Raw genomic sequence first — 114,312 nt, forward strand, 5'->3', positions numbered from 1 at the left:
CTCGCCACCATCGTCGCCATGCGCCTGCGCGGCAAGCACCTCCCGACCTACACCCCGCACGTTGATTGCGGCGACAACATCATCATCATCAACGCGCAGTATGCGGTTCTCACCGGCCGCAAGCGCGAGCAGAAGACCTATTACAAGCACACCGGTTACGTCGGCCACATCAAGGAGCGCACCGCGCGCCAGATCCTCGAGGGCAAGCATCCCGAGCGCGTGCTCGAGAAGGCCGTCGAGCGCATGATCCCGCGTGGTCCGCTCGGTCGGGTCCAGATGGGCAACCTCCGCGTCTATGGCGGCGCCGATCATCCGCACGAGGCCCAGACGCCCGAGAAGATCGACATCGCCAAGTTGAACCGCAAGAACACGAGGGCCGCATAACATGGCCGAATCCATTCAGTCGCTCGACCAGCTCTCGCAGCTCAAGACGGCGGCCGCGCCCGACGCGCCCAAGCACGAGAAGAAGGTCGACAAGTTCAACCGCGCCTACGCCACCGGCAAGCGCAAGGACGCGGTCGCCCGCGTCTGGATCAAGCCGGGCGCCGGCAAGGTCACGGTCAACGCGCGCGAGGTCGAGGTCTATTTCGCCCGTCCCGTGCTGCGCATGATGATCGAGCAGCCGTTCTCCGTGGCCGCGCGGTCCGGCCAGTATGACGTGATCTGCACCGTCGCCGGCGGCGGTCTGTCCGGCCAGGCCGGTGCCGTTCGTCACGGCATCTCCAAGGCGCTGACCTATTTCGAGCCGGAGCTGCGCACCGTGCTGAAGAAGGGCGGCTTCCTCACCCGCGACTCCCGCGTGGTCGAGCGCAAGAAGTACGGCAAGGCCAAGGCCCGCCGGTCCTTCCAGTTCTCGAAGCGTTAATCGCTTCGGTCGCATTCGCCGCGAAAGCGGCTTCAATGAGATGCAAAAGGGCGCTGATTTCAGCGCCCTTTTTGCTGTTCGTTTGTATGCAAATTGATGGCGTGTTTCCTGAAAACTTGGGCCCGCATGAAAACCTGAATGGAACCCGCGAGACATAGCGTCGCATTTGGAAGGGCGCGCAAATCGGCTGAGCCGATCGCGTAACTGCTATGTCTAAGAGGGGGCCGACATGATGTCGCTCGATAGCATCACGCTCTATTTGGTCGCGACCATGGTCGCCGCACTGCTCGGCGCCATGATGGTATTTTTCGGAAGGCAGGAGAACAGCCCTGCGCTGAAATGGTGGGGCACCGCGTATCTGCTCGGCGCCGCATCGGTCGCGCTCTGGACGGCGGCCGGCGACAGACTGGGGCCGCATCTTTACCTTGCGCTGAACGCGGTCGGCTTCGTCGCCTGCGGCATGGTGTGGAATGCGGCGCGCGTCTTCCACGGCCGCAAGCCGAACTGGCCGGGACTCCTGGTCGGCGCGCTCGCCTGGGCCGCTGCCGCCACACTGCTCGATCCCACCGCGTCCATGCTGCGCATGATCGTCGGCGCCGGCATCGTCTCGGTCTATGCGGCGCTGACCGCGAGCGAGCTCTGGGTCGAGCGGCGCAAGAGCCTGCAACGGCGCTGGCCGGCCTTCGTGGTTCCGGTAATGCACGGCTGTGTCTTGATGCTGCCGATCCTGCTCGGCAGTTTCCTGCGCCCGAACGATGCCGGCTTCTCCACCAGCATCTGGGTCACTGTGTTCGCGGTCGAGCTCGTGCTCTATGCCGTCGGCACCGTGTTCGTGATCTTCATGCTGGTGTCCGAGCGCACCGTCACCGCGCACCGGACCGCCGCCTCCACCGATCCCCTGACCGGCATGCTCAACCGCCGCGGCTTCTCGGAAGCCTGCGGACGCGTGATCGAGCGCGAGGCCAAGGCCGGCCGTCCCGTGACCGTGATGATCTTCGACATCGATCATTTCAAGTCGATCAACGACCGCTTCGGCCATCCCGCCGGCGACGAGATGCTGAAACTGTTCTCGACCGTCGTCGTCAGCAATCTGCGCATCAGCGACATGTCGGGTCGCATCGGCGGCGAGGAGTTCGCCGCTCTGCTGCCCTGCTCGCTGGAGGAGGGCGTGCTGGTCGCCGAGCGCGTGCGTGAGGCCTTCGAGACCTCCGGCGTCGTCGTCGACGAGGGCCCGGTCGACACCACCGTCAGCATCGGCGTCGCCGGCGGTCCGGCCGGCACCGAGCTCGAAGTGCTGCTGGCCTCGGCCGACACCGCGCTCTACCAAGCCAAGCGCGGCGGCCGAAACCGCGTCGAATCGGCGGAGGAGCTGCCACTGTCGCTGGAGAACTGGCGCCGCCAGAGCGCCGCTCGGATCGGCGTGCCCAACACGCAATCCAAGACACAACCGGCGACGGCCTAGGCAAAGGAGGCCTCGCGGTAATCCCCTGTTTACCATTCGATTCACCGAGCGCCGCGCCCAGGGGCGTTACACGCAAGGCCGCAATTACTGGCCGCTCGCGCTGTTCGCCGGTTGTGCGCTGACAGTGGCGGGCACCGTTTTGCTGTTCGCCTGAGTGATCTGCATTTTTGGACCGGGCAGGCGCCGTTTTGGCGCCTTTTTCTTTGTCGCGGGCTGCGGTAGACACGCCCATCAAACAAAATGGGTGGAAACAGATGATCACCGAGATCGCGCAAATCGACGTCAAGCCGGGCAGCGAGAAGGACTTTGAGGCCGCCGTCGCCAAGGCCAAGGCCGCTTTCGGCCGCTCCAAGGGTTTTCACGGTTTCGAGCTGCACAAGTCGATCGAGAAGCCGCAGCGCTATCGTCTGATGGTGAAGTGGGAAACGCTCGAGAGCCATACCGTCGATTTCCGCGGCTCCGAGAATTTCACCGAATGGCGCGGCCTCGTCGGCCAGTATTTCGCGGCACCCCCCGAGGTCGAGCACACCGAAACCGTGCTCACCACCTGAGGCGGCTCAGGCCGCCTCCGCCAGAGGCGGCGCTTCATACGTCTTGAAATGGTCGATCATCACCTTGGCGATGGCGACCAGCGGCAGCGCCAGCGCCAGGCCCCAGATTCCGAACACGACGCCGAGCAGGATCTGGAACGCGAACAGCGTGGCCGGCGGAATGTCCAGTGCCTGCCGCTGAAGGATCGGCGTCAGCACATAGCTCTCCATGGCGTGCACGCCCATGAAGAGGAGAAAGGCCGACAGCGCCGGAATCCATCCTGAGGCGAGGCTCGCCAGCACGACCACGACGCCGGCTATGATGGCGCCCACCGTCGGAATGAAGGCGAGCAGGCCTGCCTGAATCCCCAGGATGAACGAGCCGGGAATGCCGATGAGGACGAGCCCGATCCAGGTCACCACGCCGACCGCAAGCATCACGATGATCTGCGCGATCAGCCAGCGCTCCAACGTCTCGCCGATACCGTCGATGATCAGGGTGATGCGGGCGCGATGCCTGGCCGGCGCGAGAAACAACAGGCCGTCATGATAGACCGCGGGCTGGGCGGCGAAGGCGAGCCCCAGGAACAGCACGATGAAGATGTTGCCGACCGCGCTGATGGTGCCGAGCAGCAGCTTGAAGGTCTGGCTCACGATCGCCCCGCCGCTCGAGGCCAGCGCGCCTGCGCCCGGCAATCCGCCGTGCGAGCCCGGGGTCGGGGCGGGCGTCGGCGTCGCATCGGTGGAGGCAGCGGGTGCGGCGTTGCCGAGATCGAAGAAGCTGGTGTCGATCCCATGGTTTTCGAGGAAGGACCGGACGTTGGTGATCTGCGACTTGATTGTCTTGCTCAGCAGCGAGGCCTGCTCGGCAATGGTGGCGCCGCCGAGATAAGCAACGCCTGCGAGCATTACCGCCAGCGCGGCACAGACGATCGCGAGCCGGACCGCGTGGGGCAGGTGCACGCGGCGGCCAAGCGCGTTGGTCAGCGCGTTGAGGCCGACGCCGAGCAGCATTCCGGTGAAGATCAGGAGCAGGGTAGCTGCAAAATACCAGGTGAAGACCAGCATTGCCGCGAACAGCACGATTCCGATGCCCCCGACCGAGATCGCCCAGGCCAGATCGGTGCGGGTCCGGGGCCGTTCATCTGCGGGAATGGTCACATCGGCTCCTATGCGAAGGCGGCAGGCAGGCACTCTTTCGCGAAATCCCGCCTCGGATCAAGCCAGGCTCTGGCGCGATTGACGCGTCCTTGGCCCTGCGGGCCACGGACGCCGGCGAGAGAGGGGGCCATGCCCGTCCTCCGCCCGGCCATTTGCGCGAAAATAGCATTGCCGTCCCGCGTACCCTTCTGTTGAATTTGTTCCATCCCAGGGGCATGTTTGGAGAATCGTCTTCGGCGAAAGGTCTGAACGGGAGATGAGAAAGCCGGTCGTCGGCGTGATCGGGAACGCCCATCGCGTTGAAAATCGATTTCAGGTCCAGATGGTCGGCGAGCGTAATCTGCGCGCCGTGGCCGAGGTGTCCGGCGGCCTGCCGGTGATGTTCGCGGGCTCGCCCGATATCACCGATATCGGCGCGCTGCTCGACACTGTCGACGGCATCGTGCTCACCGGTGCTCGCGCCAATGTCCACCCAACCCGTTTCAACGTCGATCCGTGTGAGGCGCACGAGCCCTACGACATCCACCGCGACGAGGTGGCGCTGGCGCTCTCGGTCGCCTGCGTTGCCCGCGGCATCCCGCTGTTCGGCATCTGCCGGGGCCTCCAGGAGATGAACGTCGCCTTCGGCGGCTCGCTGCATCCCGAGATCCGCGAAATCCCGGGCCGTATGAACCATCGCATGCCGAGGCTCGAGAACGGCGAGATCCATCCCGATCCGACCGTGGTGTTCGCCGATCGTCACGACGTCGATCTGACGCCGGGCGGCGCGTTCGCAGACTTGCTCGGCTGTAACAAGATCAGGGTCAATTCGCTGCACGGCCAGGGCATCCTCGATCCCGGCAAGCGCGTGCTGATCGAGGGCATCGCCGAGGACGGCACCATCGAGGCAATCCGCATCGCGGAAGCCAAGGCCTTTGCGCTCGGGGTGCAATGGCACGCCGAATACGACCCGCAGCACAATCCGATCAACCGAAAACTGTTCGAGGCGTTCGGTGAGGCTATGGTGGCGAAGCAGCGCGCGGCGGCGTAGCTGCGGAGCGCGCCGAGGCCCATAACCATCGTCATCGTGAGCGCAGCGAAGCAAATCCAGTCGCTGTCGGGTGACGGCGTGAAGGCGGCCTCGATCTCTCGGGCGTAATAAACCAGTTATCAAGAAATGGTGCGCGCCGGTTTTCTCGATTCCGATTCGTTCTTTGAGAACGAAGTGGAGTCAGACACAGAACGAAAGTCGAGGACCACAAACAAAAAAGGCGCCCCGAGGGGCGCCTTTCGTGTGTCGCGGTCGTTCGGGCCGTTTAGCCCGAATAGTACATTTCGAACTCGACCGGATGCGGGGTCATTTCGAAGCGGGCGACTTCGGTCATCTTCAGCTCGATGTAAGCGTCGATGAAGTCGTCGTCGAACACGCCGCCGTTCTTGAGGAAGCCGCGGTCCTTGTCGAGGTTTTCCAGCGCCTCGCGCAAGCTGCCGCACACGGTCGGGATCTGCTTCAGCTCTTCCTTCGGCAGATCGTAGAGGTCCTTGTCCATCGCCGGACCCGGATCGATCTTGTTCTTGATGCCGTCGAGGCCGGCCATCAGCATCGCGGCGAAGCCGAGATAGGGATTGGCGAGCGGATCGGGGAAACGCACCTCGACGCGCTTGGCCTTCGGCGAAGCGGTGTAGGGGATGCGGCAGGAGGCCGAGCGGTTGCGCGCGGAATAGGCGAGCAGCACGGGAGCCTCGTAGCCCGGGACCAGACGCTTGTAGGAGTTGGTCGACGGGTTGGTGAAGGCGTTGATCGCCTTGGCGTGCTTGATGATGCCGCCGATGTAATGGAGGCAGGTCTCCGACAGGTCGGCGTATTTGTTGCCGGCGAACACCGGCTTGCCGTCCTTCCAGATCGACTGGTGCACGTGCATGCCCGAGCCGTTGTCGCCGAAGACCGGCTTCGGCATGAAGGTGGCGGTCTTGCCGTAGATGTGCGCAACCTGGTGGATGCAGTATTTGTAAATCTGCATGTGGTCGGCCATCAAGGTCAGCGTGTCGAACTTCATGCCGAGCTCGTGCTGGGCGGAAGCGACTTCGTGATGATGCTTCTCGACCTTCACGCCCATCTTGGCCATGGCGCCGAGCATCTCCGAGCGCATGTCCTGCACGGAGTCCTGCGGCGGCACCGGGAAGTAGCCGCCCTTGGTGCGGACGCGGTGGCCGAGGTTGCCGCCTTCATATTCGGTGTCGGAGTTGGTCGGCAGCTCCGAGGAGTCGAGGCGGAAGCCGGTGCTGTAGGGATTGGCGGAGAAGCGCACGTCGTCGAACACGAAGAACTCGGCTTCGGGGCCGACGAACACGGTGTCGCCGACGCCCATCGACTTCACCATCGCCTCGGCCTTCTTGGCGATGCCGCGGGGGTCGCGGTTGTAGGGCTCGCCGGTGGTCGGCTCGAGCACGTCGCAGGTGATGACCATGGTGGTCTCGGCGAAGAACGGATCGATCGTCGCGGTCACCGGATCGGGCATCAGGCACATGTCGGACTCGTTGATCGCCTTCCAGCCGGCGATTGAGGAGCCGTCGAACATCGTTCCTTCGGCGAAAATGTCTTCATCGATCATGCTGATGTCGAAGGTGACGTGCTGCCACTTGCCGCGCGGATCGGTGAAGCGCAGGTCGACGTATTTGACGTCGTTGTCCTTGATCGATTTCAGGACGTCTTTGGCGGTCTTCATGCATACCCCTTTTGGCTCTGCGGGTCGGTTTCCAAGCTTCAAGCGACCGTGTTCACGCTTCTTGAGGCGCGCGAGGCACAAACAAAATGAGGCCGCCGAAGCAGCCTATTTCTTGTCAGAATGTCGCAAAATGCGGGATAGCACCCGGCTCAGATAGCGTCCAGCCCGGATTCGCCGGTTCGGATGCGGATCGCCTCTTCGATGTTGGAGACGAAAATCTTGCCATCGCCGATGCGCCCGGTTTGCGCTGCGCGGCGGATTGCGTCGATGGCGCGCTCGACCAGATCGTCGCCGATCACGATCTCGATCTTCACCTTGGGCAGGAAGTCGACGATGTATTCTGCGCCGCGGTACAGCTCGGCGTGACCCTTCTGCCGGCCGAAGCCCTTGGCTTCGGTGACGGTGATGCCCTGAAGGCCGACTTCCTGAAGCGCTTCCTTCACCTCGTCGAGCTTGAATGGCTTGATGATGGCTTCGATCTTCTTCACTGCGCGCCTCCCGGCCTTTCGAACAAATAGCAACGTCTTCGTCAGGATGCGCTTTTCATAACGCACGATCTTGTCTTCGCTATGCCGGGATCCCTGACCAGTCCGGCAACAACGGCCGGCCACACCCTGATAAATGCCAGTGAGCACGACGAACCGAAGCGACTTCCGCGAAAGCAGGGTCTATGCCAAGTTGCAAATGCCCTGATTATTGGAGCGTTATCAGCCTTTTAACGTGCAGCTCTGATAGGTGGCGCCGACCCGCACAAAATACCGCAGACTACGGAATAGGCAAACGGTCCAATATTTGTGCAGATCATTGTTCCGTCGGATCGCCCGACGCAGAACGTGCCTCTTGAAAAGGCTTTTGGACAGGGAAGTGGCATGGAAGTTCTGACCAACGCCGAAATGCAGCGTGCCGACCAGCTCAGCATTGCGGCAGGCACCCCCGGCTTCAAGCTGATGCTCAGTGCTGGCCAGGCGGTCGCCGAGGCCGCCAACGCGCTGGTGGAGGAGGGGCCGATCCTGATCGTGGCCGGCCCCGGCAACAACGGTGGGGACGGTTTTGTCGCAGCCGCCGAGCTCGCCGCGCAAGGCCGCGAGGTCTCGGTCATCCTGATGTGCGAGCGCGACCAGCTCCAGGGCGATGCGGCCTCGGCCGCACGGGGCTGGAAACACCCGGTGCTCCCGTTCAACCCGCAGGCGATCGGGCGACCGGCGCTGATCATCGATGCGCTGTTCGGCGCGGGCCTCAGCCGTCCGGTCGACGGCGAGGCACGTGAGATGATCGAGGCGATCAACGCCAACGGTGCGCCGGTGCTCGCGGTCGATCTGCCAAGCGGCATCAACGGCACCAGCGCGGCCGTGCTGGGCGTGGCGGTGAACGCCACCGAGACCGTCACCTTCTTCCGCAAGAAGCCGGCGCATCTGCTGCTGCCGGGGCGCATGCATTGCGGCCACGTCCGCGTCGCCGACATCGGCATCGAGGCGCAGGTGCTGGACGAGATCGCGCCGCAGATTTTCGAGAACGATCCGGACTTCTGGGGCACCGCCTTTCCGGTGCCGCGCATCGACGGCCACAAATACGCGCGAGGCCATGTGCTGGCGGTCTCGGGCGATGCGGCCGCGACCGGTGCGGCGCGTCTCGCCGCGCGCGGGGCGCTCCGCGCCGGCGCGGGCCTGGTGACTCTGGCTACGCCGCGTGATGCGCTGGCGATCAATGCAGCTGCGCTCACCGCGGTGATGGTTCGCCCCGTCGATACCGCCATCGAGTTCGGCGAGCTGCTCGGTGACAAGCGCTACAACACCTGCATGATCGGCCCCGGCGCGGGGGTCGGCGAGCGCACCTGCGATCTCGTCCACACGGCGCTTAACGCGCAGCGGCGCCTGGTGCTCGACGCGGATGCGCTGACGAGCTTTGCCGCCAATCCCGAGCGCCTGTTCGAATCGATCAAGACGTCGCAGGACAAGGCGGTAGTGCTGACGCCGCACGAGGGCGAGTTCCCGCGGCTGTTCTCCGACCTCAGCAATAAACATCCGGGGCGCTCGAAGATCGAGCGCGTGCGCGCCGCCGCCGAACGCTCCGGCGCGGTCGTGCTGCTGAAGGGCGCGGACACCACGATTGCCGCGCCCGACGGCCGCGCCACCATCGCCGCCAACGCACCGCCCTGGCTCGCCACCGCGGGTGCCGGCGACGTGCTCGCCGGCATCATCGCAGGCCTCCTTGCGCAAGGCGTCCCGGCGTTCGAAGCCGCCAGCATCGCCGTCTGGATGCATGGCGAAGCGGGCAGCGAGGCGGGGCCGGGCCTGATCGCGGAGGATCTCACCGAGACGCTGCCCGCCGTGCACCGGCGGATCTATGGTGCCCTGGGGATCGAGTACTAATGCTCAGGCAGCTCGCGCTCACCGATATGGGCGCGGCGGCGCAGGTTCACCGGGCTGCATTCAACCATGCGATGCCCTGGCTCGCTGGGCTGCATACGCCGGACGAGGATCACTGGTTCTACCGCGAGCATGTGTTCGCGACGTGCCGCGTGTGGGGACGCTTCAACGGCGATGTACTGAGCGGGATCATCGCTTTCCGTGACGGCTGGATCGAGCAGCTTTACGTGCTTCCTGCTGTTCAAGGGCGGGGGACTGGCGCCGAACTTCTCGACGTCGCCAGGCATGCCAACGAACGGCTGGAGCTCTGGACCTTCCAGTGCAATGCGCGCGCAAGGCGCTTCTATGAAGCGCGCCAGTTTACGTTGATCGAGCAGACCAACGGGACCCGAAACGAGGAGAAAGAACCCGACGCTCGGTACCTCTGGATGCGTAGGCCACTTGATTTGTGAACAATTGTAGTCTAAAAACTACATGTGATTGAAAGCAGACTGAGACGTTTCGGAAGTGGCGATCACGTCTCAAGGATGAGCGTGCCAGAGCGCTGATTGCTTCGCGATTGGGTCGGTTGGCTCATGGACACGCAGGCGACGTCGAACCGGTGGGCGACGGTGTGAGCGAGCTGCGTATTCATCACGGGCCCGGATATCGCATCTATTTTCGGAAGCGGGGCAACGCGATCATCGTTTTGCTGTGCGGGGGCGACAAGAGCACGCAGGTGAAAGACATCAAGGCGGCGAAGCGCCTTGCCGAGATGTGGAGCGAATGAGATGGGCGAGAAGCTGACGACCTATGACCCGGCCGAAGACCTGCAGTCCGACGAGGCCATTGCCGTGTTCATGGAAGAGGCGTTCAAGACCGAGGATGCGGCCTATATCGCCCATGCACTTGGGGTCGTCGCCCGCGCCAAGGGGATGACGCAGATCGCCAAAGAGACTGGTCTTTCTCGCGAGCAGCTCTATCGCTCGTTCAGCACCAACGGCAATCCGACGCTGAAAACGACTATTGCGGTGATGAAGGCGCTCGGGATCGAACTCACAGCCAAGCCGCACGCCTAGTCGGAGCCCCTCACTCCACCCCGTACCAGCGCACCAGCCGCGGGGCGGCCCATTCGGTTACGACGGTTTCGATCAGCCATCGCCCGGGGGAGGCCGCAGCGAACGCGATGCGCTGAGTCTGGCCGGGTTCGATCGCGAGCGTGTCGAGCCAATAGGGCTTCCAGCCGTCGTCGAGCTTGTCGAGCAGGCGGAAATGGTGGCCGTGCAGATGGACGACGATGGCGACGGGTGCGGGGTTCTTGAGCGCCAGCACGACGGTGCGGCCGGCCTTGGTGCGAAAAGCGGGGGCGGAGGACGTCGAGAAATTTGCGGGCCGTACCCACCCGGCGTCGGCTGCCCCGAGCGCGACATCGAACCGCAGGGCGCCTTTCAGATCGAGTCGCTCGGGCAGGTCATTCGGAGGGAGCGGCTGCGGCGGCGACGGCGGCGCGCGCCGCTCAAGCTTGCCGGAGACCGTCAGGCGGCCGACCTGGCGCGCCTCCTTGCCATCATGCAGCAGGAATGGGGCCGATGTGGCCGTATCGACAAAGGCGTCGGCGCGTGCGCCGGGAGCCAGCACCAGGGCGCCGTTGCGAGCCGGGAACGGCTCAGCCGGCTGTCCGTCCAGGGCCAGCACCTGGACCTCGTGACTTTCCAATTTGATCGCCAGAACAGAACGTTGCGAGCCGTTGATAAAGCGCAGCCGCAGCCGCTCATTCGCCGAAGCTGAGAGTTCGAATGAAGTCGTTCCGTTGATTGTATAGAGCGGGGACGTGTCCTTCGGGTCCCGGCCCGGGAGAAGCGCGGTCCCATCCGGCCGCAGCCGCCATTCCTCGATCAAGAGGACCACGTCGCGATCGGCGGCGACCGCGTTGGTCTCGGTGGCGATGATCGGAAGCGGGCGCGCGGGCTGCTTCAGGCCGTCCTCGAACAGCCGGAAGTCGGCCAGCAGGGTCCCCGCATTTGGGACTGAAATGATTGATGTTTCCGTCGCATCCGGGGCCGTCGGGGCGCGACCCCGAAGCGGGTCGGCCGCGTCCGGGCCATTGAGGCCGTACCAGACTGGTGCAAGCGGGACAGGCAGGCCGTTGCGGAAGACCACCTCGCAGCGATCGCCACGTTTGAGACGGACATCCCCGAGGTGGCTTACGGCGGCCAGCTCCCAGATCGGTGTAGCCGGCTGACCCGGCCTCAGAGCCAGCGTCGCCGGCCTTGCCTGAAGGGCGAGCTGGGCGGTCGTGGCCGGGACTGCGCCGCCCGCCATCAGCCCGGCCGCAGAGGCGCCCAGTCCCGCTCCAAGCCCGGCCAAAACCTCGCGCCTCGTCGGGTCGAAAATCCGCATTCTCATGGCCGATCCCGACCACGCCGTGCTGGATAAGTCCAGCCGTCGTGCCTAGTTGAAGGCTGCCTCTATCGGGCCATTTTTTTGCTGCGAACAGGCGGGCACATGCTATAAGCCCGCCGCCCGCGGCATCGCGGCCGGTCTTGATGCAAATTTACGCGGGCGTGGCGGAACTGGTAGACGCGCTGGATTTAGGTTCCAGTGACGAAAGTTGTGGGGGTTCGAGTCCCTCCGCCCGCACCAAGCGCTTTCAGCGTTTGCACGGATTACGCGATCTGCTCCCGCGCGGATGTTTGTCCGCCGGAAGCCGGTCCGATGAACCACCGGCGTTGAGGCGTTCGCCTCGCGCTGGATCGATTAATGACAGCGTCCCGACGCATGCGCGCCGGGACCGAACGAGAAGAAGATTGGACACCATGCAGGTCACAGAAACCCTCTCGGAAGGTTTGAAGCGCGAGTTCAAGATCAGCGTTCCCGCGTCTGATCTCGACGCCAAGGCCGGTGCCAAGCTCGTCGACCTCAAGGACAAGGTTCGCATCAACGGCTTCCGTCCCGGCAAGGTGCCGGTCACGCACCTCAAGAAGGTCTATGGCCGCTCGGTGATGGCCGAGACCATCGACCAGACCATTCGTGACACCAACACGCAGCTGTTCTCCGAGCGCGGCTTCCGCCTTGCGACCGAACCCAAGATCACCATGCCGACCGAGCAGGCCGAGGTCGAGGAGCTGCTCAACGGCAAAACCGACCTGACCTATACGGTTGCGATCGAGGTGGTGCCGTCGATCGCGCTCGCCGACTTCAAGACCTTCGAGGTCGAGAAGCCCGTCGCCGAAGTCACCGACGCCGACGTCGACGAGGCGATCAAGCGCATCGCCGATTCGAACCGCGGCTATGCCGCGAAGGGCGAGGGCGCCAAGGCCGAGTCGGGCGATCGCGTCACCGTCGCCTTCAAGGGCACCATCAACGGCGAGCCCTTCGAGGGCGGCGCCGGCGAGGGCATCCAGGTGGTGATCGGATCCAACACCTTCATCCCCGGCTTCGAAGAGCAGCTCATCGGGATCGGCGCGGGCGAGACCCGCACGCTGAAGGTGGCGTTCCCCAAGAACTACATGAACGATAAGCTCGCCGGCCAGCCGGCCGAGTTCGAGACCACCGCGACGCTGATCGAGGCGCCGCAGGATCTCGCGATCGACGACGAGTTCGCCAAGACGCTCGGCCTCGAATCGCTGGACAAGCTGAAGGAAGCGGCGCGCGAGCGGCTGGTCGCCGAGTTCGCGACCGCGACGCGCCAGCGCGTCAAGCGCGCGCTGCTCGACCGCCTCGACGAGGCCCATCGCTTCGAGGCTCCGCCCTCGCTGGTCGACGAGGAGTTCAATCTGATGTGGAACTCGGTGAAGGCCGAGATGGACTCCGCCGGCAAGACCTTCGCCGACGAGGACACCACTGAAGACGCCGCCAAGGAAGAGTACCGTAAGATCGCCGACCGCCGCGTGCGGCTGGGCCTCGTGCTCTCCGAGATCGGCGAGAAGAACAAGATCTCCGTGACCGACGACGAGGTCGGCCGCGCCGTGATCGAGCGGGCGCGCTCGATGCCGGGCCGCGAGAAGGAGGTCTGGGACTATTACCGCAGCAACGCCCAAGCGTTGGCCCAGCTTCGTGCACCGATCTATGAGGACAAGGTCGTCGACTTCATCCTCGAGCTTGCCAAGGTGACTGAGAAGAAGGTCTCGCGCGACGATCTCTACAAGGACGACGAGGCGGAAAAGACCGCCGCCTGAGGGCTCCAGAAGAGCCTTTAGGAGAGCCTTTGGGATAGCCTTGCATTAAGGATGATCAGCGAAGAGGTCGAGCTAGCCAGGTGGCCGGCTGGGCCTCTTTGTACGAATCAGCTTCAACTGCCTCACGGATTAAGCCTTAATTCGCTCCGCACTTGTCAGGCGCGAATTGGGCTATATCTGTCGCTACGCCTTCTGCTTCTACCAAGTTCTTCTACCAAGTTCCTGCATCACGGGACGTCCATCGGCCTTCCGGCAGATCCAGCCCCGACTGGCAGCCGGGCCTGGCGATGTCCGCCTCTTCAAAACCCTAGGTGACTCATGCGCGATCCGGTTGAAACCTACATGAACCTCGTGCCCATGGTGGTCGAGCAGACCAACCGTGGCGAGCGCGCCTACGACATTTTCTCGCGCCTTCTGAAAGAGCGCATCATCTTCCTGACCGGGCCGGTCGAGGACGGCATGTCGACGCTGATCGTCGCGCAGCTGTTGTTCCTTGAGGCGGAAAATCCGAAGAAGGAAATCTCGATGTACATCAACTCGCCGGGCGGCGTGGTGACGTCGGGCCTCGCGATCTACGACACCATGCAGTTCATTCGTCCGCCGGTCTCGACGCTGTGCACCGGCCAGGCCGCCTCGATGGGCTCGCTGCTGCTCTGCGCCGGCGAGAAGGACATGCGCTTCTCGCTGCCGAACGCGCGCATCATGGTGCATCAACCTTCCGGCGGCTTCCAGGGCCAGGCCACCGACATCATGCTGCACGCCCAGGAAATCCTGAACCTGAAGAAGCGGCTCAACGAGATCTACGTGAAGCACACCGGCCAGACCTACAAGGCGATCGAGGACGCGCTGGAACGCGACAAGTTCCTGACCGCGAGCGACGCCAAGGAGTTCGGTTTGGTCGACAGGGTCATCGACAAGCGCGCCGAGGAAACCGCGGCGCCGAAGACTCCGTAGCACTACTGTGACGGCGAACCCTCCGGGATCGCCGGCACCGTCAGGGAGCGTTCACGTTAAGGACACGTGCGCGCGTCGCAAAACGCAGTTTTGCGCCCTGCGACAGGCAGAAAGTTCCGCTTTCGTGCCTGTTTTTCGTGGCAATCCAGCAACGCCGGGGTGATTTCGATCACTTCGCCCGTGCCAAGACCGGAAATCACGGTATTGTCACGGGTAGCCGGCGCCCCCCGATTAGCGAATTCTTGATAGTCGGGTGACAGCATGGTTCGCTACGACTGATCGGCTATGGTCGCGGAGAATCGAGTGACCGTGATTCGCACGGCATGCAACGCGTAGGGTCTTTTTTGGTACGGAATTTGCTCTATTTGAAGGACTGTACCGGCTGTCGTGCCGGAATAGGGCGATCGAGCGGACGGGATCGAACCGCGGACGGAGACATGAATGAGTAAGGTCGGCACGAGCGACTCCAAGAACACGCTGTATTGCTCGTTCTGCGGCAAGAGCCAGCACGAAGTTCGCAAACTGATCGCGGGTCCCACGGTCTTCATTTGCGACGAGTGCGTCGAGCTCTGCATGGACATCATTCGCGAGGAGAACAAATCCTCGCTGGTGAAGTCGCGCGACGGGATTCCGACGCCGAAGGAAATCTGCAAGGTGCTGGACGATTACGTAATCGGACAGAACCATGCGAAGAAGGTCCTCTCGGTCGCGGTGCACAATCACTACAAGCGCCTCAACCACCAGACCAAGCACAACGACGTCGAGCTTGCGAAGTCGAACATCCTGCTGATCGGTCCGACCGGTTCGGGCAAGACGCTGCTCGCGCAGACGCTCGCCCGCATCCTGGACGTGCCGTTCACGATGGCGGATGCGACGACGCTGACCGAAGCCGGCTATGTCGGCGAGGACGTCGAGAACATCATCCTGAAGCTGCTCCAGGCCGCCGACTACAACGTCGAGCGTGCCCAGCGCGGCATCGTCTATATCGACGAAATCGACAAGATCAGCCGCAAGTCCGACAATCCCTCGATCACGCGCGACGTGTCGGGTGAGGGCGTGCAGCAGGCACTGCTCAAGATCATGGAAGGCACGGTGGCTTCGGTCCCGCCGCAGGGCGGCCGCAAGCATCCGCAGCAGGAGTTCCTGCAGGTGGACACCACCAATATCCTGTTCATCTGCGGTGGTGCGTTCTCGGGCCTCGAAAAGATCATCTCGGCACGCGGACGGTCGACCTCGATCGGTTTCGCCGCCCAGGTGCTCGCGCCGGAAGACCGCCGCACCGGCGAAATCTTCCGTCACGTCGAGCCGGAGGATCTCCTGAAGTATGGCCTGATCCCGGAATTCGTCGGCCGTCTGCCCGTCGTGGCGACGCTGGAGGATCTGGACGAGGCTTCGCTCAAGAAGATCCTGGTCGAGCCGAAGAACGCGCTGGTGAAGCAGTACCAGCGGCTGTTCGAGATGGAGAACATCGAGCTGACCTTCGCCGACGAGGCGCTTGGCGCGGTGGCCCGCAGGGCGATCGAGCGCAAGACCGGTGCGCGCGGGCTGCGTTCGATCCTTGAGGCGATCCTGCTCGAGACCATGTTCGACCTGCCGGGCCTCGAAGGTGTGGAAGAAGTCGTGATTTCCCGCGAAGTTGTGGAAGGAACGGCGCGTCCGCTCTACATCTACGCCGATCGGTCCGATCGCGCCGTCGAGAACGCCAGCGCCTGATTTTACGGCGCTGGAACGCTCCAATCGTCTCCCCAGGTAAGGGCTGCGGAAAATATCTCCGCAGCCGGTGTTGTGTCGCTTGTTCGCGTGCGTAAGCGCCTGATGGCGCGCGTCTTTCAATGACTTGACACCCCCCGGGTCGATAGCCACCTAATGTCGGCGGCGAGCAAAAATTCTCTTCAAGATTCGCCTCAGTTCCGATCCGGCAGGCCGGTCCAACCTCAGAAGGACCGACCGGTTTTGCGGATCACCTCGGCACCTTGTGGCGGTTGCGCATGAGCATGGCGGGCTGCGTGCAAGGGGGCAAAGCAAAAGGAAAAGGCCATGACCAATCCAAAACCCAGGCCAACCATCGTTCATGGCGAAACGCACGCCTATCCCGTGCTGCCGCTGCGCGACATCGTCGTCTTCCCGCACATGATCGTTCCGCTCTTCGTCGGCCGCGAGAAGTCGATCCGCGCGCTCGAAGAGGTGATGAAGAACGACGCGCTGATCATGCTCGCGACGCAGAAGAACGCGTCCGACGATGATCCGGCACCCGATTCCATTTACGAGACCGGTACGCTTGCCAGCGTGCTCCAGCTCTTGAAGCTTCCCGACGGCACCGTGAAGGTGCTGGTCGAAGGGCTCGAGCGGGCGCGCGTGCAGAAGTACACCGATCGCGCCGACTATTACGAAGCGACCGCGATTGCGCTCGCCGACACCGATGCGAAGTCGGTCGAGGCCGAGGCCATGGCGCGCTCGGTCGTGTCCGACTTCGAGAGCTATGTAAAGCTCAACAAGAAAATCTCGGCCGAGGTCGTCGGCGTCGTGCAGGCGATCACCGATTTCGCCAAGCTCGCCGACACCGTCGCCTCGCATCTCGCCGTCAAGATCGCGGATCGCCAGGGCATCCTGGAGACGCTGTCGGTCACGCAGCGCCTGGAGAAGGTGCTGGGCCTGATGGAGAGCGAGATCTCGGTGCTCCAGGTCGAGAAGCGCATCCGCTCGCGCGTCAAGCGCCAGATGGAGAAGACCCAGCGCGAGTATTATCTCAACGAGCAGATGAAGGCGATCCAGAAGGAGCTCGGCGACGACGACGGTCGCGACGAGCTCGCCGATCTCGAAGAGAAGATCTCCAAGACCAAGCTCTCCAAGGAAGCGCGCGAGAAGGCGCAGCATGAATTGAAGAAGCTGCGCCAGATGTCGCCGATGTCCGCGGAAGCGACCGTCGTGCGCAACTATCTGGATTGGCTGCTGTCGATTCCGTGGAACAAGAAGTCCAAGGTGAAGAAGGATCTGGAAGCTGCGCAGGCGGTTCTGGATGCCGATCACTACGGGCTGGAGAAGGTCAAGGACCGCATCGTCGAGTATCTCGCCGTGCAGTCGCGTGCCAACAAGCTGACCGGCCCGATCCTGTGCCTCGTCGGCCCTCCTGGTGTCGGCAAGACCTCGCTCGGCAAGTCGATCGCGAAGGCGACGGGGCGCGAATTCGTGCGCGTGTCGCTCGGCGGCGTGCGCGACGAGGCCGAGATCCGCGGTCACCGCCGCACCTATATCGGTTCGATGCCCGGCAAGATCATCCAGTCGATGCGGAAGGCGAAGTCGTCCAATCCGCTGTTCCTGCTGGACGAGATCGACAAGATGGGCGCCGATTTCCGCGGCGATCCGTCCTCGGCTTTGCTCGAGGTCCTCGACCCCGAGCAGAACGCGACCTTCAACGACCACTATCTCGAGGTCGACTACGATCTCTCCAACGTGATGTTCATCACGACCGCGAATACGCTCAATATTCCCGGGCCGCTGATGGACCGCATGGAGATCATCCGGATCGCGGGCTACACCGAGAACGAGAAGGTCGAGATCGCGCGCAAGCACCTGATCCCGAACGCGGTGTCCAAGCACGGCCTGGACTCCAAGGAGTTCTCGATCGACGACGACGCGCTGCTGCTTCTGATCCGCCGCTACACCCGCGAAGCGGGCGTGCGCAATTTGGAGCGTGAGCTCTCCACACTCGCCCGCAAGGCGGTGAAGGAGCTGATGATCTCCAAGAAGAAGTCGGTCAAGGTCACCGAGAAGACTCTGGAAGAGCTGCTCGGCGTGCCGAAGTACCGCTACGGCGAGATCGAGAGCGAGCCGCAGGTCGGCATCGTCACCGGCCTTGCCTGGACCGATGTCGGCGGCGAGTTGCTGACGATCGAAGGCGTCATGATGCCCGGCAAGGGCAAGATGACGGTCACGGGCAATCTGCGTGACGTCATGAAGGAATCGATCTCGGCGGCGGCGTCCTACGTCCGCTCGCGCGCGATCGTCTACGGCATCGAGCCGCCGCTGTTCGACCGGCGCGACATCCACGTGCACGTGCCGGAAGGCGCGACGCCGAAGGACGGTCCGTCGGCGGGCGTGGCGATGGCCACCGCGATCATCTCGGTCATGACCGGCATCCCGGTCCGCCACGATGTCGCGATGACCGGCGAAATTACGTTGCGCGGCCGCGTGCTGCCGATCGGCGGCCTGAAGGAGAAGCTGCTGGCTGCTGCCCGCGGCGGCATCAAGACGGTGCTGATCCCCGAGGACAACGCCAAGGATCTCACGGAGATTTCCGATGCGATCAAGGGCGGCATGGAGATCATCCCGGTCTCGCGCCTCGACGACGTCGTTGCCAAGGCGCTGGTCAAGAAGCCGGTGCCGATCGTCTGGGAAGAGGACACCAAGGTGACGGTGAAGCCGGACGGCGACGAAGCCGCCGGTGGCCTGACCGCTCACTGAGATCGCAGCTCGAAAAGATGATAAAACGGCGCCTTCGGGCGCCGTTTTTGCTGTGGGGCAGCGGATGACAATGCACATCGACGGGCAATGCCATTGCGGCCAGATTACCTTTGAAGCCGAGATCGACCCCGAGACGGTGTCGGTCTGCCACTGCCGGGACTGCCAGACCCTAACGGGATCGCCGTTCCGGGTGACGGCGATCTGCACCAAGTCCGACGTCAAGCTGACGGCCGGTACGCCCAGGATCTACGGCAAGCGCGGCGACAACGGCCGGATGCGCTTCCAGCACTTCTGTGCCGACTGCGGTTCCCCGCTATTCACGAGCGGCGAGGGCGACCAGGAGGACGATTGGGGCATCCGCTGGGGCAGCATCCGCCAGCGCGACAAATTGCGGCCCGTCAGGCAGATCTGGTGTCAGTCGGCGGCAGTGTGGATCGACGCGGTGCCACTGCTGCCGGGCCGGCCGGGAGATTGAGGCCGAGGAAGTGCAGTTCCGCGCTTGCCCGTTCGGGCTCGGTGGGGATAAAGAAGCGGCGAGGGGCGGTTAGCTCAGCTGGTTAGAGCATCTCGTTTACACCGAGAGGGTCGGGAGTTCGAATCTCTCACCGCCCACCAGCCTTTGCTCGCGTCGCGAGCTTCGGCTCGGCGAGCCAGCCTCACACTTTATTGGCACGAAGCGAACGAAGGCTGCCGCGCCGAAGCCAATAGGCGCAGGCGGGCGATACCGAGCCACAGAGGCCCCAATGGAACACCCTAGCGGACACGAGCAGAACGCCGACCAGATCGCTTACTGGAACGGCCCCAGCGGACAACGCTGGGCCGATCGCCATGCGGCGCAGGAGAGCCTGCTCGGGCCCATTGCCGACGTGCTGATCGCCCGCGCCAGGCCGACGCCGGGCGAGCGCGTCCTCGACGTCGGCTGCGGCTCCGGCGCGACCACGTTCGCCTTCGCGAAGGCTGTCGCGCCTGATGGCTTCGCGCTCGGGCTCGACGTCTCCGAGCCGATGCTGTCGCAGGCGCGAGCGTTTGCGCCAAAAGGCCTGCCGCTCGATTTCGTGCTGGCGGATGCGACGGTCTATCCATTCGAGCCGGCAAGCTTCGACCTGCTGGCCTCGCGGTTTGGCGTGATGTTCTTCGCCGATCCGATTGCGTCCTTCACCAATCTCCGTCGTGCTCTGAAGCCGTCGGGACGGCTGGCGTTCGCCTGTTGGCGCGAGCCGAAGGAAAATCCCTGGATGATGGCGCCGTTGATGGCGGTCTACAAACACGTTCCCAAGATGCCGCCGGTCGGGCCGGAAGAGCCGGGCCCGTTCGCCTTCGCCTCGGAAGAGCGCGTGACGCGCATCCTGAAAGGCGCGGGCTTCGTCGACGTGGCGATGGAGCCGCACAATCTCGCGATGGATGTTGCGATCGGCGGCGGGCTCGATGCCGCGGTCGAGGGCTCGCTCCAGATCGGTCCCGCCAGCCGCGCGCTGCAGGGCCATCCTCCGGAGATGTATGCCGCGGCAAAAGCCTCGATCCGCGAAATGCTCGCGCCGTTCCTCAAGGGGCAGAGCGTGGCGTTGCAGGGCGCGATCTGGATCGTCACGGCGAAGGCGGCGTAGGCGCCGCTCTGTCCCCGTCATTGCGAGGAGCTCTTGCGACGAAGCAATCCAGACTGTGTCCGCGGAGGCAGTCTGGATTGCTTCGCTGCGCCCGCAATGACGAGTCGCGACTGGCGAATGCTACACCACATCATCGGGCGCCAAGGCGCAGCCATTGTCCGGGTGCGTCTCGACCTGAAGGGTGGTGTGGCCGATGCGGTGGGAGCTCTTCAGCATCTGCGCGGTCTCCATCAGGAATGCATCGCCGGCGGCGCCGGTGGGCATGACGAGATGGCAGGTCAGCGCTGTCTCGGTGGTCGAGATCGGCCAGACGTGGAGATCGTGGATCGCAGTTACACCGGGCCTCCCCAGCAGAAGGATCTTGATCGCGGCAATGTCGGTGCCCCTGGGCGCTGCCGCCATCGACATGTCGATGGAGCCGCGGAGCAGGCTGGTGGTGCTCCAGAGGATGGTGACGCAGATGACGAGGCTGGTGACGGGATCGAGCCAGAGCCAGCCGGTCCAGATGATCAGCGCCGCCGAGATGACGACGCCGAGCGAGACCGCGGCATCGGCCGCCATGTGCAGATAGGCGCCTTCGATATTGATGTCGTCCTTGCGTCCGCGCGCGAACAGCATGGCGGTAAAACCGTTGATGAGGATGCCGATGCCGGCGACCACCATCACGGTGATCCCGGCGACCGGCTCCGGTTCGCGCAGGCGCAAAAACGCTTCCCAGCCGATCGCGCCGGTTGCGACCAGCAGGAACACCGCGTTCGCCAGCGCCGCCAGGATGGTGGAGGCGCGCAGGCCATAGGTGAAGCGGCCGCTGGGCGCGCGCCGCGCCGCAATCGACGCGCACCAGGCCACGACCAGGCCGAGCACGTCGGAAAGATTATGGCCGGCGTCGGCGAGCAGGGCCGTAGAGTTGCCGATGTAGCCGTACACGGCCTCGGCCACGACCAGCGCGGTGTTGAGCGAAATGCCGATCGCGAACGCCTTGCCGAAACTGGCGGGTGCGTGGACGTGCGCATGGCCAGCACCATGATCGTGACCATGATCGGCACTGTGATCATGGTGATGATGACCGTGATGGTCGTGGTTGCCCACCTCTACCGCTCCCCGGAAGCTGCCAGATCAGGCGCCATTGTAGGCCTTTCGGCGCCCCCGTCACGGCGGAACAGCACGTAGAGCGCCGGCAGCACCAGCAGCGTCAGCACGGTCGAGGAGATGATGCCGCCGATCACCACGGTCGCGAGCGGCCGCTGCACCTCGGCACCGGCGCCGGTCGCAAGGGCCATCGGCACGAAGCCGAGGGACGCCACCAGCGCCGTCATCAACACCGGACGCAGGCGTGTCAGCGCGCCCTCGCGCACCGCGTCAACAACGGGGTGCCCCTCGCTGCGCAGCCGCTCGATGAAGGCGATGATCACGAGCCCGTTGAGCACGGCCACGCCCGACAGCGCGATGAAACCGACGCCAGCGCTGATGGATAGGGGAATGCCGCGCAGCAGCAGCGCCATGACGCCGCCGGTCAGCGCCAGCGGCACGCCGGAGAAAACGAGCGCCGCATCCGCCGCCGATCCCATGCCCATGAACAGCAGCAGGAACACGAGCAGCAGCGCCACCGGCACCACCAGCGTAAGCCGCTTGGTGGCGGAGACCAATTGCTCGAACTGTCCGCCCCAGCCGATCCAGTAGCCCGGCGGCAGTTTGACCTTCTCCGCGACAGCCGCCTCGGCCTCGGTGACGAAGGAGCCGAGGTCGCGCGCGCGGACATTGGCGGTGACGACGATGCGCCGCTTGCCGTTCTCGCGGCTGATCTGGTTCGGGCCGGGCGTCGCATCGACGGTTGCGACCGACGACAGCGGCACATAGCGCATCTGGGCGAGGGGGGAGCCGGGCAGTGCCGTCCGGATCGGCGCACCGATTGTTGCTTCCTCACCGGGCGGCAGAGGGATCGGGATCGCCCTGATGGCTTCGAGATTGCCGCGCAGATGTTCCGGCAGGCGCACGACGATGTCGAAGCGGCGGTCGCCCTCGAACAGCTTGCCGGCGGACTTGCCGCCGACCGCGATCTCGACGATGCCCTGCACCTCGCTGATGCTGAGCCCGTACCGGGCGAGTGCCTGGCGGTCGAGACGAACCGTGAGGATCGGCAGGCCCGAGACCTGCTCGATCTTGACGTCGCTGGCGCCGCGGATGCCGCGGATCGCAGCCTCCACCTGTTTTGCCGCGCCTTGCAGGATGTCGAGATCGTCGCCGAAGATCTTGACGCCGACGTCGCTGCGCACGCCGGAGATCAGCTCGTTGACACGGAATTGGATCGGCTGGGAGATTTCATAGGCGCTGCCGGGGATGTCGTCGGCGGCACGGTCGATGGCCTCGATCACCTCGGCTTTGGGCCTGCCGGGGTCGGGCCATTCGGCGCGCGGCTTCAGCATGATGTAGCCGTCGGTCTGTGCCGGCGACATCGGGTCGGTCGCGATCTCCGCGGTGCCGATGCGGGTGAAGAACTCCTTCACCTCCGGAATCTGCTTGATGCGTTTTTCCAGCGCCTTTTGCAGGTCCAGCGACTGGGTCAGGCTGGTGCCGGGAATCCGGATCGAGGCCAGCGCAACGTCGCCTTCGTCCAGGCTCGGAATGAACTCACCGCCCATGCGCGCGGCGGCAACGCAGCTTGCGACCACGATGATGGCGGCTATGATTGCGACGCCGAGGCGATGGTCGATCGCCAGCCGGAGCAGGGGGAGATAGGCGCGCTTCGCCAGCCGCATGAACAGGTTTTCGTGTTCCGACACCTTGCCGGTGACGAAGATGGCGACCGCGGCCGGCACGAAGGTGATGGAGAACAGCACCGCGGCGGCCAGTGCCATCAGCACCGTCAGCGCCATCGGCGTGAACATCTTGCCTTCGACGCCGGTCAGCGTCAGCACCGGCAGGTAGACCACCGCGATGATCAGCGTTCCGAACAGGCTCGGCTTGATCACCTCGCTCGACCCGCGCCGGATCGCGCACAGCCGTTCGGAGATCGTGAGCAGGCCGCCTTTCTCGCGCTGGGCCTCGGCCAGCATGCGCAGGCAGTTCTCGACGATGATCACGGCGCCGTCGACGATGATGCCGAAATCGATTGCGCCCAGGCTCATCAGGTTCGCACTGACCCTGGTCTCGACCATGCCGGTGACCGTCATGGCCATGGACAGCGGAATGACGCAGGCCACTACCAGCGCTGCGCGGATGTTGCCGAGGATCAGGAACAGCACGGCCACGACCAGGGCCGCGCCTTCCACCAAATTGTTCTCGACGGTGCGGATGGTGGCTTCGACCAGATCAGTGCGGTCGTAGACGGTCCGCGTCACGACGCCGTCGGGCAGCGATTTGGCGATCTCCTCGAGCCGGGCCGCGACACGGCGCGCCACGGTGCGGCTGTTTTCGCCGATCAACAGCATGGCGGTGCCGAGCACGGTTTCCTCGCCATCGCGCGTTGCGGCCCCCGTGCGCAAATCGCGGCCTTCGGTGACGGTCGCGATGTCCCTGATCCTGACGGGATTGCCGCCGCGCGAGCCGATGACGATGTCCCTGATTTCGCCGACATTGCCGACCTGGCCCGGCGAGCGAACCAGATACTGCTCGCCATTACGCTCGATATAGCCGGCGCCGACATTGGCATTGTTGGCGGCGAGCGCCGTCATGACGTCGCGAAAGCCGAGCCGGTAGGCCATCAGCTTGCCGGGATCGGGGAGCACGTGGAATTGCCGCTCGAAGCCGCCGATGGTGTTGACCTCGATCACCCCCGGCACGTTGCGAAGCTGCGGCTTGATGATCCAGTCCTGCACGGTGCGCAAATCGGTCAGCGAATAGTCGTGACCGCCTTGCGTCTTCGCGCCCGCCTTGGCCTCGACGGTGTACATGAAGATTTCGCCGAGCCCGGTCGAGACCGGTCCCATCGCGACCTCGACGCCGGCCGGAAGCTGGTCCTTTACCTGCTGGATCCGTTCGCCGACGAGCTGGCGGGCAAAATAGATGTCGGTGCCGTCCTTGAAGACGACCGTCACCTGGCTCAGGCCATAGCGCGACAGCGAGCGGGTGTAGTCGAGTTTCGGCAGCCCACCCATCGCGGTCTCGACGGGGAAGGTGATGCGCTGCTCGGTTTCCAGGGGCGAATAGCCGGGCGCACGGGTGTTGATCTGGACCTGGACGTTGGTGATGTCAGGAACGGCGTCGATCGGCAGGCGCTGGAAATTCCAGGCGCCGAAAGCGACGACGCCGAGTGCGAGCAAGAGGACCAGCCAGCGCTGCTGCAGCGAGACCGCGATGAGGCGCTCAATCATGCTCGGCCTCGCCCTTGCCCATCTCCGCCTTCACGACGAAGCTGTTTTCCGCGACGTAATGCTCGCCGGCCGATAGTCCGGCCCTGATCTCGACATGGCGGGAATCGGAATCGCCAAGCTCCACGGGGCGCGCCTCGATCTTGTCGCCGTCCTCGCGGACGAAAACGATGGTCCTGTTCTCCAGCGTCTGGATCGCGCTTTTGCGCACGGCGACCGCGACGTCGCGCGCGGCGAGGATCAGCCGTGCAGTGACGAACAGGCCGGGACGCAAGCGCCCGTCGGGATTTGGCAGCACCACGCGCGCCAGCGCGGTCTGGGTCTCGCTCGAGCCGATCGGGGCCATGTAGGAGATGGTGCCCTTGATCTCGCCGCGGCCGTCGTCGGGATCGATCAGCACCTCGTCGTTGAGGCGAACGCGCCGCAGATCCTGCCGGTAGATCGACAGGTCGACCCAGATGGTCGAGAGATCGGCGACGACGAAAGCCGGCTTCTGCTCGGAGGCGTATTCGCCGAGCGAGATCTGCCGCTCGATGATGGTGCCGGCAAGCGGCGCCTTGAGCTCGTAGACGGTGAGGCTCTGGTTGCTCTCGATCGCGGCGAGCAGATCGTCCTTGCCGACCTTGTCGCCGATGCGCTTCTGGATCGATTTGGCGACGCCGGGAAAGCGCGGCGTCACCTGCACCACGGCTTCCTGGTTGGCGCGCAGGATGCCGTTGAAGGCGAGCGTGTCGGTCAGCGTGACGCTCGCGGCTTCCGCCAACGTTACGCCGGCGGCTGCGAGCTTGATGTCGGAGATGCGGATCCGGTCGGCGCCGTGCTCGTCCTGCTCGACATGGTCGTTCGGCTTCTCCGGCTTCTTGTCCGTGGCGTGTTCGGCATGCTCGACCCTGGCCGGGCCGAGCAGGGAATAGCCGTAAGCGCCAAGTGCGGTGCCAAGCGCGGCGGCAACGAATGCGACGAGGATGGTGGAGGACGTCTTCATCGTGCGCTCTCCCGCGCCAGCGTGAAGGGGTTGCCGACGAGGCCTTCGATGGTCGCCACCCCCGCGTGGAAATTCTGCAGCGCCTCCTGCTCGCGCAGCCGCGCCTGGGTGACGCTGGCCTGGGCGTCGAGCACTTCGAGCAGACTGAAACGGCCCTGGCCGTAGCCTTGAGCAATGGCGTCAGACGCTTCGGTGGCCTTGGGAATGGCGCTCTCGCGCAGCACCGCAAGCTCGCGCAGCGAGCCCTGGAGCGAGTCGTAGGCGCGGCCGGCGACCACGATCAGCGTGTTGCGGTTGGCCTCGCGCTCGGCCTTGGTCTTGGCAAGGCTCTCCTGCGCCGAGAGGATATTGCCCTGGTTCTGGTCGAACACGGGGATCGGCACCGAGACGGTGAGGCGCGCCGCGTCGTCATTGGTCTCGTTGAAATGGCGCCAGCCGGCGGCGATCCGCACGTCGGGATAGGGCCGCAGCCGCGCCAGCAACAGCTCGGCATTGCGCTGGGCATAGATCGCGGTCCAGCGCACCAACTGCGGATTGGCATCGATCGCGGCGACGACCGACTGGAATGTCGGCGGCCGTCCCATGGTGTCGAGCCGTCCGGAGACCTCGCCGAATTTCGGAGCCGCGTCGCCCATCAGGACTGCAAGCTCGCGCCGGGCGCTGGCCAGCGTCGCCTTGAAGCGCTCGCGATCGGCCTTCACCAAGGCGGATGCCACTTCCGCACGGCCGGTCTCGGCCGGCGAAGAGGCACCGGCCTCGACGCGGCGGCGCAAAAGCGGCGTCAGCCGGTCAATGGCGGTGATCTGCTCGTCGAGGATCTGGATGCGCCGCTGTGCGCCGAGCACGCTAAGGAAGGCAATCGCGGTCTCCGACAGCACCTCCAGCCTGACGGCCTTGCGCTGGATCGCGGCGACCTCGATGCCGGCGACACCCGCCGCAATCCGCGCGTCGCGCTTGCCGAACAGCTCGAAGGCTTGGCTGATCTGCAGCGTGGTCTCGGCCGATCGCGTGCCGCGATAGATGCCGGACCCGAACGAATTGTCCTGTTCATAGGTCAGCTCCGGATTGAGAAGCGCACCTGCCTGGATGCGCTGGCCCGTGGCGATGCCGACATCGCGCTCCGCCGCAGTCAGCCGCGGGCTCGTGGCCAGCGCGCGCGAGAGCGCGCTCCGCATCGTCAGAGTCTGGGCGTGAGACGGCGCAAGCGCCAATCCGGCAATCAGACACGCTGCCGCGCACGCCAGGCGCGCGGCCATTCCCCTGCAAAACATGAAACCGACCTGTAAATGATGACCGAATGGGCGCGCGCGGCGCCCGACCAATCCGTTCAGGCCATATGTTTGGGAGGCGGGGAGTCGGTGTCGGGAACAATTCCGGCGAGCCGGGGTGCGCGTTGTGGGCGCGATACGGACACGAGCCCGATCGATGCGGCCGGTGGCGCCGGCTGCGCCACCGTCACCGAGAAGCAGCCATGGCAATGATGTCCGCCGATGGCCTTGTGGTCGTTGTGATCTGCGGAGCCGTCAAGGACCGCGCTGATCTCCGAGCCGCCACCGGGCGTGGTGACGTCGATGTCATGCAGGCCATGCAGCGCTCCCGCGAGCAGGTAGACAACCGCGATCAGCACAGACAGCAGCCCGCGCCAGTTGCGCGGCCGGCATGATCCTGAGGGCTGGCGGTTCGCGAGCACGATTTCACTCTGGTTGCGGTCTGCGTCCGGCCTAGCATGGGGGCGGGAACAGTGTCGACCCGCAACATTGTTGCGTCCCTGGAACAATTGCCGCAGCGGTCGCGAAGACGGCAGCTCTTCATCATTGGCGCGTGATCAGGCTGAGCTGAGCATCGGCTGCCGCTCCGCGTGCTGCTTCCGGCACATCGCTGGTGTCGCCGTCTTCGACGGTGACGACGGCGTGACAGCCCGCTTCCATGGCCCGTTCCAGCCATTTGATGGCTTCGTCGATCCACTGGTCGTGGTGCTCGGGATCGGCGATTGCCTTTTCCCGGAATGCATCTGCCTGATGAAGGCACGCGGTTCTGCGATCCACGCGGCTCTCCCAATCCAGAGGTTCCGCCCCGATCGCATCCTTGATGATCGGAGAGCCGGCGTCGTTAACATAGGACAGGAACCGCCGCCCAAAAACAAAGCCCCAGCCGGGACCGACCGGCTGGGGCTTTCGTGCTCACAAACTTCATCCTTGGGACTTGGACAGATAATCCGCATCGCGCCGGTTCGTTCCCGCAGGCTCGGTCCAATTTGGAACGTTCCTTATTCGTTGTGATTAGCGACGAGGAGACATTGAGGAGGACGGACCATGGACGGATTGATTTATCTCATCGGCTTGATCGTCGTGATCATGGCGATCCTGTCGTTCTTCGGCCTGCGTTGAGAGGGCGGTGATGACGATGGAAACTCTCATACGGGAAGACATCATGGAAGGCGGCGGCGTCGCTGCCGATGACCGGCGCACCATCCAGTGGAGCTCGGTCATCGCAGGCGCTTTGGCTGCCGGCGCTATGTCGTTCATCCTGGTCGGCTTTGGAGTCGCAGTCGGGCTAGGCGTCAGTTCAGCCTCGCCGACATGGCGCGATGCTTCGGCGGCGCTTGCGCTGCTGTCCGGCTTCTATTTGATCATCCAGGCGATTATCAGCTTCGGCTTTGGCGGCTATGTCGCCGGCCGTACAGCGCGACCAGCGCCGGCGATTGCGACGATCGAAGACGATGGCGAACGACGGGATGGCGTGCATGGGCTGATGTCCTGGGCGCTTGCCGTGCTGCTTGGTGCCGCTCTGCTCGCGATGCTCGGCGCAGCAGCGATTGACCGCTCGCCGATGCGCAGTTCGGCCAGCAATACCTCCGCCGCCGAGCCCTTGTTGAGTTACGAGCTGGATAAGCTGTTTCGCGTAGCGCGGCGGCCCCCCAACACCGACCTCAGGGAACCTCGTGCCGAAGCAGGACGCATCCTGATGACGTCATCGAGCCACAGCGGCGTCAGCACCGATGATCGGGCCTACCTCGTGCAGCAGGTGGCCGCGCTGACGGGACTCGCGGCACCCGACTCGGAACGACGGGTCGACGCCGTGATCGCGGATTCAAGAACGGCGATCAATCGGGCGCGGCGTAACTCCATCATCGTCGCCTTCTCCGTTGCGGCAGCAACCCTGATCGGCGCGGCGGTGGCCTGGGCTGCGGCGGTTGCCGGCGGTCGCCATCGCGACGGCGAACCGCTGCCGAAGTGGATGGCAAGCTCGAACCGCTTCCATCGCAATCCGCGCGCGATGCCGGTGCCGTAACGTTCAGAACATGGCCGGGAGCGATCCCGGCCATGGTGTGCTTTGACCAGAGGCGCGACGAGAGGCGCTAGGCCTTCTCCTCCCAGATCATGGCGAGGTGGACGATCGTCTGAACCGCCTTCTCCATGTCCTGCCGGCTGACCCATTCGAGCCGCGAGTGGAATGCGTGCTCGCCGGCGAAGATGTTGGGGCAGGGCAGGCCCATGAAGGACAGGCGGGAGCCGTCGGTGCCGCCGCGGATCGCGGTGCGCATCGGGCGCAGGCCGGCGCGGCGGATCGCTTCGATGGCGTATTCGAGAATGTGCGGGTGGCGATCGATCACCTGCTTCATATTGCGGTACTGCTCCCGCACTTCGAATGTGTAGGTCGAGCGCGGAAAATCCTTCATCACGTCCTTGACGATGTTCTCGAGCAGGATCTCCTTCTCCTTCAGCCCTTCCTCGGTGAAGTCGCGCACGATGAAGGAGAGCGTCGCCTGCTCCAGCGCACCCTCGATGCCGATCGGATGCAGAAAGCCCTGCTTGCCTGATGTCGTCTCGGGCGAGCAGCCTTCCCGGGGCAGGCGCTCGACGATGGCGGCGGCGATCTTGATGGCATGCTCCATCTTGCCCTTGGCGTAGCCGGGGTGGGCACTGACGCCGTTGATGGTGATGGTGGCACCGTCCGCCGAGAAGGTCTCGTCCTCGACGCTGCCCGCACTCTCGCCGTCCATGGTGTAGCCGAACTCGGCGCCCAGCTTCTTGATGTCGACATTGTCGACGCCGCGGCCGATCTCCTCGTCAGGCGTGAACAGGATCTTGATGGTGCCGTGCTTCACTTGCGGGTTGTTGATGAAGAAATGCGCGGCATCCATGATCTCGGCGACGCCGGCCTTGTTGTCGGCGCCGAGCAGCGTGGTGCCGTCGGTGGTGATGATGTCGTTGCCGATCTGGTTCTTCAGCGCCGGATGCTCGGCGAAGCGGATCACCTGGCTGGTGTCGCCTGGGAGGGTGATATCGCCGCCGCGATAGTTCTTCACCATTTGCGGTTTGACGTCCTTGCCGGTGACGTCGGGCGAGGTGTCCATGTGCGAGCAGAAGCAGATCACCGGCACCTTCTTGGGTGTGTTGCCCGGGATCGTTCCGTAGACGTAGCCGTAATCGTCGAGATGAGCGTCCTCGACGCCCATTTCCCTGAGCTCGGCGGCGAGCACACGGCCGAGATCCTTCTGTTTCTCCGTCGAGGGCGAGCTCGGGGATTCCGGATCGGACTGGGCGTCGATGGTGACGTAGCGCAGGAAGCGCTCGGTCACGGTGTGCGAAAAGGTGAGGGAGGACATTTCTGGTCAAACCGCCGAGTGAGGTGAGAGAGGCGGTATACCAGAAAACTGGGCCGCGTTGCGGCCGGAGCACGCCGATCAGGCTTAACGAAACGTGAGTGGTCAGATCGCCTCTTTCAGCTCCTTGACCGGGCGGAAGGCGACCTTTTTGCTGGCCTTGATGTGGATGGGCTCGCCCGTGGCGGGATTGCGACCGGTGCGGGCGGCGCGCTTGCGGACCTGGAGGATGCCGAGCCCGACGATGCGGACGCGGTCGCCCTTCTTCAGATGCTTGGTGATCAGGTCGACCATATCGGTCAGAACGGCCTCGGCGCGCTTCTTCGACAGGTCCTGGCTCTCCGCAATGTCGGCGGCGAGGTGCTTGAGCGTGATGGTGGCGGGCGCGGCTGCCTTCTTCGCCGAATCCTTCTTGGCCGAGTCTTTCTTAGCCATGTCTGGCCTCCTCGATTCCTGCCGGTGGTCGGGATGACGGCCCCCAAACCCCGCAAGTTCCCGGAGGGGTAGACGATTCGGGGCTGGACTGACACGTCAGGCCCGCGGGCGAGGGTCACGTTCGTGCGCGCTCTCAGCGGAAAACCGATCGTTCCGGCTGTGGATGCAACATCCTTGACTTCAACAGGTCCGGCCTTTAAGTCCCCCCTCGTTCCGCAGACATTTGCGTGTCACGCGGGAGTAGCTCAGTTGGTTAGAGCGCCGGCCTGTCACGCCGGAGGTCGCGGGTTCGAGCCCCGTCTCTCGCGCCATTTTTGGCAATCCTTTCATCCCCTTATCTTCAAATCCTGATCTCGCTTCGATCCCGGGTCACGCGCGACCCGACGCCTGCACGCTTTTTGGTCTTCGACCTCCGCAAAAATTCCTCGCCCGCGCGACGGCCGTCAGGCGCCGGATTGATCGCGCCGTCGATCGCATGGTACCGCTCAATCCGGGATTGTTCGGATCGATTTGATGCAGGCAGCCGATTTCAGCGCGACGTTGCAGAATTTGTTCGCGAAGGGCGTGCGCTACGGGACCGTCATCGATCTGGGCTGCGCCGATGGGCACTTCGTGCTCAACCATCAGTCGTGCCTCGGCGGTGCGGTGCCACTGAACGTCGATGCTAACAGGATCTACGAGGACTCCCTCAAGGCGATCAAGGAGGTGCTTGGCGGGCACTATCGCATTTGCGCCATCACCGACCACGAGGGCGAGATCGAGATCACGGAATCCGTGCATCCCTACTGGTCATCGCTGCGCCCCGCCGGCGACGTCTACTGGTCGCGGGTCAACGACCTCTCCACCAGCAAGGTGAAAGTGCCGGCGACGACGCTTGATGCGCTGGTCGAGGAGCTGTCGCTCAAGCCGCCGTTCCTGCTCAAGCTCGATGTGCAGGGCGCGGAACAGGCCGCACTGAAGGGCGCGCGGTACGTGCTCGAGAATTGCAGCGTGGTCGTCTGCGAGACTGACGTTGACGACTTCCAGGACATCAACGCGATGCTGCTGGACGCAGGTTTCTTCCTCTACGATTTGACGACGCTGCAGCGCCTGCGCGACGGAACGCTCGGCTGGTTCTACCCGGTCTATGTCAGCGGCAAGCTCGCCCATCTGAAGCCGCAGGCGTTCTGGGACGCCGGCGACAATGCTGCCGTGATCGGCGTGCAGGAGACGCGCCGCAAGATGATCCTGGAGCAGAACAGGAAGGCCCTCAACCGGCTGCGTTATGGGCAGAGCGGTGTCGGCCGCAATGATCCCTGTCCCTGTGGTTCAGGCGAGAAATTCAAGCACTGCTGCGGCAGCTATTGACCCGATCCATATCGGAGCATCACCCCATCGCCTGAATCAAAAAGGCCGCCCGAAGGCGGCCGTTCGGTATCAAACCGGACCTTTTTGGTCCTCAGCGGATCTCCGACGTCCCGGCGCTGGTGACCACGACCGGCTTGCCGGCCTTGATCACGTGGGCGGACTGGGCGGTCTGGCTGTAATCGGCATTGGTGCGGGCTGCGATTCCGAAGGCGGCCACCGTGATGCCGGCCACCAGCGCCACCACCACGATCTTCAGGTGGGTCGCACGATCAGCAGAGTGAATTGAGTGGTTCATCTGAGCCTCCCGACGGGCTTTGCCGCCGTCTATGGCTCTTCTTGTAAGGACCGTCTGTTTCCGGATGGTTTCGCGGGTTCCGCAAAATGGTTTCATGAGTACGGCCGGTTGGTTTCGCCGGGCTTGCGGCCTGCACCGGCCTCAGACGGCCGCCCGGCCGATATCGTCCCGGATCGCGCGCGCCGCCCAGACGAACAGGAGCGCCCCCAGCGTGGTCGTGACCGCCGCCGAGAGCAGGGAATAGCGCACGGCCTCGGCGCCGTAAGCGCCCTTCAGGGCATCATTGACCACGCCTACCGCGAGCGGCCCGACGCCCTGGCCGAAGCAGGTGGCGGTGAGCGCGATCAGGGCGGAGGCCAGCGCCCGCATGCTCGGCTTGGCCACCGTCTGCGCGATCGCGAAGATCGGCCCGAGATGGAAGCCGACCAGGAACGAGGTCAGCGCCAGCATGGCCACCATCGTCGCAAAGTCCTGCGTCAGCATGCACAGCGCAAACGCCGGGCCAGCAAGGCCCGAGGTGATGGCGGGCGCCCACAGCTTCCAGCGGTCGTCGCGGCGGCTGATTTGCGCCACCACGAAGCCGCCAAGCAGGGTTCCGGCCATGCCGGCGAGCCCCTTGAAAGTGCCGGCATAGGTGCCGATCTCGGCGCTCGACAGATGGTGCACGCGCGCGAGGAACGGCGGTATCCACGCCGCGGTCGCATAGTTCGTGTAAGTGGTGAGACAGAAGCCGATCAGCACGATGATGAAGCTCTGCTGCGAGGCCAGGAAGCGCAGCGTCGGCCCGAGCGGCTCAGGCACGAAATTCTCCTGCATGGCGCCGCGCTTCGGCTCGGAGATCGTCAGCCAAAGGATCAAGGCGAGCAGGATGCCGGGCAGGCCCGCGACGTAGAACGCCATCCGCCAGCCATAGTGCTGGTTGACGTAGCCACCGACGAAATAGCCGAGGAAGACGCCGAGATAGGTGCCGACGGCGTAGATGCCGAGCGCGCGCGGACGCTCGTTCTTGGCGAAAAGATCGGCGACGATCGATTGCGAGGCGGGGGAGCCAGCGGATTCGCCGATGCCGACGCCGATCCTCGCCAGCGCCAGCGAAGTGACGCTCGAAGCGGCGCCGCACAACGCCGTCATCGCACTCCAGAACGCGAACGCAGCGGCGACGATGTTGCGCCGGTTGAGCCGGTCGGCGACGCGCGCGATGGGAATGCCGAGCAGGGAATAGAACAGGGCGAAGCCGAAGCCCGCGAGCAGGCCCATCATGGTGTCGCTGAGCTGGAATTCCTTCTTGATGGGCTCGATCAGGACGTTGAAGATCGTGCGGTCGAGGAAGTTCAGCGCGTAAATGATGGTGAGCAGGCCGAGCACGTAATAGCGCCGTGCCGAGGGTTTTGCCGCGGCGGCCGTTTGCACCGACATTTGTGACGTCACATCGACCATCGCTTCCCCCAATTAGTCTTTGTTATCGTTGTCGGTCCAGCCCTGATTGGCGCTGGCATGTCAGCCTTCGCGGATGTAATTCCCCGCTTCGAATTCGACCGGAGGCGCGTTCACATCGAATGAGATTCCGATCGGATTGCGGCCTGCTTCCATCGCTTCCAGCTGCTCGCTCAGCATGCGCCGGATCATGAGGATGCCGCGGTCGCTCTGGCCGAAATGCTCCTCGGAATGGATGGTCTGCGGTCCCTGGCCGACCTGGGCTTCGTAATCGCCCGGAAATTGCTGGTGCTCTTCCTCGGTCATGTCCCACCAGAATTTGCCGTTGAACTTCGAACGCATGCGGCCGATGTCGCCGGCGCTCTTGACGCGACCGGCGACGTAGATGCGGAACGAGGTGTCATCGATCGGCAGCGTCCAGCCGAGCGACTCGACGCGGGCGAACTGCGCCACGCGAGGGTTCGGCACGACGCGCAAGGTGGGGAGCGCCGCCTCGGTGACGCGGTAAAACACACGGCCGTCATCCTGCTTGCGGATCGAGCGTACGGCGATGCCGCGCGGCGTTTTGTCGAACGTCACCTCCGGCATCGACGCCATCATGTTGGTGAATTGCGGACCCGAGAACGAGCCGTGCAGCACCGGCACGTGGTAGGGATCGACCACATTCTCGAAATGCTGGAGCCAGTTGCAGGGGATGATCGCGGGACCGCCGCCGCCGATCGAGGAATCGTCGGCCTCGACGAACTCGCCGTCGTCCATGGTCTCCAGGCATTGATAGGCCGGCAGCACCGGGCGTTTCTCGGCCGGGCCCATATAGGCGAAGATCAGCCCGTAGCGTTCCTCGACCGGATACCAGGGCTGGCGCACCTTGTCCTTGAACTGGCCGCCGTCGGGCTCGCAGGGCTGCTCCAGGCAATGACCCTCGGTGTCGAACTTCCAGCCGTGATAGCAGCAGCGGATGCCGTCCTCCTCGACCTTGCCATAATAGAGCGTGGTGCCGCGGTGGCAGCAGCGAGCGTGCAGCAAACCGGCGCGGCCGTGCTTGTCGCGGAACAGCACCAGATCCTCGCCGAGCGCGCGAACCTTCTTCGGCGTGTCGGTGGCGTCGCTGATCAGCCCGACCGGATGCCAGTAGCGGCGGAGCAGTTCGCCCATCGGCGTGCCGCGCACGACCGAGGTGAGCTCGGTGCGGGTGTGCGCCGGCTTCATCGCATAGGCCGTGCCGAGATCGCGATCCCGCTGGGTGATGCTCATACCGGTCCTCCCGCAGTTGGCCGTACCGGCCGGGCCATTTTTGATGCCTTGTGCCAAGTGAAGATTAGATAGATGACAATGTCAACGATTTCTAAATGCCTCTTAGTCGCATTCGGATCAGGCTGGGGAGGTCGCGCTACCAAGACTTGGCACGCCGCGGCTTTCTTGGCAGAGGTGGACCATGAGCCAGACATCAAGCAGGGCCGGGCGCACATCGTCCGATGCGGACGAAAGTCAGTCGCCGGCGCCGATCACCGTCATGCTATCGTCGCGGCTGATGGTGCTGGCCAATCTGCTCAAGCGCGGTGCCATCCTGCGCTACAAGCGCCTCGCCGGATTGTCATCGGTCGAGTTCGGCCTGGTCGCCTCGCTCGGCCGGCGGCCGCCGATGAGCGTGGCGCGGCTTGCGGAAGCCGTCGGCCAGGACAAGGGGCAGATCAGCCGCGCGCTTGCGGAACTCGTGTCGCGCAAGCTGATCGCGAAATCGGCCAACCCGAAAGACAGCCGCGAGGTGCTGGTCTCGCTGACCGCAACGGGCCTTGCGGCACATGATGCGATCGTCGCCGGTGCGCAGGAGCGCAATCGGCGTTTGCGCGAACATCTGAGCGAAGCCGAGTTCGCGACCTTGCTGCAGCAGGTCGATCAGCTGACGGCGATCGCCGCCCAGATGCTCGAGAGCGAGAAGATTTCGCGCTGACGTTTCGGCGATCCGGGAACATGTTGGATCGCTTCCAAGACCCTTTCCAAGACTCTTTCTAAGACTCCTTCTAAGAGGCTTTCAATTAGGGAATTCGCGCGCGCTCCCCTAAGCGTCACCGCAAGCGCATGCCGTCATTGGCCGACAGCATGTGCAATCAAAACACGCAGTTTTGGGGTTGCGCGTGAACAGTCTTGGAATGCTGCGGTCGGCCGTATTGGCGACCGCATCCGCCTGGGTTTTGCTGCCGCAGGCATCGCTTGCACAATCTCCTGCGCAGAGTGGCGCGCAGAACATTCCGTCGGTGACCGTCACCGCGCCGGAAGCGCGCCGCCGGGCGGCGCCCTCCGTCCAGCGCCGCGCGCCGCGATCATCCGAGCAGACCGCCAGCCGGAGCAGGCCGCCGCCGCGCAATGTCGGTTTCGTCGAGACGCCACGCGGGCCGGTGCACGGCTACGTCGCCGGCCGCAGCTCGTCCGGCACCAAGACCAACACGCCGATCATGGAGACGCCGCAGGCGGTGTCGGTGATTGGCGCGGAGCAGATCCGCGACCAGAAGGCGAACAAGCTCGACGAGGTCCTGCGTTATACGGCCGGAGTCCGCGCCGGGACCTTTGGCGCGGACACGCGCAACGACTGGTGGCTGATCCGCGGCTTCAAGTCCGACGATGTCGGACTGTTCCTCGACGGCATGCAGCTGTTCTACACGTCCTATGCGAGCTGGAAGCTTCAGACGCCCAACATGGAGCGCGTCGAAGTGCTGCGCGGTCCGTCGGCCGTGCTCTATGGCGGATCGAGCCCGAGCGGCATCGTCAACGTCATCAGCAAGATGCCGCCCGCGGAGCCCGTCCGTTTCATCGAGACCGGCGTCAACAATTTCGGCAATGCCTATGTCGGCTTCGATGTCGGCGGTCCGGTCGCGACGAGCCCTGAGAACGGCAAGCTGTTCTACCGCGTCGTCGGCCAGGTCCAGAACGGCCCCACGCAAGTCAATTTCACGCCGGATAACAACTACTTCATCGCGCCGTCGGTGACCTGGAAGCCGGACGCCGACACGACGTTCACGGTGCTGGCTTCAGCTTCCCGGCAGGAAACCCGTGGCATCAACTTCCTACCCTATGAGGGCACGGTGACCAACGCTCGGTTTGGCAAGATCCCGACCAGCTTTTTCGCCGGGGATCCCAGCGTCGACAAGTTCACGCGCGAGCAGGAGATGCTCGGCTATCAGGTCGAGCGCAATCTCACCGACGATTTGACGTTCCGGCAAAATGCGCGCTTTGCCCATGTCGACGTGACCTATCGCGGCTACGTCGGCAACAATTGGGCCGACATCAACACGGCCAGTCTCGGTCGCTACAATTGGTACGCGAAGAACACCGCCAACCAGGCCAATCTCGACAACCAGCTGGAGTACCGCTTCAACACCGGCGCGGTGCGGCACACCATGCTGTTCGGGGTCGATTTGAAGGGCTACCAGATCGACGACTATCAGGCATTCAACTTCAGCACCGTTCCTTCGATCAACATCTTCAATCCCGCCTATGGATTTGACATTCCGTTGACGGGCGCACCGTTCCGCAACTTCCAGATCACGCAGAAGCAGGCCGGCACCTATCTTCAGGACCAGATGAAGCTCGGCAACTTCACGCTGGTGCTGAGCGGCCGCAACGATTGGGTCGAGACGACGCAGGCTGGCCGTGATACCGGCGCCACGCTCGCCAGCCGCGACGACAGCAAGTTCAGCGGGCGCGCCGGGCTGATCTACAATTTCGACAACGGCATCGCGCCCTATGTGTCTTACGCCACGAGCTACAATCCGATCATCGGCCTCAACGCGCAAAACCAGCTGTTCCTGCCGGAGACCGGCCAGCAGGCGGAAATCGGCGTGAAGGTTGCGCCGCGGGGATTTGACGGCTATTTCACCGTCTCGGTGTTCGACCTGAAGCGCCAGAACGTGGCAACCACTGATCCTGTCGTCACGACCTTGCAGAACCAGACCGGCGAGGTGACCTCGCGCGGCATCGAGCTCGAAGCGGTGGCGAACGCCACGCGCGAGCTGAAGCTGATCGGCTCGTTCACGGCTTACCATTTGTTCAACAGCAGGGATCTGGACCCGGCGTTGGTTGGCAAGACCCCGACCAACACGCCTGAGCTCCTGGTGTCCGGCTGGGCGGACTACACCTTCAAGGACGGGCCGCTGGCGGGCTTCGGCTTCGGCGGCGGCGTTCGCTATATCGGTTCGTCGTGGGCGGATACCGCCAATACCCTCGAGGTTCCCGCGGTCGTGCTCGGCGATCTCGCGCTCCACTATGAGTGGCAGAACTGGCGCACCGCGCTGAACGTGGTCAACTTGACCGACAAGATCTACGTCGCCAGCTGCGCGGCGGCGTCCTCCTGCTTCTACGGCGACCGCCGGCGCGTCACCGCCAGCGTTTCCTACAAATGGTGAGGACAGGCCAAATGGTGGGGAAAGGCGAAAGGCGATCGTGAGAGCCTGACCGGCTCGTCACCCGGCTTCCACCACGAGATCGATGAGCTCGCGGGCCATGCCCCCCGGCCCGAAGCTCATGCGAGCGCGGCGCGCGACGACCCAGCCACGTTGCCGCCGCGCTCGCCACCCATTTTTCGCTGCGGCGAAGCGGGCGCCTCCTGCCCGACGCATTCGCCAGACGAGCCCGGGTCCGATCGTGATGCATGGCTCCCGGGTCGCTCGCCCGATAATGGGCGCGCTTGGCCTCGTTGTAATCTGGACTTTGCAGCGTCGCGGCCTAGATAGAGTGAGCCTTCCCAACCACGGACGTCACGGCCCAGCGCGTGTGGACTGATCGGGGCGCCCTTGCTGGGGCGGTCGATCTGCTCCATACCAGCCGCGGGGTGATTCCGGGATTTCCACCGTTCTGAGGGCGACAAAGGGCCTAAAAAGAGCGTGTCTTGCGCCCATTGGTGCACTGCGCTAAGGCTCAGAACAATTCCAAACTGGACGAATCCGTGGCTGTCCCGAGGCTGCGGGAAAAAGGGCTCGTCAATGAGCGGCATTCTGCAGAACTATCTTCCACTCGTCGTCTTCATAGGGGTAGCGGGCCTCATTGGCCTGGTGCTGCTGATCGCGCCGTTCATCGTGGCGTTCCAGCAGCCTGACCCGGAAAAGCTGTCGGCGTATGAGTGCGGTTTCAACGCCTTCGACGACGCCCGCATGAAGTTCGACGTCCGCTTCTATCTCGTCGCCATCCTCTTCATCATCTTCGACCTCGAGGTGGCGTTCCTGTTTCCCTGGGCGGTGGCGTTCGGCAAGCTCGGCGCGACCGGCTTCTGGTCGATGGTGGTGTTCCTTGGCGTGCTGACGGTCGGGTTCGCCTATGAATGGAAGAAAGGCGCACTCGAGTGGGATTGAACCCTGTGTCGTCCGCCGGTCCGGTTCTCGCGCCGGCCCCCAAGGGCATCCTGGACCCGTCGACCGGCAAGCCGGTCGGGGCCAATGATCCGTTCTTCCTCGAGGTCAATTCGGAACTGTCCGACAAGGGCTTCTTCGTCGCCGCGACCGACGACCTCATCACCTGGGCGCGTACCGGCTCGCTGATGTGGATGACCTTCGGGCTCGCCTGCTGCGCGGTCGAGATGATGCAGGTGTCGATGCCGCGCTACGACGTCGAGCGCTTCGGCTTCGCGCCGCGCGCCTCGCCGCGTCAGTCGGACGTGATGATCGTCGCGGGGACCCTGACCAACAAGATGGCGCCTGCGCTGCGCAAGGTCTACGACCAGATGCCCGAGCCGCGTTACGTCATCTCGATGGGCTCCTGCGCCAATGGCGGCGGCTATTATCACTATTCCTACTCGGTCGTGCGCGGTTGCGACCGTATCGTGCCGATCGACATCTACGTGCCGGGCTGCCCGCCCACGGCGGAAGCGCTGCTCTACGGCGTGCTGCTGCTGCAGAAGAAGATCCGCCGCACCGGCACCATCGAACGCTAAGGTTTTACGTCATGGACGACGCCAAGCTCGACGCCCTGGGGCAGACGATCGTTAGCGCGCTTCCGGGCGCCGCCATCGGTCATTCGGTGGCCTTCAACCAGCTCACGGTGGATGTCGAGGTCAGCAAAATCGTGGAGGTGGTCAAGTACCTCCGTGACGACCCGAACTGCCGCTTCATCAACTTCACCGACATCACGGCGGCGGATTATCCGTCGCGCGAAAAGCGCTTCGACGTGATCTATCACTTCCTGTCACCGACCCTGAACGCGCGGGTCCGGCTCAAGGCCCAGGCCGACGAGACCACGCAGGTGCCGTCGCTGATCGAAGTGTTTCCCGGCGCCGACTGGTTCGAGCGCGAGGCCTACGACCTCTACGGCGTGATCTTCGTCGGTCATCCCGACATGCGCCGCCTCCTGACCGATTACGGCTTCGAGGGTCATCCGCTGCGCAAGGATTTCCCGACCACCGGCTTCCTCGAGGTCCGCTACGACGACCAGGAGAAACGGGTGGTGTACGAGCCGGTCAGGCTCAACCAGGAATTCCGCAAGTTCGACTTTTTGTCCCCGTGGGAGGGCGCCGACTATCCAGTCCTTCCGGGCGATGAAAAAGCAGGGCCGAAGGTCTGATCATGAACGAGCAACCCGAACAGCTTCGCAACTTTACGATCAACTTCGGACCGCAGCATCCAGCTGCGCACGGTGTTCTTCGTCTTGTGCTTGAATTGGATGGTGAGGTCGTCGCCCGCGTCGACCCGCATATCGGCCTGCTCCATCGCGGCACCGAAAAGCTGATCGAGCAGAAGACCTATCTGCAGGCGATCCCTTATTTCGATCGTCTCGACTACGTCGCGCCGATGAACCAGGAGCACGCCTTCTGCATGGCTGCAGAAAAGCTGCTGGGCATCGAGGTGCCGCGCCGCGCGCAGCTGATCCGCGTGCTCTATTGCGAGATCGGCCGCATCCTGTCGCACCTGCTCAACGTCACCACGCAGGCGATGGACGTCGGCGCGCTGACCCCGCCCCTGTGGGGCTTCGAAGAGCGCGAAAAGCTGATGGTGTTCTACGAGCGCGCCTCCGGCAGTCGCATGCACGCAGCCTATTTCCGCGTCGGCGGCGTGCATCAGGACCTGCCGCAGAAGCTGGTCGACGACATCGACGCCTGGTGTGATCCGTTCCTGAAAGTGGTCGAAGATCTCGACCGGCTGCTCACCGCCAACCGCATCTTCAAGCAGCGCAACGTCGACATCGGCGTCGTCTCGCTGAAGGAAGCCTGGGAGTGGGGCTTCTCCGGCGTGATGGTGCGCGGTTCGGGCGCGGCCTGGGATCTGCGCAAGTCGCAGCCCTATGAATGCTACGCCGAGATGGATTTCGACATCCCGATCGGCAAGAACGGCGACTGCTACGACCGCTATCTGATCCGCATGGAAGAGATGCGCCAGTCCGTGCGCATCATGAAGCAGTGCATCCAGAAGCTGAACGCAGCCGACGGGAAGGGCCCCGTCGTCGTCGAGGACAACAAGGTCGCACCGCCGCGCCGTGGCGAGATGAAGCGCTCGATGGAAGCGCTGATCCACCACTTCAAGCTCTACACCGAAGGCGTCCACGTGCCGGCCGGCGAGGTCTATGCCGCGGTCGAGGCGCCCAAGGGCGAGTTCGGCGTCTTTCTGATCTCGGACGGCACCAACAAGCCCTACAAGTGCAAGATCCGCGCGCCGGGCTTTGCGCATCTGCAGGCCATGGACCACATCTGCCGCGGTCATCTGCTCGCCGACGTCTCGGCGATCCTCGGCTCGCTCGACATCGTGTTCGGAGAGGTCGATCGGTGATGGCGCAGGCGCCGATCCAGTTTGACCGCGCCTCGGGGGCCCTTGAAGGGGCCAACCTGTGGGAGCGGACGGCTGCCTTGGCGCTGGTGACGGGATCGAAGATCTCGTCGCACTTCTCGCATATGGGCTACATCGCCTGCGCCAATCTGCTGCGGAAGACGCTGCCCGAGCGCAACATCGCGATCAAGCTCAACCCCGACGCCGTGTTCGAATTTCCCTACGGCGACGGCTATTGGAGCAAGCTGCTGAACCGCTCCTACAATTATGAGGACGAGCTGGAGCTGTTGTTCGCCGACTCCATCGACGTCGATTATACGCTGCTCGATTGCGGCGCCAATTACGGCTATTGGTCGGTGCTGGTGTCGAGCAAGCCGTTCGGTTCGCACAAGGCGATCGCGATCGAGCCGTCCGGGCAGAACTATCCGAAGCTCGCCAACAACGCCCGCATCAACGGCAGCCGCTTCGAGACCATGAAATGCGCGATCGGCGCGGCCCGTGGCACCGCGCGTCTGTCAGGCACCAAGCACGAGGCCTTCAGCATTGCCGGCGATGCGTCGGCGGTCGGCGAGGACGTGCCGGTCATCGCGCTCGACAATCTGATCGACGACGGCAAGGTCGCTAGCACCGGCAAGTACCTGATCAAGCTCGACGTCGAGGGCGTCGAGATCGAGGCGATCAAGGGCGGCGCCCGGCTGCTCCAGGCCGACAGCGTCGTCATGTGCGAGGAGCACGGCAGCGACCGCTCGCACGCAGTATCGCGCTACATCCTCGAACACACCCCGCTGAAGCTGATCGTCTACGATCCCAGCACAAGGCGTATGGAGACGGTGACCGAGCTGTCGATCCTCGACCGCATCAAGGTCTCCACCCACGTCGGCTACAATGTTTTCGGCACCGCAAGCGCATTCTGGCAGGACAGGATCAATGCCCTGAATGCGAAAACCGCGCGCCGCATGCAGTGAGAGATTGAAGAGATGTCCGTTCGCCGATTAGCACCGAAGGAAGTCCAGCCCGCGAGCTTTGCGTTCACGGAAGAGAACCTCGCGTTCGCCAAGCAGCAGATCGCGAAATATCCGGCCGGGCGCCAGGCTTCGGCCGTCATCGCCATCCTCTGGCGCGTTCAGGAACAGCACGAGGGCTGGGTGTCGGAGGCCGCGATCCGCGCCGTCGCCGACATGCTCGACATGCCCTATATCCGTGTGCTCGAGGTCGCGACCTTCTACACGATGTTTCAGCTGGCCCCGGTCGGCAAGAAGGCCCACGTCCAGGTCTGCGGCACCACGCCGTGCCGCCTGCGCGGCGCCGAGGATCTGATCCACGTCTGCGAGCACCGCATCCATCACGAGCCCTTCCATCTCTCCAAGGACGGCAATTTCAGCTGGGAAGAGGTGGAGTGCCTCGGTGCCTGCGTGAATGCGCCGATGGTGCTGATCGGCAAGGACACCTATGAGGATCTGACCAAGGAAAGCTTCGGCAAGGTGCTTGACGGCTTTGCCTCGGGCAATCCGCCCAAGCCCGGTCCGCAGAACGGCCGCCAGTTCTCGGCGCCGACCGGTGGGCCGACCACGCTGAAGGAGATCACCTGATGCGTGATCTCGCCTCGCCGCGAGCTGAAGGGAGCAGTGTTGTGAAGAAGTGGGGCTTCGTCGCAATGCATTCCGCCGTGGCGGCAACATTCATTTTCCTGCTTCAGCGCTTCGCCCTGAACGCGTCGCTGGAATCCAGTCTGCTCTGGGCGCTGACCTTCGCCGTCGGCGCCGCCGGGCTTGCCTACAAGCAAGCCAACCGTTGATCGGAAAGCACTGACATGCTCGAGGACAAGGACCGCATCTTCAAGAACCTCTACGGCCTCCACGATTGGGGGCTCGAGGGCGCGCGGCGTCGCGGCGCCTGGGATGGCACGAAGAACATCATCGACAAGGGCCGTGACTGGATCATCAACGAGATGAAGGCGTCAGGGCTGCGCGGCCGCGGTGGCGCCGGCTTCCCGACCGGCCTGAAATGGTCGTTCATGCCGAAGGAATCGACCGACGGCCGGCCGAGCTATCTCGTCGTCAATGCCGACGAGTCCGAGCCCGGGACCTGCAAGGATCGCGAGATCATGCGGCACGATCCGCATCTCCTGATCGAGGGCTGCCTGATCGCGAGCTGCGCGATGAACGCGCATGCCTGCTACATCTATGTCCGCGGCGAGTTCATCCGCGAGCGCGAGCATCTCCAGGCGGCGATCGACCAGGCCTATGAGGCCAAGCTGGTCGGCAAGGACAATATCAACGGCTGGCCGTTCGACATCTATGTCGCCCACGGCGCCGGCGCCTATATCTGCGGCGAGGAAACCGCGCTGCTCGAGAGCCTCGAAGGCAAGAAGGGCCAGCCGCGGCTGAAGCCGCCGTTCCCGGCGAATGTCGGCCTGTACGGCTGCCCGACCACCGTCAACAATGTCGAGTCCATCGCGGTTGCGCCGGACATTCTGCGCCGTGGCGCGGCGTGGTTCGCCGGCATCGGCCGTCCCAACAATGTCGGCACCAAGCTGTTCTGCATCTCCGGTCATGTCGAGCGGCCCTGCAACGTCGAAGAGGCCATGGGCATTCCGTTCCGTGAGTTGATCGAGAAGCATTGCGGCGGCATCCGCGGCGGCTGGGACAACCTCAAGGCCGTGATCCCGGGCGGCTCCTCCGTGCGCATGGTGCCGGCCGAGCAGATCATCGACACGCCGATGGATTTCGACAGCCTGAGCAAGCTGCGCTCCGGTCTCGGCACCGCGGCCGTGATCGTGATGGACAAGTCGACCGACTTGATCCGCGCCATCGCCCGCATCTCCTATTTCTACAAGCACGAGAGCTGCGGCCAGTGCACGCCGTGCCGCGAGGGCACCGGCTGGATGTGGCGCGTCTTGACCCGCATGGCCGACGGTCGCGCCCACAAGCGCGAAATCGACATGCTGCTGGAAGTCACCAAACAGGTCGAAGGCCACACCATCTGCGCGCTCGGCGACGCGGCGGCGTGGCCGATCCAGGGCCTGATCGCGCATTTCCGTCATGAGATCGAAGCGCGCATCGACCAATATTCGCACAAGGCCGACATCGACGATGCCGGCGTCCGCGATCCCGTGAACATGGTCGCGGCGGAGTAGAGACAATGACCAAGCTCATCATCGACGGTAAAGAGATCGATGTCCCCGCCGAATACACGCTGCTTCAGGCGTGCGAGGCGGCCGGCGCCGAGATTCCGCGCTTCTGCTATCACGAGCGGCTGTCGATCGCCGGCAATTGCCGGATGTGCCTCGTCGAGGTGAAGGGCGGCCCGAAGCCGGTCGCGAGCTGCGCCTGGGGCGTGCGCGATTGCCGTCCGGGTCCCAAGGGCGAGCCGCCGGAAATCTCCACCCGTTCGCCGATGGTGAAGAAGGCGCGCGAAGGCGTGATGGAATTCCTTCTCATCAACCATCCGCTGGATTGCCCGATCTGCGACCAGGGCGGCGAGTGCGACCTGCAGGACCAGGCGATGGGCTATGGTGTCGACACCAGCCGCTTCGCCGAGAACAAGCGCGCCGTCGAGGACAAATATCTCGGCGCGCTGGTCAAGACCTCGATGAACCGCTGCATCCAGTGCACCCGCTGCGTCCGCTTCTCGGCGGAAGTGGCCGGCGCCCCCGAAATGGGCGCGACCGGCCGCGGCGAGGACATGGAGATCACGACCTATCTCGAGCACGCGCTGACGTCTGAGCTCCAGGGCAATCTCGTCGACATCTGCCCGGTCGGCGCGCTGACCTCGAAGCCTTATGCCTTCGCCGCGCGCCCGTGGGAGCTCGGCAAGACCCAGTCGATCGACGTGATGGACGGCGTGGGCTCTGCGATCCGCGTCGACACCCGCGGCCGCGAAGTGATGCGTATCCTGCCGCGCATCAACGAGGCCGTGAACGAGGAGTGGATCTCCGACAAGACCCGCCACGTCGTCGACGGCCTGCGCACGCAGCGCCTCGACCGGCCCTATATCCGCGAAGCCGGCAAGCTGCGCGCGGCGAGCTGGCCCGAGGCCTTTGCCGCGATCGCCGCGAAGGCGGCCCGCACCGACGGCAAGCGGATCGGCGCGATCGCAGGCGACCTCGCCGGCGTCGAAGAGATGTTTGCGCTGAAGGATTTGCTGGCCAGCTACGGCTCGGCCAATCTGGCGGTGCAGGGTGGCGATGCCTTCGATCCCGCGCTCGGCCGCGGCTCCTACATCTTCAATCCGACGCTCGCCGGCGTCGAGCAGGCCGATGCGCTGCTCATCATCGGCGCCAATCCGCGGAAAGAGGCGGCCGTGTTCAACGCCCGCATTCGCAAGCGCTGGCGCGCCGGCGGTTTCAAGGTCGGCGTGATCGGCGCCAAGACCGACCTGACCTACGATTATGACCATCTCGGCGCAGGCACCGACACGCTCGGTGAACTCGCGGCCGGCAAGCACTCCTTCATGGACGTGCTGAAGAACGCCAAGAACCCGATCATCCTGGTTGGTGCCGGCGCCGCCTCGCGCCACGACGGCGCCGCCATTCTCGCAGCCGCCGCCAAGCTCGCGCTCGACGTCGGCGCGCTCAAGGACGGCTGGATCGGCTTTGGCGTGCTGCATGAGAGTGCCTCGCGCGTCGGTGCGCTCGACATCGGCTTTGTCGCCGGTCAGGGCGGGCTGAACGCGGCGCAGATGACGACGTTCGGGACGCTCGATCTGCTGTTCCTGCTCGGCGCCGACGAGATCAAGCCGTCGGACGGCACCTTCGTCGTCTATATCGGCACCCATGGCGACCGCGGCGCCCATCGCGCCGACGTGATCCTGCCGGCAGCCGCCTATACCGAGAAGTCGGCGATCTACGTCAACACCGAAGGCCGCGTGCAGATGACCGGACGGGCCGCATTCCCGCCGGGCGAGGCTCGCGAGGACTGGGCGATTGTCCGCGCGCTGTCGGAGGCGCTCGGCAAGAAGCTCGGCTATGACTCGCTTTCGGCCCTGCGCCAAGCGATCTTCAAGGCCGTGCCGCATCTGATCCGTCTCGATCAGATCGAGGCCGGCTCGGCCGATCAGATCAAGAAGCTCGCGGGGAAGGGCGGCACAACGGAGAAGGCTCCGTTCAAGCCGCTTGTCGAGGACTTCTATTTGACCAACCCAATCGCGCGTGCGTCCGCCCTGATGGCGGAGTGTTCGCGGCTTGCCTCCGGGCAGATGCTGACCGCAGCGGAGTGAGCCGATGGAATTCTTCGAAAGCGCATTCTGGACCGGGTTCCTCTGGCCGCTGATCATCATGATCGCGGAGAGCGTCCTGGTGCTGGTCGTCCTGCTGGTGGCGATCGCCTACATCCTGCTCGCCGACCGCAAGATTTGGGCGGCGGTGCAGATCCGCCGCGGCCCGAACGTGGTCGGTCCCTGGGGCCTGCTGCAATCCTTCGCCGACCTCCTGAAGTTCGTGCTGAAGGAGCCGATCATCCCGTCCGGCGCCAACAAGGGCGTGTTTCTCCTTGCCCCCTTGGTCTCATGCGTGCTCGCGCTCGCGGCCTGGGCGGTGATCCCGACCAATCTCGGCTGGGTGATCTCCGACATCAATGTCGGCGTTCTCTTCATCTTCGCGATCTCGTCGCTGTCGATCTACGGCATCATCATGGCCGGCTGGTCGTCGAACTCGAAATATCCCTTCCTCGCGGCGCTGCGCTCGGCGGCGCAGATGGTCTCCTACGAGGTCTCGATCGGCTTCGTCATCATCACGGTGCTGCTCTGCGCCGGCACGCTGAACCTCTCGGCCGTGGTCGAGGCGCAGCATGTCCGCGGCCTCGCCAGCCTGATCGGGCTGCCGCAGCTCACCATCCTGAACTGGTACGTCTGGCCGCTGTTCCCGATGTTCGTGATCTTCTACGTCTCGGCGCTGGCTGAAACCAACCGTCCGCCGTTCGACCTCGTCGAAGCGGAATCCGAGCTCGTCGCCGGCTTCATGGTCGAGTACGGCTCGACGCCGTATCTTCTGTTCATGCTCGGCGAGTATGTCGCGATTGCCACGATGTGTGCGATGGCGACGATCCTGTTCCTCGGAGGCTGGCTGCCGCCGGTGGACCTGCCGCCCTTCAACTGGGTGCCGGGCATCATCTGGTTCTCGCTAAAGCTGTTCTTCATGTTCTTCCTGTTCGCGATGGCCAAGGCGATCGTGCCGCGCTACCGCTACGATCAACTGATGCGCCTCGGCTGGAAAGTCTTCCTGCCGCTGTCGCTGGCGATGGTGATCGTCGTGGCAGGTGTGCTGCACTTTGCCGGCATCGCGCCGAAGTGAGGGCCGTCATGGGTATCAACATCAACGCCACTGCACGCTCGCTTCTGCTGTCGGAATTCGTCTCGGCGTTCTTCCTCGCCATGCGCTATTTCTTCCAGCCGAAGCCGACGCTGAACTATCCCTTCGAGAAGGGGCCGATCTCGCCACGCTTCCGCGGCGAGCATGCGCTGCGGCGCTATCCGAACGGTGAAGAGCGCTGCATCGCCTGCAAGCTGTGCGAAGCGGTTTGCCCGGCCCAGGCCATCACCATCGAGGCCGGCCCGCGCCGCAACGACGGCACCCGCCGCACCGTGCGCTACGACATCGACATGGTGAAGTGCATCTATTGCGGCCTCTGCCAGGAAGCCTGTCCGGTCGATGCCATCGTCGAAGGTCCGAACTTCGAGTTCGCGACCGAGACCCGCGAGGAACTGTTCTATGACAAGGCCAAGCTGCTCGCCAATGGCGACCGCTGGGAACGCGAGATCGCGAAAGCGATCGAACTCGACGCGCCGTACCGGTGAGATGAGAGCATGATCCTTCCCGCGCTGTTCTTCTATCTGTTCGCCGGCGTCTGCGTCGCCTCGGCGGTGATGGTGATTGTCTCGCGCAATCCCGTGCACTCCGTGCTGTACCTGATCCTGGCCTTCGTCAACGCCTCCGGCCTGTTCGTGCTGATGGGCGCCGAATTCCTCGCGATGATCCTGATCGTCGTCTATGTCGGCGCGGTTGCGGTGCTGTTCCTGTTCGTGATCATGATGCTCGACGTCGACTTCCTCGAGCTGCGCGAAGGCTTTATCGAGTACCTCCCGGTCGGCCTCGTGATCGGCGGCATCTTCCTGTTCGAGCTGCTGCTCACGGTCGGCTTCTGGGTCATCAACCCCGGCGTCGCCAAGACGATCACGGCGGCGATCCCGACCAACGTCTCCAATACCGAGGCGCTGGGCCTGGTGCTCTATACCAAGTACATCCACTACTTCCAGCTCTCGGGCATGGTGCTGCTGGTCGCGATGATCGGCGCCATCGTGCTGACGCTGCGGCACAAGGCGAGCGTCAAGCGGCAGGACATCAACGTTCAGAACGCGCGCACGCCCGAAATAGCGATGGCGATACGCAAGGTGACGCCGGGGCAGGGGCTCCAGGATTCTGACGCGGCGGAGTGGGTGAAATGACGATCGGGCTCGGACACTATCTTGCGGTCGGCGCGATCCTGTTCACGCTCGGGATCCTCGGCATCTTCCTGAATCGCAAGAACATCATCGTCATCCTGATGTCGATCGAGCTGATCCTGCTCGCGGTCAACGTCAACCTCGTGGCGTTCTCGACCTTCCTCGGCGACATCGTCGGGCAGGTGTTCGCGCTCCTGGTGCTCACCGTCGCGGCCGCTGAAGCCGCGATCGGTCTCGCCATCCTGGTGGTCTATTTCCGCAACCGCGGCTCGATCGCGGTTGAGGACGTCAATCTGATGAAGGGCTGATCGCATGATCCGGAAAAGTGGATACCGGTTTTCCGACCAGATCATGCGGAAAGATTAAATCATGGTCCAGGCAATCGTCTTCCTGCCTCTGCTGGGCGCCATTCTGGCCGGCTTGATCGCGCTTTTCGGCGCGCATGCCCGCAACCCCTCGGGCGACACGGTGGAGCATCACGATGATCACGGCCATGGCGCACACGCCCATGCGTCCGACACGATCAATGAGGATGCGTCGGTCATCCACGAGACACATCACGAGCCCGGCGACGGCCACGACGACCACCACGTCTCCGAGCCGCCCGCGGCGGGCTCGCGCGGCGCCGAGCTGATCACCACGGCATTGCTGTTCGTGTCGGCGGCGCTGTCCTGGATGACGCTGGTCGATGTCGGCTTCATGCACCATGACATGCGCATTCCGCTGCTGCCGTGGATCCTCTCCGGCGATCTCCAGGTCTACTGGACGCTGCGGGTCGACACGCTCACCGCCGTGATGCTGGTGGTGGTGACCACCGTGTCCTCGCTCGTGCACCTCTATTCCATCGGCTACATGGACGAGGACCCGAACCGGCCGCGCTTCTTCGGCTATCTCTCGCTGTTCACCTTCGCCATGCTGATGCTGGTGACCGCGGACAATCTCGTGCAGCTGTTCTTCGGCTGGGAAGGCGTGGGTCTGGCGAGCTACCTCTTGATCGGTTTCTGGTACCAGAAGCCGTCGGCGAACGCTGCCGCCATCAAGGCCTTCGTGGTCAACCGCGTCGGCGACTTTGGTTTTGCGCTCGGCATTTTCGCGATCTTCCTGCTGGCCGGCTCGACCGATTTCGAGACCATCTTCCATGCTGCGCCCGGCCTGACCGGCAAGACCATCGACTTCCTCGGCTGGCACGCCGACGCACTGACCCTGACCTGCCTGCTGCTGTTCATGGGCGCGATGGGCAAATCGGCGCAGTTCCTGCTGCACACCTGGTTGCCGGACGCGATGGAAGGCCCGACCCCGGTGTCGGCGCTGATCCACGCCGCGACCATGGTCACCGCCGGCGTCTTCATGGTGGCGCGCCTGTCGCCGCTATTCGAGCTCGCGCCGAACGCGCAGGCCGTCGTGATGTTCTTCGGCGCCACCACGGCGTTCTTCGCGGCGACCATCGGCCTCGTCCAGAACGACATCAAGCGCATCGTCGCTTACTCGACCTGTTCGCAGCTCGGTTACATGTTCGTGGCGATGGGAGCAGGGGCCTATTCGGTCGGCATGTTCCATTTGTTCACGCACGCCTTCTTCAAGGCGCTGTTGTTCTTGGGCTCCGGCTCGGTGATTTACGCGATGCACCACGAGCAGGACATCCGCAACATGGGCGGCCTGTGGCGCAAGATCCCCTACACTTACGCGGTGATGGTGGTCGGCACACTCGCGCTCACCGGCTTCCCGCTGACCGCCGGCTATTTCTCCAAGGACGCGATCATCGAGTCCGCCTACGCCTCGCATAATCCATTCGCGATGTACGGCTTCCTGATGACGGTCATCGCGGCCGGCCTGACCTCGTTCTACTCGTGGCGCCTGATCTTCAAGACCTTCCACGGCGAGCCGCATGACGAGCATCACTACGAGGCTGCGCATGAAGCGCCGATCTGGATGCTGATTCCGATCGGTGTGCTCGCGGTCGGCTCCATCCTGGCCGGCTTCCCGTTCAAGGAGCTGTTCGCCGGTCACGGCATCGAGGAGTTCTTCCGCGAATCCGTGAAGATGAACCCGCACATCATCGAGGAGATGCACCACATCCCCGAGACCATCGCCTTCCTGCCGACGGTGATGATGGTGCTGGGCTTCCTGGTGTCGTACCTGTTCTACATCCGCCGGCCCTATCTGCCGGTCGAGCTCGCGAACACGCAGCCGATGCTGTACAAGTTCCTGCTCAACAAATGGTACTTCGACGAGCTCTACGACATCATCTTCGTCCGTCCGGCGAAGTGGATTGGCTACCAGCTCTGGAAGAAGGGCGACGGCTTCATCATCGACGGGCTCGGTCCCGACGGCGTCTCGGCCCGGGTGCTGGATGTCACCCGCAATGTCGTGAAGATCCAGACCGGTTATCTCTACCACTACGCGTTCGCCATGCTGATCGGTGCCGCCGGCCTGATCACCTGGTTCATGTTCGGCTTTGGAGGCCAGTAAATGACGACCTGGCCAATTCTATCCGTCACGACGTTCCTGCCGCTGGTCGGCGCGCTGATCGTCTATCTCAGCCGCGGCGATGACGAGGCGGCGCGGCGCAACTCGCGCTGGATCGCGCTGTGGACCACGCTGATCACCTTCGCGGTGTCGGTGATCCTGGTCATGCGGTTCGATGCGTCGAACGCCGACTTCCAGTTCGTCGAGAAGGCGAACTGGCTCGCCACCGGCATCACCTACCACATGGGCGTGGACGGCATCTCGCTGCCGCTGGTGATCCTGACCACCGCCATCATGCCGTTCTGCATCATCGCGAGCTGGAAGGCGATCACCAACCGCGTCCGCGAATACATGATGGCGTTCCTGATCCTGGAAACGCTGATGGTCGGCACCTTCTCGGCGCTCGATCTCGTGCTGTTCTACCTGTTCTTCGAAGGCGGCCTGATCCCGATGTTCCTGATCATCGGCGTCTGGGGCGGTCCGCGCCGGGTCTATGCGTCCTTCAAGTTCTTCCTCTACACGCTGCTCGGCTCGGTCCTGATGCTGCTCGCCATCATGGCGCTGTACTGGAACGGCGGCACCACCGATATCCCGACCCTGATGCACACCGCCGTGCCGCGCTCGCTGCAGACCTGGGCGTGGCTTGCTTTCTTCGCCTCGTTCGCGGTGAAGATGCCGATGTGGCCGGTGCACACCTGGCTCCCCGACGCCCACGTCGAGGCGCCGACCGCAGGCTCGGTGGTCCTGGCGGCGATTATGCTGAAGATGGGCGGCTACGGCTTCCTGCGTTTCTCGCTGCCGATGTTCCCACTGGCCTCGCATGACTTCGCGCCATTGATGTTCACCCTCTCGGCCATTGCCATCATCTACACCTCGCTGGTGGCGCTGATGCAGGAGGACATGAAGAAGCTGATTGCGTACTCCTCGGTGGCGCATATGGGCTTCGTCACCATGGGTATCTTTGCCGGCACCATGCAGGGCGTCGCCGGCGGCGTGTTCCAGATGATCTCGCACGGCATCGTCTCCGGCGCGCTGTTCCTCTGCGTCGGCATCGTCTACGACCGCATGCACACCCGCGACATCGCGGCCTATGGCGGCCTCGTCAACCGGATGCCGCTCTACGCGCTGACCTTCATGGTCTTCACCATGGCCAATGTCGGTCTGCCCGGCACCTCCGGCTTCGTCGGCGAATTCATGACGCTGCTCGGTACCTTCAAGGTCTCGATCCCGACCGCGTTCTTCGCCACCTTCGGCGTGATCCTGTCGGCCTGCTACGCGCTGTGGCTCTACCGCAAGGTGGTGTTCGGGGCGCTGGTCAAGCCGTCGCTGATGAGCATGAAGGATCTCACCTTCCGGGAGGGCCTGACGCTGTTCCCGCTGATCGCGCTGACGATCCTGTTCGGCATCTATCCGAAGCCGGTGCTCGACATGTCGGCGGCCTCGGTCCAGCAACTCGTCAACAATTACAACACCGCTGTGACGGCCGTGAAGGCCGCCGCACTGCTCCAGTGAGCGGGCAGGTCAGGATATCGCCATGAGCTTTGAGACTGCAGGTTATCAACTGGCGCCGGTGCTGCCCGAGCTCGTGCTCGCGGTCGGAGCCATGGCACTCCTGATGCTCGGCGCTTATCGCGGGCAGGAGACCACCAAGACGGTCACGACGCTTGCGGTGCTGCTCCTGATCGTGGTCGGCGTGCTCGAATACATGCTGCCCGCGGGCAAGCACGTGACCTTCGGCGGTAGCTTCATCGTCGATGATTTTGCCCGCTTCATGAAAATCCTGGCTCTGATCGGCTCGGCCGTGACGCTGGTGCTGTCGACCGAGTTCCTGTCGGATCCGTCGCGCCGCATCTTCGAATACGCGATCCTGGTGCTGCTCTCGACGCTCGGCATGATGGTGCTGATCTCGGCCGGCGATCTGATCTCGCTCTATCTCGGCCTCGAATTGATGTCGCTGGCGCTCTACGTCGTCGCGGCCTCCAACCGCGACAATGCCAAGTCGACCGAAGCCGGCCTGAAGTACTTCGTGCTCGGCGCGCTGTCGTCGGGCATGCTGCTCTACGGCTCCTCGCTGATCTATGGCTTCACCGGCACGGTCGCCTTCACAGGCATCGCCGCGGCCGCGACGATCTCGAATGTCGGCCTGGTGTTCGGTCTCGTGTTCCTGCTGGCCGGCCTCTGCTTCAAGGTCTCGGCCGTGCCGTTCCACATGTGGACGCCTGACGTTTACGAGGGCGCACCGACGCCCGTGACAGCCTTCTTCGCCTCGGCTCCGAAAGTGGCCGCGCTCGCGGTCTTCACCCGCGTTACGCTGACCGCATTCCCGGGCATCGTCTCGCAGTGGCAGCAGATCCTGGTGTTCGTGTCGATCGCCTCGATGGCGCTGGGCTCGTTCGCCGCAATCGGCCAGAGCAACATCAAGCGCCTGATGGCCTATTCCTCGATCGGCCATATGGGCTTTGCCCTGGTCGGCCTCGCCGCAGGCACGGTCGAGGGCGCGCAGGGCGTGCTGATGTACATCGTGATCTATGTCGCGATGACGCTGGGGTCCTTCGCCATCATCCTGGCAATGAAGCGCAACGGTCAGCCGGTCGAGCAGATCAGCGACTTCGCAGGTCTCTCGCGGACCAATCCGCTGCTCGCCTTCATGTTCGCGATGCTGCTGTTCTCGCTCGCCGGCATCCCGCCGCTGGCCGGCTTCTTTGCCAAATGGTACGTCTTCGTCGCCGCCATCAAGGCGAATTTGTTCACGCTCGCCGTTATCGGCGTGCTGACCAGCGTGGTCGGCGCCTACTACTATCTCAGCATCGTCAAGACGATGTATTTCGACGAGCCGGCCGGGCAGGTCGATCCGGTGCGCGTCGAAGTCAAGACGGTGCTGGCGGTTGCGGGTCTGTTCAACATCCTCTTCGCCCTGTTCGCGGGCCCGGTGGTGAGCGTCGCCTCCGCCGCGGCCAAGTCGCTGTTCTAGGATGGCATTCGCGCTCGGTCCTCGTGCGGCGTCGGCGGGCTACAAGCTCGCAGCTTTCGAACGGACCGGCTCGACCAATACCGAGGCGATCGAGCACGCGAGGGGCGGCGAACGCGGCCCGATGTGGTTCGTGACGTCGGAGCAGACCGCCGGCCGTGGCCGCCGCCAACGCGCCTGGATCGCACCGAAGGGTAACCTCGCAGCCAGCGTCCTCGAAGTGCTGGACGTCGCCCCTTCTGTCGCCGCGACGATCGGCTTTGCGGCCGGGCTGGCCGAGGAGGCCGCCCTGGAGAAGGTCAGCCTGGAGGCTGCACTGCGTCTCGGCGAGGGCCGTCCCCGCTACACCCTGAAATGGCCGAACGACGTGCTGGCCAGCGGCAAGAAGCTGGTCGGCATCGGCCTGGAGGCCGAAGCCATCGGCGACCGCCTTGCCATCGTCGTCGGCATCGGCACCAACGTCGTCGCCGCGCCCGAGGGCACGCCGACGCCGGCGGTGTCACTGGCCGCGCTCGGCGTCCAGATCAGCGCGGAGGACTTGTTCTCGGCGCTCTCGGACGCCTGGGTGGAATTCCGCGGTATCTGGGACAATGGTCGCGGCTTTGCCGAAATTCGCAAATTGTGGCTGGAGCGCGCCGCCGGCCTCGGCGAGCGGGTCGCGATCCACACGGGAGTGATGACGCTGGAAGGCATTTTTGACACGATCGACGACACCGGCTGCCTGATCGTCCGCACTGCGGAGGGCCGGCGCGTGCCGGTGGCCGCGGGCGAGGTGTTCTTCGGCACGGCCGCCTCCGTGGGAGCTGCGTGATGGCGAAGCCTGAAGAACTGGTATTTGCACCGCTCGGCGGGGTCGGCGAGATCGGCATGAATTTGTCGATCTACGGCCTCGGCAACCGCCAGCAGCGCGCTTGGCTCGCGATCGATCTCGGCGTCTCCTTCGGCGACGAGGAGCATCTGCCGGGCATCGACCTGATCATGCCCGACGTCAGCTTCCTGGAGAAGGAACGCAAGAACCTGATGGGCCTGGTGCTGACCCACGCCCATGAGGACCATTTCGGCGCCATCATCGACCTCTGGCCGAAGCTGAAATGCCCGATCTACGCGACGCAGTTCAGCGCCGCGCTGTTCGAGGCCAAGTGCGCCGCCGAGCGCAATGCGCCGAAGATCCCGGTGACGGTGGTGCCATCGGGTGGACGCGTCGATATCGGTCCGTTCAACGTCGAGTTCATCCCGGTCGCACATTCGATTCCGGAGTCGCATGCGTTGGCGATTCACACCGAAGTCGGCACGGTGCTGCACACCGGCGACTGGAAGATCGATCCGACCCCGATCATCGGCCGCCCGACCGACGAAAAGCGGCTGCGGGAGCTCGGCGATGCGGGCCTGCTCGCCCTGATCGGCGATTCCACCAACGCCGTGCGCGACGGCCGCTCGCCCTCGGAAGCCGAGGTTGCCAGATCGATCACCGAGCTCGTCAAGGCCGCCAAGGGCCGCGTCGCGGTCACGACCTTTGCCTCCAATGTCGCGCGCCTCAAGGCCGTTGCCATCGCTGCGAAGGCCGCCGACCGTGAGGTCGTCGTGGTCGGCCGCGCCATGGAACGCGTGGTGCAGGTCGCGCGCGAGACCGGCTATCTCGATGGCGTGCAGAGTTTCCGCTCCGCCGAGGTCTATGGTCATCTGCCGCAGGACAAGGTGCTGGCGCTCTGCACCGGCAGCCAGGGCGAGCCGCGAGCCGCGCTGGCGCGCATCGCCAATGACGACCATCCCGAGATCACGCTCAACCGCGGCGACAGCGTGATCTTCTCCTCGCGCACCATTCCCGGCAACGAGAAGGCGGTCGGCGCGATCATCAATGGCCTGGTCTTGCAGGGCGTGGAGGTCATCACCGACCGCGACCAGCTGGTCCATGTCTCCGGTCATCCCCGCCGCGACGAATTGCGCGACATGATCGCATGGACCCGGCCGCAGCTCCTGATCCCGGTCCACGGCGAGGCCCTGCACCTCAACGAGCACGCCAAGCTCGCGCGTGCCGCCGGCGTGCCGCGCGTGCTGGTCTGCCGCAACGGCGATCTCGTGAAGCTCGGCCCCGGTGATCCCGGCATCATTGGGCAAGTGCCTGCGGGCCGTCTCTACAAGGACGGCACGATTCTGGAGGATTCCAAGTCCCGTGCGGTGGTCGAGCGGCGCCGCATGGCGTTCTCCGGCTGCGCCTTCGTCGCCATCGCCATGACGCAGCAAGGCGAACTCGTCGACGATCCCGAGGTCGATCTGATCGGCATCCCCGAGAAGAACAAAGCGGGCGAGCCCTTCGACGACATCGTCTTCGACGCCGTGGTCTCCACCATCGAAGGTCTGCCGAAGGCGCGCCGTCGCGACGCGGATGCGCTGGCTGAGTCGGTGCGCCGCGCTGTCCGCTCCGTGATCAACGAACATTGGGGCAAAAAGCCCCCCTGTCTGGTACACGTCCTGACAGTGTAACGGGAGAGAAACATGCTGGGCCGGCTCAATCATGTCGCGATCGCGACCAAGGACGCCGTCAAGGCCGCCAGGATCTATGGCGCCGCATTCGGGGCCCAGATTTCGGAGGCCGTCGCGCTGCCCGAGCATGGCGTCACCACCGTGTTCGCGACGCTGCCCAACACCAAGATCGAGTTCATCGAGCCGCTCGGCGAGGCCTCGCCGATCGCAAAGTTCCTCGACCGCAACGCCGACGGCGGCATCCACCACGTCTGTTACGAGGTGGTCGACATCATCGCCTCGCGCGACACGCTGGTGAAGGAGGGCGCAAGGGTGCTCGGCGACGGCGTGCCGAAGATCGGCGCCCATGGCAAGCCGGTGCTGTTCCTGCACCCGAAGGACTTTTCCGGCGCGCTGGTCGAAATCGAGCAGGCATAGGCCGAAGCCATGGCCATCCAGATCTCAACGGGAATCGCGATCTACTTCGTCATCTGGTGGATCGCGCTGTTCCTGACGCTGCCGTTCGGCGTGCGCAGCCAGCACGAGGACGGCGTCGGAGTGCCGGGCAGCGACCCCGGCGCACCGATCCTGACGCGGATGAGGAGCAAGCTGATCTGGACCACCATCATCTCGGCGATCATCTACGGGATCGCCATGGTTGCTTATCACGCCGGCTATCTCTCGATCGAACGCCTGTCGAAATTGATGGGCATGCCGTTTTAAGATTTCCTGTTGTATTTGTTGAGGGACGAATGACTTTTCAGAGGATCGTCGTCGCGCTTCTGGTGCTGATCGTCGCGGGCTTCGGTGCCATCGGCTATTTCGAGTGGAAGATGGCCGTGCAGGTGCGCACCCTGAAGGCGTTCGTCGAGGGCTACGTCTTCAACGAGGCCGTGATCGCCTGCGAGCAGGCCAAGAGCTCGACGCCGTTCAAATGGAACGGCGGCAAGAGCACCGCGGTGATCGGCCTGAACTCGGTCAAGACAGACAAATACACCGTCAGCGCCAGCTACACGCTGGTGGCGGACGGCGTCTATTGTGATTACGATCCGATCAAAAGAAAGGCCGAGATCGGCTCGAGCTTCCTGGAGCGGGAGTAACGATCCGGCCCCTAGATGGGATGGGATCGTCATGACCGGAGACGGGGCAGGGGATTATCGGATTCTGCATGAGGCTGACTTGCGGGATTATCTCGCAGGCGTTCCGGACCTCGCAGGGACCCTCGGTGGCGAGCCGGCCTCCTGGTCGATCACCGAAGTCGGCGACGGCAATCTCAATCTCGTCTTCATCGTCAAGGGCGGCCGCGGCGGCGTCGCCGTCAAGCAGGCGCTGCCCTATGTCCGCCTCGTCGGCGAAAGCTGGCCACTGCCGCTGTCCCGGGCTCATTACGAATATCTCGCTTTGTCGCGGCAGGCCGAGCTCGCGCCCGGCCTCGTGCCGGCGCTGCTGCATCACAACGAGGCCTTGGCGCTGACAGTGATGGAGCTGCTCGAGCCCCACATCATCATGCGCAAGGGGATGGTTGCGGGGACTCAGTACCCGCGCTTTGTCGATGACATCACCACCTTCATGGCGCGGACCTTGTTCTTCACCTCCGACCTTGCGCTGTCGGCGGCCGAGAAGAAGCAAGGCATCGCCGCCTTCGCCGGCAACCATGCACTGTGCAAGATCACCGAGGATCTGATCTTCACCGATCCCTACCGCGTCGCCGAGCAGAACCGCTGGACCTCGCCCTATCTCGATGCGCTCGCCGCAGAGCTGCGCGACGACATGGATCTGCATGTCGCGATCTCCCGGCTGAAGCTGAAGTTCATGGCGAGCCCCGAGGCGCTGCTCCACGGCGACCTTCACACCGGCTCGATCATGGTCACGGACGGCGAGACGCGGGTGATCGACCCGGAATTCGCATTCTACGGCCCGATGGGTTTCGATGTCGGTGCCGTGCTGGCGAACCTCCTGATGGCCTATTTTGCCTCCGCCGGTCACGAACGCGTGCCGGGCGAGCGGCGTGCGTTCGAGGCCTGGGTGCTGGAGACGGTCGAGCAGGTCTGGACCGAGTTCGCGCGCAAGTTCCTCGAGCTCTGGCGCGCCGGCGCCGCAGGCGATGCCTATCCCGCCTCACTCTTCGCCGGCGAGACAGGCGCGGCGCGGCTGGAGGCCGAGCGGCAGGCCTACATGCAGCGGCTGTTCGCAGACACGGTCGGCTTCGCCGCGGCAAAAACCATCCGCCGTATCTTCGGTCTCGCCCACAATATCGACTTCGAGCTGATCGTGGATCCGCGCCGGCGCGCAATCAGCGAAGCACGCGCCGTGCGGCTGGCAAGGACGATGATGCTGGAGGCGGGGACGTTTCCGACCATCGCGGATGTCACCGCCGCAGCGCGACAATCGCGCGACTGGCAGCCGGAGTTCTAGCGGGGCTTCCTCGCAAATCGGCGGGGCCCGCGCGCGACGCTCGCATACGTCAACCCCTTCAAGGCGCTTGCGCTCGACGTGCCGCGGATGATCAACTCTCGGACCAGAGCACGGCTTGCGTTGTCGGAGGGACCATGATGTTCAGGATAGTGGCGATCGTCGCTGGTTTGGGGCTGGCACTGGCGGCTTCGGCGGAGGCCCAGACGCCGCGCAAGGGCGGAACCATCCGCATGACCGCGCCTTATGGCTCGAGTTTCACCAGCCTGGACATTCTTACCACGCAGCGCGCCCAGGACGAGATCTACGCCAAGGCGTTGCACCGGTCGCTCTACATCTGGAATTCCGCGGAAGGCAAGCCGGTTCTGGAGCTCGCCAAGGAAGATGTGATCTCGGGCGGCGGTCTCGTTCACACCTTCAAGCTGCGCGACGACGCCTATTTCCACAACGGCCGCAAGATGACGGCCGACGACGTCATCTGGACCTACAACCGCATCATGGATGGCACCAAGGCCTATCCCGGCGCGCGCTATGTCCGCGTGATCGAGGGCGCGGCGGCGGTCGAGAAGGGGCAGGCCAAGGAGATCTCCGGCCTGAAGAAGATCGACGACTTCACCATCGAGATGAAGCTGACCGAGAAAGTCGATCCGGGCTTCTACTTCTGGAACGCGATCACGTCGATCTATCCCGCCGACGAAGCCGCCAAGGAGAGTTTTCTCCAGAAGCCGATCGGTCTCGGGCCCTTCAAATTCGTCGAGCACGTGCCGGGATCGCGCATCGTCCTGGAGCGGTGGGACCGGTTCTACAAGCCCGGCAAGCCCTACGCTGACAAGATCATCGTGTCGGTCATGGGCGAGGCCGCGGCACGCGATGTCGCCTTCCGCAACAAGGAGATCGACACCTCGGTGCTGGGACCGGCGCAATATGTCGCCTACCAGAACGACGCCGACCTCAAGGGCACCGTGGTCGAGGTCGCCGAGGTCTTCACCCGTTACATGGGGATGAATCCCGCGTTCAAGCCGTTCGCCGACAAGCGGGTCCGGCAAGCGATCAACTACGCGATCGACACAGATCTGATCATCAACAAGCTGGTCAAGGGCAAGGCCTACCGCGCCACCAGCTGGCTGCCGCTGACCTCTCCGCTCTACGACAAGGCCATGAAGCCCTACGCCTTCGATCCCGCCAAGGCCAAGCAGCTGCTCGCCGACGCCGGCTATCCCTCGGGCTTCGAATTCGAATGGACTACCAGCCAGAACGAGAGCTGGGGCCTGCCGATCGTCTCGGCCGTGATCCCGATGCTGGACAGGGTGGGCATCAAGGCCAAGGTCAAGCAGGTCGAGACCGCGGTGCTGGCGGAGGTGGTTCGCAGCGGCGACTACCAGGCCTTCATCTACTCGCAGGCGACCGGACCAGATCCCCAGGCCGCCCTCAAATGCTTCCACTCGGCGACGCCGCAATCAGCCTGCAACTACATGAACTTCAAGAATCCCGAGTTCGACAAGCTGATCGACGAGGCCGGACAGTCCGATGACGCTGCAAAGCGTACCCAGCTGCTGCAAAAGGCCAACGCGCTCCTCTACGAGGAGGCGCCGGTCTGGTTCTTCAACTACAACAAGGCGGTCATGGCGGTGCAGCCGTGGCTCAAGGGAATTCAGCTGAACGCGACGGAACTCACCCATCAGAACGTCGAAGACCTCTGGGTCGACGAGACCTCGCCCGCGAAGTGACACGCGCTCTCGGGCTCCCTCCGTCGCCATGAACGGCGGAGGGAGAGAGGAAAACTGCCGATGCTCTCCTTCCTGTTCCGCCGCCTGCTGCAGACCATTCCGACCGTGCTCGCCGTGGTGGCCCTGGTGTTCGTGCTGTTCAGCGTCGTTCCGGGCAGCATCGTCTCGTCCATGAGTGACGATGCCGATCCGCAGGTCGAGCTGCGCATGAAGAAGCAGCTCGGGCTCGACGATCCCGTCTATGTCCGCTTCGGCGCCTACATCGCCAAGCTTGCGACCGGCGATTTCGGAACCTCGTTCCGGACGCGCGAGCCTGTGACGTTCATGATCGCCAAACGGATATGGCCGACGCTCCAGCTCATCTTCACCGCCATGGCGTTTTCCGTCGTGATCGGTGTTCCCCTGGGCTTCATCGCCGCGCTGAAGCCGGGGGGCATCGTCGACACGCTGGCCATGGTCGTGGCGGTATCAGGACTTTCGATCGCCAAATTCTGGCTCGGACTGGTGCTGATGTACTTGTTTGCGTTGAAGCTCGGCTGGCTGCCGAGTTTCGGCTATGGCGATGGCGGACTGAAATATCTGATCCTTCCGGCCGTGACGCTCGGCGTCTCGCCGATGGCGCTGTTCGCCCGGACCACACGCGCCGCGGTCCTCGAGATCATGACCGCGGATTTCGTCCGCACCGCGCGCTCCAAGGGCATGAGCGAGACAAGGGTCGTGAAGTGGCATGTGATGCGCAACGCGCTCGTCATCATTCTCACCACCGTCGGCCTGCAGTTCGGCGCGCTGATGGGGCAGGCGGTCGTGGTCGAGAAACTGTATTCCTGGCCGGGCATCGGCTCGCTGCTGGTCGACAGTGTCCTGCAGCGCGACATTCCGGCCGTCCAGGGCTCCATTCTTGTCGTGGTGCTGTCCTTTCTCGCCATCAATCTGCTGATCGACGTGCTCTACGGCGTGATCGATCCCAGGATCAGATACGCATGAAGCTCCGCGCCAATCTCATCATCGGTGGGGCGCTGTTCGCGCTTGCGATCCTGGTCGGCCTGCTCGCGCCCTGGCTGGCGCATACCGATCCTGTCCTGGACGCCAATCTGCTCAACGCGGAAGAGCCTCCGAGCTGGACCTGGTGGTTCGGCACCGACGACCAGGGCCGCGACATCTATTCCCGCGTCGTCTATGGCGCGCGCGTCTCGCTGACGGTCGGCATCGTCTCGCAGCTCATCAACAGCGTCATCGGCGTCGCGCTGGGCCTGAGCGCCGGCTATTGGGGCGGCTGGTGGGACGATGTCGTCAACGGCCTGACCAATCTCATGCTCGCGATTCCCTCGCTGATCTTCGCGCTGGCCATCATGGCGGTGCTGGGGCCCGGGCTGACCAGCCTGCTGATCGCACTCGGCTTGACCAACTGGTCCTTCACGTGCCGGATCGCGCGGGCCTCGGCGCTGTCGCTGAGGAGCCAGGGCTATGTGCAGGCCGCGACCGTGCTCGGCTACGGCGATCTGCGCATCATGATCACCCAGCTGCTGCCGAACATGCTGGGGCCGATCGTCGTCATCGGCACGCTCGGCATGGGCAGCGCGGTCTTGTCGGAAGCCGCGTTGTCGTTCCTCGGCCTCGGCGTGCGCCCGCCGTTTCCGAGCTGGGGCAGCATGTTGTCGGATGCCCGCGATCAGATCACGACGGCGCCGTGGCTCTCGGTGTTTCCGGGGCTTGCGATCTTCCTGACGGTGCTCGGCCTCAATCTGCTCGGCGACGGCCTGCGCGACATTCTCGATCCTCAATCGCGGAGCCGGCGCACATGACCGGCACGCCGCTGATCGAAGTCGAGGATTTGCGTATCGATCTCGACGATGGGTCGCGGCGCGTTGCGGCGGCCGAGGGCATTTCGTTCCGCATCGATCGCGGCGAGACCTTCGGCCTGGTCGGCGAATCCGGCTGCGGCAAGAGCATCACGGCGCTTGCCTTGATCGGCCTGTTGCGGCAGCCGCTGTCGATCGGCGGCGGCGTCATCCGGTTTGAGGGGCGGGAGATCCAGCACCTTTCAGCCGCTCGGCAACGGGATCTGCGCGGCAATCGCATCGCCATGATCTTCCAGGAGCCGATGACCGCGCTGAACCCGGTCTCGCCGGTGGGCCGGCAGATCGCCGAGATGTTCGTGCTGCACAAGGGCAAGAGCTGGCGGGAAGCCGACAGACTGGCGATCGAGGCGCTGGCGAGCGTGCGCGTTCCCGCGCCGGAGCGGCGCGTGAAGGACTATCCGCATCAGCTGTCCGGCGGCATGCGCCAGCGCGTGATGATCGCCATCGCGCTCGCCTGCGGTCCGGATCTCCTGATCGCCGACGAGCCGACGACGGCACTCGACGTCACCGTGCAGGCAGAGATCATCGAGCTGATGCGGAATTTGTGCGCCGAGCGGGGAACCGCCATCCTGATGATCAGCCACGATCTCGGGCTGGTCGCCAATGTCTGTCGCCGCGTGGCCGTGATGTATGCCGGCCGCATCGTCGAGGAGCGCGGCTCCGCCGATATTTTCCGGGCACCCTCGCACCCCTATACGCGAGGCCTGGTTGCCTCGCTGCCGCGGCTCGGCAGTCGCGCTGCGCTTGGCCGCAGCCGGCTGACGGAGATCGCGGGGGTGGTCCCGGCCATCACGAATTTCCCCGACGGCTGCCGGTTCAATCCGCGTTGCGCGCAGGCGACCGATATTTGCCGGACCACCGCGCCGGGCGCGGATTTGCTGGAGGCCGGCGGTCTGGTCAGGTGTCATCACCATGCATGAGCCGCAAGACGGGTTGGGTGAGACACGGCCGGACGACGATGTCATTCTCAGCGTTCGGGATCTCGCGGTCCATTTTCCGCTCGGCGGCGGCCTGCTGGGGCGCGGCCGTCGGCTGCTCCGTGCCGTCGACGGCGTCGACCTCACCCTGAAGCGCGGCGAATGCCTCGGCCTCGTCGGCGAGTCCGGCTCCGGCAAGTCGACGGTCGCATTGTCGATCCTTGGCCTCTTGACGCCGACGCGCGGCCGCATCGTGCTGGACGGACAGGTCGTGACGAACAGGCCATCCGGCGATCGCAAGGCGCTGGCCCGCATCGTGCAGATCGTGTTTCAGGATCCCTACGCCTCGCTCAATCCACGCCAGACCGTTCGCCGCACGCTGGAAGATCCCCTGCGTGTGCATGGCGTCACGGCCAAGAGCGAGATCGAGGACCGCGTCGCGAAGATGCTGCGGCATGTGGGGCTGCGGCCGGAGCAGGCCGACCGCTACCCGCATGAATTCTCGGGCGGTCAGCGCCAGCGCATCGGCATTGCGCGTGCGCTGATCCTCAATCCCAAAATCGTCATCTGCGACGAACCGGTCTCGGCGCTCGACGTCTCGATCCGCGCCCAGATCATCAATCTGCTGCTGGAATTGAAGGAGACCCTCGGTCTCTCCTACATCATGATCAGCCACGATCTCGGCGTGGTCGAACACATGAGCGACAGGGTCGCCGTAATGTATCTCGGCCGCATCGTCGAGAACGGCCACTGGCGCGAGATCTTCGAGCGGCCCGCGCACCCGTATACCCAGGCCCTGATCGCCGCCATCCCCGATCCCTTGCGCCACGCGCCGCTGGCGACGACAGGCGGCGACCTTCCCAACCCGCTCAATCCGCCGAACGGATGCGCGTTCAGTCCGCGATGTCGGTATGCGGAGGCGGCGTGTCGCCGCGAGCCCGGGCCGGGGCTGGAGACGCGTGCTGACGGACATGCGGTGCGATGCTGGCGAGCGGATGAGATTGCGAGGCAGGCGGCGTTGGTGTCGATCGAGGGCGAACATTTTTAGGAAGGAGTGCGGCGACCGAAGCGGAAAAGTTGGTGAGCCATCCGCTGCGTGGCCAGAAGCAGCAGTTGAGCTGCCCTCAAACACGAGCGACTGAACGCTATGGAAGGCACAGAAAGCGTCTCACGAATGTCAGCGCCGTCTGCGCCACCTCCCGCCAGCCGCTGTTTATGGGCAGCGAGCGGTCGCGTCGCGGAAGTTGGACGAACTCGGTAACAGGGTGCTTATTGCGCTTCTGCCGTTCGTAGGCGGCGCGGGTGACCGATGGCGGCACGGTGTGGTCGCGCTCGCCGGAGATCGTCAGCAGCGGTCCACGCCCGGCGGCCTCGACGTCGACGGGAGCCTCGGTCCAGACGGGCAGCTCCAGCATCCCGCGAAACGGAGCCGGTTCGATCGCCACCGTCGCAGCCGAAAGCCCGCGCCCGGCCAGGGTCTGCGCGATCAGCCCGCCAAACGAATGGCCGATCAGCGCCGGGCGGCGGTCCAGCGCCCCGGCGATGCGGGCGAAATGCGCCGCCACCTCGCCGATGGTTTCCGGTGCCGCGGCGCCGCCCAGCTCCGCCGGCCATCCGGGCGCCAACGGAGCATAGCCGGCGGCCTCGAACATTTCGGCCCATCGGTCCCACGAGCTGGGCTTCGACCACAGGCCATGGATGAAGATGACCGGCGGCTTCTGCGATGCGTTGGTCCGCTCGATCATCGCAGCGTCGACGGTCTCCATGATCATGATCAGTGGCCTTCGACCGCGAACAGGATCTCCGAAAAGCCGGTCACTGTTGCCGCGCGGTTCCAGTCCCGCTGCAGTTCGCAGATCAGCTGCACCCAGCTGGTGGGCTGGGCACCGGCTTGGACCAGGCGCAGCAGGCCGGCGTCGTGCGCCTCGCGGGAGGTGCCACCCACCGCGTCGATCACCGGATAGACTTCGAAACCCTCCTGTAGCGCGTCCAGCGCCGGCTGCACGAGGCATACCTCGGTCCAGAGCGCCGTCATGATCAGCTTCTTGCGGCCCGTGTTGCGGACTGCGGCGACGAAGTCCGCGTCCTCCCACGCGTTGATCGAGGTCCGGTCGATTGGCACGACATCCGGAAAAACATCCGATATCTGGTGGATGGTGGGTTGGTTGCGACCGGTGGCGACATTCACGGTAGCGATCACCGTCGGCAGGGCGAATAGCTTCGCGGTCCTGGCCACCGCGGTGATGTTGGCGACGAGGGTCCGCTTGGGCATCGATTGGATCGAGCTGACCTGAACCGGTTGGTAGTCGATGATCACCAAAGCCGCATTATGCGGGGTCAAAAGCTGGTCGGTCTTGGGATCGCGGATGGTGGGGAAGGACGTCATCGGAATTTCCTTTGGATTTGAAGTGCTCTGGAGCAGGTCAGTGGGATGCGGGCGGGGGGACGAAAGCCGTGTCGCTGGGGCCGATCCCGGTCAGACGGACGACCGCACCCTCGGCCCGTGTGAAGGCGAAGTGCGCAACGCCGCCGGGCTCGGTGTAGAGGCCGCCTGCCGTCAATGGCTTGACCGGCGCGTCGGAAACCTTGCTGCCGTAACCGAAGTACCAGGTGCCGGAGATCACCGTGGCGAAGCGGTCGTCGCGGTGGGTGTGCGATGCGATCGCGGTGTTCGGCGGCACGTGAATTTCGAGCACATACGGGCCGGCCTTGGCGGGGTCGCCCGAGAGCAGCACGGTACGGATAGCAGCAACTCCGGAGGTGCCGACGCCTGCGCCGGACTGCGGAATTGCCTGCGTCTGCTCCAGCGTCAGAGCGGTCTGACCCAGGTGCCCGTTCTCCGCGGCGACGGGCCGTTCGTTGAGGAAGGCCTCGATCGCGGCCGACGTAGCCGCGGGTTGCTCCTCCATCAGCCAGTGCCCGGAGCCTCCGATGACCCGCTCCTGCACGTCGACCGCGCCGGCCTGCATCACCGCCGCCATTGCCGGGCCGAAGGATGCACCGCCCCCGATCGCGAGAACCGGCATGAGCAGCTTGCCGTGCGCCGAGAGCCAGGCGCGGTTGTCGATCGCGTCCTGATCGAAGGCGGCGAACTGGCGGAAGCCGGCGTGCATGCGCCCCGGCGCGGCGTAAAGCTGCGCGTAGTGGGCTCGGGACGCCTCCGGGAAATTGGCCGGATTGGCCGAGAACTCGTTCCAGAACCGGTCGAGATAGATCCGCTCGCGGCCGGCCACCAGGCGCTCCATATCCGGCCCGCCGAACCGGAAGTGCCACAGCAACGGGTTCTTCAGGATTTCTTCCCACGGCCCGACGCCCGGCACCGGCGCATCCATCAGCACCAGGTTCGTCACTCGCCCGGCGTGCCGTGAGGCCAGAGCGAACGCGACCATGTTGCCGATGTCGTGCGCCACGATGTCAGCGCGCGGCGCTTGCAGCGTGTTCATCACGCCGACGATGTCTTCCGCCTGATTGACCTTCTCGAAACCGGCCTCGGCGCGGGCGGAAAGGCCCATGCCCCGCAGATCGGGCACGATCACCGTGTGATTGCGAGCAAGGTTCGTCGCGAGCGGCGCCCACATGTCTCCGGTCTCGCCATAGCCATGCAGCAGCACGACCGTCGGTCCAGACCCGCCGACCCGGACGTGGAGGGTCGTGCCATTGGTCGCGACCTCTTCGGTGTGGAAGGTATTCGGGAAATCCGTGGGCCCGTCGGCCGCTGACGCGGCGGCGGTGCCGGCCAGGATGGCGAGCGCGGCTCCGGTGAGGGCAAACCGGCGAAGCTGGTCGGGGACGTTCATGGGCGATCTCCTGTGTTGGCCTTTTTCGTAGACGCAAAGCTAGACGAGGAAGATCGTTGGGATTAGCTACTACCAAGGCCAAGCATTTTTGACTGGAGCGCAAAGGTGGCAGCAGATACCGCGGACCGTGCCCGGGAACTGGAAGTGTTCTGCGCGGTCATCGACGGCGGCAGCTTCTCGGCTGCGGGCCGCGCGTTTGGACTGACGCCGTCGGCCGTGAGCCGCACTCTGGACCGGGTCGAGCAGCGGCTCGGCGTACGCTTGCTGTTGCGGACGACGCGCGCGTTGACGCCGACCGCGGAAGGCCGCGCCTATCTCAGCGCGGCCCGCCGCATTCTCGCCGATCTCGACGAAGCCGAGCAGGCGATCTCCGACCAGGGTTCGCCGCGCGGCCGCATCCGGGTCAGCGCTGCGGTCTCCCACGGGCGTCTTTGCATCGTGCCTCTGCTTGGCGAGTTCGTGCGCCGCTATCCGAACATCGTGGTCGACATCAATCTTGGCGACGGGATCGTTGACGTCGCTGCGGGGCAGGCGGATGTGGCGGTTCGCGGCGGTCCGCTGACTGACAGCGCGCTCACGGCGCGGCGCCTCAGCGAGAACGGCCGAACCATCGTCGCCTCGCCGGACTACCTGGCGCGCTGGGGCGTGCCCGAAACGCCGGAAGACCTCTACAACCACAATTGCCTGAATTTCAGTTTTCGCCGGGCCGAGCCGGTTTGGCCGTTCCGCCGGAACGGAGTCGACTTCGCCCTGAAGGTGCGAGGCGCCATCGAGGCGAACAGTGGCGAGACACTGGGCCAGCTGGCGCTCGACGGCGTCGGCATCGCCCGTGTCGGCAATTTCAGTCTCGGGGACGCGATCGCGGAGGGGCGCCTGGTCCCGCTTCTCGAACCGTTCAATCCTGGTGACAAGGAGATCTTCCACGCCGTCTTCGTCGGCGGGCCGAACATGCCTGCTCGCGTCCGAGTATTCGTGGACTATCTTGTGGAGTGCATGGGCGGCAGTCGTGTTGAGGGAAAATCTGGTTGGCACGCGAGGCGTGGAACGGAATCGGCTTCGACCTGACGCGACGGAGGCGGTCGACGGTTTCGGCTCTCCAGAACCTATGATGTCTGGTGCTATCGATATCCGCCAACGACATGTGAAATGGCGTCGCGGCGAGGCTATCGATTGTCGGTTGAGCCTATCGTCTGACGCCGACCAGACGAGGGCGGGGATTTGCGAGCGCCTTCCCGACGGGCAGGGCACGCAGCCACGCGCGAAAACTGACGACCTCCGGGCAGTCCGCGGTGCCTTCAGGCGCAACGAGCCAATCACCCAGACCCGATCCCTCATCGACCCGGTCGCAGCGATAGCCCGGATGGTGGCCGAGGCCGCGAGCGATCAGCAGGTCGACCTTGCCTTCGACCAATTCGTGCAGGCCGGCCGGATGCAGCACCCGTAAGCCGATCTCCGCATGCGTGCTGCGAAACGCCGCGAGATCGAGGCGGCGGAGGTCGAAGCTGCCATGGATGCCCAATTGCAGCAGCACCGCACCTGCCGGCCTCAATTGTGAGGTCGCATCCGCAATGTGGCGAAAGCCTTCGGAGACCCCGGGCAGATAGGCCTGACCGGCGACGGTGAGGATGAGCTGCTTGTGCAGCCGCTCGAACAGCTGCACGCCGAGGCGCGCCTCCAGCGCCTTCACCTGCTGCCCCACGGCGGCGGGCGTCACGTGTAGCTCGTGCGCGGCCAGCTTGAAGCTGAGATGCCGGGCGGCGGCTTCGAACGCGCGGAGCGCGTTGAGTGGGGGAAGGATGTAGGTCATCGGTCTCCATTTTGACACTGATGGGCTGTGGCCTTGCAATAGATTTTCTTGCGCTGAGCCGCAGCGATGATGCTTTGCGAAGCGGTGACGGCGCCGGATACGGTCGACCTGCAATCCGGAGAAATCCTATGTCCCCAGCTCACATCGTCAGCCACAATCCCGCAACGGTCCAGGCTCCCGCCGGCGGCTACTGCATGGGACTTGAACTGACGCAGCATCGCCGCCTGTTGTTCATCAGCGGCCAGGTGCCCCAGAGATCCGACGGCACCGTCCCTGACGGTTTTGAGGCGCAGTGCGAGCAGGCCTGGCGCAATTTGATCGAGGTGCTCGCCGCCGCGGGCCTTGGCGTCGCGCATCTGGTCAAGGTCACCACGTTCCTGACCGACCGCGCTCAACTCGTGACCAACCGCTCCATTCGTCGCGCGATGCTGGGCGAACACCAGCCCGCGTTGACGGTCGTGATTGTCGAGACCGTCGACAGCAAATGGCTGCTGGAGATCGAGGCGATCGCCGCCGAGTGAAACCGGCCGACTTTGCAATGAGCCAATCATATCAGGTGTCCCATGGCTGAGATCATCCACCCCTTCTACGAGGCGCATCGCGGTGCAATGGAGGCCGCCATGCGCGAGCGGCTCGACCTGGCCGAAGCGATGTTGCGCGAGCGCGCGCAGCTTTCGGAGATCGACGGCATCAGGCGGGAGGTGATGGACGAATTCGAAATCGTGCTCACCCAGATGCCCTATGTCGGCGGCGCGGCGAGCCGCATGAGCGATTTCTTCATGCGTCTGATGGGCTTCACGGCGATCAGCCGGGTGCTGCGGCGCCACGGCGTGCCGGTGCCTGTGATCGGCGAAATCGAGCGGGAAACCTACAAGGCGCAATTGCTGACTGTGTCGGAATCGGAACGTCTCGCTTCGGGGCGTCAGTTCATGTCGCCGGAGAACCAGGCCCTGCTTCGCGAGCAGGCGGCAAGAAGCGCGACTGAAAGCCATCAGGCCGAGTTCCCGGAAGATTTCGTCTACGATTTCGTCGAGCCGGATACGGGTGACAGTTTTGAGTTCGGCATCAACTATAAGGCTTGCGGATTCTGCAAGCTCGCGGCGCGCCATGGCGACAAGGACATCCTGCCGAATATTTGCGGGCTCGATTTCGTCGCCTACGCAGCGCGAGGCATCCGCCTGGAGAGGACACAGACGCTCGCGGGCGGTGCGAGCCACTGCAATTTCCGGTTCTCGCGGCTTGGGTCGGATGAGTAGGCCGAGAGCTAGGCCGCGGTCTCATGCTCCGCGATCGAAGGTGAGGCTGGATTGCCCCTGCGGTCACGTCGTCATTGCGAGCGCAGCGAAGCAATCCAGAATCTTTCCGCGGCGGCAGTCTGGATTGCTTCGCTGCGCTCGCAATGACGGAGGTTGGGGCGCTGTCCGGAGCCGACCTGCGCACACCGCCACGATGACATCATGCTCCTGTTTTGCCCGACGAGTCAAACGCCGCCACGGTCGCTGCTACACAATTTCGGGTTTTTGTAAGTCGTTGAAGTCCCTCACAGTCTCTACTGTGCATGGGGTTGTTTTCGCGCTTTTGGTTTTGAGGGGCGGCTACTCCACCGCCTTTTCCCTCAGCCGCTGCGCATAGACATTGATCACCAGCGCTGCCAGCAGGATCAGGCCACGGATCAGGATCTTCAGGAAGCTGTCGATGTTGACGTGGTCGAGGCCGTTGTTGAGAACACCGAGAACGAACAGACCGACGATGGTGTTGCCGATGCCGCCGCGGCCGCCGAACAGGCTGGTGCCGCCGACGACCACGGCGGCGATGGAGTCGAGCAGATAGGTGTCGAACTCGTTCTGCTGCGCGCTGCCGAAATGAGCGACGCCGAGCATGCCGCCGATCCCGGAGCACACCGCCGAAATGACCATCACCGCGCCGAGGATGAGCTTGACGTTGAGGCCGGAATATTCGGCCGCCTCGCGGTTGCCGCCGACCATGTAGACGTAGCGGCCGAAGCGCGTGTAGGTCAGCACCAGATGGCCGCCAAGCAGCATGATCGCGGCGACGATGACGATCCATGGGATGCCGCCGATCGAGCCGGAGCCGAGCGTGGTAATCACGCCGGGCACCTTGTAGGCGATCTGGCCGCGCACCAGCAGCGCCGAGATGCCGGCCGCGATCTGCATCATCGCCAGCGTCATGATGAAGGAGGGAATGCCGATCACGGTCAGTCCCAGCGCATTGACGAGGCCGAGAGCTGCGCAGAGCAAAATGGCCAGCAGGATTGCCGCGGCGCCGGGCAGGGGAATGTTGGGAATGTTGACGTAGGATTCCTGGAGCGTGAAGTAGGCGACCGCGATGCCCGTGACGTTGGCGATGCTGGCGATCGAGAGGTCGATCTCGGCGCAGAGGATCACGAAGGTGAGGCCGACGGCGATGATTCCCGTGACCGACACCTGCGTCAGGATGTTGCCGAGATTGTCCAGCGTCGCGAAGGAGGGGCTGGCCAGTGCAAAGAAGCCGGACAGAAAAATCAGCGTCAGGAACGGGGCGATGTTGCGCATCTGCGAGCGCAGGAACGGCGCAAACCCGCGCGCCCGCTGCCCCGCCGCCAAAGCCGTGTCACTGCTCGCCATGATGCTTCTCCGTCATGCCGCTTCCAGCAGGCGGTCCTTGCTGACCGGCTCGTTCGTGAACTCCCGCACCAATGCGCCGCGCTTGAGCACGAGGATGCGGTCAGCCAGCGACAGCACCGTTTCCGGCTCGGTCGACAGCACGATGATCGCAAGCCCTTTGGCGCGGAGATCGCGGACGATGTTGATGACGTCGTTCTTGGCGCCGACATCCATGCCGCGGGTGGGCTCGCACAGCACCAGGAGTTTGGGCGGATAGGTCAGCCATTTCGCCAGCGCGACTTTCTGCTGATTGCCGCCGGAGAGCATGCCGAGATCGAGGCCGACCACCGGCGGTCTGATCTGGAGCTGCTCGACCTGGCGCTTTGCGATGTCGCGCTCCTGCGCCGGCTTCAGCAGCAACGCCGAGATGCGATCGAGGATGCTGATCGAGATGTTCTTGTAGACCGGCTCCTGGTGAAACAGCATCGCCCGCCGGCTCTCCGGCACCAGCGCCACGCCGGCGCGCCGCGCCGCTGCCGTGCTCGCGAAAGTCTTGGGCTTGCCCTCGACCGCGAGCGTGCCGCCGTCCGGCTTCAGCTTGCCGAACAGGATGCGGGATAATTCCTGCTGGCCACAGCCCATGAAGCCGTAGATGCCGAGCACTTCGCCGGCGCGCGCCTCGAAGGAGATGTCCTTCAGGCTGCGGGCCAGCGACAATTGGTTGACCTTCAGGACCACCGAGCTGTCGCTCGGCTGCGGCAGCATCAGATCGTCGCTGTAGCTGTGCTCGAGCGCTTCGCCGCCGCGACCGATCATGGCCTCGATCAGCGCGCCCTTGCTGGTCGCCGCACTTGCGGTCTCCGCGACCTTCCGCCCGTTGCGGAACACAGTCACCGTGTCGGACACGCGCAAGATGTCCTCGATGAAATGCGAGATGAAGACGATCGCCGTGCCTTCCTCGCGCAGGCGCCGCAGCGTCGCGAACAGTCGCTCGACCTCGGGTGGGGAGAGGGCGGAGGTCGGCTCGTCCAGGATGACGATGCGTGCGCCGGAGAACAGCACGCGGGCGATCTCGATCAGCTGCTGGAGCCCGATCGGTAAGTCACCCAGCCTGCTCATCGGATCGACATCGATGCCGAAGCGGGCGAGCTGCTCGCCGGCCTCGCGCGCCATCCGCCGCCATTGCACCAGGCCGAGCCGGTTGGTCGGCTGGTTGCCCAGAAACACGTTCTCCGCGACCGTGAGGTCGGGCGCGACCGACAGCTCCTGGTGCACCATGGCGATGCCGGCGCTGTGCGCGTCGCGGGCCGAGCGGAAATGCGTCTCCTGTCCGTCGATCAGGAAGCGGCCGGAGAATTCTGTGTGCACGCCGGCGATGATCTTCATCAGCGTGCTTTTTCCCGCGCCGTTCTCGCCGACGAGACCGTGGATCTCGCCGGGTGAGAGCGCGAAGTCAACACCACGAAGCGCCTCGACGCCGCCGAAGCTCTTCGTGATGCCCTGCAGTTCCAGGATGGGCGAACGATCCTCTCGCATGGAGACTCAGATCAGGAAATGATCCTGCATCCACTGCATCCCGGCGGCGTTGGTCTTGGTGACGACCGGTCCGTCGGTAACGACGTTCTTCGGAATGCCCTGTCCGCTCTTTTCGCCGCCGACTACGGCGGAGACGCCCGCGATAATGGCGCCGCCATGGATGCGGCAGGACGGATTGCGGACGGTGGCGAACATGCGGCCTTCGCTGACCGCCTGGATCGCCGGCGGCATCGCGTCCACGCCGCCGATCAGGATGTTGGTGCGGCCCCGCGCCTTCATGATATTGGCGGCGGCGAGCGCCATGTCGTCATTGTGGAAGAACGCCGCGTCGATCTGCGGGTACTTCGTCAGGTAGGTTTCCCAAAGACGTGCGGTCTTCGACACATCCCAGTCGGCCGGCTGCGTGTCCAGCACCTCAATGCCGGGGAATTGCTTCACGACGTTGTTGAAGCCCTTGGCGCGGCCCTGCGCGCCGGTGTGGCCGAGGGCTCCTTGCGTCATGATGATCTTGCCCTTGCCGCCCATGGCGTTGCACAGCGCCTGCGTCACGGAGGCGCCCATGAACTCGTTGTCAGGGGCGAGGAAGGAGTGGACGTTGATCTGGTCGAGCGGCGCGATCAACGTGTCCATGTCGATCACGGGCGTGCCGGCGTCGATCATCTTCTGCACCGGCTGGGTGAGGGTGCCGATGCCAAAAGCCTGGATCGCGACGAAGTCCCATTTCTGCGACGCCATGTTGTCGATCGCCGCGCGCTGCTTCACGGCATCGAGCTGGCCGTCGAACCAGGTGACTTCGACATTGAACAGCTTGCCCCAGAATTCCGCCGCCTGCTTGCCCTGCGCGCACCAGGTCGCCTGGAGGCCCGCGTTGGAGAACGCCGCCTTCAGCGGCTTCTCGCTGCGTCCGACTTCGGCTGCGAGGGCGGGGTTTATGCCCATGCTGCCGAGGATGGCAGTCGCGGCGCCGGCGGTTGCTGCCGCCTGAAGAAGATCGCGCCTCGTCGTCGAGAAATCTTTCGTCCCGGACATCGCTCGCTCCCATACAATTCTATTTTCGACGCGTCATTGATTGCGCGACCGATGTCCGAAAGTGTCTCACAAGAGTTGGCGCCACTCAATCCGCAATCAACGGCGGGATCGCCGCGAGACGCGTTGGTGCAGCGCAAAGCGTCAGGCCGGGGCGCCGGCGAACGCGTCGATCTCGATGAGCAGTCGGTCCCAGGCCTGCGCGATGTCCGACGACCATTCATCGCCGAGAAGATCGCGCAGCGTGTCCCTGACGACGGCGAAGAAGGCAGTGAACAGCTCGCGCGGCGTGCCGTAGCCATCGTGCGAGGCGACCTCGCACGCGATCAGCCGGAAATGCCCACGGCGATCACCGGCGAAGTCGAGAATCGCATCGATCGTGAGAGCCAGCATCGATCCCATCACGAGTTCGCTGCCTTGCGTGCGGAACATCGCCCGCGTTTCGGAATGCTGTTCGAACAGCCGCTGATAGACGTGTGGCGTGAGATCAGTGCAGCGCGAGGCTGCAAGTTCAAAGCTCTGTTCGATCGGATTGGGAGACAGGTTCATCGGCGCCGTGGCCATTCAGACAAAAAAAGAGCGGGGCCCTAGCCCCGCTCGAAAATTGTGTCGACCCTATTATCCCCGATTCTAAGATTTGATCTTGATTGGCGGGGCGACGCTGCATTTTGCGCGTCAGGGGCTCCTCCCGAGACTTGGACCACCAGACTTCGACCTCGCGGCCAGCCTGAGCAAGAGGATGCTAGATCAACTTTTCTCACTTGTCATCATTTTCGGCAACGAATGTTCAAAATTCGAGCAATTAACGAAATGATCGGGCATTCGAGCTCGTAAGCATATGACAAATATAAGAAATCTATGGATGGGCCAGGGTGTGCGACTGCCTCAAATGGCGGAGGTTCCCTTCCGCGGGCGGTCGGACCACAGTTTCTGGGAAATTTGCGCTGGACCAAGAGAGCGGCGGAACCGGGCTCGACTCGGCCATCCGCGCGGTGTTTAGTTAGTAGACGAACGAATGGTTCGGTGGATGCGCGGACGGCTGCAAAAATTCCTACCTCTGGTCCTGCTCGCCCTGGTGATGCAGGTGCTGGCGCCGATTGCCGCCTGTCTGGCGGCCGGCCAGGCCGTGGCCGATCCGCTTTCTGCAGCCGTCATCTGCCACAGCGCGAGCGAGCAGGGCGGCCTGAACGATCCGGCGGGTACGCCGGTCGCACATGCCGGTGCATGCGCCCTCTGTTGCCTGGCGCAGGTGGGCGCGTCGCTCGATTCGCCGCCGCACGCCGCGCTCTCCGTTCCCTTCCGCCATGCCGAGCGCGTGGTGTGGCACGCGGCGGAGGCATTCGCCGGCGCGGCCTATAAAGGCACAAACGCCCAGGCGCGCGCGCCGCCTCAATTTTCCTGACGACTCTCGTGATCGCCGCGGTTCGCCGCAGGCGATTGATGCTGTCGAATGGCCGGAGAGAAAGCCCGGCGTCAGGAATGCCTCATGTTATGTTGTCATGCCCGCCGTGGCGTGAGCGTCGTTGCCATTCAGGCCGCGCTGCTTGCATCGTCGAGCGGAGCCTTTGCCCAAAGCAGCAGCGCAGTGCTGCCGCCAATCACTGTAGAGGCGCCTCAGCAGAAGCGCGCGTCGGCGGTCCGCCCGCCACGCAATACGGCGCGATCGGCGCGCGTCACGCGAAGCCCGCGAACGACCCCATCGCCGCAGCAAACCGCGAGCGAACAGAGTGCCGGGGCTCCGGGTGCCCTGACGGTTCTGACGGCGCAACAAGCGCTGGCGGAAATTGACCATACTCCGGGCGGCGTGGCGCTCGTGTCGGCCGAGGCGTACAGGAACTCGACGCCGTCCAACACGATCAAGGATGTTCTGGATTACGTGCCCGGCGTGTACGCCCAGCCCAAATGGGGCGACGACACCCGCCTTTCGATTCGCGGGTCCGGCCTGTCGCGCAATTTTCATCTGCGCGGCGTGCAGCTCTATATGGACGGCATTCCGATCAACACCGCGGATGGTTATGGCGATTTCCAGGAGATCGATCCGAGCGCCTACAAATATGTCGAAGTCTTCAAGGGCGGCAACGCGCTTCAGTTTGGCGCCAATTCGCTGGGAGGCGCGATCAATTTCGTGACCCCGACCGGCCGCGACTCGTTTCCGAATGGTGTGTCCTTCGACGTCGGAGGATTCGGCTACAAACGACTTCAGGCGAACGCAGGAGGCGTCAACGGGCCGTGGGACGGTTTCGTTACCGCTTCCACGCAGGCCGCAGACGGATTTCGCGATCACAGTTTTGGCTCGAGCAACCGTTTGAGCGGTAATGTTGGGTATCAGTTCTCACCGGATGTCGAGACCCGGTTCTACCTCAATGCCAACGAAGTGCGGCAGCGAATCCCGGGTACCGTGACCAAGACATCCGCTTTGACCGATCCGGAAGCTGCTGCACCCGCGAATGTTGCGATGGATCAGCAGCGCAATATCGATACTGTCAGGCTCGCCAACAAAACCACCGTTCGTTTCGATGACACCAAAGTCGAATTCGGCGCCTTTGGCGTCGATCGCCATTTGATGCATCCGATTTTTCAGTGGCTGGACTACCGTTACAAGGACTATGGGGGATTCGCGAAGATCACGGATGACCGCACCATTGGCGGCTTCCGCAACAGGTTGGTCGCGGGCGTCTATGTGCTAAACGGCAGCATCGACAACCAGCAGTTCGCCAACGTTGGCGGGCAGAAGGGCGCTCTGCTTTCTTCCTCGATCGATCGGTCGGAGAATACTTCCGCCTATGTCGAAGACAGCTTCTACGTCCTTCCAAATCTTGCAGTGATCGGCGGCACGCAATTTCTGTACGCGACCCGCAATCGGCAGGATCGTTTCCTCAGCGATGGGAATCAATCGGGGGCAACGCGCTTTAATCTCTGGTCGCCGAAAAGCGGTCTGTTGTGGCAAATCGATCCGGCCTGGCAGGCCTTCGCCAATGTCTCGCGGAGTGCCGAGGTGCCGAGCTTCGGCGAAAGCGCGATTGGTCCTGGCATTCCGACGATCCCGTTCACCAGCATCCGCCCGCAGATTGCGACCACGTACGAAATCGGGACTCGCATGAAGCGACCTGATTACGCCTGGGAACTGACGGCCTACCGGGCCAACATTCGCGACGAATTGCAATGCCTCTATAGTGCTTTCGGCAATTGCAATGTGACCAATGCCGACCGCACCATCCATCAAGGCATCGAGGCCGGCGCGGGCGCAGCAATCTTTCGTGACATCTTCGTCAATGGCCCGGCGCCGGACAAGATCTGGCTGAATGTCGCCTATTCCTTCAACGACTTCCGCTTCGACAAAGATCCGACCTTCGGAAACAATCGATTGCCGGGAGCCCCAACTCACTATTTGCGCGCGGAGCTTCTCTACAAGCACCCTACCGGTTTCTATGTTGGACCCAACGTCGAATGGGTGCCACAGGCCTACTTCGTCGACAGCATGAACACGCTGACGACAGAGCCTTATGCCCTGCTGGGATTGAAAGCCGGCTTCGACAATGGCGGCCCGATGTCTGCCTACATCGAGGGGCGCAATCTCACGAACAAGACCTACATAGCCAGCGCCAGCATCATCGATCGAGCGACGGCGACGTCAGCATTGTTTGAGCCGGGCACGGGAAGAGCAGTGTATGCTGGAATGAGGTGTCGATGGTGACGTGCAAATGGCACTCGAGTCTATGTTCGGCTCCGCGGCAGGCTGGCGTTCCGAATGCCGATGCTGACGGCGGCGGAAGGTCGTCGTGGAAGAATGCAGGGCCGTTCTCGGCCCGATCAATCGAGAAAGAGGCAATCAACATGAAGAATATCGGACGAGCTCTCCTTGCAATTTCACTGTTGCTGACCGGCTATGCCGTCGCGCAGGCCGACGAGGTCAAGGCCGGCGATCTCGTCATCTCGCAGGCGTGGAGCCGAGCGACACCAGGCGGAGCCAAGGTGGCCGGCGGCTATCTGACCATCGAGAACAAGGGCACAGTGGCCGACAAGCTGGTCGGCGTTTCCGCCGATATCGCGGGGAAGGCTGAGGTCCACGAGATGGCGATGGACAATGGCGTGATGAAGATGCGTCTGCTCGACAAGGGCCTCGTGATCGAACCCGGCAAGACGGTGAAGTTCGCCCCCGGCGGCTACCACCTGATGCTCCAGGAGCTGAAGGGCCCCTTCAAGCAGGGCGACAAGGTGCCGGTGACGCTTCAGTTCGAGAAGGCCGGCAAGGTCGCCGTCTCCCTCGACGTCCAGGGCGTCGGCGCGCAGGCGCCCGGCGACAGTGGGCACATGATGAAGAAAATGCCTGATCATTCGGGAATGAAGATGTGACGAGCATGATCTGGACCGTCGGGAGACCCAACATGTCGAAGCGAACCTGGCTGATTGTTCTGAGCGTCTTTGCGGCAACGCCAGCGACCGCGCACGTCTTCCTCGAAGGCAAGCAGGCCACGGTCGGTGCTTCCTACAAGGCCGTCTTCGCCGTCCCGCACGGCTGCGCGGGCTCGCCCACGGTGAAAATCCGGGTGCAGATCCCGGAAGGCGTGATCGCGGTGAAACCGATGCCGAAGGCGGGCTGGAGTGTTGACGTGGTCGAGGGCAAATACGCCGGCGAATACGATTATCACGGCAACAGGCTCTCCTCCGGCGTCAAGGAGGTGACTTGGTCCGGCGGCAAGCTGCCGGACAAGAACTATGACGAGTTCGTCATGCACACGGCCCTGACCGACACGCTCAAGCCGAACACGATCCTATACTTCCCCGTCGTCCAGGAATGCGAGACCGGCGTCAGCCGCTGGATCGAGATTCCAGCGGAGGGGGCCGGGCATTCGCGCGAAAACAAATCGCCGGCACCTGGCGTGAAACTCCTGCCGAAACCCTGATGCGCCTGCTCGCCGCGCTCGCGACGCTGCTCCTCGTCGTCGGCTTCGCAACCGGCGTCTCGGCGCACGCGGCGCTGGTCGCGGTCGAGCCGGCGAGCGGCAGCATGCTCGCGAGCGCGCCAAAGGCGGTGGAGTTGCGCTTCAACGAGACAGTGACGCCGGGCGCGATCCGGCTGATCGACGGCGCGGGCAGGGCGCGGGATGATGTGCGCGTCAACGCATCGGGCGAGACCATCTCGGTCGCGATGCCGGCGGACCTGCCGCAGGGCACGGCCGTCGTCAGCTATCGCGTCATTTCGCAGGACGGCCATCCCGTCGCGGGATCGGTGATCTTCTCGATCGGCACGCCGACGGGGACGCAACCTCCCGCAAACGCCGATGGCGGATTGAACGTGCTGATTTGGCTGGCGCGGGTCGGTCTCTATCTTGGCCTGTTCGTCGGCGTCGGCGGCGTGTTCTTTGCGCGCTGGGTTGCGTGGTCGATGACCGGCATGACCGTTCCGCGCGTGGCGCTCGCCATAGGCCTCACGAGCGCGGTGGTGTCCATTGGCGTGTTGGGGCTGGATCTCCTCGGCCTACCGCTATCCGCTCTCGCGACGATGGCTCCCTGGAAAGTCGCATCCGGGACCAGCGCGGGCCCGGCCTCGCTCGTGGCCATCGCTGCCACGCTGTTCGCGTTGCTGGCGCTAGGCAACGCGTGGTGCGCGCGCACTCTGGCGATCATTGCCTTCGTCGGCGTCGGCTTGTCGCTGGCCATGACTGGGCACGCCGCTACGGCACCGCCCGAACTGTTGACCCGGCTGGCAATCTTTCTCCATGGTCTCGGTGTGGCCTTCTGGATTGGGGCCCTCGCGCCGCTGGTCGCCCTGTTGTCAAAGACATCGGCCGCGGCATTGCCCGTCGTGAACCGCTTTGCTCGCATCGCCGCGCTGGCCGTTGGCGTTCTGGCATTGACCGGCCTCGCGCTCGCCATCGTCCAGCTTGAGAAGCCGTCTGCTTTGGTCGAGACCCGCTATGGATTAATCCTCTCGATCAAGCTTGCGCTGGTCCTCTTGCTGCTGGCGCTTGCCGCGCTCAACCGCTTTCGCCTGACTCCGGCTCTGGCGGGGGATCACAAGGCCGCGCAGAGCCTGAAGCGCTCGATCGTGCTCGAATGCGCCATCGCGCTCGGCATCTTCGCCGTCGTCGCCGGCTGGCGCTTCACGCCGCCGCCGCGGACGATCGTTCCAGAGACGCCGCTGGCGATCCACATCCATACAGACAGGGCAATGTTCCAGGTCCTGGTCGCGCCGGGTAAGGCGGGTGTCGACGATTTCGTGCTGCAGCTCATGACCGGCGAGGGGGCGGTGCTTGAGGCCAAGGAGGTGACGCTGACGCTGAGCCTGCCCGAACGCGGCATCGAGCCGATGGAGCGGAACGCCTCGCTCGGGCCGGACCGCTACTGGCACGTGCGCAAGGTCGAACTGCCCTTTGCCGGCCGCTGGCATGTGCGGATCGACGCGCTGGTGACCGATTTCGAGAAGATCACGCTGGAGGACGAGCTCGAGGTGGCGGCGCCCTGAATCGGGCTCTTCGGCACATCACCTCGAATCTGAAGTCGACGGAAAAATGACAGGAATTCCGCTGTGTTAGCGGGTTTTCCTCATTCCCGGTCTTGTGTTTTGGCTCCCAATCCGGTTTCACTGCAAGCCATCACTGATTCCTCGAGTATTGCCATGCGGTTGTCGCGGTTCTTTCTGCCCATCCTGAAGGAAAATCCGAAAGAGGCGGAGATCGTCTCGCATCGGCTGATGCTGCGTGCCGGCATGATCCGGCAGGAGGCCGCCGGCATCTATGCCTGGCTGCCGCTCGGCTTCCGCGTCTTGAAGAAGATCGAGCAGATCGTACGCGAGGAGCAGGACCGCTCCGGCGCGCTTGAGCTGTTGATGCCGACGCTGCAGCTTGCCGACCTCTGGCGCGAGAGCGGCCGCTACGATGCCTATGGCCCCGAGATGCTGCGCATCGCCGACCGGCACAAGCGTGAGCTGCTATACGGGCCGACCAACGAGGAAATGATCACCGAGATCTTCCGCGCCTATGTGAAGTCCTACAAGAGCCTGCCGCTGAATCTCTATCATATTCAGTGGAAATTCCGCGACGAGCAGCGTCCCCGCTTTGGCGTGATGCGCGGCCGCGAGTTCCTGATGAAGGATGCCTATTCGTTCGACCTCAACGAGGCCGCGGCGCGCGTCGCCTACAACAAGATGTTCGTGGCGTATTTGCGCACCTTCGCGCGGATGGGGCTGAAGGCGATCCCGATGCGCGCCGAGACCGGCCCGATCGGCGGCGATCTCAGCCACGAGTTCATCGTGCTGGCCGAAACCGGCGAATCCGGCGTGTTCATTAATCGCGACGTGCTGGACCTGCCGGTGCCGGGCGAGGACGTCGACTACGAGAGCGATTTGACGCCGATCATCAAGCAATGGACCTCGGTCTATGCGGCGACGGAAGACGTTCACGACGCGGCGCGCTTCGAGCAGGAAGTGCCCGCGGACAAGCGGGTGAACACCCGCGGTATCGAGGTCGGGCAGATCTTCTATTTCGGCACGAAATATTCCGACGCGATGAAGGCGCTGGTTGCGGGCCCCGACGGGGTCGACGTGCCGATCCACGGCGGCTCCTACGGCGTCGGCGTCTCGCGCCTGCTCGGTGCCATCATCGAGGCTTGCCATGACGATGCCGGCATTAAATGGCCGGAGGCCGTTGCCCCGTTCCGCGTGTCGATTCTCAACCTCAAGCAGGGCGATGCGGCGGTCGATGCGGCCTGCGAGAAGCTCTATGCGGAGCTGTCCGCCAAGGGCGTCGACGTGCTCTACGACGACACCGACCAGCGCGCCGGAGCCAAATTCGCCGCCGCCGACCTGATCGGCATTCCCTGGCAGATCATGATCGGGCCGAAAGGGCTCGCCGACGGCAAGGTCGAGCTCAAGCGGCGAAGTGACGGCGCCCGTGAGACCATGTCGCCTGCGGACGTGGTCGCAAGACTTGTGGGCTGATAAGGCTGGTCGGCTGAATATTGTTCATCGCCCCAGATTGCGGCCGCCAATCCGGCCACATTTGACCCCGAATCATGGGACTATCGAGCGATGGATGAGACCATGACCGAAACCGTTCAAACTGCGCCTTTTGCGCCATTCGAGTGGATGCTGTCGGCGCGCTACTTACGGGCGCGCCGCAAGGAGGGATTCATCTCGGTCATCGCCGGGTTCTCCTTCCTCGGTATCATGCTGGGCGTGGCGACGCTGATCATCGTCATGGCCGTCATGAACGGCTTCCGCAAGGAGCTGCTCGACAAGATCCTCGGGCTCAACGGCCACATCCTGGTCCAGCCGCTGGAGTCGCCGCTGACCGACTGGAAGGACGTCGCCGACCGCCTCAGCCAGGTCCAGGGCATCCGGCTCGCAGCGCCCGTGGTGGATGGCCAGGCGCTGGCGTCATCGCCGTGGAACGCCTCCGGCGTGCTGGTGCGCGGCATCCGCTCCGACGACCTCAACAACCTCACCTCGATCGCCAAGAACATCAAGCAGGGTTCGCTCGAGGGCTTTGATGACGGGCAGGGGGTCGCGATCGGCCGGCGCCTCGCCGACCAATTGTCGCTGCACGCCGGCGACAGCATCACGCTGGTGGCGCCGAAGGGCGCGGTCACCCCGATGGGCACGACACCGCGCATAAAACCGTACAAGATCGCGGCGGTGTTCGAGATCGGCATGTCCGAGTATGATCTCGGCTTCGTGTTCATGCCGCTCGCGGAGGCGCAGGCCTATTTCAACCGCAGCAACGACGTCACCTCGATCGAGGTCTTCACCACCAATCCGGATCAGATCGTCGCGTTCCGCCAGGCCGTGACGGAGGCGGCGGGCCGGCCGGTGTTCCTGGTGGACTGGCGCCAGCGCAACTCGACCTTCTTCAACGCGCTCCAGGTCGAGCGCAACGTGATGTTCCTGATCCTCACCATGATCGTGCTGGTCGCGGCGCTCAACATCGTCTCCGGCCTGATCATGCTGGTGAAGGACAAGGGCAGCGACATCGCGATCCTGCGCACGATGGGGGCTTCGCAAGGCTCGATCATGCGCATCTTCCTGATCACGGGCGCCTCGATCGGCGTGGTCGGTACGATGGTCGGCTTCATCGTCGGGCTGGTGATCTGCCTGAACATCGAATCGATCAGGCAATTCCTGTCCTGGCTGACCAGCACCGAGCTATTTTCGCCAGAGCTGTATTTCCTGTCGAAGCTGCCCGCCGAGATCGACATCGGCGAGACCTCGGCCGTCGTCATCATGGCGCTGACGCTGTCGTTCCTGGCGACGCTGTATCCGTCCTGGCGCGCCGCGCGCCTCGATCCCGTCGAAGCGCTGCGGTACGAGTGAGGGGCTGATGGAGAGCCAGGGGGCGGAAGATGTACCGGTCATTTATCTCCACGAGATAAAGCGACAGTACTTGCAGGGCGAGGTGCCGCTGACGATCCTCGACGGCGCCAAGCTCGCGCTGTGGGCGGGCCAGTCCGTCGCGCTGGTGGCGCCGTCCGGCTCGGGCAAGTCGACGCTGCTGCACATTGCGGGACTGTTGGAAGCGCCGGACTCCGGCGAGGTCTACGTCAATGGCGCGCCGACCTCGCAACTGCCCGACATCGAGCGCACCCAGCTTCGCCGTACCGACATCGGCTTCGTCTACCAGTCGCACCGGCTGCTGCCGGAGTTCTCGGCGCTCGAAAATGTGATGATGCCGCAGATGATCCGCGGTCTCAAGAAGTCCGAGAGCGTCAAGCGCGCCAAGGAGATCCTGGGCTATCTCGGCCTCGGCGAGCGCATCACGCACCGCCCGGCCGAGCTGTCGGGCGGCGAGCAGCAGCGCGTCGCGATCGCGCGCGCCGTGGCCAATGCGCCGCGGGTGCTGTTCGCGGACGAGCCGACCGGCAATCTCGATCCGCACACCGCGGACCACGTCTTCCAGGCCCTGATGCAGCTCGTCAAGGCGACCAAGGTCTCCATGCTGATCGCGACCCACAACATGGAGCTCGCCGGCCGCATGGACCGCCGCGTGTCGCTGTCGAACGGCCAGGTGGTCGAGCTCGAGTAAAAACCGCGAAAACAACCCCATGCACAGTAGCCAAGTGCTTGGCCGGATTGACGAAAAAAATGGCTCTCCTGGAGCCGTTCAAGGCCGGATCACCGTCAATTTGAACGGTCCGCCATTGGCGGCGGCATGGTCCACCGCCTCATTGGCATGATCGAGATCGAAGGCTGTGGCCTCGTACTCCTCCAGCCTGAGCAGTCCCGCGCGCACCAGCGCGATCAGGCGGCTTGCCGCATCCGGCGGGTACATCCAGACGCCGTGGATGCTGATGCAGTTTCGCATGATCCAGGGGTAGGGCAGCTCGAGGCCGGCGCCGCCCGCCATGCCGACGCCGCCCATCAGCACGACGCGGCCGTAAGCGCGCACCGTCATGATCGCCGCGCGCACCACATTGGTGCTCACCGAGGGCGGCATGATATCAAGCACGCAGTCGATCGGACCGGGTGCCGCGCGCTTCATGCGCTCGCGGTCGTCGTCCTCGTTGCCGGAGAGACTGACCGGCCTGACGCGATCGCCGAAGCGGCGGACGAGGTCGGCCAAGACCTTGTCGTTGCGGCCGGGCGCGACCACGCAGGCCGCGCCCATTGCGAGCGCGACCGAGACGGCCGCGCTGCCGAAATTGCCGGTGGCCCCGCTCACCAGCACGGTCTCGCCCGGCTGAAGATTGGCGGCAAGGAAGCCGCCATAGGGCACCAGCAGCGTCCCCAGCGCGCACCATCGCGTGGCGTCCTCCGGCGTGATCGTGCCGAGCCGTTTCACGTTCTCCGTCGGCACCCGCATCTGCTCGGCGAACGAGCCGTGGCGAAAATGCCGTTGCAGGCGCATGGCGCCGGCACCGGGGGCGGTGAGTCCTTGCAGGGCAATGTCGGGCTCTGTGGCGCCGTCGCGCGAGCGCACCGTCGGATCGCAGAACACCCAGTCGCCAACGCTGAGCTTCGTCGCGTCCGGGCCGACGGCGCGCACCCGGCCGATGCCGCCGGGCCCGGGGATGATCGGCAGCTCGAGCGCATAGTTGCGCGCCCCGCTGAAGACCTCGTTCATGTAGGACAGCACCCGCGTTGCGATGACGTCCACGATGACCTCGCCCGTGCCGAGCACAGGGTCCGCGGCTTCCTCAATCGCAAGCGGCGATCCAAATGACTTCAATACGGCAGCTTTCATGATCTCACCTCAAAGTGGAGTGAAGCCCATATGCGCCGCCTTTCCAGGCCCGGGAAGGCCTGGTATTATCCTAGTATTCCCCTAGTCCTCCATCGAGGCACGTCACCATGGCCGACCCACGCCGCGTCGAATTCGGCGACTTCCTCCGCTCCCGCCGCGAAAATCTGTCGCCGAAGACGGTCGGGCTTCCCGCCGGCCGGCGACGCCGCACCGCGGGCCTGCGCCGCGAGGAGGTCGCGCAGCTCGCCGGCATCGGCGTCGACTGGTACATCCGGCTCGAACAGGGCCGCACCGTCAGCCCCTCAGTCACCACCGTCGACGCGCTTGCCCGCGCCTTGCGCCTCAGCAAGACCGAGCACGCCCATCTCAAGGCGCTGGCGCGCGACGGCGACAAGCGCGCGTTCACGCGCGAGATCGTGCCGCCGCCCGTTCGGCGGATGATCGAGAGCCTGGCGCAGCCGGCCTACGTCACGGGGCGGCGCTGGGACGTGCTGGCCTGGAACGACGCCGCCGAGGAGATCTTCGGGTTCGGACAATTGCCCGAGCAGGACCGCAACACGCTGCTGCTGGTGCTGACGAACAAGCAGACGCGAAAATTTTACGGTGCCGGCTGGGCCGACGTCGCCAAGAGCATGGTCGCGATGTTTCGCGCCACTCACGACGTCTGGGCCGGCGATCCCGCCTTTACGGACTTGTTGACGCGGCTGCGCCAGGGCAGTCCGGAATTCGTCAAATGGTGGGAAGCGCACGAGATCCGCAGCACTGCCGCGGGCCTCAAGACCATGAACCATCCGACCAAGGGCGTGCTCCGGTTCGAGCACACCAGCTTTCAGGCCAATGACGATCCGGCGCTGAAGCTCGTGATCTACACGCCGGTTTAGATTGCGGAAGCACAGGGTCCGAGTTCGTCATGTATGACGGTCGATGATCTGAAGCAGCCGGTCGCAGGATGCCTCGATCCTCTTGTGGGGAGATGTGGCGACGCCCAGCAACAGGCCGGATCGCGCCGAGGCCGCAGACGCATGCCATAGCGACAGCGGCGTGGGCGCCAATCCAAACGATGCCGCTTCCCGCGCGATCGCGACGTCGGAGGTTCCGTCCGGCAGTCTCAGGACCGCGGCCAATCCGGCGATCGCAACGTCCTTCGCAATGTCCTTGGCACGTGCCTTCAAATATTTCAGCAGCGCATCGCCTTGCGCGGCATAGGCCCGCTTCGTGCGTCGAAGATGCCGTAGATAGTGGCCGTCGCGGATGAATTCGGCGGTTGCGAGTTGTACGGAGGGCCCGGGCGCCGGAGCGAGGCATGCCGCAACCCCGGCAAAACGGGAAGCCAGAGAGGCGGGTGCAACGACGAAGCCCAGCCGCAAGGCAGGAGTCAGGGTCTTGCTGAAAGACCCGATGTGAATGACGCGCCCGAAACGATCGAGAGAGGCGAGCGCCGGTGTGGCCCGGCCCCTCAGCTGAAGCTCGCTCAGATAGTCGTCCTCGATCACCCACACCCGCTCATGGGCGGCCCAGTCGAGAAGGCGTGAACGTCTGGCCAGCGACAATGTGGAGCCAAGCGGTGCCTGCTGTCCCGGGGTCACGACGACCAATGCAGCATCAGGTGCGTGTTTCAGGCCGTAACCGACGTCGATGCCGTCCGCGTCAACCGGAATCGGCGTGATCGACAACCTTGCAAGCTCAAGCCCGTGCCGTGTGAAGGGGAAGCCCGGGTCCTCCATCCAGACCTTTTTCTGCTCGAGGCAGAGAACCCGGAGTGCCAGTCCGAGCCCGCTGCTGAAGCCGCCGGTGATGATGATCTGCGACGGTGCACATTCGATCCCCCTCGCCAGCGCCAGATACGCAGCGATGTCGCGCCTCAATTCCAGCTCGCCGCGGGGATCCCGGTAGATAGCCGGTGCGCTCGTCTCCGCGCGCACCGCCCGTATGCGCATCCTCGCGAACAGCTTGGCAGGAAAGGTCTCGTGAGCGGGCACACCCATCTGGAAAACGGCCGGTCCCGCAGTGAGCTCCTGGTACATCTCCATGAACGAGCCGGGGTGGGGAGCTGCTTCCTGCCGAGGGGGAAAGGCGGGCCGATCCGCAACATGCGTTCCGGTCGCGCGCGACGCGACGATCAATTGCGCGGAGGAGAGCTTTTCGTAAGCCGAACGCACGGTGCCGCGCGCGACACCCAGCTGAGCCGCCAAATCCTGCCAGGACGGCAGACGAGCTCCCGGCGACAGCACGCCGCTCTCGATGGCAGCTCCGATACCTCTGCGGATTTGTTCCGCCAATGGCGTCTTCGCAGATCGATCGAGCTCCAGCCGCAGCGGTTTGACCATGCCTTCGTGGTACACGATTTTTGTCCATTCTTGGTGCTTTTTTGTAGACCAGTGCGAGGACATTTATCGGGCAAGGAATGTATCCGGCGACCGCCGCCGAACAGAACCGATCATGGAGTATGAAAATGGCCAAGCGTCTCGATTACGACCGCATCGCACCCGCAGGGATGAAAGCGCTCGGCGGCGTCTACGGCTATGTCATGCAGAGCAATCTTCCTGCCACGCTCGTCACTCTGGTCTATCTGCGCATTTCGCAGATCAACGGCTGCGCCTACTGCCTCGACATGCACACGCGCGATCTGCTGAAGAGCGGACAGAAGATCGAAAAGATCGCGCTGGTGCAGACCTGGGCGGAAGGCGGTCATCTCTTCGACGAGCGGGAGCGTGCCGCCCTCGCATGGGCCGAAACGGTGACCCTTGTGGCTGAAACCGGCATCCCGGATCAAGCTTACGAGGCTGCCCGCGCCGTCTTCCAGGAGCGCGAACTCGTCGATCTCACCATCGCGATCGGCCTGATGAACGCGTACAATCGCATGGCAATCAGCTTCCGAAATACGCCACAGGCCGCGAAGGAGGAGATGGCAGCCTGACCGCGGTGCCAGACGGCAAGAGGGTACAGACATGCCTTCGACTGCGACGGCATGTCCTGAGAAATCGGCGATTCAAGGCAGGAGCTTGATATGACCATCGCAATTTCCGGCGTGAAGATTCCCGACAGTAAGATCGCATGGGAGGCCGCCGAGCTGGTGCGCCAGTACGAAAACGACATGTTGTTCAACCACTCGGTCCGCGTCTTTGTGTTCGGCGCGATCAAGGGACATCGGCAAAATCTAAAATTCGATTCCGAGCTGCTCTACATCGCGGCGCTGTTCCACGATCTCGGGCTTGTCGACCATTACCATACACAGACCAAGCGATTTGAAGTTGATGGCGCCGATGCCGCCCGCGAATTTCTGAGGGGACACGGCATTGACGAGCCAAAGGCCGATCTGGTTTGGGAGGCGATCGCGTTACATACGACGCCTGGAATTCCACAATACATGCGGCCGGAAATCGCTCTCACGAATGCGGGCGTTTTGGTCGACGTCGTGGGGATTGGCTATGATGAGTACACGCCGGAGCAGCGCGACCAGGTGACCACCGCATTTCCGCGCGGTGACTTCAAGAACGAGTTCCTTCAGATACAAACCTGCTCAGCCTTGAAGAAGCCGCAGACCACGTTCGGGACTGTTAATTTCGATTACATCGAAGATCACGACCCCACATTTCACAAGCCGAACGCATGCACTCGCATCCGCAACACGCCCTGGCAGAGCTGACCGTCGGCGCGATGTTCGAGTTGCGCTACGTTGACTCATGGCGACGTTGCGGCCGGGGGCGTTACGCTGGCGTTCGGCTGCTGAATGGCCGGCCACGGGCTCTTGGGAGCCGGCGTCGCCGCCGCGCATGACGTCGCAAGCTGCGGCCACACTGACGTCAGGCCCGTCAGGTCGATGTCGAATTTCGTGATGTCCGCCTTGTCGTCGGGTAGCAGCATGGTTTCGCGGACATGCAGGGAGCGGGACGCCAGGATCGCCTTGACCATCTCGGGATCGATGCTGCCGCGCCAGACCTCATATTTTCCGGCCCGCAATGCAGACCCTCCGGCCGTCTTGTCCGGAGCGGCGTTCGCCGTCACCAGGATGGTGCTCTTGCCGACGGCCGTCTCGTCGATCTCGCCCGCGAATGTCAGCGGCACGCGCTTTCCGCTTTCGCAAGACAGACGCCATTCTCCATAGGCCGGAACGAAGCGCCGTTCTCCTTCTTCAGCATCGCGATCTTGCGGACGAAGGGGCGCGCTTCGTTTTCCAGTTTCCAGGGTCCGTCCGCCACGTCTGGATTGGTAATCTGGCGACCAGGTGGGAGCAGGCAGAACGGCAGCCTCCCAGGGGACGGTGACGACGGGAACCTAAATGCCATCATGCGGTTATCGCGCAGACAATTTGCGCGACCCGGCTGCATCACTCAGAAAGTCAGGCGGGCTACCTGTGGTCGAAGCGAACAGCAGCGGGACGATCAAACGGCTGGCTCCTCGTGGAGCTAGGGAAGTGGCAGGGGAAGACCAATGACGACAGCGACCGGGGTCCGCTCGGCCGATCGCAATTCCGTCTTAGCCACACTCGGCGACTACATCCGAGAGATCAGCAATCCCGACGATCTCGCCTACGCCGCGGCGGAGCTGCTCGGCCGCAGCCTGAACGTCAGCAGGGCAGGTTACGGCACGGTCGACACCTCAGCCGAGACCATCACCATTGTCCGCGACTGGAACGCACCGGGCATCCTGAGCCTCGCAGGCGTGCTGCAGTTTCGCGACTATGGCAGCTACATCGAAGACCTCAAGCGGGGCGAGACCGTCGTCTGTGCCGATGCGGAGAAAGACCCTCGCGTCGGCGATCGTGCCAATGCTCTCGAGGCGATCTCTGCGCGCGCGCTCGTCAACATGCCGATCTCGGAGCCCGACGGGGTCGTGGCGCTGCTCTATCTGAACGATGCCAAGCCGCGCGAATGGAGCCCCGAAGAGCTGGAGCTTATTCGCGATGTTGCCGAGCGCACACGCACGGCCGTCGAGCGCCGCCGTGCGGAAACGGCTGTGCGGGAGAACGAAGCCCGCCTGCTTTTCCTGGACGCACTCAACAAGGAGACGGCCAGGACTCGCGATGCCGACGGCGTGATGGCGGTCACGACCAAAATGGTCGGCGAGCATCTCGGCGTCTCGAACTGCGCCTACGCCGACATGGATCCGGACCAGGACGGCTTCACCATACGCGGCGATTGGGCCGCGCCCGGCGCAATGCATATCATCGGTCACTACAGTCTGGCCGATTTTGGCAAGCAGGCGGTGCGAGAGTTGAGTGCGGGCAGGCCGCTCATCATCAATGACAATCTAAGGGAGATTGCGCCGGACGAAGCCGCCACTTTCCAGAACATCGGGATCGGTTCGACGATTTGCATGCCCTTGGTGAAAGAAGGGCGACTGACCGCCCTGATGGCGATTCATCACCGCGGCCCGCACCAGTGGACGCCGCGCGAACTCGCCTTGCTCACCGAAGTGACCGAGCGATCGTGGGCCCACATCGAGCGCGTCCGATCGGAACAGGCGGCGCGGGAGGCTGCCGAACGACTGACGCTTGCCAACAAGGCGGCTGGTATCGGCACCTGGGACTACGACCCGGTCAACAACGTTCTTCGATGGGATAGCCGCTGCAAGGAGGTGTTCGGTTTATCACCGGACGCCGAAGTCAGCTATGAAGGGTCGTTCCTGAAGGGGCTTCATCCCGAGGACAGGCAGCGCGCCCACGAGGCCGTCTCCGCAGCGCTGACGCCGCACTCTCGGCCAAACTACAACATGGAATACCGGACCATTGGTATCGAGGATGGGGTCGAACGCTGGATCGCCGCGACCGGTCAAGCCATCTTTGCCGACGGCCAGGCTGTTCGGTTCATCGGAACGGTTCTGGATATCACCGCGCAAAAGAAAACCGAGCGTCATCTCAGAATACTGAATGATACCGGGGCCTCGGTCTCTCGCGAACGCGACCTCGACAAGATCGTCCAGATCGTCACGGATGCCGGCGTCGGACTCACGGGTGCTCAATTCGGCGCCTTTTTCTACAACGTTCTGGCGCCGGATGGCGGCAGCTATATGCTGTATTCGCTGTCCGGTGCCTCGCCATCCGCGTTTGAAAACTTTCCGATGCCGCGCAACACCGCCCTCTTTGGCCCGACTTTCGAGGGCTCCGGCGTGGTGAGGTCCGACGACATTCTGCAGGACCCCCGCTATGGCAAGAACGCGCCGCGGAAAGGCATGCCCGAGGGCTATCTTCCGGTCCGATCCTATCTGGCGGTCCCTGTGATCTCGCGCACCGGCGAAGTCTTCGGCGGACTTTTCTTCGGTCACGCCGAGACGGGTAAATTCCAGACCGAGCATGAATCCGCATTGCTTGGTATTGCGGGCCATGCCGCCACCGCTATCGATAACGCCCAGCTCTTGACCCGGCTCGAGGCGCTCAATGCGGGATTGGAGCAACGTGTTGCCGACGAAATCGCCGAGCGCATGAAAGCTGAAGAGCAATTGCGGCAATCCCAGAAGATGGAAGCCGTCGGTCAATTGACCGGAGGCATTGCTCACGACTTCAACAATATGCTGGCCGTGATTCTCGGTAGCCTGAACCTTGCCAAGCGGCGGCTCAGCAGGGGAGAGGTCAGCATAGACCGCTTCATCGAGGGCGCCATCGACGGTGCAAATCGCGCAGCTACGTTGACGCAGCGACTGCTCGCGTTCTCGCGCCAGCAGCCGCTCGCGCCTGAAGTCGTGGACATCAACAAGATGGTCGGCGGGATGAGCGAGCTGCTCGAGCGGTCGCTTGGCGAGCTAATCCGCCTCGATACGGTGCTGACGGCGGGCCTCTGGCGGGTCAAGGCAGACCCGGCCCAGCTCGAAAGCGCCGTGATCAATCTCGCGGTCAATGCGCGCGATGCCATGCCGAAGGGCGGCAGGCTGACGATAGAAACCAGCAACGCCTCGATAGACCGAAAATATGCTCGCGAGTATGCACTCGCACCCGGGCAGTACGTTCTCGTCGCCGTGACGGACAACGGCACGGGAATTCCGGCCGATGTGCTCGGCAAGGTGTTCGATCCGTTTTTCACGACCAAGGTCGTGGGCAAGGGGACCGGCCTCGGCCTCAGTCAGGTCTATGGTTTCGTGCGGCAGTCGGGCGGCCATGTCAAAATTGACTCGGAAGTCGATGTTGGCACGACCGTGAAGATCTACCTTCCACGCTTCGCCGGCGAGGAGGCGGGCTCAGATCTGTCGCAGGAAGAGACACCCGCCGGTGCGAGCCATCAGAACGAAACCATTCTCGTCGTGGAAGACGACGAGCGCGTCCGCAGCATGTCGTCCGAAAGCCTGCGCGAACTTGGCTATACCGTCATCGAGGCAGCCAGCGCCAAAGAGGCGATCAGGACGATCGAAAATGGTTTCGTTCCGGATCTGCTGTTCACGGATGTCGTCATGCCCGACATGACCGGCGCCGAGCTGGCGGCCGAGCTGTCGAGACGTTTCCCGGCGCTGAAAGTGCTGTTCACCACCGGCTACACGCGCGATGCAATCGTTCACAATGGCGTGCTCGATGCCGGCAAGCATCTGCTTCCGAAGCCCTTCGCTATCGAAGACCTGGCTGCCAAAGTCCGCAGCTTGCTTGACGATATCTGAACGCGCTTTGGAAACGATCTCTCCCGTTTGCAAGCCGCCGTCACAAGGGCTATGTCCCGGCTTTCGGAAGAGCATGACATGACAATCTCGGATGACAACGACCTCGCGCGCCTGAAAGAAATCGGGCGCATCGTCGCCAATATCCTGGAGGCAATGGGGAAGGCGCTCGAGCCGGGCATGACCACCTCCGAGCTCGATCGGATCGGGCGTGTACTGCTGGAGGCTGCCGGCGCACGTTCGGCTCCGGAGCTGGCCTACGACTTTCCGGGCGCAACCTGCATCAGCGTGAACGAGGAGATCGCTCATGGCATCCCGGGCGATCGGCGGATCGCGCGTGGGGACCTCGTGAACATCGACGTGTCAGCCGAGAAGAACGGCTTCTTTGCGGATACGGGAGCATCGTTCGCCGTTCCACCCGCAACGCGAGTGGTCGAACGTCTTTGCAGGGATGGCCGGCGCGCAATGTGGACGGGCCTGCAGCAGGTTGGAGCCGGCAAGCCGATCGCCGGAATCGGTCAGGCCATCGGGACATTTGCGCGGAAGAACGGTTACAGCCTGGTCAGGAACCTTGCCAGTCACGGTGTCGGCCTGTCGCTCCACGAAGAGCCGACGGAGATCGCAACATGGCCCGACCGCTCCGAACGCCGCATCATGAGCGAAGGCCTCGTGTTCACCGTCGAGCCGTTCCTGTCTCTCGGCGCCGAATGGGCACAGGATGGCGATGATCCTTGGACGCTCTACAGCAGCCCCGAGGCGCCGACCGTTCAATACGAGCACACGGTGATCGCCACGCGAAGCGGACCGTTGATCGTGACGATGGCTGGTTAAGGAGGCGTCCTCAAGCCACCGGATCTCGGGCCGCATCCAAAAGGCGGGCCGCATATCAGAGTCCCGATTTAATTGATGCGCCGCGAGTGGCGAGGGGGCTTCTTCTGCGCGAAATACGGGTTCGCTACGCACGTCGCCGACCGACCGACTGCTAGAAATCTGCACTGCTCGAGCGAGGTGTAGCGGCAATCGAAATAGCCAACGGGGCCGTAGATCTGCATGCAGACCGGATAGCTCGGATCATAGGTCTGCGCGCGCGCAGGCGCGCCCGCGAGGAGCAGGCCGATCGCGAGGAGCGCGAGGCGAGTGCGACGCATCTCAGCGCGGCACGTAGTAACCGGGTGAATAACCCGGCACCTGCGCGCGCGGCCTGTTCTGATACGCATAGGGGTCATCGCTCTGACCTGCGAAATAAGGGTTCGCGATGCAGGTGAGGGCGCGGCCCGACGAACTCGCCTGGCACTGCGCGTAACTGTCGAACGTGCAATTGCTCAGCCCCGGCCATTCATCGCCGGTCAGGCAGAAGGCATGGTGGGTCCCGAACGCGCGCGCAGGCACGCTTGCGCTGAGCGTGAGCCCAAATGTGGCGAGGGCGAGCGAAAATATGGCGACAATGGGGAGGGCAATTCGTCTGCGCATTCAATTCTCCAATCACGCGAACGTGCGCGCGACGTTGTCACGCGCGTGTGCCGCAGATGTCGTGTAATCGACAATGGAACTCGTGAAAACACTTGTTTCAAAGGGCTTCCAGCGCGCGCTGGTAAATCTTCATTAATGAAGCGCGATCCTTTGGCGCGGACTGTGGCGTCGAGGTTACAGCAATTCCGTCGCGCGCTGGTATGACGACGCCACGGCCCGGGGGCCTAACGACGAAACTGGAACGGGAATCAAATGAACAAGAATCTGTTGCTTGCTGCTGTGAGCCTTGTCGCGCTCGGCGCGACCGCACCGGCGCTGGCTGCTGACCTCGCTGCGCGGCCTTACACCAAGGCGCCGGCGATGGTTGCCGCGATCTACGACTGGAGCGGCTTCTACATCGGTATCAACGGCGGCGGCGGTTCCGCCCATTCGACCTGGGATCTCGTCGGCGGTGGCCGCGAGGGTTCGCACGATGCGACCGGCGGCACGGTCGGCGGCCAGATCGGCTACCGCATGCAGTCGGGCCAGTGGGTGTTCGGCATCGAAGGTCAGGGCAACTGGGCTGACTTCTCTGGCGACAACGTCAGCGCGCTGTTTGCGACGCGCAACCGCTCCAAGATCGACTCGTTCGGTCTCATCACCGGTCAGATCGGCTACGCCTGGAACAACGTCCTCGTTTACGCCAAGGGCGGTGCGGCTGTCGCCGGCAGCAAGTATGAAGTCTCGACCCTTGGCGGCGCGCTGCTGTCCTCGAACGATCAGACCCGTTGGGGTGGCACGATCGGTGCCGGCCTCGAGTACGGTTTCGCCCCGAACTGGTCGGTTGGCGTCGAGTACAACCACATCTTCCTGCAGGACAAGAACGTCACCTTCGCGCTGGTGCCCTCGACCGATCGCATCCGTCAGGACGTCGACATGGGCCTCGTCCGCCTGAACTACAAGTTCGGCGGCCCGAGCCTCGGCCGTTACTGAGTAGATGCCTGATATCGATCGCTCGACTTCGAGCGGTCGGCGAAAGCCCCGGCCATCGGCCGGGGCTTTTTTGTTGTTGGACTTCAGCGGGTTAACCATTCCGTTTCGAGACGGTCGAGATGGCTTGACTCCTGAGAACGAAATGAGAACAATGTTCTTCATACGTTCTCACCATGGAGTAAGCCATGTTCAGGATTTTCGTCGAAGAAGCCGCCGCGCTAGCCTCGATCGCGCTGTTTGTCGGGATGATCGCGATCTGGGCCCAGGTGCTCCCGCAGCTCTAGGCGCTGGCCAGGTTGGGGAAAAGCAGGACGACGCGGCCGATTGGCCGCTCTGGCGTGGACTCTGGCAGCGTGACGCCCCACCATTATGAGGCGAGTCGGCCGGGCGAGTGCAGGATGCCTCCCGTGCCGGTGACCGCTCCATCTCATCTGCAAGAGGCCGTCACGCGACCATGCCGAGCGCCGGATTTGTCCACCTTCACGTTCACTCGGCCTATTCGCTGCTCAAGGGCTCGATCAAGATCGCCAAGCTCGCGGAGCTTGCCAAGAAAGACCATCAGCCGGCGCTGGCGTTGACCGACACCGACAACATGTTCGGTGCGCTGGAGTTCTCCGACAAGATGGCGGGCTCCGGTATCCAGCCGATCGTGGGCTGCGAGATCGCGATCGAGTTCGGCGACCAGGATCCCACTGCGCGTAACGTGCTGCTGCCCTCGCGCGTGGTGCTGCTGGCCGCGCAGGAGCGCGGCTATCGCAGTCTGATGCGGCTGAACTCGCGCGCCTTCATGGAGACGCCCGACACTCATGCTCCCCACATCAAGTTCGACTGGCTCGAAGGCGAGACCGAAGGCCTGATCGCGCTGACGGGCGGTCCGGACGGGCCGATCTCGCTGGCGCTTGCCGGCGGTTATAGCGAGCTCGCGGCGGCGCGCTGCGAGCGTCTGGCCAGCCTGTTCGGGGACCGCCTCTACGTCGAATTGCAGCGCCACAACATCGAGAAGGAGCGGCGGGTCGAAAGCAGCCTGATCGACATCGCCTTTACCAAGGGCCTGCCGCTGGTCGCGACCAACGAGCCGTATTTCGCCGCGACCGACGATTACGAAGCCCATGACGCGCTGCTCTGCATCGCCGGCGGGCGGCTGATCGCGGAGACCGAGCGCGAGCAGCTTACGCCCGATCACCGCTTCAAGACCCGCGCCGAGATGGCGGTGCTGTTCGCCGACATTCCGGAGGCGCTGGCCTCGACGGTCGAGATCGCCGAGCGCTGCTCGTTCCGGCCGATGACGCGCAAGCCGATCCTGCCGTTCTTCACGGTCGGCGCTGCCGCAAGCTCCGATGCCGCCGCGGTCGAGGCGGCCGAATTGAAGCGGCAGGCGGAGGAGGGGCTCGCCAACCGCCTGCGCGTGCACGGGCTGTCGCAGGGCACGACGGAAGAAGACTACAACGCGCGGCTTGCGTTCGAGCTCGACGTCATCATGCGCATGAAGTACGCGGGCTACTTCCTGATCGTCTCCGACTTCATCAAATGGGCAAAGGGCCAGGGCATTCCGGTCGGGCCAGGCCGTGGCTCCGGCGCGGGCTCGCTGGTTGCGTGGGCGCTGACCATCACCGACCTCGACCCGATCAAGTTTGGTCTGCTGTTCGAGCGCTTCCTCAATCCGGAACGCGTCTCGATGCCGGATTTCGACATCGACTTCTGCCAGGACCGCCGGGGGGAGGTGATCAGATACGTCCAGGAGCGCTACGGTCGCGACCAGGTCGCGCAGATCATCACCTTCGGTACGCTGCAGGCGCGCGGCGTGCTGCGCGACGTCGGCCGCGTGCTGCAGATGCCCTATGGCCAGGTCGACAAGCTCACCAAGCTCGTGCCGCAGAATCCGGCCGCGCCGGTGACGCTGGCCGCCGCGATCGAGAGCGAGCCGAAGCTCCAGGCGTTCCGCGACGAGGACCCGGTGGTGGCGCGCGCCTTCGACATCGCGCAGCGCCTCGAAGGCCTGACCCGTCACGCCTCGACGCATGCGGCCGGCATCGTGATCGGCGATCGCCCCTTGAGCGAACTCGTGCCGATGTATCGCGATCCCAAATCCGACATGCCGGTGACCCAGTTCAACATGAAATGGGTCGAGCCCGCGGGCCTCGTGAAGTTCGACTTTCTCGGTCTGAAGACGCTGACCGTGCTCGACGTCGCGTGCAAACTGCTCAAGCCGCGCGACATCCATGTCGATCTCGCGACGCTGCCGATCGACGATGCCGAAAGCTACCAGATGCTGGCGCGTGGCGAGGTGGTCGGCGTGTTCCAGGTTGAAAGCCAGGGCATGCGGCGCGCGCTGGTCGACATGCGCCCCGACCGTTTCGAGGACATCATCGCGCTGGTCGCGCTCTATCGACCGGGTCCGATGGCGAACATCCCGACCTATTGCGCGCGCAAGCACGGCGACGAGGAGCCGGAATATCTCCACCCCGTGCTGGAGCCGATTCTCAAAGAGACCTTCGGCGTCATCATCTACCAGGAACAGGTGATGCAGATCGCGCAGGTGATGTCGGGCTATTCGCTCGGCGACGCCGACCTGCTGCGCCGCGCCATGGGCAAGAAGATCCGCGCCGAGATGGAGAAGCAGCGCGAGATCTTCGTCGCAGGCGCAGTGAAGAACGGCGTGCCGAAGGGGCAGGCCGATACCATCTTCGAGCTGCTGGCGAAATTCGCCGACTACGGCTTCAACAAGAGCCACGCGGCGGCCTATGCGCTGGTGTCCTACCACACCGCCTACATGAAGGCGCATTACCCGGTGGAGTTCATCGCGGCGTCGATGACGCTCGATCTCAACAATACCGACAAGCTGTCCGAATTCCGCGCCGAGGCGCAGCGCCTCGGCATCAAGGTCGAGCCGCCCAACGTCAATCGCTCCGGCGCGACTTTCGAGGTCGGCGACAAGACCATCTACTACGCGCTCGCGGCGCTGAAGGGCGTCGGCATTGCGGCCGTCGAGCAGATCATCGCGGAGCGGACCAAAAACGGCTTGTTCACCTCGCTCGCCGACTTCGCCGCGCGAGTGTCGCCGCGCGCGATCAACAAGCGCATCATCGAAAGCCTCGCTGCTGCGGGCGCCTTCGACACCCTGGAGCCGAACCGGGCGCGGGTCTTCGCCGGCGCCGACTCGATTCTCGCCGCATGCCAGCGGGCGAACGAAGCTGCAACCATCGGCCAGAACGACATGTTCGGCAGCTCGGCCGACGCGCCGACGATCATGCTGCCGCAGATCGAGCCCTGGTTGCCGGCCGAGCGGCTGCGCCGCGAATATGACGCGATCGGCTTCTTCCTGTCGGGGCATCCGCTCGACGATTACGCCACCGTGCTGAAGCGGCTGCGCGTGCAGTCCTGGGCCGAGTTCTCGCGCGCGGTGAAGACCGGCGCCACGGCAGGCAAGGTCGCCGCCACGGTGGTGTCGCGCATGGAGCGGCGGACCAAGACCGGCAACAAGATGGGCATCATGGGGCTCTCTGATCCCACGGGTCACTTTGAGGCGGTGCTGTTCTCCGAAGGCCTCGCGCAATATCGCGACGTGCTGGAGCCGGGCGCCGCGGTGCTGCTCCAGCTCGGCGCCGAGCTTCAGGGCGAGGACGTCCGCGCCCGCGTGCTCCACGCCGAACCGCTGGACGAGGCCGCGGCCAAGACCCAGAAGGGCCTGCGCATCTTCGTGCGCGACACCAAGCCGCTGGAATCGATCGCCAAGCGTCTCGCCGGTCCCGACATGGCCGGTTCGAACGGCGCCGCGCCGAAGGTCGGCAGTCCGGGCACCGCGCCCCGCTCCAACGGCGACGGCGAGGTCTCGCTGGTCATGATGCTCGACGTCGAGACCGAGGTCGAGATGAAGCTGCCCGGCCGCTTCAAGGTCTCGCCGCAGATCGCCGGCGCCATCAAGGCGGTCGCCGGCGTGGTGGACGTGCAGCAGCTCTGATCGGCGCTGAACGTCCTGCGTGCTCCCGGCGGATGTTGTGGTTTCGTCACGTCATTGCGGCTATGATCACGGCGATGCCATCGTCCACCTCGCCGGGAGGAAACGCGACATGTGCGACAAATGCTCTGAAGCTCTGCAGCGAAATACCGGGCCGTCGCGGCGGTCCGCAATGCTGTTTGGCGCCGCGGCGTTCGGCCTTGCCTTCGCCGGCAATGCCTTCGCCAAAGAGACCAAGACGCCGCCAAAGCCGCAGAACGTGCTGTCACCCGATGGGTCGTTGAAACGCCTGGTGGAAGGCAACGCGCGCTACGTCGACGGCGTGTCGCGGCGGCATGATTTCAAGCACGAGCGCGAGGCGTTGGTCGGCGGACAGAACCCGTTTGCCGCCGTGCTGAGCTGTGCCGATTCGCGCATCGCGCCGGAATATGCCTTCGACACCGGCCGCGGCGACCTGTTCGTCTGCCGCGTCGCCGGAAATTTTGCCGGCACCGAAACCATCGCCAGCATGGAATACGCGGTGGCCGTACTGAATACGCCGCTGATCCTCGTGCTCGGCCATGACGCTTGCGGCGCGGTCGATGCGACGCTGAAGGCGATCAAGGACAACAAGCCGCCGCCGGGCCATATTCCCTCGCTGGTCGATGCGATCACGCCCGCCGCCAAGGCTGCGATGCAGCAGGGCGGGGACGTCCTCGACAAGGCGATCCGGCAGAACGTCATCGACAACGTCGCGAAGCTGAAATCGGCGGCGCCGATCCTCAACGCGGCCGTGGAGCAGGGCAAGCTGAAAATCGTCGGCGGCATCTATCGGCTCACGACGGGAACGGTCGACCTGATCGCGCAGGGCTGAACCGGCTGACTTCGCCTCACGCCGGTGCGTCGCCGCGTCACTTACGCGGAGCTGACGCCGGAGCGGGGTGGCCATGCCGCCGCCTCAATCCAAGCCTTCGCTATTTGGAAGCCTTTCGTTCAAGTGCCATTCAGCTGGCCGCGCGTCTGATGCGTGGCGGCACCTCAACAACAAAACGGGCAAGCAAGCCATGCGTGGGACGCTCAGAGCCTTCATTTGCCTTCTCCTGCCGATCGCGGTCCTTGCCGCGGGCGCGCCGGAGCCGGCCCGTGCGCAGCAGCAGGAAAAGCGTATCGCGCTCGTGGTCGGCAACGGCGCTTATGCCAAGTCGCCGCTGGCGACGACGGCAAACGATGCCGGCCTGATCGCGCAGACGCTGCAGGCGGCGGGCTTCGACGTCGTCGGCGCCCGCGATCTCGACGGCGACACGCTGCGCAAGAGCTTTCGCGATTTCATCCAGAAGGCGCAGGCCTCCGGACCGGGCACCGTCGCGATGGTGTATCTCGCCGGCTATGGCGTGCAGCTTGCGGGTGAGAACTATTTCATCCCGGTCGACTCCAACATCACCCGCGACACCGACATTCCGACCGAAGGCTTGCGCATCGGCGACTATCTCCGCCAGCTCGCCTCCGTTCCGCTCAAGGCCAACATCGTCGTGCTCGACGCCGCGCGGGCGCAGCCCTTCGTGGAGGGCGGCCAGCAGATCGCGAGCGGACTTGCGCTGGTCGAGCCCGACGCCAACATGCTGATCGCGTTCAACGCCGCGCCCGGCACGGTGGCGCCCGAGGAGCCCGGACCTTACGGCATCTATGCGCAGTCGCTAGCGGAGATGATCCGCACCGGCGGCCTGCCGCTGCCTGAAGTGTTCGACCGCGTTCGCCTGCGCGTCAACGAGGCCAGCAAGGGCGCGCAGGTGCCCTGGAACGAGCAGAAGATATCGGCGCAATTCTCGTTCTTCGAGCGCGGGCCCGACGCGCCGCCGCCGGAGGCCGCGCCCGACCAAGTCGCTGCGATCCGCAACAAGCCGATCCGCGATCTCGGCGTGCAGGATGCCTATGCCGCCGCGCTCACGCGCGACACGCTGCCGGCCTACGAAGAGTTTCTCTCCGCCTATCCCGGCGACCCGCTGTCGAAGCGCGTGTTGGTGATCGTCGCGGCGCGCCGCGAGGCCATCACCTGGCGGCGGACCTATCGTACCGACACGCCGGAAGCCTATTGGTCGTATCTGCGTCGCTATCCGCGCGGTCCGCATGCGGCGGATGCGCGCCGGCGCCTGGCGATTCTCACCGCGCCGCCCGAGCCGCCGCCGAGCTTCGCGATGATCGACTACGACGTGCCGCCACCGCCGCCGGAGGAGGTGGTCTATGTCGATCGTCCCGTACTGTATTTCAGCGATCCGGATTTTGGCTTCGCGCCGCCACCGCCGCCGCCGGTCTACTATCTGCCGCCGCCGCCGCCGGATTTCGTCGTGCTGTCGCCGCCGATGCCGGTGATCGGCCTGTTCGTGCTGCCGCAGCCGATGTTCGTGCCGATTCCCGTGTTCGTCAGGCCGCCGGTCTATGTCGCACCGCCGCCGAACAACATCATCTATCAGAACATCCATAATACGACGGTCATCAACACAGTGATCAACCAGCCGCCGGCACCGCCGGTGGGTGTGGGTGCGGGTGCGGGTACCGGAGCGGGACCGGGTAATCTCACACCGGCCATTGCCGGGCGCACCAATCCGGCTGGTCCAGCCATGCCGCAGGCGGTCCTGCAGCGTGCCGCCCTGATTCAGCAGGGCAAGGCGCCGATGCCGCCGAGCGCGACGATGCGGCCGACGGCGAGGCCAGGAACGCCTCCGGCGACGCCCGCCAATGCCGCGCCGACCGGTACGCCACCTGCCGCTCCGCCTGCCAGTCCATCTGCCACGCCACCGGCCAAGCTGCCCCAAGCCAACACGCTGCCGGTTCCCGGCACCCATGGCGGTCCACCTGTACCGTCAGCGGGAGCCGAGCCACTGCCGGGCGGCAGACCCGGGCAGTCGACAGCCACTGCTCCCGGCGCGCCGCTGCCGACCCATTCGGGAGTGCCTGCGGGAGTGCCTGCGGGAGTGCCTGCGGGAGCGCCTGCGGGAGCGCCTGCGGGAGCGCCGACGACTGCTGCTCCCGGCACCACGCCGCCAGCCCATCCCGGTGCACCGACCGGCGCGCCGGCGACTGCGCCCACGGCGACAAGCCCGGCCGCTGTGCCCGGCCAACTGCCGAAGCCGCCGGTTGCCCAGGCCCCGCCCGGGACCGGGCCTGGGGACCATGGCAAGTCCGCGACCCGGGAGCCGGCTGGCTCGCCGCCGGCTGCCCGCACGCCTCCGCCTCCTGGCCCAGTTGGACGACCGGTCACGCCGCCGCCCTCGGCGGTGCGGGAGCCGATCCGGCCGCAGCATCAGCCGACCGCTGCTCCCGCCCAGGCTGCCCGGCCGCCGGCACCACCACCACCGCGGCCTCAGGCCGTGGCGCGCCCGACGCCTCCGCCTCCACCGCGTATTGCACCGCCGCCACCGCCACGGGTGGCTCCGCCGGCCGCGGTCGCTCGGCCGGCGCCGCCGCCAATGGCGCGTCCCGCGCCGCCGCCGCCGGTCGCCCGGCCGGCGCCACCTCCGCCGCCTCGGATGGCCGTCGCGCCACCGCCGCCGCCGCGCCCAGCAGCGCCCCCACCGCGTCCTCCGGCTCCGCCGCCGGCGGCAAAGAAGTGCCCGCCGAACCAGCCCAAATGCTAGTGGGGTCCGCGGGCGCAGCGTGATCTTTACGGAAGAGGGCCTTTCGCGGGCGAAAGCCGCCCCGAAAGGCCCTTATTTCCTTGCTTCTGGTCGAAATCGCGCTATACACCGCGCCATCTCACACGGAAGCATGGCTCACAAGGCCGTCCGGTGGCAGCCGGGGCGACAACGCTCCGTTCTGCTCACACGCTTCCGGAGGAACCAACCGGAGAATTAGAACGATGGCACTACCCGATTTCACTATGCGTCAGCTCCTCGAAGCCGGCGTGCACTTTGGTCACCAGTCTCACCGCTGGAATCCGAAAATGGCGCCGTTCATTTTCGGCGCTCGCAACAACATCCACATCGTCGACCTCGCGCAGACCGTGCCGTTGCTGCATAACGCCTTGCAGGCGGTCAGCGACACTGTCGCCAAGGGCGGCCGCATTCTGTTCGTCGGCACCAAGCGCCAGGCGCAGGACGGCGTTGCCGACGCGGCCAAGCGCTGCGCTCAGTATTTCGTCAATTCGCGCTGGCTCGGCGGCACGCTGACCAACTGGAAGACGATCTCGGGCTCGATCAAGCGCCTGCGTCATCTCGACGACGTCCTCGCCGGCGGCGATGCCTCCTCCTACACCAAGAAGGAGCGCCTGACGCTTCAGCGCGAGCGCGACAAGCTCGATCGCTCGCTCGGCGGCATCAAGGACATGGGCGGTCTGCCCGACCTGATCTTCGTGATCGACACCAACAAGGAAGACATCGCGATCCAGGAAGCCCAGCGGCTCAACATCCCGGTCGCGGCGATCGTCGACACCAATTCGGATCCGAAGGGCATCACCTATGTGGTGCCGGGAAATGACGACGCCGGCCGCGCGATCGCGCTCTATTGCGATCTGATCGCACGCGCTGCGATTGACGGCATTTCGCGCGCCCAGGGCGATTCCGGCATCGACGTCGGTGCTTCGGTTCGGCCGGTCGCAGAAGAGCTGCCCGCCACGAGCGGCTTCCAGGGCCTCGCCGGCCCGCGTGGCACCTCCGACGATCTCAAGAAGCTCCCGGGCGTGTCGGGCGCGATCGAGAAGAAGTTCAACGACCTCGGCATCTTCCACTTCTGGCAGCTGGCCGAGCTCGATCACGACACCGCGCACAAGATCGGCGAAGAAGTCGGCTTGCCGAGCCGCGCGGACGCCTGGGTGGCCAAGGCCAAGGCCCTGACCGCGGAAGCGGAATAGTCAAAAAGAGCGATGGGTTGGCCGGACAAGTTCCGGCCACCATTTCAGTTGACGCGAATTCCTGAGATGGACCGCGGCGAGGCGATCTGGCCGCGCCGCGGCAAACCGGCAGGCAAAAAGGATTTTGAACGATGGCAACGATCACAGCTGCGATGGTCAAGGACCTGCGCGAGTCGACCGGCGCAGGCATGATGGACTGCAAGGCCGCGCTGACCGAAAACGACGGCAACATGGAAGCGGCGCAGGATTGGCTGCGCAAGAAAGGCCTGTCGAAGGCCGCCAAGAAGTCGGGCCGCGTCGCCGCCGAGGGTCTGATCGGCGCGCTCACCAAGGGCAACAAGGGCGTCGTGGTCGAGGTCAATTCCGAGACCGATTTCGTCGCGCGCAACGGCCAGTTTCAGGGCCTCGTCAAGATGATCGCCCAGGTCGCGTTCAACGTCGGCGCCGATGTCGACAAGATCAAGGCCGCCAAGGTCGGCGACGTCACGATCGAAACCGCGATCAATGACGCGATCGCCACCATCGGCGAGAACATGACGCTGCGGCGCGCAGCTTCGCTCGAAGTCAGCCAGGGCGTGGTGTCGAGCTACGTCCACGGCGCGGTCGTCGAGGGCGCCGGCAAGATGGGCGTGATCGTGGCGCTGGAATCGCCGGGCAAGGCCGACGAGCTCGCAACGCTTGGCCGCCAGATCGCGATGCATGTCGCGGCCGCCAACCCGCTGGCGCTCGATCCGTCCGGTCTTGATCCGGCGGTCGTCAAGCGCGAGAAGGACGTGCTCGCCGACAAATATCGCCAGCAGGGTAAGCCCGAGAACGTGATCGAGAAGATCGTCGAGTCCGGCCTGAAGACCTACTACAAGGAAGTCTGCCTGCTCGAGCAGGCCTTCATCCACGACACCGGCAAGTCGGTGGCGCAGGCGGTGAAGGAAGCCGAAGGCAAGGTCGGCGGCGCGGTGAAGATCGCGGGCTTTGTGCGCTATGCTCTCGGTGAGGGAATCGAGAAGCAGGAAAGCGACTTCGCGGCCGAGGTCGCGGCGGCCAGCGGAAAGAAGTAAGCGCCGGAACGTTCCTCCCGGCGTGCCGCCGGAAGCAGCGGCCGGACAAGGAAAGTGCTCATGACTGATCCGGTCTATCGTCGCGTCGTGATCAAGCTGTCCGGCGAATATCTCGCCGGATCGCAGGGTTTTGGCATCGATCAGCCGACCATTGACCGGGTCGCCGACGATCTGATCGCAGCCCGCCATCTCGGTACCGAAGTCGCCGTCGTGATCGGCGGCGGCAATCTCTTTCGCGGCGTCGAGGTCTCCTCGCGCGGCGTGTCGCGCCCGACCGGCGACACCATGGGCATGCTCGCGACGATGATGAACTGCCTCGCGCTGGAGGCCACGATCGAGCGCAAGGGCACGCCTGCGCGCACGCTGTCGGCCTTCGTCATGCCCGAGATTTCCGAACTGTTCACCCGCACCGCGGCACACAAATACCTCGCCGAGGGCCGGATCGTGTTGCTGGGTGGCGGAACCGGTAATCCGTTCTTCACCACCGACACGACCGCGGTGCTGCGTGCGGCCGAGATCGGCGCCCAGGCGGTGCTGAAGGCGACCAATGTCGACGGCGTCTACTCGGCCGACCCGAAGAAGGACCCGACGGCGACGCGATTCGACCGTTTGACGCATTCGCAGGCGATCGAGGGTGGCTACAAGGTGATGGATGCGACCGCCTTCGCACTTGCCCGCGAGACGTCGCTGCCTATCATCGTGTTCTCGATTGCGGAGCCGGGTTCGATCGGCGCTGTACTGCGTGGCGGCGGCCACGGAACCATTGTCGCCGGCTGACGGCTTGTCGTTGCACCCTAAGAGAAGGGGTGCGGAGAGGTCGCCGGGATTTTGAAGGAGAAACGTGATGGCCACGGATAATTTCGATCTCAACGAAGTGAAGCGCCGCATGCAGGGGGCGATCCAGTCGCTCAAGCACGAACTTGGCGGCCTGCGCACCGGTCGCGCCTCCGCCTCGATGCTCGATCCGGTGCAGGTCGACGCCTATGGCAGCCACATGCCGCTGAACCAGCTCGCCACCGTCAGCGTGCCGGAGCCGCGCCTGATCTCGGTGCAGGTCTGGGACAAGTCGATGGTCAAGGCGGTGGAAAAGGCGATCGTCGATTCCAATCTCGGCCTGTCGCCGGCGACCGAAGGCCAGGTGCTGCGCCTGCGCATCCCCGAGCTCAACGAGGAGCGTCGCAAGGAGCTCGTCAAGGTCGCGCACAAATATGCGGAAGCCGCCAAAGTCGCCGCGCGCCATGTCCGTCGCGACGGTCTCGACGTTCTCAAGAAGCTCGAGAAGAATCACGAGATGTCCGAGGACGATCAGAAGCGTCACGCCGACGAGGTGCAGAAGGCGACCGACGGCACGATCTCCGAGATCGACCAGTTGCTGGCCGCCAAGGAAAAAGAAATCCTCACCGTCTAAACGCGATGGATCGCGCTTTAGGTTATTGTTCGCGCATGATCTTTTCGGAAAACCGCGTCGCACTCTTCCGGATCATGCTTTAAGGCAGCCTCATGTCCAACGCCGCCGCGCCCGCAACGGAAGGACCCGATCGGTCCGATGCGCCTGCGCATGTCGCCATCATCATGGATGGCAACGGACGTTGGGCGGCCGCGCGCGGCTTGCCACGGGCGGAAGGCCATCGCCGCGGCGTGGAGGCCCTGCGCCGCGTGGTTCGCGCGTCGCATGAGCTTGGCATCCGCTATCTCACCATCTTCTCCTTCAGCTCGGAAAACTGGTCGCGCCCGGCGAGCGAGATCGGCGATCTGTTCGGCCTGTTGCGCCGCTTCATCCGCAATGATCTGGCGAGCCTGCATCGCGACGGCGTCAGGGTACGTATCATCGGCGAGCGGGACGGGCTGGAGGGCGACATCTGCGCGCTTCTCAACGAGGCGGAGGAGCTGACGCGCGATAACACGCGCCTCACGCTCGTCGTCGCCTTCAATTACGGCTCGCGGCACGAGATCGCGAAGGCGGCGCAGAAGCTCGCGCGCGAAGTCGCCGAGGGCCGGCGCAATCCCGACACGATCGATGCCGAGACATTGGGGGCGCATCTCGACGCGCCCGACATTCCCGACCCCGATCTCATCATCCGCACCAGTGGCGAGCAGCGGCTGTCGAACTTCCTGATGTGGCAGGCCGCCTATAGCGAGCTCGTCTTCGTGCCGATTCACTGGCCCGATTTCGACAAGGCGGCGCTGGAAGGCGCAATCGCCGAATTCGCCAGGCGCGAGCGCCGTTTCGGCGGCCTGGTCGCGAAAACCGCCTCGTGAGCGAACCCGACTCCGCACCGGCCGGCTCTCAGCCTGCCCCGAGCAATCTCGTGATGCGAATCCTCGCAGCGCTGGTGCTGGCGCCGCTCGCCATTGCGCTCGCTTATGCCGGCGGCTGGCTGTGGGCGCTTCTCGTCACCCTGGTGTCGATCGGACTGTTCGCGGAATGGCTGATGGTGGTGGGCGCAGGCTCGACCGCGCTGACCGGGGCGGGAACGATCGTCATCGCCACGATGGGCTTGTGCGTTGCCTTCGGCGCGCTGAAGACCGCAATCATCACCGGCTTGATTGGCGGGGCGATCGTGACGGTGATCGCGCGGGGCAAGTTCGTCTGGGCGGCCTCCGGATTCGCCTATGCGTCGGCGGCGCTACTGGCCTCGATCCTGCTGCGGAAGGATCTCGTGAACGGCTTCGCCGCGCTGATGTTCGTGCTGCTCGTGGTGTGGGCGACCGATATCGGCGGCTATTTCGCCGGCCGCGGCATTGGCGGACCGAAGCTGTGGCCGCGCGTCAGCCCGAAGAAGACCTGGGCAGGGGCGCTCGGCGGCTTTGCCGCAAGCCTTTTGGTCGCGGCCGGCTTTGCCGCTTGCGGGATCGGAAAGATGGCTCCATTGCTGCTCGTCGCCGCGGCTCTGTCGGTCGTGTCGGCCTGCGGCGATCTGTTCGAATCCGCGGTCAAGCGGCGCTTCGATGTCAAGGATTCCAGTCATTTAATTCCTGGCCACGGCGGGCTATTGGACCGTCTGGACGGTTTTGTCGCTGCCATCCTGGTGGCATGGATTATCGGCTTCCTTCGCCATGGTGTGCATAGCGCCGGAAGCGGTCTTATGGTTTGGTGAACATATGAGCGCGGTTCCATTGCGTAACAACAAGGCTGCGGCATCGACCGTCCGCAGCGTCACGGTTCTCGGCGCCACCGGCTCGATCGGCGACAGCACGATGGATCTGCTGCGCGCCTCTCCCGAGCGCTACCGTGTCGAGGCGCTGACGGCGAACAGCAATGTCGAAGCGCTGGCAAAGCTCGCCAAGGAGTTTTCGGCGCGCTTCGTCGCGATCGCCGACACCTCAAAATTTGCCGAGCTCAAGGCCGCGCTCGCGGGCACCGGCACCGAATGCGGCGCCGGTGAAAGCGCAGTGATCGAGGCCGGCGCGCGTCCGGCCGATTGGGTGATGGCCGCCGTGAGTGGCGCGGCCGGGCTGAAGCCGGCACTGGCGGCGGTCGACCGCGGCGCGCATGTCGCGCTTGCGAACAAGGAATGTCTCGTCTGCGCCGGCGATTTCTTCATGCAGCGCGCGGCGAAAGCGGGCGCCTGCATCCTGCCTGCGGATTCCGAGCACAATGCGCTGTTCCAGGCGCTCGCCTCGGGCAATCGCGACGAGCTCGTCCGTGTCATCATCACGGCCTCCGGCGGCCCGTTCCGGACCTGGAAGCCTGCCGACATCGAGCAGGCGACACTCGAGCAAGCCCTGAAGCATCCGAACTGGAGCATGGGCCAGAAGATCACGATCGATTCCGCCTCGATGATGAACAAAGGGCTCGAGGTGATCGAGGCTTCCTATCTGTTCGCGCTCTCGCCCGACGAGATCGACGTCCTCGTTCATCCGCAGTCAATCATTCACGGCATGGTCGAGTTCTCCGATCGCTCGGTCGTGGCCCAGCTCGGCGCACCCGACATGCGCACGCCGATCGCGCATTGCCTCGGCTGGCCCGACCGCATCAAGGGGCCGGCCGCCAAGCTCGATCTGGCCAAGATCGGCCAATTGACCTTCGAGGCGCCGGATTTCGAGCGCTTCCCCGGCCTGCGCCTGGCCTTCGATTCGCTCCGGACCGGGAAGGGGGCGACCACCGTCTACAACGCCGCCAACGAGGTCGCGGTCGCCGCCTTCATCGCGGGCAAGATCCGGTTCGGCGCGATTGCCCGGCTGGTGGAGGCGACGCTGGACGACTGGGTTCGTGGCGGGAATCAAGCCCCGCTGACGTCAGCGGACGATGCAATCGCTGTTGACCATGTTGCGCGAAATAGGGCTGCCGCCCTATTGCCTCAAATTGCCTTAAAGGCATCCTAGATGGTTCGGGGCCAGGGCCTTGCGGCGCTGGATGAGGGAATTCGATGATTGACTTTTTCGTCCATAGTTTCAATACGTTGAGCCATGGGCTCCTCGGCTACGCGGTTCCCTTCCTGTTCGTCCTGACTATCGTCGTGTTCTTCCATGAGCTCGGCCATTTCCTGGTCGCGCGCTGGGCAGGCGTTCGCGTGTTAACTTTTTCGCTCGGTTTCGGACCTGAGCTGGTCGGCTTCAACGACCGTCATGGCACCCGGTGGAAGATCTCGGCGATCCCGCTCGGCGGCTACGTCAAGTTCTTCGGCGACGAGAGCGAGGCTTCGACGCCCTCGCCGGAGAAGCTTGCGGCCATGACGGCCGAGGAGCGCGCCGGCAGCTTCCATCATAAGAAGGTCGGCCCGCGCGCCGCCATCGTTGCCGCCGGACCGATCGCCAATTTCATCCTGGGCGCGCTGATCTTCGCCGGCATGGCGCTGTATTACGGCAAGCCGAGCACGATCGCGCGCGTCGACGGTGTCGTCGCCGACGGCGCTGCGGCGGCAGCCGGCTTCAAGATTGGCGACGTCGTCGTCCAGATCGATGGCAAGCCGATCGAAAGCTTTGCCGATATGCAGCGCATGGTTGCGATGAATGCCGGTTCGCCGCTTGCCTTCCAGGTCAAGAGGGACGGCACCATCGTGTCGCTGACCGCGACGCCGGCGCTGCTCGAGCGCAAGGATCCCTTCGGCAACAGCCACCGTCTCGGCGTGCTCGGCATCGAGCACAAGTCTCAGGCCGGTGAAGTCTCGACTTCGCCGGTCGGCGTCGGCGAAGCGCTCAAGATCGGGGTTGAACAGGTCTGGTTCATCATCACCAGCACCTTCAAATTCCTGGGCTCGTTGTTCGTGGGGAACGGCAATCCGAACGAGGTCAGCGGCGTGCTCGGCATTGCCAAGATGTCGGGGCAGGCGGCCAGCGCCGGGTTCCAGTTCGTGATCAACCTCTGCGCGGTGCTGTCGGTGTCGATCGGTCTGTTGAATCTGTTCCCGATCCCGCTGCTCGATGGCGGTCACCTTATGTTCTATGCGGCGGAGGTCGCCCGTGGTCGGCCCCTGTCCGAGCGGACTCAGGAGATGGGGTTCCGAATCGGGCTCGGCTTGGTGCTGATGTTGATGGTGTTTGCGACCTATAACGACATCCTCCGGATGGCCTCATCCTGATAGGGGCTTTTTTGTGGCGTTGTCGGGCGTTGCTCTTGGGCAACGTCTTGGAATGAAAATGAAATTACGGCGCGCTCGACCGTTTGCGGCGTCGGTGAAATTGTCTACAAGCGGCTTGAACTTGGGGAATCTCCAGACCGGGGTTGGGTCTGGTACGGAATGATAAGGGCGCGTTGCGCAATGAAGTTTGGACTGCGACTCCGGGGGGGCTTGCTCGCAACCCTGATCATGTTCGGCGCGCCGGTGCTTGCCCCGGTTGGGGCTGCCTTTGTGTCTTCGTCTGCGCTTGCTCAGACCGTGCAGTCGATTTCCGTTGAAGGAAATCGCAGGGTCGAGGTGGAGACGATCCGCTCCTATTTCAAGCCGGGTCCCGGCGGTCGCCTCGATCAAGGCGCTATCGACGACGGCCTCAAGGCGTTGATCGAGACCGGCCTGTTCCAGGACGTCAGGATCAACCGCGGTGCCGGTGGCCAGATCGTCGTCTCCGTGGTGGAAAACCCGGTGATCGGCCGCATTGCCTTCGAGGGCAACAAGAAGATCAAGGACGAGCAGCTCACTGGTGAAGTCCAGTCCAAGGCGCGCGGCACCTTCTCCCGCGCCATGGTGCAGTCCGACACGCTGCGAATCGCCGAAATCTATCGCCGTTCCGGCCGCTACGACGTCCGCGTCACGCCTGAAGTCATCGAGCAGCCGAACAACCGCGTCGATCTCGTCTTCACGGTCGAGGAGGGCGCCAAGACCGGCGTCAAGTCGATCGAGTTCGTCGGCAACAACGCGTACTCGTCGTACCGCCTGCGCGACGTCATCAAGACGCACGAATCGAACCTGCTGAGCTTCCTCGCCAGCAGCGACATCTACGATCCCGATCGGGTCGAGGCCGACCGCGACCTGATCCGCCGCTTCTATCTCAAGAACGGTTTCGCCGACGTCCAGGTCGTGGCCGCGCTCACCGAATACGATCCGGAGAAGAAGGGCTTCAACGTTACCTTCAAGATCGAGGAAGGCTCGCAATACCGGGTCGGCTCGATCGACTTCCGCTCCAGCATTCCCAACTTCGATCCCACCTCGATGCGCAACTATTCGCGCGTCAATGTCGGTTCGCTCTACAACGTCGAATCGGTCGAGAAATCGGTCGAGGAGATGCAGATCGAAGCCTCGCGGCGCGGTTATGCCTTTGCCGTGGTCCGTCCCGGCGGCGACCGCAACTTCGAGGCGCACACCGTGTCGGTCGTGTTCAACATCGACGAGGGCCCGCGCACCTATATCGAGCGCATCAACCTGCGCGGCAACACCCGCACGCGTGACTACGTGATTCGTCGCGAGTTCGACGTCTCCGAGGGCGATGCCTACAACCGCGCGCTGGTCGACCGTGCCGAGCGCCGCTTGAAGAACCTCGACTATTTCAAGAGCGTGAAGATCACGACGGAGCCCGGCTCGTCGAGCGACCGCGTGATCCTGCTCGTGGACATGGAAGAGAAATCGACCGGCGACTTCTCGGTCTCGGGTGGTTATTCCACCACCGACGGCGCGCTGGCCGAAGTCTCGGTGTCCGAACGCAATTTGCTCGGCCGCGGCCTGTTCGCCAAGGCGGCGGTGACCTACGGCCAGTATGCCCGCGGCTACTCGCTGTCGTTCGTCGAACCCTATCTGCTCGACTACCGGGTCGCGCTGGGTCTCGACCTCTATCAGCGCGAGCAGAAGTCCAACAGCTACATCTCGTACGGCACCAAGACGCTCGGCTTCTCGCCGCGCCTCGGTTTCTCGCTGCGTGAAGATCTGTCGCTGCAGGTGCGCTACTCGATCTACCGGCAGGAAATCACGCTGCCGTCCTACCTGGCGAACTGTAACAACAATGTGGGTTCGGCGGCTTTCAATCCGAGCCCGGCCTTCGCCAATGCAAACGGCATCGACCTGAGCTCCACCAACGGCCTCGGCTGCTACAGCGACGGTGAAGCCTCGCTGCCGGTGCGCAAGGAACTTGCCAACGGCAAGACCCTGACCTCGGCGCTTGGCTATACGCTGAGCTACAACACGCTCGACAACAACAAGAACCCCACCGACGGTCTGCTGGTCGATTTCCGGCAGGACTTCGCCGGTGTCGGCGGCGACGTCTCCTACCTGAAGACTGTGGTGGACGCGAAGTACTACACTCCGCTGGTGTCCGATATCGTCGGCCTCGCTCGCATCCAGGGGGGCATGCTGAACAAGATGGGCAGCGATCTGCGCATGCTCGATCACTTCCAGATGGGCCCGAACCTCGTCCGCGGCTTTGCCCCGAACGGCATCGGACCGCGCGATTTGAACCCCTTCGGTACGCAGGACGCGCTTGGCGGCACCAAATATTGGGGTGCTTCGCTCGAATTGCAGATGCCGTTCTGGTTCCTGCCCAAGGAAGTGGGTCTGAAGGGCGCCGTCTACGCTGATGCCGGCGGATTGTTCGACTATCAGGGCCCGACGACGTGGTCGGTGACCAACGAAATGACCACGACCAAGAACTCGAGCTGCACGCCGTCGACCGTCAATCCAGCTTCGGCTGGAACCTGCACCGGCCTGGTGTATGACAACGGCAATGCGGTCCGGTCGTCGGTCGGCGTCGGCTTGATCTGGGCCTCGCCGTTCGGTCCGCTGCGCTTCGACTACGCCGTGCCGCTGACCAAGGGCAAGTACGACCGTACGCAGGAGTTCCGGTTCGGCGGCGGCACCTCGTTCTAATTCGAACAGCACGGCACGATCCGGACCACCGGAGCCGGTTTCCGAAAGGGATCGTGCCAATCCAGGAGATGAGGCATGATGCAGCTTGGCCGCTTCATGCCGAAGCCGGACCGCGACGGGGTGGAATGGCGCAGCCGACCTTCTTCACACAGCCGCCCGCCTCAGCGCTGGCCGACATAGCCACGCTGACCAAGGCGGAGCTGGTCGATCCCGCCAGGGGCGGCCAAATCATCAGGGGCCTTGCTTCGCTCGACGAAGCCGGCCCGATGCACCTGACGTTCTTCGACAATCTCAAATATGCCGATGAGCTCAAGGCGACCAAGGCCGGTGCTTGCCTGGTGAGCCCACGCTTCGAGGCCCGGGTGCCCGCGCATGTCACCGTGCTGCGGGCGCCACAGCCGTTCCGCGCCTTCGTCAGGATCGCGCGGGAGTGGCATGGCGATGCGCTCCGGCCGCAATCCTGGACCGGCAACGACGGCATCGCGACGTCGGCCATCATCGACCCCACCGCCAGGCTTGAGGACGGCGTGATCGTCGATCCCCTGGCCGTGATCGGTCCTGACGTGGAGATCGGCAGTGGCACGGTGATCGGTGTGGGGGCCGTGATCGGCCCCGGCG

Annotated in this window: 102 protein-coding genes, 3 tRNA genes and 2 pseudogenes (2 of these 107 running past the window's edge); 79 read left to right on the top strand and 28 right to left on the bottom strand. The window is 64.2% G+C overall.

The annotated features are described in order from the left end of the window. From rplM to ABIB91_RS16940, 4 genes are all read left to right on the top strand, one after another. Positions 1-384: the 3' portion of a 50S ribosomal protein L13 gene (rplM, locus tag ABIB91_RS16925; RefSeq protein ID WP_007603484.1), read on the top strand. The gene continues 81 nt to the left of window position 1, outside the view; the window shows 384 of its 465 coding nt (coding positions 82-465); the start codon falls outside the window, past its left edge; it ends in the stop codon at positions 382-384. Between the two features lies 1 nt (position 385). Then, positions 386-865, top strand: a complete 480-nt coding sequence (rpsI, locus tag ABIB91_RS16930) for a 30S ribosomal protein S9 (protein ID WP_007603485.1) — start codon at positions 386-388, stop codon at positions 863-865. A 229-nt stretch (positions 866-1,094) separates the two neighbouring features. Continuing rightward, positions 1,095-2,327, top strand: coding sequence for a GGDEF domain-containing protein (locus ABIB91_RS16935; protein WP_219682237.1), 1,233 nt, complete (start codon positions 1,095-1,097; stop codon positions 2,325-2,327). A 254-nt stretch (positions 2,328-2,581) separates the two neighbouring features. Continuing rightward, positions 2,582-2,878: an antibiotic biosynthesis monooxygenase family protein gene (locus ABIB91_RS16940; RefSeq protein ID WP_007603488.1), complete on the top strand. Its 297-nt coding sequence runs from the start codon at positions 2,582-2,584 to the stop codon at positions 2,876-2,878. A 6-nt stretch (positions 2,879-2,884) separates the two neighbouring features. On the opposite strand, the gene ABIB91_RS16945 is transcribed toward ABIB91_RS16940, so the two are convergent. Continuing rightward, positions 2,885-4,018 carry an AI-2E family transporter gene (locus ABIB91_RS16945; RefSeq protein WP_219682234.1) on the bottom strand — a complete coding sequence of 378 codons (1,134 nt, stop codon included), beginning with the start codon at positions 4,016-4,018 and terminating at the stop codon, positions 2,885-2,887. Between the two features lie 256 nt (positions 4,019-4,274). On the opposite strand from ABIB91_RS16945, the gene ABIB91_RS16950 reads away from it, so the two are divergent. Continuing rightward, the gene (locus ABIB91_RS16950; RefSeq protein WP_219682233.1) at positions 4,275-5,048 is read left to right on the top strand and encodes a gamma-glutamyl-gamma-aminobutyrate hydrolase family protein; all 774 of its coding nucleotides are present in this window, start codon (positions 4,275-4,277) and stop codon (positions 5,046-5,048) included. Between the two features lie 265 nt (positions 5,049-5,313). Here the strand turns inward: ABIB91_RS16950 and glnA are convergent, their stop codons facing one another. Continuing rightward, entirely contained in the window at positions 5,314-6,723 is a 1,410-nt protein-coding gene (gene glnA / locus ABIB91_RS16955; RefSeq protein WP_007603494.1) for a type I glutamate--ammonia ligase, read from the bottom strand. 149 nt (positions 6,724-6,872) lie between these two features. Continuing rightward, positions 6,873-7,211 carry a P-II family nitrogen regulator gene (locus ABIB91_RS16960; protein WP_007603495.1) on the bottom strand — a complete coding sequence of 113 codons (339 nt, stop codon included), beginning with the start codon at positions 7,209-7,211 and terminating at the stop codon, positions 6,873-6,875. Between the two features lie 381 nt (positions 7,212-7,592). On the opposite strand from ABIB91_RS16960, the gene ABIB91_RS16965 reads away from it, so the two are divergent. From ABIB91_RS16965 to ABIB91_RS16980, 4 genes and pseudogenes are all read left to right on the top strand, one after another. Further along, a complete protein-coding gene (locus tag ABIB91_RS16965; RefSeq protein ID WP_354164071.1) occupies positions 7,593-9,092 on the top strand; it encodes an NAD(P)H-hydrate dehydratase in 1,500 nt (499 codons plus the stop codon). After that, positions 9,092-9,541: a GNAT family N-acetyltransferase gene (locus tag ABIB91_RS16970; protein WP_354164073.1), complete on the top strand. Its 450-nt coding sequence runs from the start codon at positions 9,092-9,094 to the stop codon at positions 9,539-9,541. The genes ABIB91_RS16965 and ABIB91_RS16970 overlap by 1 nt, the downstream gene beginning before the upstream one ends. A 32-nt stretch (positions 9,542-9,573) precedes the next feature. Further along, a pseudogene (locus ABIB91_RS16975) lies at positions 9,574-9,858 on the top strand (type II toxin-antitoxin system RelE/ParE family toxin); the annotation flags it as partial. Between the two features lies 1 nt (position 9,859). Further along, entirely contained in the window at positions 9,860-10,147 is a 288-nt protein-coding gene (locus tag ABIB91_RS16980) for an addiction module antidote protein (RefSeq protein WP_007603498.1), read from the top strand. Between the two features lie 10 nt (positions 10,148-10,157). On the opposite strand, the gene ABIB91_RS16985 is transcribed toward ABIB91_RS16980, so the two are convergent. After that, positions 10,158-11,474 carry a multicopper oxidase family protein gene (locus ABIB91_RS16985; RefSeq protein WP_354164075.1) on the bottom strand — a complete coding sequence of 439 codons (1,317 nt, stop codon included), beginning with the start codon at positions 11,472-11,474 and terminating at the stop codon, positions 10,158-10,160. Between the two features lie 152 nt (positions 11,475-11,626). Here ABIB91_RS16985 and ABIB91_RS16990 point away from each other — a divergent pair. The 8 genes from ABIB91_RS16990 (at position 11,627) to ABIB91_RS17025 (ending at position 20,265) form a co-directional block, all read left to right on the top strand. Further along, a tRNA-Leu gene (locus ABIB91_RS16990) sits at positions 11,627-11,711 on the top strand. Between the two features lie 173 nt (positions 11,712-11,884). Beyond that, a complete protein-coding gene (gene tig / locus ABIB91_RS16995; protein ID WP_219682229.1) occupies positions 11,885-13,246 on the top strand; it encodes a trigger factor in 1,362 nt (453 codons plus the stop codon). A gap of 318 nt (positions 13,247-13,564) precedes the next feature. Then, a complete protein-coding gene (locus tag ABIB91_RS17000; protein ID WP_007603501.1) occupies positions 13,565-14,200 on the top strand; it encodes an ATP-dependent Clp protease proteolytic subunit in 636 nt (211 codons plus the stop codon). 441 nt (positions 14,201-14,641) lie between these two features. Beyond that, positions 14,642-15,913, top strand: a complete 1,272-nt coding sequence (clpX, locus tag ABIB91_RS17005; RefSeq protein WP_007603503.1) for an ATP-dependent Clp protease ATP-binding subunit ClpX — start codon at positions 14,642-14,644, stop codon at positions 15,911-15,913. Positions 15,914-16,237: 324 nt separating this feature from the next. Beyond that, positions 16,238-18,661 carry an endopeptidase La gene (lon, locus tag ABIB91_RS17010; protein WP_007603504.1) on the top strand — a complete coding sequence of 808 codons (2,424 nt, stop codon included), beginning with the start codon at positions 16,238-16,240 and terminating at the stop codon, positions 18,659-18,661. Positions 18,662-18,731: 70 nt separating this feature from the next. Continuing rightward, a complete protein-coding gene (locus ABIB91_RS17015; RefSeq protein WP_354164312.1) occupies positions 18,732-19,136 on the top strand; it encodes a GFA family protein in 405 nt (134 codons plus the stop codon). 63 nt (positions 19,137-19,199) lie between these two features. Beyond that, positions 19,200-19,276, top strand: a tRNA-Val gene (locus ABIB91_RS17020). Between the two features lie 128 nt (positions 19,277-19,404). Further along, positions 19,405-20,265 (top strand): class I SAM-dependent methyltransferase, encoded by an 861-nt coding sequence (locus ABIB91_RS17025; protein WP_354164079.1) that lies wholly within the window; start codon positions 19,405-19,407, stop codon positions 20,263-20,265. Positions 20,266-20,385: 120 nt separating this feature from the next. Here the strand turns inward: ABIB91_RS17025 and ABIB91_RS17030 are convergent, their stop codons facing one another. The 6 genes from ABIB91_RS17030 to ABIB91_RS17055 all read right to left on the bottom strand — a co-directional run bounded on the left by ABIB91_RS17030 (position 20,386) and on the right by ABIB91_RS17055 (position 27,602). Continuing rightward, positions 20,386-21,354, bottom strand: a complete 969-nt coding sequence (locus ABIB91_RS17030) for a cation diffusion facilitator family transporter (protein WP_354164081.1) — start codon at positions 21,352-21,354, stop codon at positions 20,386-20,388. Positions 21,355-21,356: 2 nt separating this feature from the next. Continuing rightward, positions 21,357-24,575 (bottom strand): efflux RND transporter permease subunit, encoded by a 3,219-nt coding sequence (locus ABIB91_RS17035; RefSeq protein WP_354164083.1) that lies wholly within the window; start codon positions 24,573-24,575, stop codon positions 21,357-21,359. Next, a complete protein-coding gene (ihpB, locus tag ABIB91_RS17040) occupies positions 24,568-25,557 on the bottom strand; it encodes a divalent metal ion exporter adaptor subunit IhpB (protein ID WP_354164085.1) in 990 nt (329 codons plus the stop codon). Before ihpB ends, ABIB91_RS17035 begins: the two co-directional genes overlap by 8 nt. Further along, positions 25,554-26,828, bottom strand: a complete 1,275-nt coding sequence (gene ihpA, locus ABIB91_RS17045) for a divalent metal ion exporter subunit IhpA (protein WP_063996134.1) — start codon at positions 26,826-26,828, stop codon at positions 25,554-25,556. Before ihpA ends, ihpB begins: the two co-directional genes overlap by 4 nt. A 56-nt stretch (positions 26,829-26,884) precedes the next feature. Next, on the bottom strand, positions 26,885-27,247 hold the full coding sequence (locus tag ABIB91_RS17050) for a hypothetical protein (RefSeq protein ID WP_007603521.1): 363 nt from the start codon (positions 27,245-27,247) through the stop codon (positions 26,885-26,887). Positions 27,248-27,368: 121 nt separating this feature from the next. Then, the gene (locus ABIB91_RS17055; RefSeq protein ID WP_007603522.1) at positions 27,369-27,602 is read right to left on the bottom strand and encodes a hypothetical protein; all 234 of its coding nucleotides are present in this window, start codon (positions 27,600-27,602) and stop codon (positions 27,369-27,371) included. Positions 27,603-27,954: 352 nt separating this feature from the next. Here ABIB91_RS17055 and ABIB91_RS17060 point away from each other — a divergent pair, with 352 nt between their 5' ends. Beyond that, positions 27,955-28,848, top strand: coding sequence for a hypothetical protein (locus tag ABIB91_RS17060; protein WP_354164088.1), 894 nt, complete (start codon positions 27,955-27,957; stop codon positions 28,846-28,848). Between the two features lie 67 nt (positions 28,849-28,915). On the opposite strand, the gene pepT is transcribed toward ABIB91_RS17060, so the two are convergent. After that, positions 28,916-30,166 (bottom strand): peptidase T, encoded by a 1,251-nt coding sequence (pepT, locus tag ABIB91_RS17065; protein WP_354164090.1) that lies wholly within the window; start codon positions 30,164-30,166, stop codon positions 28,916-28,918. A 102-nt stretch (positions 30,167-30,268) separates the two neighbouring features. Continuing rightward, positions 30,269-30,598: an HU family DNA-binding protein gene (locus ABIB91_RS17070; protein ID WP_007603525.1), complete on the bottom strand. Its 330-nt coding sequence runs from the start codon at positions 30,596-30,598 to the stop codon at positions 30,269-30,271. Between the two features lie 234 nt (positions 30,599-30,832). Between ABIB91_RS17070 and ABIB91_RS17075 the strand changes: the two genes are divergently transcribed. After that, positions 30,833-30,909: transfer RNA gene (locus ABIB91_RS17075), tRNA-Asp, on the top strand. Positions 30,910-31,111: 202 nt separating this feature from the next. Continuing rightward, positions 31,112-31,945 (top strand): FkbM family methyltransferase, encoded by an 834-nt coding sequence (locus ABIB91_RS17080; RefSeq protein ID WP_007603527.1) that lies wholly within the window; start codon positions 31,112-31,114, stop codon positions 31,943-31,945. A 91-nt stretch (positions 31,946-32,036) separates the two neighbouring features. Here ABIB91_RS17080 and ABIB91_RS17085 read toward each other — a convergent pair whose 3' ends face one another. The 3 genes from ABIB91_RS17085 to ABIB91_RS17095 all read right to left on the bottom strand — a co-directional run bounded on the left by ABIB91_RS17085 (position 32,037) and on the right by ABIB91_RS17095 (position 34,928). Continuing rightward, entirely contained in the window at positions 32,037-32,240 is a 204-nt protein-coding gene (locus tag ABIB91_RS17085; RefSeq protein WP_007603528.1) for a hypothetical protein, read from the bottom strand. Positions 32,241-32,381: 141 nt separating this feature from the next. Then, positions 32,382-33,677, bottom strand: coding sequence for a spinster family MFS transporter (locus ABIB91_RS17090; RefSeq protein ID WP_354164094.1), 1,296 nt, complete (start codon positions 33,675-33,677; stop codon positions 32,382-32,384). Positions 33,678-33,737: 60 nt separating this feature from the next. Then, entirely contained in the window at positions 33,738-34,928 is a 1,191-nt protein-coding gene (locus ABIB91_RS17095) for a Rieske 2Fe-2S domain-containing protein (RefSeq protein ID WP_354164096.1), read from the bottom strand. A gap of 181 nt (positions 34,929-35,109) precedes the next feature. Here ABIB91_RS17095 and ABIB91_RS17100 point away from each other — a divergent pair, with 181 nt between their 5' ends. The 29 genes from ABIB91_RS17100 (at position 35,110) to ABIB91_RS17240 (ending at position 64,710) form a co-directional block, all read left to right on the top strand. Next, the gene (locus tag ABIB91_RS17100; protein WP_354164098.1) at positions 35,110-35,625 is read left to right on the top strand and encodes a MarR family winged helix-turn-helix transcriptional regulator; all 516 of its coding nucleotides are present in this window, start codon (positions 35,110-35,112) and stop codon (positions 35,623-35,625) included. A 199-nt stretch (positions 35,626-35,824) separates the two neighbouring features. Further along, on the top strand, positions 35,825-38,074 hold the full coding sequence (locus ABIB91_RS17105) for a TonB-dependent siderophore receptor (protein WP_354164315.1): 2,250 nt from the start codon (positions 35,825-35,827) through the stop codon (positions 38,072-38,074). A 576-nt stretch (positions 38,075-38,650) separates the two neighbouring features. Further along, a complete protein-coding gene (locus ABIB91_RS17110) occupies positions 38,651-39,016 on the top strand; it encodes an NADH-quinone oxidoreductase subunit A (protein WP_007603535.1) in 366 nt (121 codons plus the stop codon). Then, positions 39,007-39,594 carry a NuoB/complex I 20 kDa subunit family protein gene (locus ABIB91_RS17115; protein WP_007603537.1) on the top strand — a complete coding sequence of 196 codons (588 nt, stop codon included), beginning with the start codon at positions 39,007-39,009 and terminating at the stop codon, positions 39,592-39,594. Before ABIB91_RS17110 ends, ABIB91_RS17115 begins: the two co-directional genes overlap by 10 nt. Positions 39,595-39,605: 11 nt before the next feature. Beyond that, positions 39,606-40,220, top strand: coding sequence for an NADH-quinone oxidoreductase subunit C (locus ABIB91_RS17120; protein ID WP_007603539.1), 615 nt, complete (start codon positions 39,606-39,608; stop codon positions 40,218-40,220). A gap of 2 nt (positions 40,221-40,222) precedes the next feature. Beyond that, positions 40,223-41,419 (top strand): NADH-quinone oxidoreductase subunit D, encoded by a 1,197-nt coding sequence (locus tag ABIB91_RS17125; RefSeq protein WP_007603549.1) that lies wholly within the window; start codon positions 40,223-40,225, stop codon positions 41,417-41,419. Next, positions 41,419-42,381, top strand: coding sequence for an FkbM family methyltransferase (locus ABIB91_RS17130; protein ID WP_007603550.1), 963 nt, complete (start codon positions 41,419-41,421; stop codon positions 42,379-42,381). The genes ABIB91_RS17125 and ABIB91_RS17130 overlap by 1 nt, the downstream gene beginning before the upstream one ends. A gap of 12 nt (positions 42,382-42,393) precedes the next feature. After that, positions 42,394-43,005: an NADH-quinone oxidoreductase subunit NuoE gene (nuoE, locus tag ABIB91_RS17135; protein ID WP_354164101.1), complete on the top strand. Its 612-nt coding sequence runs from the start codon at positions 42,394-42,396 to the stop codon at positions 43,003-43,005. Next, a complete protein-coding gene (locus ABIB91_RS17140; protein WP_354164103.1) occupies positions 43,005-43,211 on the top strand; it encodes a hypothetical protein in 207 nt (68 codons plus the stop codon). The genes nuoE and ABIB91_RS17140 overlap by 1 nt, the downstream gene beginning before the upstream one ends. Positions 43,212-43,226: 15 nt before the next feature. Continuing rightward, positions 43,227-44,552 (top strand): NADH-quinone oxidoreductase subunit NuoF, encoded by a 1,326-nt coding sequence (gene nuoF, locus ABIB91_RS17145; protein WP_354164105.1) that lies wholly within the window; start codon positions 43,227-43,229, stop codon positions 44,550-44,552. A 5-nt stretch (positions 44,553-44,557) separates the two neighbouring features. Further along, positions 44,558-46,633, top strand: coding sequence for an NADH-quinone oxidoreductase subunit NuoG (gene nuoG / locus ABIB91_RS17150; protein ID WP_354164107.1), 2,076 nt, complete (start codon positions 44,558-44,560; stop codon positions 46,631-46,633). A gap of 4 nt (positions 46,634-46,637) precedes the next feature. After that, on the top strand, positions 46,638-47,705 hold the full coding sequence (nuoH, locus tag ABIB91_RS17155) for an NADH-quinone oxidoreductase subunit NuoH (protein WP_007603555.1): 1,068 nt from the start codon (positions 46,638-46,640) through the stop codon (positions 47,703-47,705). A gap of 14 nt (positions 47,706-47,719) precedes the next feature. Then, positions 47,720-48,208 (top strand): NADH-quinone oxidoreductase subunit NuoI, encoded by a 489-nt coding sequence (nuoI, locus tag ABIB91_RS17160; RefSeq protein WP_026232873.1) that lies wholly within the window; start codon positions 47,720-47,722, stop codon positions 48,206-48,208. A gap of 9 nt (positions 48,209-48,217) precedes the next feature. Beyond that, a complete protein-coding gene (locus ABIB91_RS17165; RefSeq protein ID WP_007603557.1) occupies positions 48,218-48,856 on the top strand; it encodes an NADH-quinone oxidoreductase subunit J in 639 nt (212 codons plus the stop codon). Beyond that, entirely contained in the window at positions 48,853-49,161 is a 309-nt protein-coding gene (nuoK, locus tag ABIB91_RS17170) for an NADH-quinone oxidoreductase subunit NuoK (protein WP_007603558.1), read from the top strand. The genes ABIB91_RS17165 and nuoK overlap by 4 nt, the downstream gene beginning before the upstream one ends. 61 nt (positions 49,162-49,222) lie before the next feature. After that, the gene (gene nuoL / locus ABIB91_RS17175; RefSeq protein WP_007603560.1) at positions 49,223-51,322 is read left to right on the top strand and encodes an NADH-quinone oxidoreductase subunit L; all 2,100 of its coding nucleotides are present in this window, start codon (positions 49,223-49,225) and stop codon (positions 51,320-51,322) included. Then, entirely contained in the window at positions 51,323-52,831 is a 1,509-nt protein-coding gene (locus ABIB91_RS17180; RefSeq protein WP_354164111.1) for an NADH-quinone oxidoreductase subunit M, read from the top strand. It abuts the gene before it with no gap. A gap of 22 nt (positions 52,832-52,853) precedes the next feature. Beyond that, a complete protein-coding gene (gene nuoN / locus ABIB91_RS17185; protein ID WP_007603562.1) occupies positions 52,854-54,290 on the top strand; it encodes an NADH-quinone oxidoreductase subunit NuoN in 1,437 nt (478 codons plus the stop codon). Position 54,291: 1 nt separating this feature from the next. Beyond that, a complete protein-coding gene (locus ABIB91_RS17190) occupies positions 54,292-55,098 on the top strand; it encodes a biotin--[acetyl-CoA-carboxylase] ligase (RefSeq protein WP_354164113.1) in 807 nt (268 codons plus the stop codon). Continuing rightward, a complete protein-coding gene (locus ABIB91_RS17195) occupies positions 55,098-56,768 on the top strand; it encodes a ribonuclease J (RefSeq protein ID WP_354164115.1) in 1,671 nt (556 codons plus the stop codon). The genes ABIB91_RS17190 and ABIB91_RS17195 overlap by 1 nt, the downstream gene beginning before the upstream one ends. A gap of 12 nt (positions 56,769-56,780) precedes the next feature. After that, positions 56,781-57,185: a methylmalonyl-CoA epimerase gene (gene mce / locus ABIB91_RS17200; RefSeq protein ID WP_106944962.1), complete on the top strand. Its 405-nt coding sequence runs from the start codon at positions 56,781-56,783 to the stop codon at positions 57,183-57,185. Positions 57,186-57,194: 9 nt separating this feature from the next. Continuing rightward, entirely contained in the window at positions 57,195-57,470 is a 276-nt protein-coding gene (locus ABIB91_RS17205; RefSeq protein WP_354164118.1) for a DUF1467 family protein, read from the top strand. Between the two features lie 29 nt (positions 57,471-57,499). Continuing rightward, positions 57,500-57,847 (top strand): hypothetical protein, encoded by a 348-nt coding sequence (locus tag ABIB91_RS17210; RefSeq protein WP_354164120.1) that lies wholly within the window; start codon positions 57,500-57,502, stop codon positions 57,845-57,847. A gap of 31 nt (positions 57,848-57,878) precedes the next feature. Further along, on the top strand, positions 57,879-59,162 hold the full coding sequence (gene mtnK / locus ABIB91_RS17215; protein WP_354164122.1) for an S-methyl-5-thioribose kinase: 1,284 nt from the start codon (positions 57,879-57,881) through the stop codon (positions 59,160-59,162). 134 nt (positions 59,163-59,296) lie between these two features. Continuing rightward, positions 59,297-60,886, top strand: a complete 1,590-nt coding sequence (locus ABIB91_RS17220) for an ABC transporter substrate-binding protein (protein WP_354164124.1) — start codon at positions 59,297-59,299, stop codon at positions 60,884-60,886. A gap of 60 nt (positions 60,887-60,946) precedes the next feature. After that, positions 60,947-61,870: an ABC transporter permease gene (locus ABIB91_RS17225; protein WP_085384783.1), complete on the top strand. Its 924-nt coding sequence runs from the start codon at positions 60,947-60,949 to the stop codon at positions 61,868-61,870. After that, on the top strand, positions 61,867-62,688 hold the full coding sequence (locus tag ABIB91_RS17230) for an ABC transporter permease (protein ID WP_007603580.1): 822 nt from the start codon (positions 61,867-61,869) through the stop codon (positions 62,686-62,688). The genes ABIB91_RS17225 and ABIB91_RS17230 overlap by 4 nt, the downstream gene beginning before the upstream one ends. Continuing rightward, a complete protein-coding gene (locus tag ABIB91_RS17235; protein WP_354164127.1) occupies positions 62,685-63,665 on the top strand; it encodes an ABC transporter ATP-binding protein in 981 nt (326 codons plus the stop codon). The genes ABIB91_RS17230 and ABIB91_RS17235 overlap by 4 nt, the downstream gene beginning before the upstream one ends. Then, positions 63,658-64,710 carry an ABC transporter ATP-binding protein gene (locus ABIB91_RS17240; protein WP_354164129.1) on the top strand — a complete coding sequence of 351 codons (1,053 nt, stop codon included), beginning with the start codon at positions 63,658-63,660 and terminating at the stop codon, positions 64,708-64,710. The genes ABIB91_RS17235 and ABIB91_RS17240 overlap by 8 nt, the downstream gene beginning before the upstream one ends. A gap of 97 nt (positions 64,711-64,807) precedes the next feature. Here the strand turns inward: ABIB91_RS17240 and ABIB91_RS17245 are convergent, their stop codons facing one another. From ABIB91_RS17245 to ABIB91_RS17255, 3 genes and pseudogenes are all read right to left on the bottom strand, one after another. Beyond that, the gene (locus ABIB91_RS17245) at positions 64,808-65,434 is read right to left on the bottom strand and encodes an alpha/beta hydrolase (protein WP_354164131.1); all 627 of its coding nucleotides are present in this window, start codon (positions 65,432-65,434) and stop codon (positions 64,808-64,810) included. A gap of 2 nt (positions 65,435-65,436) precedes the next feature. After that, positions 65,437-66,048, bottom strand: a complete 612-nt coding sequence (locus ABIB91_RS17250; RefSeq protein ID WP_354164133.1) for a hydrolase — start codon at positions 66,046-66,048, stop codon at positions 65,437-65,439. A 472-nt stretch (positions 66,049-66,520) separates the two neighbouring features. Next, positions 66,521-67,459 (bottom strand): annotated as a pseudogene (locus ABIB91_RS17255) (alpha/beta fold hydrolase); the annotation flags it as partial. A 105-nt stretch (positions 67,460-67,564) separates the two neighbouring features. On the opposite strand from ABIB91_RS17255, the gene ABIB91_RS17260 reads away from it, so the two are divergent. Continuing rightward, complete coding sequence (locus tag ABIB91_RS17260) at positions 67,565-68,524, top strand: LysR family transcriptional regulator (protein ID WP_354164137.1); 960 nt, start codon at positions 67,565-67,567, stop codon at positions 68,522-68,524. 118 nt (positions 68,525-68,642) lie between these two features. On the opposite strand, the gene ABIB91_RS17265 is transcribed toward ABIB91_RS17260, so the two are convergent. Then, a complete protein-coding gene (locus tag ABIB91_RS17265; protein WP_354164139.1) occupies positions 68,643-69,266 on the bottom strand; it encodes a LysR family transcriptional regulator in 624 nt (207 codons plus the stop codon). A 128-nt stretch (positions 69,267-69,394) separates the two neighbouring features. On the opposite strand from ABIB91_RS17265, the gene ABIB91_RS17270 reads away from it, so the two are divergent. Both ABIB91_RS17270 and ABIB91_RS17275 read left to right on the top strand, forming a co-directional pair. Then, positions 69,395-69,787, top strand: coding sequence for a RidA family protein (locus ABIB91_RS17270; protein ID WP_354164141.1), 393 nt, complete (start codon positions 69,395-69,397; stop codon positions 69,785-69,787). Positions 69,788-69,829: 42 nt separating this feature from the next. Continuing rightward, the gene (locus ABIB91_RS17275) at positions 69,830-70,522 is read left to right on the top strand and encodes an L-2-amino-thiazoline-4-carboxylic acid hydrolase (protein ID WP_354164143.1); all 693 of its coding nucleotides are present in this window, start codon (positions 69,830-69,832) and stop codon (positions 70,520-70,522) included. A 339-nt stretch (positions 70,523-70,861) separates the two neighbouring features. Here ABIB91_RS17275 and ABIB91_RS17280 read toward each other — a convergent pair whose 3' ends face one another. The 4 genes from ABIB91_RS17280 to ABIB91_RS17295 all read right to left on the bottom strand — a co-directional run bounded on the left by ABIB91_RS17280 (position 70,862) and on the right by ABIB91_RS17295 (position 74,980). Continuing rightward, entirely contained in the window at positions 70,862-71,890 is a 1,029-nt protein-coding gene (locus ABIB91_RS17280; protein WP_354164145.1) for an ABC transporter permease, read from the bottom strand. A gap of 12 nt (positions 71,891-71,902) precedes the next feature. Then, a complete protein-coding gene (locus ABIB91_RS17285) occupies positions 71,903-73,405 on the bottom strand; it encodes a sugar ABC transporter ATP-binding protein (RefSeq protein ID WP_007603595.1) in 1,503 nt (500 codons plus the stop codon). A 6-nt stretch (positions 73,406-73,411) separates the two neighbouring features. Continuing rightward, positions 73,412-74,434 carry a sugar ABC transporter substrate-binding protein gene (locus ABIB91_RS17290; RefSeq protein WP_354164148.1) on the bottom strand — a complete coding sequence of 341 codons (1,023 nt, stop codon included), beginning with the start codon at positions 74,432-74,434 and terminating at the stop codon, positions 73,412-73,414. A 141-nt stretch (positions 74,435-74,575) separates the two neighbouring features. Then, a complete protein-coding gene (locus ABIB91_RS17295) occupies positions 74,576-74,980 on the bottom strand; it encodes a globin (protein WP_354164150.1) in 405 nt (134 codons plus the stop codon). 478 nt (positions 74,981-75,458) lie between these two features. Here ABIB91_RS17295 and ABIB91_RS17300 point away from each other — a divergent pair, with 478 nt between their 5' ends. The 8 genes from ABIB91_RS17300 (at position 75,459) to ABIB91_RS17335 (ending at position 84,450) form a co-directional block, all read left to right on the top strand. Further along, on the top strand, positions 75,459-75,833 hold the full coding sequence (locus ABIB91_RS17300; RefSeq protein ID WP_354164152.1) for a DUF2946 family protein: 375 nt from the start codon (positions 75,459-75,461) through the stop codon (positions 75,831-75,833). Between the two features lie 84 nt (positions 75,834-75,917). Next, the gene (locus ABIB91_RS17305) at positions 75,918-78,125 is read left to right on the top strand and encodes a TonB-dependent receptor family protein (protein WP_354164320.1); all 2,208 of its coding nucleotides are present in this window, start codon (positions 75,918-75,920) and stop codon (positions 78,123-78,125) included. Positions 78,126-78,265: 140 nt separating this feature from the next. Beyond that, positions 78,266-78,784, top strand: a complete 519-nt coding sequence (locus ABIB91_RS17310; protein WP_354164154.1) for a copper chaperone PCu(A)C — start codon at positions 78,266-78,268, stop codon at positions 78,782-78,784. A gap of 32 nt (positions 78,785-78,816) precedes the next feature. Continuing rightward, entirely contained in the window at positions 78,817-79,335 is a 519-nt protein-coding gene (locus ABIB91_RS17315) for a YcnI family copper-binding membrane protein (protein ID WP_354164156.1), read from the top strand. Beyond that, on the top strand, positions 79,335-80,897 hold the full coding sequence (locus ABIB91_RS17320; protein ID WP_354164158.1) for a copper resistance CopC/CopD family protein: 1,563 nt from the start codon (positions 79,335-79,337) through the stop codon (positions 80,895-80,897). Before ABIB91_RS17315 ends, ABIB91_RS17320 begins: the two co-directional genes overlap by 1 nt. 153 nt (positions 80,898-81,050) lie before the next feature. Beyond that, entirely contained in the window at positions 81,051-82,370 is a 1,320-nt protein-coding gene (gene proS, locus ABIB91_RS17325; RefSeq protein ID WP_007603605.1) for a proline--tRNA ligase, read from the top strand. A 90-nt stretch (positions 82,371-82,460) separates the two neighbouring features. Next, on the top strand, positions 82,461-83,741 hold the full coding sequence (locus ABIB91_RS17330; RefSeq protein WP_007603606.1) for a lipoprotein-releasing ABC transporter permease subunit: 1,281 nt from the start codon (positions 82,461-82,463) through the stop codon (positions 83,739-83,741). 7 nt (positions 83,742-83,748) lie between these two features. After that, positions 83,749-84,450, top strand: a complete 702-nt coding sequence (locus ABIB91_RS17335; protein ID WP_354164161.1) for an ABC transporter ATP-binding protein — start codon at positions 83,749-83,751, stop codon at positions 84,448-84,450. A 78-nt stretch (positions 84,451-84,528) separates the two neighbouring features. Here ABIB91_RS17335 and ABIB91_RS17340 read toward each other — a convergent pair whose 3' ends face one another. Beyond that, the gene (locus ABIB91_RS17340) at positions 84,529-85,608 is read right to left on the bottom strand and encodes a zinc-binding dehydrogenase (RefSeq protein WP_354164163.1); all 1,080 of its coding nucleotides are present in this window, start codon (positions 85,606-85,608) and stop codon (positions 84,529-84,531) included. A gap of 107 nt (positions 85,609-85,715) precedes the next feature. On the opposite strand from ABIB91_RS17340, the gene ABIB91_RS17345 reads away from it, so the two are divergent. Further along, entirely contained in the window at positions 85,716-86,489 is a 774-nt protein-coding gene (locus ABIB91_RS17345) for a helix-turn-helix transcriptional regulator (protein ID WP_354164165.1), read from the top strand. Positions 86,490-86,516: 27 nt separating this feature from the next. Here ABIB91_RS17345 and pdxR read toward each other — a convergent pair whose 3' ends face one another. After that, on the bottom strand, positions 86,517-87,935 hold the full coding sequence (pdxR, locus tag ABIB91_RS17350; RefSeq protein ID WP_354164323.1) for a MocR-like pyridoxine biosynthesis transcription factor PdxR: 1,419 nt from the start codon (positions 87,933-87,935) through the stop codon (positions 86,517-86,519). A 125-nt stretch (positions 87,936-88,060) separates the two neighbouring features. On the opposite strand from pdxR, the gene ABIB91_RS17355 reads away from it, so the two are divergent. Next, positions 88,061-88,525, top strand: coding sequence for a carboxymuconolactone decarboxylase family protein (locus ABIB91_RS17355; protein ID WP_007603613.1), 465 nt, complete (start codon positions 88,061-88,063; stop codon positions 88,523-88,525). Positions 88,526-88,615: 90 nt separating this feature from the next. After that, a complete protein-coding gene (locus ABIB91_RS17360; RefSeq protein WP_354164168.1) occupies positions 88,616-89,254 on the top strand; it encodes an HD domain-containing protein in 639 nt (212 codons plus the stop codon). Between the two features lie 35 nt (positions 89,255-89,289). Here ABIB91_RS17360 and ABIB91_RS17365 read toward each other — a convergent pair whose 3' ends face one another. Further along, on the bottom strand, positions 89,290-89,673 hold the full coding sequence (locus ABIB91_RS17365) for a hypothetical protein (protein ID WP_354164171.1): 384 nt from the start codon (positions 89,671-89,673) through the stop codon (positions 89,290-89,292). Positions 89,674-90,039: 366 nt separating this feature from the next. On the opposite strand from ABIB91_RS17365, the gene ABIB91_RS17370 reads away from it, so the two are divergent. Together ABIB91_RS17370 and map are read left to right on the top strand one after the other, a co-directional pair. Next, entirely contained in the window at positions 90,040-93,189 is a 3,150-nt protein-coding gene (locus ABIB91_RS17370) for a GAF domain-containing protein (protein WP_354164174.1), read from the top strand. Positions 93,190-93,267: 78 nt separating this feature from the next. Then, complete coding sequence (gene map, locus ABIB91_RS17375) at positions 93,268-94,017, top strand: type I methionyl aminopeptidase (RefSeq protein ID WP_354164177.1); 750 nt, start codon at positions 93,268-93,270, stop codon at positions 94,015-94,017. A 68-nt stretch (positions 94,018-94,085) separates the two neighbouring features. Here the strand turns inward: map and ABIB91_RS17380 are convergent, their stop codons facing one another. Both ABIB91_RS17380 and ABIB91_RS17385 read right to left on the bottom strand, forming a co-directional pair. Continuing rightward, entirely contained in the window at positions 94,086-94,334 is a 249-nt protein-coding gene (locus ABIB91_RS17380; RefSeq protein WP_219682202.1) for a DUF3551 domain-containing protein, read from the bottom strand. 1 nt (position 94,335) lies between these two features. Next, positions 94,336-94,656 carry a DUF3551 domain-containing protein gene (locus tag ABIB91_RS17385; RefSeq protein WP_219682201.1) on the bottom strand — a complete coding sequence of 107 codons (321 nt, stop codon included), beginning with the start codon at positions 94,654-94,656 and terminating at the stop codon, positions 94,336-94,338. A gap of 252 nt (positions 94,657-94,908) precedes the next feature. Here ABIB91_RS17385 and ABIB91_RS17390 point away from each other — a divergent pair, with 252 nt between their 5' ends. From ABIB91_RS17390 to lpxD, 14 genes are all read left to right on the top strand, one after another. Beyond that, positions 94,909-95,628 carry an outer membrane protein gene (locus ABIB91_RS17390; RefSeq protein WP_007603620.1) on the top strand — a complete coding sequence of 240 codons (720 nt, stop codon included), beginning with the start codon at positions 94,909-94,911 and terminating at the stop codon, positions 95,626-95,628. Positions 95,629-96,082: 454 nt separating this feature from the next. Then, on the top strand, positions 96,083-99,586 hold the full coding sequence (gene dnaE / locus ABIB91_RS17395) for a DNA polymerase III subunit alpha (protein WP_354164182.1): 3,504 nt from the start codon (positions 96,083-96,085) through the stop codon (positions 99,584-99,586). A 109-nt stretch (positions 99,587-99,695) separates the two neighbouring features. After that, on the top strand, positions 99,696-100,436 hold the full coding sequence (locus ABIB91_RS17400; protein ID WP_354164185.1) for a carbonic anhydrase: 741 nt from the start codon (positions 99,696-99,698) through the stop codon (positions 100,434-100,436). A 190-nt stretch (positions 100,437-100,626) separates the two neighbouring features. Continuing rightward, the gene (locus ABIB91_RS17405) at positions 100,627-103,194 is read left to right on the top strand and encodes a caspase family protein (RefSeq protein WP_354164188.1); all 2,568 of its coding nucleotides are present in this window, start codon (positions 100,627-100,629) and stop codon (positions 103,192-103,194) included. A 221-nt stretch (positions 103,195-103,415) separates the two neighbouring features. Continuing rightward, positions 103,416-104,405 carry a 30S ribosomal protein S2 gene (locus ABIB91_RS17410; protein ID WP_007603625.1) on the top strand — a complete coding sequence of 330 codons (990 nt, stop codon included), beginning with the start codon at positions 103,416-103,418 and terminating at the stop codon, positions 104,403-104,405. A gap of 131 nt (positions 104,406-104,536) precedes the next feature. Next, positions 104,537-105,460: a translation elongation factor Ts gene (tsf, locus tag ABIB91_RS17415; RefSeq protein ID WP_007603626.1), complete on the top strand. Its 924-nt coding sequence runs from the start codon at positions 104,537-104,539 to the stop codon at positions 105,458-105,460. A gap of 60 nt (positions 105,461-105,520) precedes the next feature. Beyond that, the gene (pyrH, locus tag ABIB91_RS17420; RefSeq protein ID WP_007603627.1) at positions 105,521-106,237 is read left to right on the top strand and encodes a UMP kinase; all 717 of its coding nucleotides are present in this window, start codon (positions 105,521-105,523) and stop codon (positions 106,235-106,237) included. Between the two features lie 67 nt (positions 106,238-106,304). Then, complete coding sequence (frr, locus tag ABIB91_RS17425) at positions 106,305-106,868, top strand: ribosome recycling factor (protein WP_007603628.1); 564 nt, start codon at positions 106,305-106,307, stop codon at positions 106,866-106,868. Positions 106,869-106,960: 92 nt separating this feature from the next. After that, positions 106,961-107,719, top strand: coding sequence for an isoprenyl transferase (locus tag ABIB91_RS17430; RefSeq protein ID WP_007603629.1), 759 nt, complete (start codon positions 106,961-106,963; stop codon positions 107,717-107,719). After that, positions 107,716-108,558 carry a phosphatidate cytidylyltransferase gene (locus ABIB91_RS17435; protein ID WP_035994818.1) on the top strand — a complete coding sequence of 281 codons (843 nt, stop codon included), beginning with the start codon at positions 107,716-107,718 and terminating at the stop codon, positions 108,556-108,558. The genes ABIB91_RS17430 and ABIB91_RS17435 overlap by 4 nt, the downstream gene beginning before the upstream one ends. 4 nt (positions 108,559-108,562) lie before the next feature. After that, a complete protein-coding gene (dxr, locus tag ABIB91_RS17440) occupies positions 108,563-109,786 on the top strand; it encodes a 1-deoxy-D-xylulose-5-phosphate reductoisomerase (RefSeq protein ID WP_219682195.1) in 1,224 nt (407 codons plus the stop codon). Positions 109,787-109,830: 44 nt separating this feature from the next. Next, positions 109,831-110,982 carry an RIP metalloprotease RseP gene (gene rseP, locus ABIB91_RS17445; RefSeq protein ID WP_354164196.1) on the top strand — a complete coding sequence of 384 codons (1,152 nt, stop codon included), beginning with the start codon at positions 109,831-109,833 and terminating at the stop codon, positions 110,980-110,982. 180 nt (positions 110,983-111,162) lie between these two features. Beyond that, complete coding sequence (gene bamA / locus ABIB91_RS17450; protein ID WP_354164199.1) at positions 111,163-113,694, top strand: outer membrane protein assembly factor BamA; 2,532 nt, start codon at positions 111,163-111,165, stop codon at positions 113,692-113,694. Positions 113,695-113,819: 125 nt separating this feature from the next. Beyond that, a protein-coding gene (gene lpxD / locus ABIB91_RS17455; RefSeq protein ID WP_354164202.1) for a UDP-3-O-(3-hydroxymyristoyl)glucosamine N-acyltransferase crosses the window boundary here: on the top strand, positions 113,820-114,312 show its 5' portion. The gene runs 575 nt beyond the window's last position; 493 of the gene's 1,068 nt are visible here — the first part of the coding sequence; it begins with the start codon at positions 113,820-113,822; its stop codon lies off the right edge, out of view.

This window comes from Bradyrhizobium sp. JR4.3 (assembly GCF_040547695.1).
Taxonomy (GTDB): Bacteria; Pseudomonadota; Alphaproteobacteria; order Rhizobiales; family Xanthobacteraceae; genus Bradyrhizobium; species Bradyrhizobium canariense.

What these genes read in the sequence shown, in the direction of transcription:
- rpsI (WP_007603485.1), top strand. Translation starts at nt 386, where the DNA reads ATGGCCGAATCCATTCAGTCGCTCGACCAGCTCTCGCAGCTCAAGACG.
- ABIB91_RS16935 (WP_219682237.1), top strand. Translation starts at nt 1,095, where the DNA reads ATGATGTCGCTCGATAGCATCACGCTCTATTTGGTCGCGACCATGGTC.
- ABIB91_RS16940 (WP_007603488.1), top strand. Translation starts at nt 2,582, where the DNA reads ATGATCACCGAGATCGCGCAAATCGACGTCAAGCCGGGCAGCGAGAAG.
- ABIB91_RS16950 (WP_219682233.1), top strand. Translation starts at nt 4,275, where the DNA reads ATGAGAAAGCCGGTCGTCGGCGTGATCGGGAACGCCCATCGCGTTGAA.
- glnA (WP_007603494.1), bottom strand. Translation starts at nt 6,723, where the DNA reads ATGAAGACCGCCAAAGACGTCCTGAAATCGATCAAGGACAACGACGTC.
- ABIB91_RS16965 (WP_354164071.1), top strand. Translation starts at nt 7,593, where the DNA reads ATGGAAGTTCTGACCAACGCCGAAATGCAGCGTGCCGACCAGCTCAGC.
- ABIB91_RS16970 (WP_354164073.1), top strand. Translation starts at nt 9,092, where the DNA reads ATGCTCAGGCAGCTCGCGCTCACCGATATGGGCGCGGCGGCGCAGGTT.
- ABIB91_RS16980 (WP_007603498.1), top strand. Translation starts at nt 9,860, where the DNA reads ATGGGCGAGAAGCTGACGACCTATGACCCGGCCGAAGACCTGCAGTCC.
- ABIB91_RS16985 (WP_354164075.1), bottom strand. Translation starts at nt 11,474, where the DNA reads ATGAGAATGCGGATTTTCGACCCGACGAGGCGCGAGGTTTTGGCCGGG.
- tig (WP_219682229.1), top strand. Translation starts at nt 11,885, where the DNA reads ATGCAGGTCACAGAAACCCTCTCGGAAGGTTTGAAGCGCGAGTTCAAG.
- ABIB91_RS17000 (WP_007603501.1), top strand. Translation starts at nt 13,565, where the DNA reads ATGCGCGATCCGGTTGAAACCTACATGAACCTCGTGCCCATGGTGGTC.
- clpX (WP_007603503.1), top strand. Translation starts at nt 14,642, where the DNA reads ATGAGTAAGGTCGGCACGAGCGACTCCAAGAACACGCTGTATTGCTCG.
- lon (WP_007603504.1), top strand. Translation starts at nt 16,238, where the DNA reads ATGACCAATCCAAAACCCAGGCCAACCATCGTTCATGGCGAAACGCAC.
- ABIB91_RS17015 (WP_354164312.1), top strand. Translation starts at nt 18,732, where the DNA reads ATGCACATCGACGGGCAATGCCATTGCGGCCAGATTACCTTTGAAGCC.
- ABIB91_RS17025 (WP_354164079.1), top strand. Translation starts at nt 19,405, where the DNA reads ATGGAACACCCTAGCGGACACGAGCAGAACGCCGACCAGATCGCTTAC.
- ABIB91_RS17035 (WP_354164083.1), bottom strand. Translation starts at nt 24,575, where the DNA reads ATGATTGAGCGCCTCATCGCGGTCTCGCTGCAGCAGCGCTGGCTGGTC.
- ihpB (WP_354164085.1), bottom strand. Translation starts at nt 25,557, where the DNA reads ATGAAGACGTCCTCCACCATCCTCGTCGCATTCGTTGCCGCCGCGCTT.
- ihpA (WP_063996134.1), bottom strand. Translation starts at nt 26,828, where the DNA reads ATGTTTTGCAGGGGAATGGCCGCGCGCCTGGCGTGCGCGGCAGCGTGT.
- ABIB91_RS17060 (WP_354164088.1), top strand. Translation starts at nt 27,955, where the DNA reads ATGACGATGGAAACTCTCATACGGGAAGACATCATGGAAGGCGGCGGC.
- pepT (WP_354164090.1), bottom strand. Translation starts at nt 30,166, where the DNA reads ATGTCCTCCCTCACCTTTTCGCACACCGTGACCGAGCGCTTCCTGCGC.
- ABIB91_RS17070 (WP_007603525.1), bottom strand. Translation starts at nt 30,598, where the DNA reads ATGGCTAAGAAAGACTCGGCCAAGAAGGATTCGGCGAAGAAGGCAGCC.
- ABIB91_RS17080 (WP_007603527.1), top strand. Translation starts at nt 31,112, where the DNA reads ATGCAGGCAGCCGATTTCAGCGCGACGTTGCAGAATTTGTTCGCGAAG.
- ABIB91_RS17085 (WP_007603528.1), bottom strand. Translation starts at nt 32,240, where the DNA reads ATGAACCACTCAATTCACTCTGCTGATCGTGCGACCCACCTGAAGATC.
- ABIB91_RS17090 (WP_354164094.1), bottom strand. Translation starts at nt 33,677, where the DNA reads ATGGTCGATGTGACGTCACAAATGTCGGTGCAAACGGCCGCCGCGGCA.
- ABIB91_RS17095 (WP_354164096.1), bottom strand. Translation starts at nt 34,928, where the DNA reads ATGAGCATCACCCAGCGGGATCGCGATCTCGGCACGGCCTATGCGATG.
- ABIB91_RS17100 (WP_354164098.1), top strand. Translation starts at nt 35,110, where the DNA reads ATGAGCCAGACATCAAGCAGGGCCGGGCGCACATCGTCCGATGCGGAC.
- ABIB91_RS17105 (WP_354164315.1), top strand. Translation starts at nt 35,825, where the DNA reads ATGCTGCGGTCGGCCGTATTGGCGACCGCATCCGCCTGGGTTTTGCTG.
- ABIB91_RS17110 (WP_007603535.1), top strand. Translation starts at nt 38,651, where the DNA reads ATGAGCGGCATTCTGCAGAACTATCTTCCACTCGTCGTCTTCATAGGG.
- ABIB91_RS17120 (WP_007603539.1), top strand. Translation starts at nt 39,606, where the DNA reads ATGGACGACGCCAAGCTCGACGCCCTGGGGCAGACGATCGTTAGCGCG.
- ABIB91_RS17125 (WP_007603549.1), top strand. Translation starts at nt 40,223, where the DNA reads ATGAACGAGCAACCCGAACAGCTTCGCAACTTTACGATCAACTTCGGA.
- ABIB91_RS17130 (WP_007603550.1), top strand. Translation starts at nt 41,419, where the DNA reads ATGGCGCAGGCGCCGATCCAGTTTGACCGCGCCTCGGGGGCCCTTGAA.
- nuoE (WP_354164101.1), top strand. Translation starts at nt 42,394, where the DNA reads ATGTCCGTTCGCCGATTAGCACCGAAGGAAGTCCAGCCCGCGAGCTTT.
- ABIB91_RS17140 (WP_354164103.1), top strand. Translation starts at nt 43,005, where the DNA reads ATGCGTGATCTCGCCTCGCCGCGAGCTGAAGGGAGCAGTGTTGTGAAG.
- nuoF (WP_354164105.1), top strand. Translation starts at nt 43,227, where the DNA reads ATGCTCGAGGACAAGGACCGCATCTTCAAGAACCTCTACGGCCTCCAC.
- nuoG (WP_354164107.1), top strand. Translation starts at nt 44,558, where the DNA reads ATGACCAAGCTCATCATCGACGGTAAAGAGATCGATGTCCCCGCCGAA.
- nuoH (WP_007603555.1), top strand. Translation starts at nt 46,638, where the DNA reads ATGGAATTCTTCGAAAGCGCATTCTGGACCGGGTTCCTCTGGCCGCTG.
- ABIB91_RS17165 (WP_007603557.1), top strand. Translation starts at nt 48,218, where the DNA reads ATGATCCTTCCCGCGCTGTTCTTCTATCTGTTCGCCGGCGTCTGCGTC.
- nuoK (WP_007603558.1), top strand. Translation starts at nt 48,853, where the DNA reads ATGACGATCGGGCTCGGACACTATCTTGCGGTCGGCGCGATCCTGTTC.
- nuoL (WP_007603560.1), top strand. Translation starts at nt 49,223, where the DNA reads ATGGTCCAGGCAATCGTCTTCCTGCCTCTGCTGGGCGCCATTCTGGCC.
- ABIB91_RS17180 (WP_354164111.1), top strand. Translation starts at nt 51,323, where the DNA reads ATGACGACCTGGCCAATTCTATCCGTCACGACGTTCCTGCCGCTGGTC.
- nuoN (WP_007603562.1), top strand. Translation starts at nt 52,854, where the DNA reads ATGAGCTTTGAGACTGCAGGTTATCAACTGGCGCCGGTGCTGCCCGAG.
- ABIB91_RS17190 (WP_354164113.1), top strand. Translation starts at nt 54,292, where the DNA reads ATGGCATTCGCGCTCGGTCCTCGTGCGGCGTCGGCGGGCTACAAGCTC.
- ABIB91_RS17195 (WP_354164115.1), top strand. Translation starts at nt 55,098, where the DNA reads ATGGCGAAGCCTGAAGAACTGGTATTTGCACCGCTCGGCGGGGTCGGC.
- mce (WP_106944962.1), top strand. Translation starts at nt 56,781, where the DNA reads ATGCTGGGCCGGCTCAATCATGTCGCGATCGCGACCAAGGACGCCGTC.
- ABIB91_RS17205 (WP_354164118.1), top strand. Translation starts at nt 57,195, where the DNA reads ATGGCCATCCAGATCTCAACGGGAATCGCGATCTACTTCGTCATCTGG.
- ABIB91_RS17210 (WP_354164120.1), top strand. Translation starts at nt 57,500, where the DNA reads ATGACTTTTCAGAGGATCGTCGTCGCGCTTCTGGTGCTGATCGTCGCG.
- mtnK (WP_354164122.1), top strand. Translation starts at nt 57,879, where the DNA reads ATGACCGGAGACGGGGCAGGGGATTATCGGATTCTGCATGAGGCTGAC.
- ABIB91_RS17220 (WP_354164124.1), top strand. Translation starts at nt 59,297, where the DNA reads ATGATGTTCAGGATAGTGGCGATCGTCGCTGGTTTGGGGCTGGCACTG.
- ABIB91_RS17225 (WP_085384783.1), top strand. Translation starts at nt 60,947, where the DNA reads ATGCTCTCCTTCCTGTTCCGCCGCCTGCTGCAGACCATTCCGACCGTG.
- ABIB91_RS17230 (WP_007603580.1), top strand. Translation starts at nt 61,867, where the DNA reads ATGAAGCTCCGCGCCAATCTCATCATCGGTGGGGCGCTGTTCGCGCTT.
- ABIB91_RS17235 (WP_354164127.1), top strand. Translation starts at nt 62,685, where the DNA reads ATGACCGGCACGCCGCTGATCGAAGTCGAGGATTTGCGTATCGATCTC.
- ABIB91_RS17240 (WP_354164129.1), top strand. Translation starts at nt 63,658, where the DNA reads ATGCATGAGCCGCAAGACGGGTTGGGTGAGACACGGCCGGACGACGAT.
- ABIB91_RS17245 (WP_354164131.1), bottom strand. Translation starts at nt 65,434, where the DNA reads ATGATCATGGAGACCGTCGACGCTGCGATGATCGAGCGGACCAACGCA.
- ABIB91_RS17250 (WP_354164133.1), bottom strand. Translation starts at nt 66,048, where the DNA reads ATGACGTCCTTCCCCACCATCCGCGATCCCAAGACCGACCAGCTTTTG.
- ABIB91_RS17265 (WP_354164139.1), bottom strand. Translation starts at nt 69,266, where the DNA reads ATGACCTACATCCTTCCCCCACTCAACGCGCTCCGCGCGTTCGAAGCC.
- ABIB91_RS17270 (WP_354164141.1), top strand. Translation starts at nt 69,395, where the DNA reads ATGTCCCCAGCTCACATCGTCAGCCACAATCCCGCAACGGTCCAGGCT.
- ABIB91_RS17275 (WP_354164143.1), top strand. Translation starts at nt 69,830, where the DNA reads ATGGCTGAGATCATCCACCCCTTCTACGAGGCGCATCGCGGTGCAATG.
- ABIB91_RS17280 (WP_354164145.1), bottom strand. Translation starts at nt 71,890, where the DNA reads ATGGCGAGCAGTGACACGGCTTTGGCGGCGGGGCAGCGGGCGCGCGGG.
- ABIB91_RS17285 (WP_007603595.1), bottom strand. Translation starts at nt 73,405, where the DNA reads ATGCGAGAGGATCGTTCGCCCATCCTGGAACTGCAGGGCATCACGAAG.
- ABIB91_RS17290 (WP_354164148.1), bottom strand. Translation starts at nt 74,434, where the DNA reads ATGTCCGGGACGAAAGATTTCTCGACGACGAGGCGCGATCTTCTTCAG.
- ABIB91_RS17295 (WP_354164150.1), bottom strand. Translation starts at nt 74,980, where the DNA reads ATGAACCTGTCTCCCAATCCGATCGAACAGAGCTTTGAACTTGCAGCC.
- ABIB91_RS17300 (WP_354164152.1), top strand. Translation starts at nt 75,459, where the DNA reads ATGCGCGGACGGCTGCAAAAATTCCTACCTCTGGTCCTGCTCGCCCTG.
- ABIB91_RS17305 (WP_354164320.1), top strand. Translation starts at nt 75,918, where the DNA reads ATGTTATGTTGTCATGCCCGCCGTGGCGTGAGCGTCGTTGCCATTCAG.
- ABIB91_RS17310 (WP_354164154.1), top strand. Translation starts at nt 78,266, where the DNA reads ATGAAGAATATCGGACGAGCTCTCCTTGCAATTTCACTGTTGCTGACC.
- ABIB91_RS17315 (WP_354164156.1), top strand. Translation starts at nt 78,817, where the DNA reads ATGTCGAAGCGAACCTGGCTGATTGTTCTGAGCGTCTTTGCGGCAACG.
- ABIB91_RS17320 (WP_354164158.1), top strand. Translation starts at nt 79,335, where the DNA reads ATGCGCCTGCTCGCCGCGCTCGCGACGCTGCTCCTCGTCGTCGGCTTC.
- proS (WP_007603605.1), top strand. Translation starts at nt 81,051, where the DNA reads ATGCGGTTGTCGCGGTTCTTTCTGCCCATCCTGAAGGAAAATCCGAAA.
- ABIB91_RS17330 (WP_007603606.1), top strand. Translation starts at nt 82,461, where the DNA reads ATGGATGAGACCATGACCGAAACCGTTCAAACTGCGCCTTTTGCGCCA.
- ABIB91_RS17335 (WP_354164161.1), top strand. Translation starts at nt 83,749, where the DNA reads ATGGAGAGCCAGGGGGCGGAAGATGTACCGGTCATTTATCTCCACGAG.
- ABIB91_RS17340 (WP_354164163.1), bottom strand. Translation starts at nt 85,608, where the DNA reads ATGAAAGCTGCCGTATTGAAGTCATTTGGATCGCCGCTTGCGATTGAG.
- ABIB91_RS17345 (WP_354164165.1), top strand. Translation starts at nt 85,716, where the DNA reads ATGGCCGACCCACGCCGCGTCGAATTCGGCGACTTCCTCCGCTCCCGC.
- pdxR (WP_354164323.1), bottom strand. Translation starts at nt 87,935, where the DNA reads ATGGTCAAACCGCTGCGGCTGGAGCTCGATCGATCTGCGAAGACGCCA.
- ABIB91_RS17355 (WP_007603613.1), top strand. Translation starts at nt 88,061, where the DNA reads ATGGCCAAGCGTCTCGATTACGACCGCATCGCACCCGCAGGGATGAAA.
- ABIB91_RS17360 (WP_354164168.1), top strand. Translation starts at nt 88,616, where the DNA reads ATGACCATCGCAATTTCCGGCGTGAAGATTCCCGACAGTAAGATCGCA.
- ABIB91_RS17370 (WP_354164174.1), top strand. Translation starts at nt 90,040, where the DNA reads ATGACGACAGCGACCGGGGTCCGCTCGGCCGATCGCAATTCCGTCTTA.
- map (WP_354164177.1), top strand. Translation starts at nt 93,268, where the DNA reads ATGACAATCTCGGATGACAACGACCTCGCGCGCCTGAAAGAAATCGGG.
- ABIB91_RS17380 (WP_219682202.1), bottom strand. Translation starts at nt 94,334, where the DNA reads ATGCGTCGCACTCGCCTCGCGCTCCTCGCGATCGGCCTGCTCCTCGCG.
- ABIB91_RS17385 (WP_219682201.1), bottom strand. Translation starts at nt 94,656, where the DNA reads ATGCGCAGACGAATTGCCCTCCCCATTGTCGCCATATTTTCGCTCGCC.
- ABIB91_RS17390 (WP_007603620.1), top strand. Translation starts at nt 94,909, where the DNA reads ATGAACAAGAATCTGTTGCTTGCTGCTGTGAGCCTTGTCGCGCTCGGC.
- dnaE (WP_354164182.1), top strand. Translation starts at nt 96,083, where the DNA reads ATGCCGAGCGCCGGATTTGTCCACCTTCACGTTCACTCGGCCTATTCG.
- ABIB91_RS17400 (WP_354164185.1), top strand. Translation starts at nt 99,696, where the DNA reads ATGTGCGACAAATGCTCTGAAGCTCTGCAGCGAAATACCGGGCCGTCG.
- ABIB91_RS17405 (WP_354164188.1), top strand. Translation starts at nt 100,627, where the DNA reads ATGCGTGGGACGCTCAGAGCCTTCATTTGCCTTCTCCTGCCGATCGCG.
- ABIB91_RS17410 (WP_007603625.1), top strand. Translation starts at nt 103,416, where the DNA reads ATGGCACTACCCGATTTCACTATGCGTCAGCTCCTCGAAGCCGGCGTG.
- tsf (WP_007603626.1), top strand. Translation starts at nt 104,537, where the DNA reads ATGGCAACGATCACAGCTGCGATGGTCAAGGACCTGCGCGAGTCGACC.
- pyrH (WP_007603627.1), top strand. Translation starts at nt 105,521, where the DNA reads ATGACTGATCCGGTCTATCGTCGCGTCGTGATCAAGCTGTCCGGCGAA.
- frr (WP_007603628.1), top strand. Translation starts at nt 106,305, where the DNA reads ATGGCCACGGATAATTTCGATCTCAACGAAGTGAAGCGCCGCATGCAG.
- ABIB91_RS17430 (WP_007603629.1), top strand. Translation starts at nt 106,961, where the DNA reads ATGTCCAACGCCGCCGCGCCCGCAACGGAAGGACCCGATCGGTCCGAT.
- dxr (WP_219682195.1), top strand. Translation starts at nt 108,563, where the DNA reads ATGAGCGCGGTTCCATTGCGTAACAACAAGGCTGCGGCATCGACCGTC.
- rseP (WP_354164196.1), top strand. Translation starts at nt 109,831, where the DNA reads ATGATTGACTTTTTCGTCCATAGTTTCAATACGTTGAGCCATGGGCTC.
- bamA (WP_354164199.1), top strand. Translation starts at nt 111,163, where the DNA reads ATGAAGTTTGGACTGCGACTCCGGGGGGGCTTGCTCGCAACCCTGATC.